The sequence below is a fragment of the Thalassobaculum sp. genome (genome assembly GCF_040219615.1).
GTDB lineage: Bacteria > Pseudomonadota > Alphaproteobacteria > Thalassobaculales > Thalassobaculaceae > Thalassobaculum_A.
Genome location: NZ_JAVJSE010000029.1, coordinates 115344 through 230686 on the forward strand (window position 1 = coordinate 115344; position 115343 = coordinate 230686).

Here is a 115343-nt window from a genome sequence, read left to right on the forward strand (position 1 = left end):
CAGCGGGTGGCCGCCCCGGGCCGGTCGCGCGGTCGGGTGCGCAGTCGGGGGCGCGGCGTCGACCCAGTGGCGCCGGCGCTCGAACGGATAGCCGGGCAGCCCGACGATCCGGCCGCCGCGCCCGGCGGCGACCGCCTTGCCGTCGATGTCGACACCAGCTGCGAACAGCCGCCCGAGGGCGTCCAGGACCGCGGTCGGATCGTCGGCGTCGCGCCGCAGGGTCGGTATCCAGGCGGCGTCCGGGGCCAGCCGGCGGCCGAGCCCGGTCAGCACCGGCTGGGGGCCGAGTTCCAGGAACACCGTGCAGCCGAATTCCGCCATCCGCGCAACACCATCGGCGAACCGCACGGGCCGGCGCGCATGCGCCCGCCAGTAGCCGCCGTCGAACGCCTCGACCGGCGCGCCGGTCAGGTTGGACAGCACCGGGATGCGCGGTGGCGCCCACCGGCACGCGCCGGCTGCCCGCTCGAGGTCGTCCAGGACCGGGTCCATCAGCGCCGAGTGGAAGGCGTGGCTGACGCTCAGCCGCCGGCAGGCGACCCCGTCGGCCTCCAGCCGGGCCAGCACGCGCCCGACCGCCGCGCCGTCGCCCGCGATCACCGTGGCCGCCGGCCCGTTCAGCGCCGCGATCGACACCGGCTCGCCGCGGATCGCCGCCGTCACCCGCTCCACGTCGGACTGCACCGCCGCCATCGCGCCGCCATCCGGCAGCGCGTCCATCAGCCGCCCGCGCACGGCGATCAGCCGGGCGGCGTCCTCCAGCGTCACCGCCCCGGCGACGCAGGCCGCTGCGTATTCGCCGACGCTGTGGCCGAGCAGCGCGGCCGGCTCGACGCCCCACGAGCGGTAGAGCGCGGCCAGCCCGACGCCGACCGCGAACAGCGCCGGCTGGGCATGGTCGGTACGGTCGACGCGGTCCCCGGACAGGATGTCCAGCAACGGTCGATCGAGTTCGCCCCGCATCGCCTCGGCGATCCGGTCGACGGTGTCGCGGAACACCGGCTCGGCGGCATGCAGCGCCGTCGCCATGCCGGCGTACTGCGCGCCCTGGCCGGTGAACACGAAACCGACCCGCGGCGGAGCCCCCACCGCATCAGACGGAGCCGCTTCGCGCAGCGCGGCGGCCATGGCGGCGGCGTCGCGGCCGGCGACGGCGACCCGATGGGCCAGCTGGGCGCGGCCGGTCAGCGTGGCGCGTGCCAGGTCGGCGATACCTGTTCTTTCGAGCGCGTCGGCATAGGTCCCGGCCACCGCCCGCGCCGCGGCCGGGGTGGCACCGGACGCCAGCACCAGTTGCGCCCGGTCTGGCGCCGCCCCGGTCTCCGTCGTTGCGGGCGCCTGCTCCAGCACGACATGGGCGTTGGTGCCGGAGAACCCGAAGGAACTGACCGCGGCGATCCGGGTGCCGTCGCGTTCCGGCCACGGTGTCGGCGCCTGCGGCAGCAGCACCGGGAAACCGTCCAGGTCGATATGCGGGTTCAGGCGCTCGAAATGCCGGTTCGGCGGGATCTCGCCGTGGCGCAGCGCCTGCACCGCCTTGATCAGCCCGGCGATGCCGGCTGCCGCCTCCAGGTGCCCCAGGTTCGACTTCACGGCCCCGACCGCCAGCTTCTCGCTGTCCGGTCGGCCGGCCGCGAACACCGATTTAAGGGCGTGGATCTCGATCGGGTCGCCGAGCGCGGTGCCGGTGCCGTGCGCCTCGACATAGCCGACCGCCGCCGGCGCGACCCCGGCGCGCTCCAGGGCGCCGCGGATCACCGCCTCCTGGGCGGCGCCGTTCGGGGCGGTCAGGCTGGACGAGCGGCCGTCCTGGTTGACGAAGCTGCCGCGGACCACCGCCAGCACCCGGTCGCCGTCGGCCAGCGCGTCGGACAGCCGCTTCAGCACCACCACGCCGCAGCCCTCGCCGCGCACGAAACCGTCGGCGCGGGCGTCGAAGGCTTTGCAGCGACCGTCCGGGGCCATCATCTGCAGCTCGGACAGCGCCACCGTCGAGGACGGTGCCAGGATCAGGTTCACGCCGCCGGCCAGCGCCATCCGACAGTCGCCGTCGGCCAGGCTGCGGCAGGCCAGGTGCAGAGCGACCAGCGACGACGAGCAGGCGGTGTCGACCACCATCGCCGGGCCCGACAGGCCGAGGACGTAGGACAGCCGCCCGGCGACGATGCTGGGGGCGCCGCCGGTGCCGGACCAGGCGTCGATCCGCCCGCCGCCCGAGGCGATCTGGGCGTAGTCGTAGTTGCACAGCCCCATGAACACGCCGGTGGCGCTGCCCGCCAGCCGGTCCGGCGCCTGCCCTGCGTCCTCCAGCGCGTGCCAGGCGGTCTCCAGCAGGATGCGCTGCTGCGGGTCCATCGACGCCGCCTCGCGCGGGGCGATCCGGAAGAACGCTGCGTCGAACCGGTCGACCCCGTCCAGGAAGGCGCCCCATCTGGTGGTCATGCGGTTGCGCAGCCCGGCGTCGACCCAGCGGTCCGGCGGGAACTCGCCGACCGCGTCGAAGCCCTCGCGCAGCAGCCGCCAGAACGCCTCCGGGTCGTCGGCCCCGCCGGGGAACCGGCAGGCCATGCCGACGATGGCGACGGCGTCGCCCTCGGCCTGCGGGCGGGCGGCGGCCGGCCTGGCTTCGCCGGTGTCGCCGAGGAACGTCGCCAGCGCCGCCGGTGTCGGGTGGTCGAACAGCAGGGTCGACGGCAGCGGCCGGCCAAGCCGGGCCTGCAGGCGGTTGCGCAGCTCGACCGCCATCAGCGAGTCGAGGCCGAGCTCGAACAGGTTGCGGCGCGGGTCGATCGCCGCCGGCCCGTCGGCCGCCAGCACCGCCGACGCATCGGCCCGGACGGCGTCGAGCAGGTCGAGCGAGGCCGCCGCCGGGCGATCCGGCTTCGGCACCGCCTCTCGCGACGGCGCCCCGCCGACCGGCCCGACCGCCGGAACCAGATCGGCCAGTACCCGCGGCACCGCGCCGCCGAGCGCCGCCGCGAAGGCCGGCCAGCGCACCGGCAGCACGCCGACGCAGGGCGGCCCGCCACCGACCGCCCAGTCGAGGACCCGCACGCCCTGGTCCGGCGGGATCGGGTCCATGCCGGAGGCCCGCATGCGGTCGTGCAGGGCGTCGGAGGTCGCCGAGCCGATTTCGCTCCAGGCTCCCCAGGCCAGGCTGACGGCCGGCTTGCCCTCGGCCCTGCGGCGGGCGGCGAGGGCGTCGAGATAGGCGTTGGCGGCGACGTGGTTGGCCTGGCCGCTGCTGCCGACCAGCCCGACCGCCGAGGAGTACAGGACGAACAGGTCGAGGTCGCCGGCCCGCCGGTCGAGCAGCCAGGCGCCGACCACCTTGGCCGCCAGCACCCGGCGCATGCGCGGCCAGTCGAGCGCCGCGAGCGGGCCGTCGTCCAGGGTACCGGCCGCGTGCACGATGCCGGCCAGCCGTCCCGGCACTGCCGCCAGCGCGGCGCGGACGTCCGCTTCCGCCGCCACGTCGCCGAGAACCCGCGTGACGGTCACGCCGCGCGCCTCCAGCCGGGCGATGCCCTGCTCCGCCTCGTTCGAGGGTGCCGACCGGCCCATCAGCACGACCCGCCGGGCGCCGCGGTCGACCAGCCATTCGGCGGTGCGCAGGCCGAGCCCGCCGAACCCGCCGGTGACCAGATAGGCGGCCGCCGGGTCGAGCGCCGGCTGCGACGGCCGATCCGCCACCACACTCTCCAGCCGCGCCACCGTGCGGCCCCCGTCGGCCAGCCGGACCTGGTCCTCACCGTCGCCGGCCGCCAGCTCGCGGGCCAGGGCCAGGGCCGCCGCCTCCGATGCCAGGGCCGGGTCCAGGTCGATCAGGCGCAGCCCCAGCCCGGGCAGCTCGGCGGCGATGCCGCGTCCGAGCCCCCACAGGGTCGCCTGCAGCGGGCTGTCCCCGGTCGCCCCCGAGGTGACCAGGGTCATCGGGATGCCGCGTTCGGCGAGGTCGAGCGCCAGCCGGCGCGCCGGATCGAGCAGTCCGCGCTGGCCATCCAGAAGGGCCTCGGCACCGGCCGGATCCGGATCGAGGCCGAACGCGCCGGTGTAGACGCAGCCCTCCCAGGCGCCATCCGGCAGCGCGGCGCCCGGCGGCACCCGGACCGCCCCGGGGAGGCTCGCCAGCGCGCTGGTGACCGGGTCGTCGCCGCCGGCCACCAGCCACGCGCCGGGCCGGCGCCGGGCCACCAGCACCGCCTGCCGGTCGAGCACGCCGGGGGCGTCCGCATCGACCGCCACCGCCTCGAACCCGGACTCTTCAAGCACCTCCAGCCAGCCGGCGCGCGGCGGCAGCGGATAGTCCGGGCGCCGGTCGCGGTCGGCGAACCGCCACCAGCCCTCGGTCAGGCCGAACACCAGGTCGATCCATCCCTGCGGCCCGGCGCCTTCCAGCAGCACCAGCGCACCGCCGGGAACCAGCATGCTGCGCAACCGCGCCAGGGTGGCCGCGAGGTCGGCGGTGGCGTGCACCACGTTGGCGGCGACCACGACGTGGTAGCGCCCGTCCTGGAAGCCCTGCGCCGCCGGATCGGTATCCAGGTCGAGCGGCCGGGTCGCGACCCAGGGCCGGTCGGCATAGCGCCGCTTCGCCTGCGCCAGCAGGGCGGGTGCCACGTCGGTGAAGGCGTACTCCGCCATGCGGTCGCCCGGCAGCCGCGCCAGCAGGCCGTCGGTGGTGCCGCCGGTGCCGGCGCCGGCCTCCAGGATGCGGAGCGGCCCAGCCGCCGGCAGAGCCGCCAGCACGGCGTCCTCGACCAGCCGGTTCAGCAGCGCCGAGACCGGGGAGTCGCGGTAGACGTTTCCGGATTCCTCCGGCGGGAAGATCAGCGCCAGCGGGTCCTGGGCCCCGGTCAGCACCTCGGGCAGAGCCGACCCGCAGCGCCGCAGCAGGCCGATCTCGGTGGCGCTGCCCGGGTAGCGGCCGGCGAGGTCGTCCAGCAGGGCGTCCGGATCGCTGCCGCGCCCGGCCGCGGCCAGCAGCGGCAGGCGGGCGTAGAGCTGCCGGTGCCGGTCGGCGACGTCGGCCGCCGGAACCGCCGCCAGCGCCGCCGCCGCGTAGGCACCCGCCGCCGCGTCCAGCCCGGCGCCCAGGTCGGCCAGGTCGCCGATCCCAACCGTGCCCTTCGAGGCCACCGCGTCGGCGATTTCCGCCGCCGTCTTCGGCGGCTCCACGTCCCGCCACGCCCGCGCCAGCAGCCAGCGCTGCCACGGCTCCTCGACCCCACCGGACGCCAGCCGCAGGCCCTCGACCGCGGCGACGGTCCGGCCGTCGGCGTCGAGCGCCACGAGGTCGGCCTCGGGCACCACCCCCCCGCGCAAGCGGGCGTGCACGGTGATGTCGCCGGTCGACGCCGGGTCGATGGTCACGCGCCCGGCGCCGGCCGGGATCCGCATGATGCCGTCGCCCCGGCCGACGGTGACGACCGCCAGCGCCTGCAGCATGGCGTCGAGCACCGTCGGGTGGACCCGATGCCCGGCGGGGTCGACCCCGGCGATCGTGACGGTCGCGATGTCCGGTGCACGCCGTGCCTCGACGATCCGCCGGAAGCCGGGGCCGAGGTCGATGCCACCCTCCTCCAGCCATGCATAGAGGGTCGCCGGGTCGACCGGCTCGACCGCCTCGCCGGGCGCCCAGTCGGCCGTCACTTCCGCCGACAGCCGGGCCGTCAGGTGCCGGACCCAAGAACCGTCGCCGTCCCGGCTGTCGATCGCGACCGTGCCGCCGTCGAGGGTCACCGTCGCCTCGCGCGGCCCGTCGAGCGGCAGCGGGGCATCGAAGCCGACATCGGCCAGGGTCGTCGGACATCCCGCCCGTTCGGCCGCCGTCACCGCCAGTTCCAGCAGGGTCGCGGCCGGCGCGATGGCGGTGCCGCCGACCCGATGCTCGGCGAGATAGGCGGCACCCGGGGCCGGCAGCCGGAAGCGGAACACCGTCCTCCGGTCGGGCAGGGCGATCGGCTCGCGCAGTAGCGGGTGGCCGCCGGGAGCCATGGCCGCCGACCCGCGCGAACGCCAGAACGACCGGCGTCGGAACGGATGTCCTGGCAGGTCGACAAGCCGCCGGCCGCGCCCCTTGTGCACCGCCCGCCAGTCGACCGGCGCACCGCGTTCCCACAGCCGCGCCAGCGCCGCCATCAGCGGCCGGGTCGACGGGTCGTCTCGGCGGGCGGTGGCGAGCCACTCGCCACCCTCCACCGCGGCGCGCCCGAGGCCGAGCAGGACGGGCTGCGGGCCGATCTCGACGAAGGTGTCGCAGCCGAGCGCGCGCAGCCGCCGCATGCCGGCGGCGAACACCACCGGCTCGCGGCTGTGCCGGACCCAGTAGCCGGCGTCGAAACCTGGAACCTCGCGACCGTCGAGATTGCCGACCAGCGGTATCGCCGGCGCCCGCCAGGCGACGGCATCCGCAGCGGCCCGCAGCTCGTCCAGCACCGGGTCGATCAGGGCGGAGTGGAAGGCGTGGCTGACCGCCAGCGGCCGGCAGGTCACGCCAGCGGCCTCCAGTTCGGCGACCGCCGCGTCCAGCACCGCCGCCGGGCCCGAGAGCGTCACCGCCGCCGGGCCGTTGTCGGCCGCCAGCGACAACGCCGGATGCTTCGCCAGCACCTGCGCGACCCGGTCGGCGCCAGCGATGACCGCCGCCATCGCCCCGCCGCCCGGCAGCGCCTGCATCATCCGGCCGCGCGCCGCGACCAGTCGCAGCGCCGGCTCCGGCTCCACCGCGCCGGCCACGATGGCGGCGGCGTATTCGCCGAGGCTATGGCCCAGCACGGCATCGGGAACGATCCCCCAGTCGGCGAGCAGCGCCGCCATCGCCACCTCGAAGGCGGCCAGCGCCGGCTGCGCGTATCCGGTGCGGTCGAGTTCGGCGCCGCCGTCAAACATCAGGGCGGTCAGCGGTCGCCCGAGGATCGGGTCGAGCACGCCGGCGCAGCGGTCCAGTGCGGCTCGGAACGCCGGCTCGGCCTCGTACAGCGCCCGGCCCATGCCGGAGACCTGGGCGCCCTGGCCGGAGAACAGGAAAGCGATGCGCGGCGACCCGGCCTCGCGGCCCTCGGCGCCGGACAGCGCCCGTGCCGCCTCCCCGCCGTCGGCCGCCGCGACGGCCAGCCGGTACTCGAAGCCGCTGCGGCCGGTAGCGGCGCTGAAGCAGGCGTCGCCGAAGCGGGCCAGCGCCGGCGAGCCGGCCACCTGCGACGCCAGCTCGGCCAGCGCCTCGGGCGAACGCGCCGACAGCGCCAGCACCTCGACCGGCCGGTCGACCGCGGCGGCAGGCTCGGAGTCCGACGCCGCCTCGATCACCAGATGGGCATTGGTGCCGGAGAACCCGAAGGAACTGACCCCCGCCACCATTGCGCCGTCGGCCAGCGCGGTCGCGGTCGCCGGCACCGCGAGCGGGCAATCCCCGGGCTGAATATGCGGGTTCAGGGTCTTCAGGTGCAGCACCGGCGGCACCCGGCGACGGCGCACCACCCCGACCGCCTTGATCAGCCCGGCGATCCCGGCCGCCGCCTCCAGGTGGCCGAGGTTGCTCTTCACCGACCCGACCACCAGCGGCGCGATGCGCCCTTCGCCCATGACCGCCGCCAGGGCGTTCATCTCGATCGGGTCGCCGAGCGCGGTACCGGTGCCGTGCGCCTCGATATAGCCGACCTCGGCGGGCCGGCGGCCGGCGTTGGCGAGGGCGTCGCGCACCACCCGCTCCTGGGCCAGGCCGTTCGGCGCGGTCAGGCCGGAGGAGCGGCCGTCCTGGTTGACGGCGCTGCCTCTGATCACCGCCAGCACCCGGTCGCCGTCGGCCCGGGCGTCGGCCAGCCGCTTCAGCACCACGATGCCGCAGCCCTCGCCGCGCACGAAGCCGTCGGCGGCGGCGTCGAACGGCTTGCAGCGGCCGTCGGGGGCCATCATGTGCAGCCGAGACAGCGTCACGGTGCCGTCCGGCAGCAGCACCAGGTTCACGCCGCCGGCCAGCGCCAGCCGGCATTCGCCGAGCCGCAGGCTCTGCACCGCCAGGTGGGTGGCGACCAGCGAGGAGGAGCAGGCGGTGTCGACCACCAGGCTCGGCCCCTGCAGGCCGAGGGTGTAGGACAGCCGACCCGCAGCCACCCCGCAGGCGCCGCCGGTGCCGGAATAGGTGTCGAGCGCGCCGAGCGACCCCGAGGCGTCGCCGAGCCGGGCGTAGTCGCTGGTGCAGATGCCGAGGAACACGCCGGTCCGGCTGCCGGCCAGCGCCAGCGGCGGCACCCCGCCATGCTCCAGCGCCCGCCAGGCGGTCTCCAGCACCAGCCGCTGCTGCGGGTCCATCGACACCGCCTCGCGCGGGGCGATCCCGAAGAACTCGGCGTCGAAGCGGTCGACGTCGCGCAGGAAGCCGCCCCAGCGGGTGTTCATCTTGCCGGGCGCATCCGGGTCCGGATCGTAGTAGGCGTCGGCGTCCCAGCGCTCCGGCGGCACCTCGGTGACCGCGTCGGTGCCGGCCTCCAGCATGTCCCAGAACGCTTCCGGATCGTCGGCGCCGCCGGGCATCCGCAGCCCGATGCCGATCACCGCGACCGGCTCGCGCCCGCGCCGCTCGGCGGCGTCCAGCTTCGCCTGCATCTGCTTGAGCAGCAGCACCGTGCGCTGCTTGTCGCGGATGTCCATGTCGTTCATGACGCCAGGTGCCTGTCTTCCATCTCGCGCAGGATCGAGTCGAGATCGTCACCGCTCAGCGACATGATCTCCTCGTCCTCCCCGGCGATCGGGTCGTCGACAGCCGGGCTGGCGGCGGGGCCGACCAGACGCTCGACCAGATATCCGGCCACGGCCGCGACGGTCGGGTAGTTGAACAGCAGGGTCGCCGGCAGGGTCTCTCCGGCCAGCGCCCCCAGCCGGTTGCGCAGCTCGACCGCCATCAGCGAGTCCAGGCCCAGCTCGTTCAGCGGCCGGTCGCGCCGGACCGCCCCGCCGACCGCCATCAGCGACCGCGCCTCGGCCTCGACCAGCGCGGCCATCCGCTCGACCCGTCGCGGTGCCGGCAACCCGGCAAGCTCGCCGCGCAGGTCCGCCGCGGCTGCCGGCCCGGCCGGAACGACCGGCTCGGACACGGCCCGCACCGGTTCGACCAGGTCGCGGAAGACCGGCGGCACCCGGTCGCCGAAATGCCGCCGCAGCGCCGGCCAGTCGATCGGCAGCGCCGCCAACCGCGGCCACGGCGCGTCGAGCGCCGCCGCCAGCGCGGCGATGCCCTCGGCCGGCGACAGGGTGCCCATGCCGGCGTCGGCGAGCCGGCCGGCGACGCCCAGGCGGTCGGCAGCACCGACCTCGCGCCACGGCCCCCAGGCGACGCACAGCGCCGGCAGGCCGCGGGCCCGGCGCCGCTCGGCCAGGGCGTCGAGGGCGGTGTTGGCGGCCGCGTGGTTGGCCTGGCCCGGCGATCCCAGCAGGCCGGCCGCCGAGCCGAACAGCACGAAGGCGTCGAGCGGCCCGCACAGCCGGTCCAGGTGTTCCGCGGCGTCGATCTTGGCCGCCATCACCTTTCGGAGGCGCGCGGGCGTCATCTCGGCGAGCGGCCCGTCGTCGAGTTCGCCGGCGGCATGGAACACTCCGGCCAGCGGCGGCAGGTCGGCGGCGCTCCCGGCCAGCAGGCGCTCGACCCCGGCCGCCTGCGAGACGTCGGTGGCGACGGTGCGGACCTCGGCACCGGTCTCGCGGAGCCGGTCGATCCGCGCCGAGATTTCCGCATCCGGCGCCCGGCGCGAGGCCAGCACCAGATGCCGTGCGCCCGCGGCCACCGCCCAGTCGGCGACCGCCAGCCCGAGCCCGCCGAGCCCGCCGGTCACCAGATAGCTGCGGTCGGCGCGGAACCGGAACGGCGCCGGGTTCGACAGCACCACCTTGCCGAGATGGCCGGCGCGCTGCATCAGCCGGAAGCCGTCCGCCGCCACGGCCATCGGCATCACGGTGAGCGGCGGCAGGTCCATGCGCCCATCGGCGACCGCATCGACCGCCGCCCGCAGCAGCCGGCCGCCTTCGTCGTCGGTCACCGAGTCGAGCGCGACCACGTGATAGCGGACCCCCGGATACTCCGCCGCGACCCGCTCCGCCGGCCAGACGCCGGTGCGGCCGATCTCGACGAACCGGCCGCCCGGCTTCAGCACCGACAAGCCCGCGCGAATCGCGTCGCCGGTCAGGCTGTTCAGCACCACGTCGACGCCCTGCCCGCCGGTCGCCGCCATCACCCCGGCCGCGAAGTCGGTCGAGCGCGAGTCGAGCACATGGGCGACGCCGAGCCGGCGCAGATGCGCGCGCTTCCACTCGCTGCCCGCCGTCGCCAGCACCTCGGCCCCGGTCTTCAGGGCCAGCGAGACCGCGAAATGCCCGACCCCGCCGGCGGCGGCATGGACCAGCACCCGGTCGCCCGGCTTCACCTCGGCCAACTCGACCAGCGCATGCCAGGCAGTGAAGCCGGCGACCGGGATCGCCGCGGCCTGCTCGAGCGTCAGGCCGTCGGGCACCGGGACCGCGCGGGCCGCCGGCACGACCACGTGGCTCGCCAGGCTGCCGCCGGCGACCGCCAGCACCCTGTCGCCCACCCGCAGGCCCTCGACACCGGGCCCGACCGCGCTCACCTCGCCGGCGCATTCGCCGCCGAACCGGCCGTCGCCCGGCACCAGCCCGGCGGCGGTCAGCACGTCCTTGAAGTTCAACCCGGCCGCCAGCACCCGGATCTCGACCTCGCCCGGCCCGGGCGCGGCGCGCTCGGACTGCTCGAACGCCAGCGCATCGAGCCGTCCGGGCTCGCGCTGGACCAATCGGAAGCTCTCGGGCAGCGGTGCCGGGGCCTCTAACCGCTGCAGTCTCAGCGCGAACCGCCGGCCGTCGCGCCAGGCCACCTCGATCTCGCCGTCGTCGATCGCCGCCTCGGCCGCCAGGGTGGCATCCGGATCGGGGTCGAGCGTATCCAGGTCGACCAGCCGGATCGCCGCCGCCGGCCGTTCCAGCCCGGCCGCCTTGGCGAGGCCGAGCACCGCCGCCTGCGCCGGGTCGGGCAGGTCCCACGGCCGCAGGCCCTGCGCGCCGCGGGTCGCGACCAGCAGCTGGCCGTCGGCGCCCTGCAGCGCCGGCAGCACGGCCGCGGCCGGGTTCTCCGCCCCGAGCGCCCCGCGGCACACCGACGCGCCGGCAGCCGCCGCCTTGCGCGCCAGGATCACCGCCTGCTCGCCGAGCCGGCCCTCGCCCGGGGTCAGCACCGCCACGTCGTCGAATCCGGCCTCCGCCAGCAGCCGGCGCCAGGCCGCGGCGTCGACCAGCGGATAGTCCGGGCGCAGGTCGCGATCGGTGCCGCGCCACCAGCCCTCGGTCAGGCCGAAGGTCAGGTCGAGCCAGCGCGACGGCCGCAGGCCCTCGACCAGCAGCAGCCAGCCGCCGGGCGCCAGGGCGACGGCGGCGTGCCGGACCGACACCGCGAGGTCGGCGGTGGCATGCAGCACGTTGGCCGCGACCACGATGTCGGCGCCGGCGGGCGCGACGCCCTGCCCGGCCGGGTCGCGCTCGATGTCGAGCACGCCGGTCGCGAAGCCGTCGCGATCGGCGAACCGGCGCCCGGCCGCCGCCAGGAAGCCGGCCGACAGGTCGGTGAAGCGGTATTCGGCCAGCCGGCCGGCCAGCACCGGCAGCAGGTGGCGGGTGGTACCGCCGGTGCCGCCGCCGATCTCCAGCACCCGCAGGCCGGCGCGGCCGTCGACCGCGCGCTCCAGCGCCGCCGCCGCGAGGCCGTTCAATGCCGTGGCGTAACGGGATTCGCCGTACAGGCCGGTCGCGTCGTCGGCGCCGAACAGCACGGCCAGCGGGTCGGCGTGGCCGGCCAGCAGGTCGGCGAGCGCGCCCCCGCAGCGCGCCAGCATCGCGGTCTCCGCCGCCTGGCCGGGATACCGGGCCTTCAGGTCGGCCAGCAGCGCGTCGGGATCGGCGGCCGAGCGCCGCAGGACCCGCTGGCCGGGATCGACGACGCCGTCCTCCTCCAGCATCCGCCACAGCCGCGGCATCAGGCGCTCGAACTGCGCGACCGGCGCGAAGCCGGCGCCGGCGAAGGCCCGGGCCACATAGGCGCCGCACAGCCGGTCCGCCGCCTCGCCATAGCCCTGGTAGCCGGTCAGGTCGTCGGCGACGGCGATCCCCGCGGAAACCGCCGACGGCTTCGGCAGGCCGCGCGGGTCGGCCGGCACCCAGACCGGCCGGTACAGGTGGCGGCGAACGTCCTCGCCGGCCGCCGCCGGCCGGCAGACCAGGCCGTCGACCCGCAGCGCCACCGCGCCGTCCTCGCGGACCAGGGAAAGGTCGCCGACCACCGCGCCTGCGGAACGGTCGCGGAGACGGGCGTGGCACCGGAACGCCCCACCTGCCGCCAGGGCCGCCCGGTCGAACGACAGGCCGTCGAAGCCGGTCGGCAGATGGCCGGGCAGGTCGGTGCGCTGCAGGACGGCGCCCAGGGTCTGGAACATCGCGTCGAGCAGCGGCACCGGGATCGGCCCGTCGCCGTCCGGCGCCGGAACCGCGACCGTCGCCAGGGCCTCGCCGTCGCCGGCGCGGATGTCGGAAAGCAGCCGGAACCGCGGCCCGAGCTCGATGCCGTCGGCCACCATCCGCGTATAGAACCCGGCGACGTCCACGATCTCGCCGCAGCGTGCGCGGAGCGCCGCGAGGTCCAGCGCGTTCCAGACCGCCGACGCCCCGGGTGCCACCACCGCGTGCCGCCGCCAGCCGTCGGGCGTGCGGGCGTGCACCGTCACCGTGCCGTCCCCGGCGACCGCGGTCTGCACCGCGACGCCGCCGTCCGGCACCTCCAGCATCGCCTCGACCGCCGTGGCGCCGAGCGCTTCGGCACCGGCGGCCAGCGCCAGGGCAGCGAACGCAGCGGCCGGCAGCACCACCCGCCCCTGCACCCGATGCTCGCCGAGCCAGGCCGGGGACGCCGGGGTCAGGGTGGTCGCGAACAGCCGGCGGGCCAGCGGGGTCTCGATCTCGGCGCCCGGCAGTCCTGTCCCGCCCGCCGCCGTCCGGGCCGGCGGATCGCGCCAGTAGCGCCGGCGCTGGAACGGATAGGTCGGCAGCCGGGTCCTCGGTCCGGCCGGCAGCACGGTCGCCCAGTCGACCGGCATGCCCTGGCAGTGCAGCGCCGCCACCGCCTCCAGCAGCGCCACGACCTCGTCGCCCCCGCCGAGCGCCGAGGTCACGGCAACGCCGCTAACCTGCGGGCGCGCCAGGTCGCGCAGGGTGGTGCCGGGGCCGATCTCCAGCAGGCTGGTGCAGCCGAGGTTGGACAGGGTGACCAGGGCGTCGGCGAACCGCACCGGCTCGCGGGCATGGCCGGTCCAGTGCGCCGGGTCGACCGACGTTACGGCCCCGCCGGTCAGGGTCGAGACCAGAGTCGCATGGCCGCCCGACCCGGACGGCGCCACGGTCGCCAGATCGGCCAACGCCGGCCCCATCAGCGCCGAGTGGAAGGCGTGGCTGACCGCCAGCCGGCGCGCCGACACGCCGTCGGCCTCGAGCCGGGCGAGTGCGGCATCGAGGGCGTCGGCTTCACCGGACAGCACCACCGAGCGCGGGCCGTTGACCGCCGCCACCGACAGGCCGCTCCCGGCCGCCAGCGCCTCGGCCGCCGCCGGTTCCAGCATCGCCGCCGCCATCGCCCCGCCGGCCGGCAGCGCCCCCATCAGCCGGCCGCGTTCGGCCGCGAACCGCAGCGCGTCCTCCCAGGCGATCAGCCCGCAGGCCGCCGCCGCCGCGATCTCGCCGACGCTGTGGCCGGCGCAGGCGACCACCTCCACACCCCAGGCCCGGAACTGCTCGGTCAGCGCCCATTGCAGCGCCAGCAGCGCCGGCTGGGCCCGGGCGGTGTCGGCGCGGTCGGCGGTGTCCTCGAACAGCGTCGCCCGGACGCCCGGCACCATCGCCTCGGCCTCGTCCAGGACCGCCCGCACCACCGGGAACGCGGCCGCCAACGCCCCGCCGGTGCCTGGCGCCCAGGCGCCCTGGCCGGTGAACAGCAGGCCGAGCCGCGGCCGGCCCGCAGCGGCCGCCGGCGACGCTGCCGCCAGCCGGTCGCGCGCCTCGGCCGGGGTCCTCGCCACCACGGCGACCCGGTGCGCGAACGCCCGGCGACCGAGCAGCGTGGTGCGGGAAACCGCCGCCATGTCGGCATCGTCGGCCAATGCCGCCACCTGGCGCCGCACAGCCTCGGCCAACGCCGCGTCGTCGCGCCCGGACGCCGCCAGCACCACCGGTCCGGCCGAGCCCGCCACCGGCTGCGCGTCCGGCGCCTGCTCCAGCACCACATGGGCGTTGGTGCCGCCGATCCCGAACGAACTGACGCCGGCCCGGCGCACGCCCGCCGTCGGCCAGTCGCGCGCGACGCCCGCCGGCCGGAACGGCGTCTCGTCGATCCGCAGCAGCGGGTTCGCCTCGCGGAAATGCGCGACCGGCGGCACGACCCCGTCGCGCACCGCCAGCGCGGCGGCGATCAGCCCGGTCACACCGGCCGCCGCCTCCAGGTGACCGACGCTCGCCTTGGCGCTCCCCAGCGCCACGCTGCCCGGCGCCGCCCCGGAGAAGGCCTGGGTCAGGGCGCGGATCTCGATCGGGTCGCCGATCGGCGTGGCGGTGCCGTGGGCCTCCACGTAGCCGATGCTCGACGGCTCGACGCCGGCGACCGCCAGCGCCTCGGCGACCACCGCGGCCTGGCCGTCGACCCCGGGCGCGGTGAAACCGGCCTTGGCCGCGCCGTCGTTGTTGACCGCCGAGCCCAGGATCACCGCGTGCACCGGGTCGCCGTCGCGCAGCGCGTCGTCCAGCCGGCGCAGCGCCACCACGCCGACGCCGGAGCCGAACACCGTGCCGTCGGCGGCGGCGTCGAAGCTGCGGCAGCGCCCGGTCGGCGACAGGATCGAGCCGTCCTCCCAGCGGTAGCCGACCCGGTGCGGCACCCGGATGCTCGCCCCCCCGGCCAGGGCCATGTCGCACTCGCCGGACAGCAGGCTCTGGCAGGCGGCGTGGACGGCCACCAGCGAGGTCGAGCAGGCGGTCTGGATGCCGACGCTGGGCCCGCGCAGGCCGAGCAGGTAGGCGAGGTGGCTGGCCAGGTAGTCCTTCTCGTTGCCGATCATCGCCAGCAGCGTCGCCGGCGAGGCCCCGGCCTTCAGCCCCGGCAGCAGGTTGAACAGCAGGTAGGAGCTGATGGCGCAGCCGGCGAACACCCCGACCGGCCCCGCGAAGCGCTCCGGCACGACCGCCGCGTCCTCGAGCGCCTCCCAGGCGCATTCGAAGAACAGCCGGTGCTGCGGGTCCAGCAGTTCGGCCTGCTCGGCGTTCAGCCCGAAGAATCCCGCGTCGAAGCGGTCGATGCCGTCCAGCAGCGGGGCGGCGCGGACATAGTGCGGGTCGTCCCACTCGGCGGCCGGAACGCCCGCCGCCGTCCGGTCGGCGGGGCCGAGGTCGGAGATCGCGTCGGCGCCGGCCCGCAGGTTGCGCCAGAACGTCGCCACGTCCGGCGCCCCGGGAAAGCGCCCGCTCATCCCGACGATGGCGATCTTCGAGGCCACGGCGGTCATGACGACGGATCCTCGCGGCGGGCGGCCCGGCGGGCGGCGCCGCGCGCCGCCGCGGCATCGGCGGCAGCGGGCCCGGCGGCCTCGCCGAGATGCGCCGATAGCCCGGCCACGCTGGGGAACCGGAACAGGTCGACGATGTCGATGCTGCGCGCCAGCGCCGCCTCCAGCCGGCGGTGGATGCGGACCATGTGCACCGAGGTGCCGCCCAGGTCGAACACCACGTCGTCGCGACCGACCGCCGGCACCGCCAGCACCTCGCCGAACACCCGCGCGACGGTCTCCTCCAGGGCACCCTCTGCGGCCACGGGTGCGGCGGCCGCCCGGGCCGTCGCCGGCTGCGGCAGCCGCGCCCGGTCGACCTTGCCGTTGCCGGTCAGCGGCAGTGCGTCGAGCCGCATGATCGCCTCCGGCACCATGTAGTCCGGCAGCCGGGCGCGCAGCCGCTCGCGCAGCGCCTCGACGATATCGGCCGGCGGCGCCAGCGACGCGGTCTCCGGCGACGGGTCCGGCAGGCCGCCGACGAAGCCGAACACCAGCTCGCGGTCCGGGCCGAGATCCAGCGGCCGGTCGAGCTCCGCGGTGTCGAGCACCCCCACCGGGCACAGGCCGAGGTCACGGCCGGCCGCGCCCTCCATCAGCAGCTGGCCGATGCCGCCGGCCTCCAGCAGGCAGAAGTCGCGCGACTTCTCGCCATACAGCGGCCGGATCGCCGGGTAGTGGGCGACCAGCAGGATCGAGAACGCCGACGCCTCGGCCATCGCCCGGTTGGTGTCGGCGTGGGCCGCCGCGCTCAACGCGGCCTCCGGCGCCACCGGCTCCAGGTCGTGGCGGTCCGGGTGGTGGTAGTACAGGCCGCCGGCCAGCCCCTCCACACGGTCCGGCTTGACCAGCACCCATGCCTGCAGCGGATAGCTGGAGCCGGCCGACGGGTAGCGGTACCTGGCGAGCTGACCCGGGCCCCGTCCGAGTGCCCGCAACTCCGACAGCAGCCCGGCCAGCCGGTCGAGCGGCACCTGCGCCTCCCGATACCGCCGGACCGAACGCCGCCGCGCCCAGGCTTCGGCATCCGGCGCGCCGCCTGCCAGCGCGACCCGGGCGTTGGACCCTTCCGCCGCCGGCCGTACCGCCGGCCGCTCCAGCAGCAGCGCCAGGCGCGCCACCTGCTTGTCCGCGTCGGCCGGGTCCGGGGGCACCGCCGCGTCGGCAACCACATAGGCCGCCACCCGGCGCTCGCCGCGCTGCTCGCCCCAGGCGACCGCGACCGCCGCGCGCACGCCCGGATGCCCGGTCAGCACCGCCTCGATCTCGCCGAGCTCGATGCGATGGCCGCGCACCTTCACCTGGCCGTCCTCGCGGCCCAGGAACTCGATCGACCCGTCCGCCAGGTAGCGGCCGTGGTCGCCGGTCTCGTACAGCCGCTCGCCGGTCCGCGGATGCGTCACGAACCGCTCGGCGGTGCGCGCCCGGTCACGCCAGTAGCCGCGCGCCAAGCCGTCGCCGGCGATGAACAGCCGCCCGGGCACGCCCTCGGGCGCCGGCTCCATCGCCTCGTTCAGGACATGGAAGCGCTGGTTGGCCAGCGGCCAGCCATAGGGGATGCTGCGCCAGTCCGGCTCGATGCGCTCGACCCGGAACCAGTTAGACCAGATCGAAGCCTCGGTGGCGCCGCCGAGGCCATAGACGGTGGCGCCGTTGGCCAGCGCCTTGATGCGGGCCGGCAGCCCGAGCGGGATCCAGTCGCCCGACAGCATGACGACGCGCAGCGCCGGCCCGACGTCCCGGCCGTGCTCGACCAGCATGGCCAGCAGCTGCGGCACGGTGTTCCAGACCGTCACGCCATGGGCCGTCATCAGGTCGAGCCAGTGGCCGGGGTCGCGCAGCCGGGCCGGGTCCGGCAGCACCAGCCGGCCGCCGCAGCCGAGCAGGCCGAAGACGTCGTGGACCGACAGGTCGAAGCTGAGCGACGACAGCCCGAGCACCGCGTCGTCGGCGCCGATGCCGAAGCGCCGGTTGACGTCGGCGACGGTGTTCAGCGCCGCCCGGTGCTCGATCATCACGCCCTTGGGCTGGCCGGTGGAGCCGGAGGTGAAGATCACATAGGCGAGGTCCGACGGTGCTGCGTCCGGCAGCGGCAGGACCGCGTCGTCCGACGGGGCCAGGTTGTCGACCGCCAGCGCCTCGACCCGGTCCGGCCAGCCGAGACCGGCCAGCCTCGCCTGGGTCAGCACCAGCGACACGCCGCCGTTCTCGACCAGGAAGCCGCGCCGCGCCGCCGGCAGCGCCGGGTCGACCGGCAGGTAGGCGGCGCCGGCCATGACGACGCCCAGCACCGCCGCCGCCTGCTCCCAGCCCTTCTCCATGGCGACCGCCACCAGCCGGTCTCGGCCGATCCCGCGCGACCGGACTTCGCGGGCCACCGCGCGGGCATGGCCGGCCAGCTCGCCATAGGTCTTCGCCACGATGGACGTGACCACGGCCGGCCGGTCCGGCTGGCGCGCCGCCCAGGCCAGGAAGCCGTCCTGCAGGAAGCCCCCAGGGGCAGGCGCCGCGGTGGCGTTGGCTTGGGACCGACGCTCCATCTGGTCGTCCGGGAGATGGCGGCCGAGCGTCCAGGACCACGCCTCCTCGCCTTCGGCCAGCGCCTGCAGCATCCGGCCGTAGGCGGCGAACATCGCCTCGACCATGCCGGGCTGGAACTGGCCCTCCAGCACGTCCCAGGACAGCACCAGGTCGTCGCCGTCCTCGATCGCGTGGTGGTCGATCCAGACCTGCGGGGTCTGGGTGATGGCGTGGACGGTGCGGCCGAGCCAGGCGATCGGCAGCTCCGCCTCGTCCTCGCCCTGGTGGCCGAGCGCGCTGGTGAACACCACCGGGATCGACGCGACGGCGCCGTGCCGCCGGCGGGTCAGCTCGCGGATCACCCGCACGCCGCTCCAGGCATCGTGGTCCAGGTCCCGGGCCAGCCGCTCCTGCAGGGCGGTCGCGCGCTCGCGGAAACTCACTGCGCGGGCGTCGACCTCCAGCAGCAGGGTCGAGGTGAAGTCGCCGACCGTGCGCTCGAAGCCCGGCGGCGCCTTGAAGGTAGTCAGGGTCAGCAGGAAGCGCTGGGTCTTGCTCCAGGCCGCCAGGATGTCGGCATAGGCGGCGATCAGCAGATTGGATCGGGTCAGCCCGGCCTCGCGCGCCCGCCGCCGCAGGCTGCGCCAGGTATCGGCGTCGAGGGTCAGGCCGTGGCGCGCGAACCGTGGCGGCCCGTCGGCCGGCGCGGTGGCGAGCGGCAGCTCCGGCGGTCCCGGCAGGTCGGCCAGGCGCGGCGCCCAGTAGGCCTCGGCGCGGGCCTGCTCGGCCGGGGTCGGGCCGGCGGCGGTGACGAAGTCGCGGAACCGGCGCCCGACCGGCGGCAGGACCGTCGCCGGATCGGCGTACAGGTCGCCCCATTCGCGGTAGAGCTGCAGCATGCCGGCGGCGTCGGCGATCAGCAGGTCCATGCCCATGTGGACCCGCATCTCGCCGTCCAGCCGGGTCACCCGGATGTCGAACAGCGGCCAGCGCGCCGGCTCGAACACATGGTGCGACATCGCCTCGCGCACCGCCGCCAGCCGTGCCTCGGCGTCCGGCCGGCCGCGCAGGTCCGTCACCTCGACCCGGTAGTCGGGAACCTCCGGCAGGACCCGCTGGCGGCCATCCTCGGTGACGACGGCGCGCAGCATGTCGTGGCGCGCCACCAGCCGGCGCCAGGCCTGCTCCAGCCGGTCGACGTCCAGCCCGGTCGCCGCGAACTCGCGGTAGGCGTGGCAGCCGACATTGCCGAGCGCCACCGACCGGCGCCCGACCCAGTAGGCCTGCTGGACGTCGGTCAGCGGGAAGTCGTCGCCGTCGCCGTTTCGCAGCCGCGCCAGGATGCGCTGCTTGTTGACCGCCAGGACGCGCTTGTCGGCGTCGGTCAGCACGCCCCTCGGCGCCCGGATGCTCAGCCCCTCGCCGTCGAGCGCGATCGCCACGCCGCGGCGCGCGAAATCCTCCAGCAGTTCGCCGGCGGTCAGGTCGGAACCGTTGGTCGGGTCGGGGCCGTTCACAGCGTCAGCTCCTCCCATTCCGGTGCCTCGACCTCGGCCGGCCGGTCGGCCGCCAGCCGGTCGGCGACCTCGGCGAGGGTGGCACCACCCAGCAGCAGGGCGATCGACGGCGCCTGGCCGAGCCCGGCGCTCAACCGGTTGCGCAGTTCGACCGCCATCAGCGAGTCCAGGCCGAGCTGCACCAGCGGCCGGTCGGCAGCGACTCCCGCTGAGTCGGCGCCCAGGATCCGGCCGGCCTGGGCGGTCATCCAGTCGAGCAGCACGGCCGCGCGCTCGCCGTTGGCCAGGCCGGGCGTCTTCAGCAGCTCCAGCAGTTCGTCAACGGCCGGCGCCGCGGCGACGCCGCCGACCAGGGCCGCCAGCAGCAGCGGCACCCGGCCGGACGGGTGGCGCTCGGCGTGCCGGCTCCAGTCGACCGCGGCCACCACCGGGTCGGCGCGGTCGCCGGCCAGCGCCAGGTCCATGGCCTCGACCGCCGCGGCATCGTCCATCTCCCGGATGCCCAGCGCCTCGACCCGCCGCCGGGCGGCTTCGTCCAGGTCGCCCGCCATCCCGGCCTCGGCCCAGCGGCCCCAGGCCACCGACAGCGCCGGCAGACCCTCGGCCCGGCGGCGCCGGGCCAGCGCGTCGAGGAACGCGTTGGCCGCCGCGTAGCCGCCCTGGCCCGCCGCCCCCAGCACCGACGCGATGGACGACACCAGCACGAAATGGTCGAGCCCGAGGTCCCGGGCGGCCCGGTCCAGCAGTTCCGCCCCGCGCGCCTTGGCCGCCAGCGCCTCGCCGAGCCGTGCCGGCGAAAGCCCGGCCAGCAGCCCCGGCGCCTGCACCCCGGCGGCGTGGATCACGGTGCGCAAAGGCGGCAGGCCGTCGGCGGCCGCCAGTATCGTGCGGACCCCCGCGAGGTCGGCGACGTCGGCAGCAACGACCCGGACCGGCACCCCGAGGTCGGCCGACAATCCCTCCCCAGTCGCCGGATCGGCGCTGCGGCCGGCCAGCACCAGCGCCCCGGCCCCGCGCGCCGCCGCCCAGGCCGCCATCCGCCGGCCGACCCCGCCGAGCCCGCCGGTGACCAGGACGGTTCCGCGCAACGCCGCGGGCTTCCTTCGCTCGGGCCGCAGCCGGACCAGCCGGGCGACGCGCCGGGTTCCGTCACGCCAGGCGACCGCGTCCTCGTCGCCCGCACCGGCCAGTTCGGCGGCCACCGAGGCCAGGTCGTCGGCATCGATCCGCCGGACCCGCAGTTCCGGATGCTCCAGCGCCAGGGTCGCGGCCAGGCCCCAGCGCGCCGCCTGCCACGGCCGGGCCGGCGCCTGCACGACCCCCTGGGTGACCACCGCCAGGGCCGGCCGTGCCGCGCCCACAAGGATCCGCTGCGCCAGGGCGAGGCTGCGCCCGACCCCGGCTTCGTCACCGTCGGTGGCCCAGCCCGTCAGGTCGACCACCGTGTCACCGTCGGCGAGCGCTGGCAGTGACGCCGGGCCGCAGACCAGCGTCGGGCGCTCGCCGAGGCACGCCGCCAGCGCGTGGCCGGCTTCCGGATCGTCCGCGGCGATCACGACCCGGCCGCCCGCCACCGGCACCGGCATGTCGGCGTGCTGCCAGTCGACCGCATGGAACAGCGTCGCTGCATCGCCCTGCAGCAACGCCGCCGGCGCCCGGCGCACATGCAGGCCCTCGATCGCCGCCAGCACCGTGCCGTCGGCGGCCGCGACCGTCAGGTCGGTGCCGATCACGTCGCCCCGGCCGATACCGCGGGCATGCACCCACAGCGGGCCGGCCAGCGGCCCCAGCATGTCGACCCGGTCGATCCCGACCGGCAGCAGCGGCTCGCCCGCCAGGTCTTCAGCCAGAGTGCCGCCGGCGACCTGCAGGCAGGCATCCAGCAGCGCCGGATGGAACCCGCCGGCCGGGGCCGAGAGCCCGTCCGGCAACCGGACCTCGGCCAGCGCCTCGCCGTCGCCGCGCCACAGCCGGCGGATGCCGCCGAAGGCCGGACCGATCGCGATGCCGATGCCGGCCAGCCGGTCGCGCCACTCCGCGGGCGCGACTTCGGCGCCGCAGCGCCGCCGGGCCGCGTCGCGATCGAAACCGTCGGCCGGTGCCGCCGCCGGGCCGAGCCTCGCATCGGCGTGCGGCGTCCAGTCCTCGCCGTCTCGGCTGACCAGGCGCGCCGCGCCGGCCGGCCCCAGGGTCGTCCAGACCTCGACCGTCCCGTCCTCGGGCAGGGTCAGCGGCCGCGCGAAGGTCAGCCCGGCGATCCGGCACGGCCCGGCGCCGTGCAGATCGCGCCAGGCCCCGGCCAGGCAGGCGATCTGGAAGGCGCCGGGGACCACCGCCCGGCCGTGCACACGGTGGTCGCCCAGCCACGGGAAGCCGGACAGGCCGACGGGCAGCCGGAACTGCGCCTCGGCCGCCGGCGACACCACCCGCTCGCCCGGCGGCCAGGCGACGCCACCGGTGGCCACGGCCGGCCCGGCCTCCCGCCAGTAGCGCCTGCGCTGGAACGGGTAGGTCGGCAGCCGCGTCCTCGGCCCGGCCGGCAGCACCGCCCGCCAGTCGACCGCGACGCCCTGACAGTGCAGCGCCGCGACCGCCTCGAGCAGGCCCTCCGCCTCGACATCGCCACCGAGCGCCGAGACCGCTTGGACCGCACCGACCTGCGGCCGCGCCAGGTCGCGCAGGGTGGTGCTGGGGCCGACCTCCAGCAGGCTGGTGCAGCCGAGGTCCGTCAGTGCCGCCAGGGCGTCCGCGAACCGCACCGGCTCGCGGGCATGCCGGGCCCAGTGCGCCGGGTCGACCGCGGTCGCGGCAGCACCGGTCAGGGTCGACACCAGGGTCGCGGTCCCGCCGGCACCGCTCGGCGCGACGGCCGACAGGCCGGCCAGGGCCGGGTCCATCAGCGCCGAGTGGAAGGCGTGGCTGACCGCCAGCCGGCGCACCGGCACGCCGTCGGACACGAGATTCGAGATCAGCGCATCCAGCGCGCCGCCGTCGCCGGACAGCACCACCGAGCGCGGGCCGTTGATCGCCGCCACCGACAGGCCGCTCCTGGTCGCCAGCGCCTCGGCCGCCGCCGTCTCCAGCATCGCCGCCGCCATCGCCCCGCCGGCCGGCAGCGCCCCCATCAGCCGGCCACGCTCAGCCGCGAACCGCAGCGCATCCTCCCAGGCGATCAGCCCGCATGCCGCCGCCGCCGCGATCTCGCCGACGCTGTGGCCGGCGCAGGCGATCGCCTCGACGCCCCAGGCCCGCAGCTGCGCAGTCAACGCCCACTGCAGCGCCAGCAGCGCCGGCTGCGCGCGGGCGGTGTCGGCGCGGTCGGCGGTGTCCTCGAACAGCGTCGCACGCACGCCCGGCACCAGCGCCTCGGCGCGCTCCAGGGTGTCGCGCACCAACGGGAGCGCCTCGGCCAGCGCCCTGCCGGTGCCGGCCGCCCAGGCGCCCTGGCCGGTGAACAGCAGGCCGAGCCGAGGGCGCACCGCCGCCTTCACCGGCGCCGCCTTCGCCAGCCGCCCGCGGGCCTCGGCCGGGGTTCGCGCGACGACCGCGGCCCGATGCTCGAAATGCCGGCGGCCGAGCAGCATGGTCCGGGCGGCGGCCGCCAGGTCGGTGCCGTCGGCCAGCGCGCCGACTTGACGTCGAACCGCCTCGGCCATCGCCGCCTCGTCACGGGCCGAGACCGCCAGCACGACCGGGCCGTCGACGGCGGCCGGCAGCGTCGCTTCCGGCGCCTGCTCCAGCACGACATGGACGTTGGTACCGGAGAACCCGAAGGAGCTGACCCCGGCGGACCGCGGCCCGTCGCCTTCAGGCCACGGCGTCGGCGCCGTGGGGAACACCGCCGGCAGGCCATCGAGCGCGATGTTCGGGTTCAGGGCGTGGAAGTGCAGGTTGGGCGGGATCCTGCCGGCGCGCACCACCGCCACCGCCTTGACCAGCCCGGCGATCCCGGCGGCCGGGCCGAGATGGCCGATATTGGACTTCAGCGCCCCCAGCACCAGCGGCCGCGTCCGCTCGCGCCCGAGCGCGTCGGCCAGGGCATGCACCTCGATCGGGTCGCCGAGCGCGGTGCCGGTGCCGTGCGCCTCGACATAGCCGATCGCCTCCGGGGCGATCCCGGCATCCGCGAGGGCCGCCCGGATCACCTGGACCTGCGCAGTTCTGGACGGCGCGGTCAGGCTGCCGCTGCGGCCGTCCTGGTTCATCGCGCTGCCGCGGATCACCGCGTGCACCGGGTCGCCGTCGGCCACCGCGTCGGCCAGCCGCTTGAGCGCCACCACCGCGCAGCCCTCGCCCTGAACGAAGCCGTCGGCGGCGGCATCGAAGGATTTGCAGCGGCCGTCGGCGGCCATCATGTGCAGCTTCGACAGCCCGACCGTCAGGTTCGGCTGCAGCACGGCGTAGACGCCACCGGCCAGCGCCAGGTCGGTCTCGCCCGAGCGCAGCGACTGCACCGCCAGATGCACCGCCGCCAGCGACGACGAGCAGGCGGTGTCGACCGCCACCGCCGGACCGTTGAGGCCCATCAGGTATGACAGCCGCCCGGCCGCCACGCTGGCGACCCCGCCGGAGATCGCGTGGGCGTCGATGGCGGCCGGGTCGGCGATGCCCATGGCGTAGTATTCCGAGGCGTTGATGCCGACCCAGACGCCGGTGGCGCTGCCCTTCAGCCGGTCGGCCGCCAGGCAGGCGTCCTCCATCGCCTCCCAGGCGCATTCCAGCAGCAGCCGCTGCTGCGGGTCCATCGACGCGGCCTCGCGGGCCGACAGCTCGAAGAACCCCGGGTCGAAGCGGTCGATGCCGTCCAGGAAGCCGCCCCAGCGGGTGTTCATGCGGCCCGGCGCATCGGGGTCCGGGTCGAACCAGGCATCGGCGTCCCAACGGTCGGCCGGCACCTCGACGATGGCGTCCGCTCCGCGCATCAGCGCAGCATAAAGCGAGTCCAGGTCGCCGATCCCGCCGGGCAGGCGGCAGCCGACGCCGACCACCGCGATCGCCGGCCGGCGCTCGGCCCTCAGGCCCTCGACCTCCTGGCGCAGCGACCGGATGGTGGTGATCGCGCGCCGCAGCTGGTCCTCGACCACCGCACTCATGCCGCCCCTCCCAGCTCGGCGTCGAGCAACTCAGACAGGGCCCGGGCGTCGAGCCCGTCTAACTCGCCGGCGGCCGTCGCCGCGAACAGGTCGGGCAAGGCCTCGGCCGCGACGTAGGCCGCCAGCGCCGCCACGCTCGGATGGTCGAACAGCAGGGTCGCCGGCAGCTTGCGGTCCAGCCTGGCGACCAGGGCGTTGCGCAGTTCCACCGACATCAGCGAGTCGAGGCCGAGGTCGCGCAGCGCCCGCCGGTCGTCGATCGCCGCCGGGTCCGGGTGCCGCATGATGCGCGCCGCCTCGTCGCGGATGGCGTCGCACAGCAGATCGATCCGCCGGCCGGCCGGCGCCGCCGCGATCCGCCCGCGCAGGGACTCGGCCGCGGGGGCGAGGGTCGGGGCGGGTGCGCCCCGCACGGCGCGGCCGAGCCCGTCCAGCAGGGTCGGCATCCCGCCGAGCGGGAAGCGCCGGCGATAGGCCGCCCAGTCGGCGTCCAGCACCGCCACCTGCTCCGGCCGTGCCGCCATCGCCCAGGCGAAGGCCCGCATCGCCTCGTCCGGCGCCATGTGGAGCAGCCCGGTGCGCCCGACATGGGCCTCGACCCCGGCCTTCGGCACCGCGCCGATCTCGGCCCAGGCGCCCCAGTCGATCGACACGCCCGGCAGGCCCTGCTGCCGGCGCCAGGCGGCGAGGCCGTCCAGAAAGCTGTTGGCGGCGGCGTGGTTGGCCTGCCCGGCCGGCCCCAGCAGCCCGGCGGCCGAGGCGAACAGCACGAAGTGGTCGAGCGCCATGCCGGCGGTCAGCTCGTGCAGGTTCCAGGCGCCGTGCAGCTTGGCGCGCAGCACGGCCTCGAACCCGTCCCAGGTCTGCCGCGAGAGGCCGGCGTCGGCCAGCGCGCCGGCGGCGTGCACCACGCCCTTGAGCGGTGCCGGCGCAGCGGCCAGCAGCGCCTCGACCTGCCCGCGGTCGCCGACGTCGCAGCGCCGGACCGCCACCTCGACGCCATCGGCCCGAAGCGCCTCGACCACCTTCGCCGCGGCCGGTGACGGGTCGCTGCGCCCGGCCAGCAGCAGGGTGCGGGCGCCATGCGCCGCCAGCCAGCGCGCGACCTCCAGCCCCAGCCCGCCGAACGCGCCGGTGACCAGATAGGCGGCGGCCGGGTCGAACCGCGGGGCCGCCGCCGGGGCCGCCGGTCGCCGCACCAGGGACGGCACCAGCCGGCGGCCGCCGCGCAGCGCCACCTCGGTTCCCCGGCCATGCGCCAGCTCGGCCGCCAGGGCCTCGGCACCGGTCGCCGCGTCGATGTCGACCAGCCGCGGCCGGGCGTCGGGAAGCTCGCCCGCCACCGCCCGCACGAAGCCAGGCAAGGTGGCCCGGGCCGGCGCGACCGGGCCGGCACCCGGCAACGCGCCGGCGGTCACCACCGCCAGCTGCGGCGGCTCGTCCATCCGGGCGGCGGCCTGCGCCAACGCCAGGGCCGGGCCGAGGATCGCCTGCTGGCCCGCGACATCGTCATCGCCGTCCGCCGCCAGCAGGACCGCGTCGGTGACGCCCTCCGGCACCCCGGCGGGGTCGGCCGGGGCAAGGGTCACCCGGTCGCCGGCCCGTTCCAGCACGGCCGCCAGCGCCGCCGCCCGGTCGCCGCCGCCGGCCAGCAGCCAGTGCCGGTTGTCGTCATGCCGGGCCAGCATCACGCATTGCTGGGAGACCCCGCCGCGGTCCGGCTCGCCCGGCGTCAGGAACGCCGCATCGCCGAGCCGGCAGGCCGGCAGCAGGTCGCGCCACTGCTCCCGGCGCAGCAGCGCATAGTCGCGCAGCGCCGTGTCGGTGAAGTTCCACATGCCGTCGGTCAGGCCGAAGGTCAGGTCGCCCCAGTTCAGGGTCCCGGTGTTCTCGACCATCAGCAGCAGGCCGCCCGGCGCCATCAACTCGCGGGCATGGCCGAGGGTGCGTGCCAGATCCGGCGTGGCGTGCAGCACGTTGGCGGCGACCACCAGGTCGAAGGCACCGGCGGCGATGCCCTGCCCCGACGGTGGCCGGGCGATGTCGAGCCGGGCGAACTCCATACCGCGCCCGGCGAACCGCTCCTCCGCCTTCGCCACCAGCGAGGCGCCGAGGTCGGTGAACAGGTAGCGGCTGCCAGTCGGCAGGGCATCGAGCAGATGCGCGGTGGTGGCGCCGGTGCCGCCGCCGATCTCGATCACCGACAGCGGCCGGTCGCGCGGCAGCGCCGCCACCGCCTCGGCCGCCAGCCGCTGCACCGCCCGCGAATAGGGCGACTGTTCGTACAGCCGGTTGGCCGCCGCCGTGTCGCCGCCGGGGAACAGCAGCGCCAGCGGGTCGACCCGGCCGGCCAGCACCCCGGCCAGTTCCGGTCCGCAGCGCCGCAGCAGCGCCAGTTCGGCCTCGGCATCGGGGTGCTCGGCGGATGCCGTCTCGGCCCGGACGGCGACGTCGCCCGAATCCGGCAATCCGTCCAGCCCGGCCGCCGCCATAACCGCGACCAGCCGGTCGCGCAGCCGCCGCTGCGCCGGCGCGACCGCGACCGAAGCCGCATCCGCGACCGTCCGGCAGCCGAGCGTGCGGAAGGCCTGCACCGTGAAGTCCAGGCTGAGCCGGTCGAGCACCGCCCCGGTGTCGCCGAAAGACTCCAGCGCCATCCGCTCGCGGTCCACCGACGGCGCGAGACCGGCGGCGATCTCGGCCGGCCCTGGAAGCGGTGCGCTGGCCGCGGTCTCGCGCCACTCGACGCCGTACAGCCAGCCCTGCCACTGCGCCCCCGCCCTGGCCCGGGCGGTGTCGCGGTACGGCACCGCGCCGCGCAGCATGGCGGTGTTGGCGGCCGCCAGCGCCGCCTCGTCCTCGTAGGGAGAGTGCTGGGCGGTCAGCAGCAGGTAGCGCATCACGTCGGCCCGCAGCGCCCGGCCGATATTGCCGTTCGACAGCAGGTGCCGGCGGGTCAGGTCGCCGAGCCCGAAACGCGCCACCACGGCGTCGACATTGGCCTCGAACTCGGGATCGTCGAGCCAGTTGGCGACCTCGGCGCTGGCGTCGACGGCGCGCACCAGCCTGAGGCGCCGCCGGCTCAGCAGCGCGATCCAGTCGTCGTAACCGGGGGTGAAGGAGTGGGTCTCGCGATTGTCGATGGCGTCGCCGGTCGACACGAAGTCGGCGACCACCAGCAGGCCGCCGGGCGCCAGGTGGCCGGCGACGTTGTCGAACAGCCCGTCCTTGTCCTCGATCAGGCCGGTGACCTCGAAGCCGTAGATCAGGTCGAAGCTGCCCGGGAACGGCACCACGCTGGAATCGTTGCGGTGCACCCGCACCCGGTCGGCGAGGCCGAGCCGGGCGATCCGCTCGGTCCCGACCCGGACCTGGCCGTCGGAGATCGTGAAGCCCTGCAGCTTCAGGTGCGGATGCGCCTGGGCGAGGCTGCACAGGTCGGCGGCGTGGCCGCAGCCGTAATCGAACACCCGGCGCATGCGGGCGAAGTCGATGCCGTCGAACAGGCTGTCCTTCAGGGCCCGCTGGGTGCGCCGGAACAGGTCGTGGGCCGCCGGGTCGGCGTCCTTTTCGAACAGTGCCCTGACCCAGGAGAAGCCCGGCACCGGCTCGGCCATGAAGCCGAAGGTCAGGTGGCCCTCCTGGTCGTCGGCGGTCGCGGCCGTCCCGTCGTAGGTGCGCGAGACCACGGTCAACTCGTCGTAGAAGTCGTAGACCGTCGCCGAGCCGGTCGCCGAGGTCTTTACGGCGGCCGGCGCCGCGGCCTCCGGCAGATCGAGCCAGTAGCGGCGGTGCTGGAACCGGTAGGTCGGGGCGGAGCGGCGGCGGCCGAGCCCGTCGCGATGCACCGCCCGCCAGTCGATCGGCGCGCCGCGCTCATACAGCCGGCCCAGGGTTTCGGCGACCTGCCGGTCGTCGGCGGCGCCGCGCCGCAGTGACGGCAGGAATGCCGCGTCATCCAGGACGGCGGCGCCGAGCCCGGACAGGACCGGCTGCGGCCCGATCTCCAGGAACACGACACAGCCCAGCGCGGCAGCCGCGTGCAGGCCGTCCTCGAAGCGCACGGCCCGGCGGGCGTGCTCGCGCCAATACGCCCCGTCGAACGCCTCGTGCGGCCGGCCGGTCAGGTTGGACACCACCGGGATCGCCGGCCGGCCCGTCGCGACTCCGCCGGCGATCCGCTCCAGCTCCGACAGCACCGAGTCGAGCAGCGCCGAGTGGAAGCCGTGGCTGACCGCGAGGCGTCGGCTCTCGATGCCGGCTTCGGCCAGCCGGCCCGCCAGTGCGTCCAGGGCGTCGAGCGGCCCGGCGACCACGGTGTTGGCCGGGCCGTTCAGGCCGGCGACCGACAGCCCGGCATCCAGATGCCGTTCCACCGCGTCGGCCGAAGCGAAGGCCGCCAGCATGCCGCCGCCCCCCGGCTCATCCTCCGCCGGCAGCGACTGCATCAGCCGGCCGCGCGCGACCGCCAGCCGCAGCGCGTCTTCCTCCGACAGCACCCCGGCGACCGCCGCCGCGGCGATCTCGCCGACGCTGTGGCCCAGCACGGCCGCCGGCTCGATCCCCCAGGACCGCCACAGCGCGGCCAGCGCCAACTCGACCGCCACCAGCAGCGGCTGCGCCAGTTCCGTGGCGTCGAGCGGGCCGTCGCCGAACAGCAGGTCGAGCGCGGATCGGCCCATCGCCGCGTCCAGCACCGCCGCGTGGCGGTCGAGCGCCGCCCGGAAGACCGGCCAGCGCGCGTAGGCCTGCTTCGCCATGCCCGGGTACTGGGCACCCTGGCCGGTGAACAGGAAGGCGATCTTCGGCGGCCGTCCCGACGCCACCGGGGCCGCCTTGCGCAGCGCCGCGGCGACCGCCGCCTTGTCGTCGCCGGCGACCGCCAGCCGGACCCCGAGATGCGCGCGCCCCGTCGCCGCCGTCACGGCGGCATCCGCCAACGGGGCGTCCGTGCTTTCCAGCCAGTCGGCCCAGGCATCCGCCAGTTCCCGCAGCGCCGGCTCGGTGGCGGCCGACAGCGCCAGAACCTGCGCACCGGCCGCGGCCTCGGGACGCTCGACCGGCGGCGGTGCCTCCAGCACCACATGGGCGTTGGTGCCGCCGAAGCCGAAGCCGCTGACCCCGGCGATCCGCCGGCCGCCGATGCCGTCCCACGGCGTGGTCGCGGTCGGGATCCTGAGGTCGACCGGCCCGGCGTCGATCTCCGGGTTGAGGCGCGTGAAGTTCAGGTGCGGCGGCACCGCGCCCCGGTTGACGCACAGTGCCGCCTTGATCAGCCCGGCGATCCCGGCCGCCGCTTCAAGGTGGCCGAGATTGGTCTTGGCCGAGCCGACCAGCAGCGGTTCGGTGCGGCCTTCGCCCAGGGCCGCCGCGATCGCCTCGATCTCGATCGGGTCGCCGAGCCGGGTGCCGGTACCGTGCGCCTCGACATAGCCGACCTCGCCTGGCGCCACCCCGGCGCGCGCCAGAGCGGCCCGGATCACCGCCTCCTGGGCCGGGCCGTTCGGCGCGGTCAGGCTGTTCGAGCGGCCATCCTGGTTGACCGCCGAGCCGCGGATCACCGCGACCACCCGGTCGCCGGCCGCGAGCGCCGCCGCCAGCGGCTTCAGCACCACCACGCCGCAGCCCTCGCCGTGGCCGAAGCCGTCGGCCGCAGCGTCGAAGGTCTTGCAGCGGCCGTCCGGCGCGGTGGCACCCAGCTTGGTGGACGCCACCAGCGCCTCCGGCCCCAGCATCAGGTGCACGCCGCCGGCCAGTGCCATCGCGCATTCGCCGGTCTGGATCGCCCGCACCGCCAGATGCACCGCCACCAGCGAGGACGAGCAGGCGGTGTCGACCGCCAGGCTGGGCCCGGTCAGGCCGAGGCTGTAGGACAGCCGCCCCGCGGCGATGCTGGTGTGGGTGCCCGAGGCGGACCAGCCGTCGATCGCCTCGGCGGCCGGCGAGCCGCGGGCGATCAGCGTGTAGTTGTTGTTGTAAAGCCCGACGAACACGCCGCAGGCCGACCCCGCCAGCCGGTCGGGCGCGATCCCGGCATCCTCCAGCGCCTGCCACGCCACCTCCAGCAGCAGCCGCTGCTGCGGGTCCATGGCCGTCGCCTCGCGCGGGGCGATGCCGAAGAACTCGGCGTCGAAGCCGGCGATGCCGGCGGCCAGAAACCCGGCCCGGCGCAGGTTCATCCTGCCGGGCACGGCGCGGTCGGGATCGTACCAGTCGTCGATTGCCCAGCGGTCGGCCGGCACCTCGACGATGCCGTCGCGGCCCGCCGCCAGCAGGTCCCAGTAGGCGTCCGGTCCGTCGACCCCGCCCGGCAGCCGGCAGCCGATGCCGACGATCGCCACCGGCTCGCCGCCGCCCTCGGCACGCGCCAGCCGCGCCTGCAGCTCCTCGATGGCGACGAGGGCGCGCTTCAGCGGGCTCAGGGTCTCGACGGCGGTGTCCACGGCCTGCCTCAGTTCCGTCGTCCGGTATCGAGCTCGGCCAGCAGCGACGCCATCCGCCGCTCGGCTTCGGCCTCGGTCATGCTACTCACGCGTGCAGCGGCCGGCACCGGCTCCGACGCTAGCCTAATACGTCCCGCGAGAAACCGCACCACGCCGGCGACCGACGGGTGATTGAAGGCCAGGGTCGCCGGGACCGGGACACCGAGTTGACCCGAAAGGCGATTCCGCAGCTCGACGGCGGCCAGCGATCCGAGGCCGAGGTCGCCGAACGGACGGTCCAGGGCCGGGTCGTCGATCGGCCGGTCGACCACTGCCGCCACCGCGCCGCGCACGGCCCGCTCCAGCTCCGCCGGGGTCATTGGATTTGCCTGTTCTCCTTTAGGCTGTGCATCAGGCGACCGGGCCACACGCCCGTAGAGGCTGGCACCGCTACCCTCCTCGACGCACCATCGGGCCAGCCGCGACCAGTCGACCGTGCCGGCCACCGCCTCGATCGCATCGGCCGCCAGCAGGGCCTCGAGGGCCGCCAGGCCGGTCGCCGCCTCGAACGGGGCGATGCCGTGCCTTTCCCACTGCGCCGCCAGCGCCGGGTCGGCCGCGGCGGCCATCCCGGACCCGGCCCAGGTTCCCCACATCACCAACAGCGCCGGCAGCCCGTCGGCCCGGCGGCGGCGGGCGACCGCCGCCATGCCGGCGTTGGCCGCCGCGTAGGCGCCGGTGCCGACCAGCCCCGACAGCGCGGTGATCGACGAGAACAGCACGAAGCAGTCCAGGTCGCGGCCGCGGGTCGCCCGGTCCAGCGCCAGGGCGCCCGCGGTCTTGGCCCGCAGGGCATGCTCCAACAATTCCCGGTCGACATCGGCCAGCAGCGCGTCGGCGGTCACGCCGGCGCAGTGGAACACGCCGGCCAGCGGCACGCCGTCGCGATCGAGATCGCCCAGGACGACATCAAGCACGGCCGGCTCGGCGACGTCGCCGGCCACGGGCCGCACCCGGACGCCCCGCGCCCGCCAGTCGGCCGCTTCCGGCAGGTCCCGGACCGTCCGACCCAGCAGCACGACCTCCCCCGCGCCTCGGCCGGCCAGCCAGCCGGCGACCGCCCGGCCGACCCCGCCGAAGCCGCCGGAGACCAGGTAGGCGGCGTCGGGCCGGACCGCGAACCGGGCGGGCCGGGCGGCCAACGGCACGACCCGCGGCACCTCGCGTCCGCCCGGGCCATGGCGCACCAGTTCCTCGCCCTCGCCGTTCCGCAGTTCGGCGGCCAGTGCCGCGCCGGGATCGGCCAGGGCCGGGTCGAGATCGACCCGCCGGCAATGCAGGTCGGCATGCTCGATCGCCACGGCGCGGCCGAGCGCCAGCGCCATCGCCGGCCGAACCGCCGGGCCGGTCCCGCCCTCGGTCACGATCCACAGCGGCCGGGGTGCCGCCGCCAGCGCCCCCACGAGGCTCGTCAACCCGGCGAGCGCGCCGGCATGGCCGGCCGGGTCGCCATCGGCCGCCAGCCAGGCCGCCGGCACGCCCGGATGGCGGTCGAGTTCGCCTTGATCGCCGGCCAGCACCGGCCGGATCCCCGCGCCCCCCAAACCCTGCGCCAGCCGCGCCGCGAACGCCGGGTCGCCGAACAGCAGCAAAGCCTCCGGGGCCCGGCGCTCCGGCGTTGCCGGGGCAGTCTGCCAGTCGACCCGGTGCAGGAATCCCTCCGGCAGGGTTGCGGGCAGGGTCGCGGCCGACTCCCTGGCCGCGGTCTCGAGGCCGTCCGGCCAGAACCGGCGGTGTTCGAACGGATAGGTCGGCAGCCGCAGGCGGCGAGACGGCCGCCCCTGCTCGGCCAGCCAGTCGACGGCCTGCCCGGCGGCCGCCGCCCGGCCGAGCGGCGTCTCCGGCGCCACCGGCCGCCCGGCGGCGAACGCCGCCAGCCTGCGGCGCCCCTCGGCGCTGTCCGCCGCCTCGATCACGCAGCGCCGGGCGAACGGCTTGCGGCCCAGGTTCAGGGTGGCGCAGACATCGGCCCAGGGCATGTCGTCGCGCAGGGCGGCGGCGAGCGATCCGGCGAGTGCCGCCAGGGCGGTGTCGGTGGCCGCCCCCAGGCACAGCACGCGCATGCCGTCTGCCGGCACCGCCTGGGTGGCCGGCACCGGCGCCGGGCCGAGGATCAGGTGGGCGTTGGTGCCGCTCATCCCGAAGGCGCTGACCCCGGCAAAGGGCGCGGCACCCGGCCAGGGCGTCGGTTCCGCGACCAGCCGGAGCCCTGCCTCGACCGGGTCGACATCGCGGTTGAGCTGCGCGACCGGCCGGGTCGGCGGGATCGCCCCGGCCCGGCGCGCCAGCACCGCCTTGACCAGCGCCGCCATCCCGGAGGCCGCCTCCAGGTGCCCGAGATTCGGCTTGAGCGCCCCCAGCAGCAGCGGTGCCGGGCGGTCGCGACCATAGACCGCGCCGAGAGCCTGGGCCTCGATGGCGTCGCCGAGCCGGGTGCCGGTGGCGTGCGCCTCGACATAGCCGACCTGGTCCGGCCGCAGCCGGGCGTCGGCCAGGGCGGCCCGCAGCACCGACTCCTGGGCCGGTCCGCTCGGGGCGGTCAGGCCGTTGCTGCGGCCGTCCTGGCCGACCGCCGAGCCGTGGATCACCGCCCAGACCGCGTCGCCGTCGGCGACCGCGTCGGACAGCCGCTTCAGCACCAGCGCCGCGGCGCCCTCGCCGCGCACGAAGCCGTCGGCCGCGTCGTCGAACGACCGGCAGGCGCCGGTCGGCGACAGCAGGCCGCTCCTGCGCACCGCCTGCGACACCAGCGGCGACAGGATCAGGTTCACCGCCGCCGCCACGGCCGCGTCGCACTCCCGCCGGCGCAACGCCTGGCAGGCCAGGTGGACCGCCACCAGCCCGGAGGCGCAGGCGGCGTCGACCACCAGGCTCGGCCCGCGCAGGTCGAGCAGGTAGGACAGCCGTCCCGGCATCAGGCTGTGGAAACTGCCCGGGATGACATGGGCGTCGAGCCGCGCCGGGTCGTTCAGCAGCCACCAGGCGTAGTCGCTGTTCTGGGCGCCGAGGCCGAGCCACACCCCGGTCCGGCTGCCGGCCAGGCTGCCGCCGGCGGCACCGGCATCCTCCAGGGCGGTCCAGGCGGTCTCCAGCAGCAGCCGCTGGTGCGGGTCCATGGCGACCGCCTCGTCATCGGCGACCCCGAATACATTCGCATCGAACCCGGCGACGTCGTCCAGGAAGCCGCCGCGCCGCAGCACATCGTCGGTCCCGGCGAACGCGGCGGCCCGGTCCCCGGGCACCGGGCCGACGGTGGTGTAGCCGGCCCGCAGGCGATCGAGAAAGGTCTCCGGCCCGTCGGCGCCGGGAAACCGGCAGCCGAGCCCGACGATCGCGACCGGCTCGTGGGCGGCAGCCTGCACCGCCTCGAGACGCGCCTGCATGCGGTCGAGCGCCTTCAACGCACGCTGGAGCGCCTCCGCGTGCGGGTTGTCGGCGGTCGTCACGGCTCTTCCCCCAGGAGCCGGTCGATGCTGGCGAGCCGTGCATCGAGTCGGTCGAGCAGTGTCACCCCCGTGTCGTCTCCGTCCTCGTCTCCCCGGGCCGAGGATGACACATTCCGGGACGAATGATCTTCCCCTATCGGTTTCAGGCGCTCGACGAGGTGACCGACCAGCGCCTCGGGCGTCGGGAAGTTGTAGGCCAGCGTTCCCGGCAGCCGCCGCCCGAGCCGCCGCGACAGGGTCGCCGCGAGGTCGCCGGCCATCAGCGAGTCCAGGCCCTGCTCGCTGAAGGTCCGCTGCAGGTCGAGGTCACCGATCACCCGCAATCCGAGCACGGCGGCGGTCGCCTCGGCGACCGCGCGACGGATCGTCTCGGGATCTTCATGCGACGGCATCGACCCGATATCGGGCTCCGCGACCGCCATGATCTCGCCGGTCGCCGGCGCGACCCGGGCGAACAGCGGCGGCAGGGTGCCGGCCCGGGCGGCATAGCGGCGCCAGTCGACGGCGAGCGCGACCAGATCGCCGGATCCCGATCCGCCGAGCGCGGCATCGAGTACCGCCAATCCCTGGTCCGGGGTCATCGGCTCGACGCCCCAGGACCGCCAGACCGCCCGGCTGCGGTCGCCGAGCGCGGCGCCGATGCCGACCGACCACGGCCCCCACTGGATCGAGCGGCCCGGCAGGCCGAGCGCCCGGCGGCGGCGGGCGACGTGGTCGAGGGCGGCGTTGGCGGCGGCATAGGCGCCCTGACCGGCGGAGGGCAGGGACGCCACCACCGAGGAGAACAGCAGGAAGACACGGACCGGCAATGCCCGGGTCACCCGGTCCAGCACCCGCGCGCCCTCGACCTTCGGCCGGAAGACCTTGGCGAACCGGCCGGCGTCGAGCATCGCCAGCGGCCCGTCGTCCAGCACGGCGGCGGCGTGCAGCACGCCCTCGATCGCCGGCAGCCGCTCGGCGGCCTCGGCGAGCGCCTCGGCCATCGCGGCCTCGTCGGCGACGTCGGCGGTCGAGATCACGGCCTGAGCGCCGGCCCGGTCGAGAGCCTCTCGAGTGCCGGCATCGACGCCGGCCGGATCGACCAGCACGAAGCCGCGGACCCCACGCTCGAGCAGGCGGGCGACCAGGACGCGGCCGATCCCGCCGCCGGCGCCGGTGACCAGCCAGGTTCCCGCCGGCTCGACCGGCGGCTCTACGCGCAGGGTCACGCACAGCCGGCCGACCACGCCGCCACCGGCCAGCCGGCGGAATCCGTCGGCGACCGCGGCCGGCTCGACCGTCTCGAACGGCAACGGCGGCAGCCGACCGTCCGCAACCGCCGCCGTCACCGCGTCGAACAGCGCCGCGAACCGGTCCGGCTCGTCGCGCGCCAGTCGGTCGAGGTCGATATCGTCCCCGTCGCCGCGCCGGGTCAGGTCGACCAGCCGGCCGCCGGGGGCCAGCACGGCCTCGGCGGCCGCCCGCGCCGGCCCGTCGAACGCCCCGATCGCCACGTCGACGCCGCGGCCGCCGGTCGCCGCTTGCACCGCCTCGGCGAATCCGGCGTCTCGCGAGTTGCCGATCACCGTCAGCCCAAGCGCCCGCAGCGCCGCATGCTTGCCCGGACCGGCGGTCGCCAGCACTGCGGCGTCGTGCAGCCGGGCCACCGCCGCCGCCGCCAGCCCGACCGCGCTGCCGGCGGCATGCACCAGAACGGTCTCGCCGGCCGCGATCCCGGCCCGCTCGACCAGCCCGTGCCAGGCGGTCAGCCCGGCGACCGGCAGGGTCGCGGCGGCCGCGCAGGACAGGTGCCGCGGCCTCGCCCGCACCAGCCGCGCCGGAACCGCTACCCGGCCGGTCAGCGCGCCGCCGCCCGGCACGTAGAACACCACCGGATCGCCCGGCGCGAAGCCGGCGACGCCCGCGCCGACCGCCGCCACGATCCCGGCCCCGTCGGACCCGAGACCGTCGGACCCCAGCCCGACAGCCGCCGGCCCCCGGCCGTAGACCGCCAGCACGTCCCGGAAGTTCGGGCAGGCGGCGACCACGTCGATCGCGACCTCATCCGGCCCGGGCGACGGCACAGCGGCCGGCTCCCAGGCAAGGCTGTCCGGCTGGCCGGGTGTTCCCACGACCAGCCGGCCCGGATCGGCCGGGGCCGGCGCCATGGTCTCCAGGCGGGCCGCGAAGCGCCGGCCGTCCCGCCAGGCCACCGCGGTCTCCGGGCCGTCGTCGGCGATCTCGGCCTGCAGCGCCCGGATCGGGTCGCCGTCCGGGTCCAGGTCGACCGACCGGCAGGCGAGGCCCGGATACTCGGCGCGGATCGCCTGCGCCAGGCCCCAGGCCCCGGCTCCGGCCTCCGCGAGCCCGCCGACGGTCGCGGCCGGGGCCATCGCGCCCAGAGTCGCCAGCAGCAGCCGGGTGCCCGCCGGCAGGCCGTCCAGAGCCGCCGTGGCCGTCGCCAGCGCATCCCCCTCTGCGTCGGTCGATGGCTCGATCAGGACGGCGACCACCGGCGCGTCGCCGGCGACCGGCCCCGGATAGCGCGCGGCCAGCGCCGCGGTCGCCGCCCCGGTCGCCAGCAGCCGGCACGCCGCCGGCGACGGGTCGGCCGCGGCGACGGGCTGCCACGCCGTCTGCCCGACCCACGGCGCCGGCGCGGCGCCGCGCCACGCCCCCTGCTCGATCCGCTTCAGCACGCCACCCTCGACGACGACGACAGGCCGGCCCCCGGCATCGGCCAGCGTGATCCTCGCCGTCAGCGTCGCGCCGTCGACTGACGTTTCGGTCACCGCATGCAGGTGCAGGGTTCCCGGCGGCGCGCGGCCGGTGACCGCCAGCCGGTCCCAGCCGACCAGCATGAACGGGCCGTCGGCCTCGGGCCGGGTGGCCGCCGGCAGCTGCGCCATGACCTCGAACAGCGCGGCCGGCAGGCCGAAGGCGCACGGCTCGTCGTCCGGCGGCGGGGTCACCGTCGCCAAGGCCTCGCCCGCTCGACGTTGGAATGCCGCGATCCGCCGCAGCCGCGGGCCGAGCGTGAAGCCGAGGGCTTCGAGGCCGCGGTAGAAGCTCTCCCCGGCAACGGCTTCCGGGCAGCGCGCCTCGACCGCCGCGAGGTCCACCGCCTCGGCCGGCGGCGCCGCGCCGTCCAGCACCCGCATCTCGGAGTGCCGGACCCAGCTGCCGTCGCCGGCCCGGCCGTACAGCGTCGCGACGTCGTCCCGGCTGCGCACGACCTGCAGGTCGCGCGCCTCGTCGAGGACCAGGGCGGCCGGGAACACGGCATCCGCCAGGGTGACGGCACCGGCTTCGGTCCGGCCGAGGGCGGCGGCCACGAAGGCGAGATGCAGGCCGACATGGACCAGCCCGCCGCTGTCCGCCAGCCCGGGCAGGTCGGCCGGGCCCAGCCGGCCGGTATGGACCGGCCCCGACAGGCCCGGCGAGTCCAGCCGGCCGGCGAACCAGGGGCGGCGGGGACCGGGCGTGTCGTCGAACCAGTGCCGGGTCGGCCGGAACCGGTAAGCGGGCAGCGGTGCGGAATCGCGCGGTCGGGCGCCGGTGACCGCCCGCCAGTCGACGGGGGCGCCCGCGACCCAGAGCGTCGCCGCCGCCGATTGCATCGCCTCTCGGTCGTCGGCCCCGCGCTGCAGACCGGCGACCCAGGTTCCGTCATCGAGGCAGCGCCTGCCGAGCCCGCACAGCACGGGCTGCGGGCCGAGTTCCACGAAGGTGCGGCAGCCCCGGGCCGCCAGGGCCGCCATGCCGTCGGCGAACGCCACCGGCCGGCGGGCCTGGGCACGCCAGTAGCCGGCGTCGAACCCGGTGCACAGGCTGCCGTCGAGGTTGCAGGCGACCGGAATCCGGGCCGGCTGCCAGGCGACCCGGGCGGCGGCCCTCTCCAGGTCGTCGAGGATCGGCTCCAGCCGGGCCGAGTGGAAGGCGTGGCTGACCGCCAGCGGCCGGCACTCGACGCCTTGGGCGGCCAGCCGGGACGCCACCGCGTCGATGGCCTCGGCATCGCCGGTCAGCACCACGCTGTCCGGCCCGTTGCGGGCGGCAATCTCGACCCCTGGGCCTAGCACATCCACGACCGCCGCTTCCGGCGCCAGCACCGCCAGCATGGCGCCGCCCGCCGGCAGCGATCCCATCAGCCGGCCGCGCTCGACGATCAGCGCCGCGGCGTCCTCCAGCCCCATCGCGCCGGCGACGCAGGCCGCGGTGACCTCGCCGACACTGTGGCCCAGCACCGCCTCCGGCTCGACGCCCCAACTGCGCCAGAGTTCCGCGAGCCCGTAGCCGACCGCGAACAGCGCCGGCTGGGCATGCTCAGTCGCCACCACCGGCCGCGAGCCTTCGAGCAGCGCGGTCAGCGGCACCGCCAGACGGCCGCGCATCGCCGCGGCGCAACGCTCGACCGCGTCGCGGAACACCGGCTCGTCGCGGTACAGGCCCCAGGCCATGCCGGGATACTGGGCGCCCTGGCCGGTGAACAGGAAGGCCAGGCGCGGCGTCCCGGCGCGCATCGGCGTGGCCTCGGCCAGCGCCCGCCGTGCCGTTTCCCGGTCCGGCGCCGGCACCGCCACCCGCCAGGGCAGGCCGGTCCGCGAGACCGCTGCCTCGCGGCAAGCCGCCGCGAAGTCGGGGGCGGCCAGCACAGCCTCGCCGATTGCCGCCAGATCGCCGGCCCGGCGCGCCGACAGCGCCAGCACCGTCGGCCCGTCGTCCGCGGCCGGCACCGCCCCGGGCCCCTGCTCGACCACCAGGTGGACATTGGTGCCGCTGGCCCCGAAGGCGCTGATCCCGGCCACCCGGCGGCCGTCGCGCGAAGGCCAGTCGCCGCCGGAAGCCGCCACCGCCACCCGGTCCGGCGACACCCCGATCTGCGGGTTCGGGGCCTCATAATGCAGATGCATTGGAATGCGCCCGGCCCCCAGGCCGGCGACGACCTTCAGCAGCCCGGCGATCCCGGCGGCGGCCTCGGCATGGCCGATATTGGTCTTGATCGAGCCGACCAGCAGCGGGCCGTCACGGCCGTCGCCGAACACCGCGTCGAGGGCGTGCATCTCGATCGGGTCGCCGAGCGCGGTGCCGGTGCCGTGCGCCTCGACATAGCCGACCGCCGCCGGCTCGACCCCGGCATCCGCCAGGGCGGCCCGGATCACCGCCTCCTGGGCGGCCCCGCTCGGCACCGTGAAGCCGCCGGACGCGCCGTCGTGGTTGGCGGCGCTGCCTCGGATCACCGCCAGCACGCGGTCGCCGTCGGCCTCGGCGCGCGACAGCGGCTTCAGCAGCACCAGGCCGCAGCCCTCGGCCCGGACATAGCCGTCGGCGCCGGCGTCGAAGGTCCGGCAGCGTGCGCCCGGCGACAGCATGCCCGCACCCTGCAGGATCGCCGTGGTCTCGGGCGCCAGGATCAGGTTCACGCCGCCGGCCAGTGCGGCCTCGCACTCGCCGGCCCGGATCGCCCGGCAGGCCAGGTGCAGCGCCATCGCCGAGGACGAGCAGGCGGTGTCGACAGCCAGGCTGGGGCCGCGCAGGCCGAGGCCGTGCGAGATCCGTCCCGCCGCCACGTTCAGGAACTGGCCGCCGACCGCGTGGGCGTCGGCCCGGCCGGCGGCGCGGACCATGCCGGCGTATTCGGTACCGGTGATGCCGACGAACACCCCGGTGCGGCTGTCGCGCAGGGCCGGCGGCGACCAGCCGGCATTCTCCACCGCCTCCCAGGCGACCTCCAGCAGCAACCGGTGCTGCGGGTCGATCTGCGCCGCCTCGCGCGGGCTGATGCCGAAGAAGTCGGCGTCGAACCGGTCGACGGTATCCAGCCAGCCGGCCTGACGCAGCGCCGCTTCGGCCGGCAGCGGGCCGGTGCGGCGAGCCGCCGGCAGGTCGCCGACCGCATCGATCCCGTCCATCAGCAGGTGGCGCAGCCCGTCGAGGTCGCGCACCCCGCCCGGCAGCCGCAGGCCGGCGCCGACCACGGCGATCGGCTCCGCCAGCGGGCGCGCCGCCACCGCGACGGAAGCGGCGTCCGCACCCGGCACCAGGCGGGCCGCCAGCTCGGCGATGCTGGGCGCCTCGAACAGCGCCGCGGTCGGCAGCTCGACGCCGTATTCCCGCTCGACCGCGCGGCGCAGCTCGACCACCCCGAAACTGTCGATGCCGAGCGCGAAGAACCCGCGCTGCGGATCGATCTCGGCTTCCTCGACCCCGAGCAGGCCGGCGACCAGGGCCCGCAGCCGCGCCGCCACCGCCGGGCGCGGCGGCAGGGGGGCCGACGGCGGCAGGGCGGCCGGCGCCGGCATCTCGACCGCCGACGGCCCGGGCTTGCCCAGGCGCGCCAGCAGCGGCCGCGGCCCGCGGCCCTCGTAGACCGCCCGGAAAGCGTCCCAGTCGACCTCGGCGACCACCGCCTGCGGCCGGCCGGACGCCGCCAGCGCCCGCATGGTCGCGAACGCCCGCTCCGCCGGGATCGCCCGGATGCCCAGCCGGTCGAAGCCTGCGGCCGCCTCGGCGCTCAGCATCCCCGGAACGTCGAACCGCGCCCAGTCGACGGCGGTCGCCGGCAACCCCTCGGCCCGGCGGCGGTGCGCCAGGGCGTCGAGGGCGGCATTGCCGGCGGCATAGGCCGGCAGGTCGCGGTCGCCCCAGACCGCGGCGGCCGAGCCGAACAGCACGAACAGCTCGACCGGCCAGCGCCGCGACAGCCGGTCGAGCACCAGCCCGCCGCCCAGCTTCGGCGCCAGCACCGCGGCGGTCGCGCCGTCCTTGATGCCGGCGGCGTGGAAGATCCCGACGACCGGCGGCATGTCCCGGTCGATCGCATCCGCGACCGCCGCCATCTCGGCCTCGTCGGACACGTCGGCGGCGAACGCCCGGACATCGGCCCCGGAGGCCCGCAACCCCGCCGGCACACGCTCCTGCGACGCGGTTCGCCCGACCAACGCCAGATGCCGCGCCCCGGCTGCGACCAGATGGTCGGCCAGCGCCAGGCCGAGGCCGCCCAGGCCGCCGGTGACCAGATAGGTCCGGTCGCCGCGGATCGCCGCCGGGTCGGGCAGCGCCGCCGTCACCGGCACCAGCCGCGGCACCAACGGACGCCCGCCGCGGACCGCCACGTCGTCCCCGGTGGCCAGCGCCGCCGCCATGGCGCTCGCCTGGGTCGCGGGTTCCGCGCCGGGATCCAGGTCGATCAGCCCGCCCCAGCCTGCGGGCTCGCGCAGCGCCAGCACCCGGCCGAGCCCCCACAGCGCCGCCGCCGCCGGATCGGCGGCCTCGGCGGCGGTCGCCTGGGCGCCGCGCGTCAGCGCGTGCACCGGCAGCGGGGATGCGTCGACCAGAGCCCGCAACTCGTCGCAGCGCGCCGCGGCAGAAGCCTCGTCCACATCCAGGCCGGTCGCCCAGATCACCCCTGCCGTCGGCTCGGCCGTCAGATCCAGGCCGGCCTCCGCCAGCGCCCTGGCGAACTCGTCGGAACCGCCGACCAGCCGCCAGGAGCCGCCCGGCGCCCGCCTGGCCGTTGCCGGCTCCCACGCGATTTCATAGACCCGGGCCGCGCCCGCCGACTGTCTGGCCCGCGACGTGTCGATCCACTCCAGCCAGTGGCGCCTGCGGTTGAACGGGGTGGTCGGCAGGGCGATGCGGCGCGCCGCCGGCTCGGCCTGCAGGGCCGCGAAGTCGATCTTCACGCCGGCCTGCCAGGCCCGGCCGGCCGCCTCGAACATCCGGCGCCGGTCGTCGCCGTCGCGCACCAGGCCCGGGACCAGGGTCGCCTTGTCCAGCACCGCGCCGGCCATCGCCGTCAGCACCGGCTGCGGCCCGATCTCGACGAAGACCGTGCAACCGAGCGCGGCGGCGGTCCGCAGGCCGTCGGCGAAGCGCACCGCGCCGCGGGCGTGCCGGCGCCAGTAGCCGGCGTCGAATTCGGTGCGGGCGTCGCCGGTGAGGTTCGACAGGACCGGGATCGTCGCCGGCCGGTATTCGATTGCTCCGGCCGCGGCCTCCAGGTCGTCGAGCATCGGGTCGAGCAGGGCCGAGTGGAAGGCGTGGCTGACGGTCAGCGGTCGCCAGCCGAGGCCCGCCTCGTCGAGCCGGGCCGACAGCCGGTCCAGGGCATCGAGCGGCCCCGACACCACGGTGCCGCCCGGCCCGTTGACCGCCGCGACCGCCAGCGCCGGCTCGGCCGCCAGCAACGGCACGACCGCATCCTCCGGCGCCAGCACCGCCCGCATCCCGCCGCCGGCCGGCAGCGCCTGCATCAGGGCGCCGCGCCGGACGACCAGCGCCATCGCGGCGTCCAGGTCCATCACGCCGGTCGCCACCGCGGCGGCGTATTCGCCGACGCTGTGGCCCAGCACCGCCGCCGGCTCGACGCCCCAGGACCGCCACAAGGACGCCAGCCCGCATTCCAGGGCGAACAATGCCGGCTGCGCGAGTCCCGTCGCATCGATCCCGGCTTCCCCCTCGTCGCCGAACATCGCCGCCAGCAGGCTGCGGCCGAGCAGCGGCGCCGCCACCGCCTCGCAGCGGTCCAGCACGGCGCGGAACACCGGCTCGCCGTCGTACAGCCCGCGCCCCATGCCGGCGTATTGCGAACCCTGGCCGGTGAACAGGAAGGCGACCTTCGGCCGGTCGCCGGCACGGACCGGCACCAGGGCCCGCAGCCCGGCCGCCAGCACCGTTGCGTCGTCGCCGATCGCGAAGCCGCGCAGCGGCAGGCCGGCCCGCGACGCCGCCGCCGAATGCGCCACGTCGGCGACGTCGCCGTCGTCCAGCATGTCCGCAACCGCCCGGCCCAGGGCAACCAGGCTGTCCGGATCTCGGGCCGACAGCGGCACCAGTCGCAGGGCCGGCACCACCGCAGCGGGCTCGGGTGGCACCGCTCCCTCCAGCACCACATGGGCGTTGGTGCCGCTGGCGCCGAAGGCGCTGACCCCGGCGACCCGCGGCGCTCCCGCCGGCCAGTCGACCGGTGCGGTCGGCACCACGATGCCGTCGCCGCCGATATACCCGTTCAGCCGCCCGAAATGCAGGGTCGGCGGGATCCGCCCGGCCCGCAGCGCCAGCACCGCCTTGATGAAGCCGGCGATGCCGGCCGCCGACTCGGCGTGGCCGATGTTGCTCTTCACCGAGCCGACATGCAGCGGCGCCGTCCGGCCCTCGCCCAGGGCCTCGGCCAGGGCCTGGGCCTCGACCGGGTCGCCAAGCGCGGTGCCGGTGCCGTGCGCCTCGACATAGGCGATCTCGGCCGGCACCACCCCGGCATCGGCCAGGGCGGCGCGGATCACCGCGGCCTGGGCCGAGCCGTTCGGCACCGTGAAGCCGCTGGCCCGGCCGTCGTGGTTGAGCGCCGAGCCGCGCACCACCGCCAGCACCGGGTCGCGGTCGGCGAGCGCGCGGTCGAGCGGCTTCAGCAGCACCATGCCGCAGCCCTCGGCCCGCACGAAGCCGTCGGCGTCGGCGTCGAAACTGCGGCAGCGCCCGGTCGGCGACAGCATGCCGGCGCGCGACAGGATCACCGAGGTCTCGGGCGCCAGCACCAGGTTGACGCCGCCGGCCAGCGCGCTGTCGCACTCGCCGGCCCGGATCGCCCGGCAAGCCAGGTGCAGCGCCACCAGCGACGACGAGCAGGCGGTGTCGACCGCCAGCGCCGGGCCGGTCAGCCCGAGGGTGAACGAGATCCGGCCGGCCGCGGTGTTGGCCGGCTGGCCGGTGATCGCCTGGGCCTCCAGGTCCTCCGGCCGGCCGCGGCGGGCGAGCGCGGCGTAGTCGCTGCCGGTGATTCCGACGAACACGCCGGTGCGGCTGCCGGCCAGGCCGGTCGGGTCGACGCCGGCGCGTTCGACCGCCTCCCAGGCGGTCTCCAGCAGCAGCCGCTGCTGCGGGTCCATGAAGGCGGCGTCCTTGGGGGGCAGGCCGAAGAAGCCGGCGTCGAACCTGTCGATGCCGTCCAGGAACCCGCCCCAGCGGCCGGCGATGGCGCCAGGCGCGTCCGGGCGGTCGCCAGCCCACTCGCGCCAGTCCCAGCGTTCGCGCGGCACCTCGGTGACCGCGTCGACCCCGTCGAACAGCAGGCGGGCGAAGCCCTCGGGATCGACGACTCCGCCCGGGAACCGGCAGCCGATGCCGATCACCGCGACCGCGTGGTCGGCCGACGGCACGGCTGCGGCGGCGACCGCCGGCACCGACCCGGCGGCATCCGGGGCCAGCCACGCCGCCAGCGCATCGACGGTCGGATGCGCGAACAGCGCCGCCGTCGGCACCGGCCGGCCGAGCGCCTCCTCCAGCCGGGCCCGCAGCCGCACCGCCATCAGGCTGTCCAGGCCGAGGTCGAAGAACCCGCGGTCGGCGGGCAGCGCGTCCGGTTCGTAGCCGAGCGCCTCGGCGACGACCCGGTGGACGGTGTCGAAGGCCGGGCCACCCGGAGTCGCGGGGACCGCCGCCACCTCGGCCGGGGGCGCGTCGGCCGGCAGGTCGCGCAGCAGGTCGCTCAGGCCGTGCAGTTCGTAGACCGCCCGGAACCGCGGCCAGTCGACGTCGGCGACCACGGCATGCGCCCGGTCCTGGCCGGCCAGCCGCCAGGCCAGGTCGAAGGCGGCGGCCGGGTCCATGGCCCGCAGCCCCGTCGCGGCCAGGGCCGCGTCCTCGGCGGCGTCGAGCAGGCCGCGCAGGGTGAACCGGCCCCAGGCGACGCTGAGCGCCGGATAGCCGGCCGCCCGCCGGGCCGTCGCCACCGTGTCCATGGCGGCGTTGGCGGCGGCATAGGCGGCCTTGCCCTTGGCGCCCCAGCTGCCGGCCGCCGACGAGAACAGCAGGAACAGCCCGACACCGTCCCGGCGGGTGAGGCCGTCGAGAATGCGCGCGCCATCCAGTTTCGGGGCCAGCGCCTCGACCGGGTCGTCGGAGGCGTTGCCGGCGGCGTGGATCACGCCGGACAGCGGGCCGTCGAGCGCCGCCAGCACGCCCTCGATCCCGGCCGGGGCAGTGACGTCGGCGGCGAAGCCGCGGATCTCGGCGCCGGCGGCCCGCAGCCGGCTGATACATGCGACTGCATTTTCACCCGCCGGACGACGGCCGACCAGGGCCAGCCGGCGGGCGCCCCGCCCGACCAGCCACTCCGCGAAGGCCAGGCCGAGCGCCCCGAGCCCGCCGGTGATCAGATACCAGCCGTCGGCCCGCACCGCCGGCCCGTCGCCCGGCGGCGGCAGCGGCCGCAGGCGCGGCGCGCGGGCGATCTCGCTGCCCCAACGCCCCGGCTCCGACAGCAGCAGGCTCTGGCCATAGGCCCGGCAGGCGGCAACCGCCGAATCGTCCGGCGCGCCCTCGACCGACAGCCGGCCGAAGCGCGGGTCGGCGGCCAGCCGACCGACGACCCTGCAGGCCGCCGCAGCCGATCCGCCCTGCGGGCGGTACACCGTCTCGTCCCAGCTCCCGACGGCCGGCGGCTCGGCGTCCGCCTCCAGGACCAGCCGTCGCGCGCCGCGCCGCGCCACGATCAGGCTCTGGCGGTCGCCGTCGCCGGCCGCCTCGACCGCCTCGAATCCGGCCTCGGCCAGTACCGCCCGCCAGCCGTCGAGGTCGAGCAGGGCGCTGTCCGGCCGCAGGCCGGTGTCGGCGAACCGCCACCAGCCCTCCAATGTGCCGAACACCAGCTCGAGCCAGCCGGCTGTCCCGGTGACCTCGCCCAGCAGCAGCAGGCCGCCGGGCCGCAGGACCGCGCGGGCGTGCGCCAAGGTGGCCCGCAGGTCGCGGGTGGCGTGCAGGACGTTGACCGCGACCGCCACGTCGCTGTCGACCGGCACGCCCTGCTCGCCTGGATCGCTCTCGATGTCGAGCAGACGGGTGTGCAGGGCCGCCGTCTCGCCGAAGCGCTCGCGGGCGCGGTCGAGGAAGGCCTGCGAGACGTCGGTGAACAGGTAGCGGCCGTCCGCCGGCATCAGCGGCAACAGATGCGCGGTGGTCCCGCCGGTGCCGCCGCCGATCTCGACGACCCGGAGTCCGGGCCGGCCGGCGGCCAGGTTGGCAAAGCCGGCGCGCAGCCGCTCCGCCAGGCCGGCGGCGAAGGGCGAGTGCTGGTAGACCGCCTCCAGCAGGTCCATCGACCCGCCGGGGAACAGCAGGCCGACCGGGTCGACCGTGCCGTCCAGGATGCCGGGGAGGGCCTCGCCGACCGCCCGGATCACTGCCAGTTCGGCCCCGGCCTGCGGGCGGCTCGCGGCGAGGTCGGCGGCCAGCACCTCCGGATCGGCGCCAGCCCCCCCCTCGGCCAGCCGCGCCAGGGCCGCGAGCTGCCGGTCGCGCCACGGCCGCGGATCGGCGGGCGTCGAGTCCGATGCCAGGGCGCGCGCCGCATAGGCCCCGGCCAGCCGGTCCAGCGCCGCGCCCAGGCCGTCCGCCGGCGGCGGATCCGGCAGGTCCGCGACCAGGGCGGCGGGCTCCGGCAGGGCCGGCGGCCGGGGCGCCGAGGCGACCTCGTACAGCCAGTCGGCGGCGGTCGGCCGGGGATCCCGCAGCGGCACCGGCCAGCAGGACCGGCGCTCGAACGGGTATGTCGGCAGCAACACCCGGCGCCGCGGCAGGCCGCGGTCGACCGCCTGCCAGTCGACCGGCACCCCGGCGGCGAACAGGGCGGCCAACGCGCCCAGCACCTCGGTCCAGGCGTCGCCGGCACCGATCCGGATGTCACCGTCGGCACCGCCGATCGCCAGCACCAGCGCCGCGTCGCCGGCGCCCTCTGCGAACGGCACGCCCCAGGCCGCCAGCAGCCGCCCGAGGGCGACGGCCGGGCCGTGCTCGGCCACCGCATCGGCAAACGGCGGCGCCATTTGCGCCAGTTCATCCAGGCCGCCGGGCAGCGGGCCGTCGGCGTCAACCCGCAGCGCGATCGCCGGACGCCGCCCCGGCGCCACCGTGCCCCGCCAAATGCCGGGCAGCGTCTCGCCACGCGCCAAGGCTTGTAGATGCGAACGCATCGTCTTGGCGTCGGATGCCACGACGGCGGCCCGCTCGTCGAACGGGTCGCGGCCGGTGTTGGCGGTGAAGCAGGCGTCGGCCAGATCCTCCGGCAGCGCCGCGGCCCAGCGGGCCGCCAGTTCCGCCAGGGCGGGCGCGCTCTTGGCCGACAGAGTCAGCACATGCAGCGGCCGGTCGACCGGCGGGTCGCCGGGGGCGATCCCGGCCGCCGACAGCCGGGCGAGCGCGTCACGCAGGCCGTCGCCGGCCGGTTCGCCGCGCCGCAGCAGCGGCACCGCCGGACCGGGGCGGCCGAGCGCCGCCAGTCCCTCGGCGATCGCGGCCGACAGCACCGGGTGCGGGGAGATCTCCAGGAACGCACCGTCCGGCATGCCGTTCACCGTCTCGGCGAAGCGCACCGGCTCGCGCAGGTTGCGGCCCCAGTAGCCGGCGTCGAACCCGACCCCGTCGAGCCGGCCGGCGGTCACCGTCGAGTGGATCGGCACCTCACCCGGGCGCGGCGCCAGTCCGGCCAGCGCCTCGACCAGCCGCGGTCGCAGCGGGTCCATCGCCGGGCTGTGATAGGCGACGTCGACCCGGATCGGCTGCACCGTCACACCCTGCGCCGCCAGCGCTTCGGCGGCGACGGCGACCGCCTCGCGAGGTCCGGCGACGGTCACCGCCGACGGCGCATTGGCACCGGCCACGCAGACCGCGGGATGCCCGGCCAGCGCCGCCTCGGCCTCCGCCCAGGGCAGATGCACCAGCGCCATCGCGCCCTGCCCGGCGGCCTCGGCCTGCAGGCGGCTGCGGTGGAACACCACGCGGGCGGCATCGGCCAGGCCCAGCACGCTGGCGGCATGGGCGGCGGCGACCTCGCCCAGGCTGTGGCCGACCACCGCGTCCGGCCGGTAGCCCCAGGACTCCAGCAGCCGGGTCAGGCCGACCTGCACCGTGAACATCAGGCATTGCGCGACGACGGTCTCGCTCAGCCGCGCCCGCCCCGGATCGGCGGCCAGCAGCTCGAGCACCCGCCAGTCGTCGGTCAGGTCGCGGAACGCGGCGTCGCACGCCTCGACCGCGGCCCGGAACGCCGGCTCGGCGGCCAGCAGGTCGCGGCCCATGCCGGCCCATTGCGCGCCGTTGCCGGCATAGACGAACACCAGCGGGCGGGTCGACCGGCCGGCCGCCGGCGGGATCAACGGCTCCGGCGCCCATTCCTCGACCACGGCGTGGCTGTTGGTGCCGCCGAAGCCGAAGGAACTGACCCCGGCGCGCCGCGGATGGCCGGCCCGCGGCCACGGCTCGGGCGCGGTCGGCACCCGCAGGTTCAGGGCCGGGAAGTCGATATGCGGGTTCGGCGACAGGTAGTGCAGGCTGGGCGGGATGATGCCGCGGCCGAGCGCCAGCACCGCCTTGACCAGCCCGGCGGCCCCGGCGGCGGCCTCCAGGTGGCCGATGTTGGTCTTGGCCGAGCCGACCACCAGCGGCCGCTCGCGGCCCGCGGCGGTGCCCAGCACCGCGCCCAGCGCGCTGGCCTCGATCGGGTCGCCCAGCATGGTGCCGGTGCCGTGCGCCTCCAGGTAGTCGACCTCGCCGGGCGGTACGCATGCATTTGCATATGCATCGACCAGCACGCTGCGCTGGGCGTCCGGGCTGGGCGCGGTCAGGCCGTTCGACGGCCCGTCGTTGTTGATCGCGGTGCCGCGCAACAGCGCCAGCACCGGGTCGCCGTCGGCGATCGCGCGCGACAGCGGCTTCAGCACCACCACGCCGGCGCCCTCGCCGCGAACATAGCCGTCGGCACGGGCGTCGAAGGCCTTGGAACGGCCGTCCGGTGCCATGGCGCCGAACTTGGTCATGGCGACCGTGCTGTCGGGGGTGAGGATCAGGTTGACGCCGCCGGCGACCGCCAGGGTGCTTTCGCCGCTGCGCAGGCTCCGGGCCGCCAGGTGCACCGCCACCAGCGACGACGAGCAGGCGGTGTTGACCGTCAGACTCGGCCCGGTCAGGCCCAGCACGTAGCTGACCCGGTTGGCGATGATGCCGGTGTCGCGGCCGGTCGCGGAATGCTGGGCGATACCGTCTAGCCCGCCGGCGAGTTGGCCGTATTCCGACCACATGGCGCCCATGAAGACGCCGGTGCGGCTGCCCTGCAGGCGCGACGGCGGTATGGCGGCGCGCTCCAGCGCCTCCCACACCAGTTCCAGGGTCAGGCGCTGCTGCGGGTCGGCCTCGACCGCCTCGCGCGGCGACATGCCGAAGAACGGCGGGTCGAAGCCGTCGACCCGGTCGAGATAGCCGCCCCAGCGGGTCGCCATCCTGCCCGGCGCCGCCGGGTCGGAGTCGTACAGGGCGTCGACGTCCCAGCGCTCGCGCGGCATGTCGCCGACCGCATCCAGCCCGTCGACCAGCAGCCGCCAGTAGGCCTCCGGATCCCCGGCCCCCGGCAGCCGGCAGGCCATCGCCACGATCGCCACCGGATCGTCGGCCGCCATCGCGCGGATCGCACCGGGCCCGGCCGCCGGACCGGCGTCGCCCGCCAGGTGCCGGAGCAGCCGGGCGGTCGTCGGATGGTCCCACACCAGGGTCGGCGGCAGCGGCCGGCCGAGTCGCTCCGCCAGCACCCGGATCAGGCCGGCGGCGGCCAGCGAGTCCAGGCCGTATCGGCTGAACCGCTCGTCCAGGTCGAGTTCCGACGGCTGCAGTCCGAGCGCGGCCGCGACCGCGCCAACGACGATGTCGGCAAGTTCCTCGGGGCTCGGTCGAGCGGTCATGGCGTCTGCGGTCCCCGGGCCTGGATCAGGGCACGGCGCCGCCCGGCGCCGTCCCGATCGCAAGATCCGCCACGAGCATCGCCGCGAGGTCCCGCAGGAACGCCTCGCGACGGTCGTGCAGGTAGAAATGACCGCCCGGGAAGCGCCGGACCACGAAATCGGCGGAGGTCAACTCTCGCCAGGCCGCCAGGCCGGATTCCGGGGCGCGAGCGTCGTCCTCGCCGCCGAGGGCGGTGATCGGCAGGTCGAGCACCGGGTCGCGGCTGAAGGCGTGGCGCTCGAGCACGGTCAGGTCGGCCCGGATGACCGGCAGGAACAGCGCCATCAGCTCCGGCTCGGACAGGATCGCCGCCGGCAGCCCGCCGAAACGCCGGTTCAGCTCCGCGACCAGCTCGGGGTCCGGCAGGGCATGCAGGGGCGCCTCGGCGGTCGGCACGGTCGGCGCGCGGCGGCCCGACACGTACAGCCGTTCCGGTGCCGGCAGCCCGCGACGGCGCAGTTCGCGCGCCAGCTCGAAGGCGACCAGCGCGCCCATGCTGTGGCCGAAGAACAGCGTCCGCCGGTCGAGATGGGGCTCCACCTCGGCGACCAGGCAATCCAGCAGGGCCGGCATGTCGGCGATCGGCGGCTCGGCGAGCCGGCCCTCGCGGCCGGGCGGCTGCACCGCCAGCACGTCCACCCCGTCGAGCGCCGCCGGCCAATGGAAGTAGCTGGATGCGGCACCGCCCGCATGCGGGAAGCAGAACAGCCGGACCGCCGCCTCGGGGCGCGGCCTGACGCGCGCGAACCAGGCACTCCGCGGACCTTGTCCATCCATCGGCATCGCCGCCCTCCGCAGACCGGTTCGATCCTGCGGCGACGGTATCACGCCGGCACCGTCGCCATAAGTTGCAATGCCGACACGATCGACCTGCCGGCACGACCGTCCGTTGTATGGCGCCGCGTCAGCCGCCCTTTCCGAGCTGCCGGTCCACGAGCCCGGCAAGCTCGCCGACATTCTTCACGGTGTAGGCCTCGCGCTTCGGCAGGACGACCTCGAAGCGCTTCTCGATGGCGTTGATGATCATCAGGTGGGCGAGGGAATCCCACACCGGCTGGGTGGCGGAGCATGTAGTCGCATCGATCTCCGCGCGGTCGAGGTCGAGCGCCTCGGCAACCACCGCACACACCGTCTCGAACCGCCCGGAATCCGCCTGCATCCTAGAACCTTTGGTAGATCAGCTCCGGCACGACACCCCGGACCACCAGCAGATAGTAGGCGATGGCGCCGGCCTGGGCGACGGCGATCAGCCATCCGGTGCCTGCCGAATGTGTCAGCCGCCCAAGCCCCGACGACAACCGCGCCGCCAGCGGCCCGAGGGCGGCGCCGCAGCCGACCACGACGACCACCAGGCCGACGGCCGACGCAGCCCCGGCGGCGCCGAGGGAAGCGAGCGAGGCCGAGACCGTCGCGAGATCGCTCCACACCAGCACCAGGGCGAGCGCGAACCAGGACAGCGCGGCGGTGCGGGCCGCCACCGCGTACCAGCGCCGGGCCGACAGGGCGTTGTAGCCGCGCCGACCGAGGCGCTGGACCATCCAGACTTGCCAGGCCTTGTTCAGGCTGACGCCGAGGCCGAGCAGCAGGCCGTAGACCGCGAAGGACAGGCTGGTGCCGTGCCAGATGCCCATGACGAAGAAGGTCAGGAAATAGCCGGCCGCCCCCAGCCACGGCGCCGCCGCCGGCCGGTCGACCGCCCGCAGCAGTTCCTTGGTCGACGGGTTGAACAGGTAGAACTTGAACCACTCGGACAGGGTGATGTGCCAGCGCGCCCAGAAGTCGAGGAAGTTGCTGGCCAGCCAGGGCCGGTCGAAGTTCTCCGGGATCGCGATGCCGAGCAGCCGGCCGAGGCCGATCGCCATGTCCATATAGCCGGTGAAGCTGGCGTAGAGATAGGCGCTGAACGCCAGGGTCGCGACGCCGAGCGCCAGGCCGCCGGCGGCCCCGCCCAGGGCCGCCTCCTCCCCGGCCCGCCGGAAGACCGCGAAGGCGAGCCCGGACAGCACCACCGTCGAGAAGCCGCCGGCCAGCATGCGGGCCAGCCCGGCGCGCACGCCGTCCCGGTCCGGTGGCGACGGTGTCGCCAGCTGCGGCGCCAGGTCCTCGTAGCGCTGGATCGGGCCGGCCAGGAAATTCGGGAAGAACAGCAGGTAGCCGAGATAGCCGCGCAGCCCGACCGGCGCCGCCAGCTCGCCCTGGCCGACATCGACCAGCAGGTGGACGACCCGGAACATCACGTAGCTCAGGCCGAGCAGCACCACCGGCTCCGGCCGCGGCAGGCCGAGCGCCGCCCCGAGCGCGACGTCGTTCTCGCCGAGCAGCCAGAACAGGGCGACCGCCGCCGCCACGGCCGCCGCCAGCACGCCCGGCCGGCGCTGGCGTTCGACGACCCGCAGCAGCGCGAAGCCGGCCAGCACGAAGGCCGCCAGGCCGGCCAGCGACGCCGGGTCCAGTGCCGCCGCCACGAAGCCCAGGCTGGCGGCCAGCAGGATCAGGTCGCGCGGCACCCGGGCCGGCAGCAGGTATACCGCCGCGACCGCCAGCAACCCGATCGCAAGGAAGACCGGCGAGACGACCGTCATGCGCGGAGCAGGCTCCCGGCCGTCACGGCTTCGGGTTCATTCGGCGGCGACCGCAGCGGCGCCCACCTCCGGGCCGCCGTCCGCCTCGGCCCGCGGCCCGGAACCGTCGTCGAGCGCGCGCAGCTGGGCCTTCATCAGGCCGTTGATCTCGTCCTGCTCGCGCCGGATCTCCGGGAAGCCCAGTCCCTGGTCGTACAGGTAGGCCATGTACCAGAGGCTGGTGTCGGGATCGATGTGGGTGCTGTCGCCGATCGACTGGAACAGGTCGAGCTTGATCTCGGCGGCGCGGTCGTGGGTCATGGTGTCGTGCGACCATTTCCCGCCGTCGCCGGTCAGGCCGTATTCCTGGCGCTTCTCGTGCACCAGGGTGTGCGGCATGTAGTAGAATTCCTTCAGCGAATAGTAGCGCACGCCGTTGTCGCGGATGAAGTCGACGTTCTCCTGGATCGTCGCGTCGGTCTCGCCCGGGAAGCCCAGCACGAAGGCCGCCAGGTAGTCGATGTCGTACTTGTTGAGCAGCTGCACGCCCTCGGCGAACTGCTTGCCTGTGGCGCGTTTGTTCATGTTCTTCAGGACGGTGTCGCTGGCGGACTCGATGCCGAGATAGACGCCCCGGCAGCCGGAGTCCTTCATCATCGCCATGACTTCCTCGTTCACATACTGCACGCGCAGGAACGAGAACCACTCGAAGGGATAGTCGGCGAAGATCCTGACCAGTTCCTTGAAGCGGTGCGGCGGCACGTTGAAGGTGTCGTCGATGAAGATGATGCGGTCGACCCCCGGAATCCGCATCACCGAGTCGAGATGCGCGCGCACGGTGTCGGCCTCGACCGTCTTCCACGGCCCGGCGGTGGTCGGATAGGAGCAGAACGCGCAGGCGAACGGGCAGCCCGACGCGGTGCGGATCTGGATGGTGCGGTTCAGGAACGGCATCTCCAGCCGGTCCCAGGTCGGCGGCACGTCGGACAGCGACAGCAGCGGCGTGTTCCACTGCTTCTCGGTGGCCTCGAAGGCGCCGGTCTTCAGGCTGCCGTCGATCCAGGCCAGGTTGCGGACCGTGTCCGGGTTCCGGCCGGCCCGGCGGGCCAGCAGCAGGTCGCGCAGGTCGGGCTCGGAGTTGAAGGCGTGCAGGACGTAGCGGAAGCCGTATTTCCGCATGCGGGACTCGAAGGCGCTCGGGCTCTGGTGGATGGTCTCGGCGTTGGCGAACGCTCCGCCGAGCACGATCTCCATCCCAGGATCCAGCGCGCGCAGGCGCTTCGCCACCCCGCCGACCTCCTTCCAGGACAGGTAGAAGGTCGAGGACAGCCCGACCAGCGGCGGCGTCGGGCTCGACCGGTAGGCTTCCTCGAACCAGTCCCACTCGGAATCCAGGTTGTTGATCAGCCGCACTCTCAGCCCGAACTGCATCAGGTAGTTCGCGAGGTGCAGCCCGGCCATCGAGGCGAGGTTCCAGATGTTGTACATGCCGCGCCGCTCGGGGTAGCCGGCGTCGGCGAAGTAGCGCCCGAATTTCTTCTTGTTCAGGTAGTCCAGGTGCGATCGGAACCGGCCGTCGTGATGCACCATCCGCGGATAGACCAGCGACTTGTACAGGTCCAGCCGGTCGAGCGGCAGGTCGCCGAAGCCCTCGTAGTCGACGACGTTGGACTGCGTCACCAGGATCAGATCGAGGTCAGCCATGTGTCGCCTCGCCCTCGGTGCCATGGCGGCGCTCGCGCGTTCCGCGAACAAGTGACTGGGCCGCCAGCCCGACGGTCGAGGATCACCGCCGACCCGGCCCCGTGTCAATGTTCGCGGAAATCGCCTCGCTCGGGCGACTGTCCAAACTGCCAGCCGCTACGCCGCGGACCAGACCGCCAGCTCGTAGCCGTCGGGGTCCCGGAAATGGAACCGCTGGCCGCCGGGGAAATCGTAGACCGGCCTGACGATGGCGCCGCCGGCCCCCTCGACCCGATGCTGCAGATCGGCAAGGTCGTCGCCGTACAGCACCAGCAGCGGCCCGCCCGGGCCGGGGGGCGTCAGGGTGGTGAAGCCGCCCTTCATGCGGCCGTCGGAGAACTCGCAGTATTCCGGGCCGTAGTCGGTGAAGGTCCAGCCGAAGGCGCCGCCATAGAACGCCTTCGAGCGCGCGATATCCGCCACGCCGAACTCGACATAGTCGATCCGGCGGTCGCTCTCGGATGCCGCCATCCGTTCCTCCTGTGCGTCTGGTCTGCAAAATCCTGGGGGGCGGCTGTCGGCGAGTCAAGAACATATCATGAACACTCCCGTCGCCCGGTCATTGTTTGACTCTCTACCAATTAGTAGGTAGCTATCGCTCGACCGCATCTGGGCGGTCCCGACCAGGGGATGACCGACATGACCACCGAACTGCACTGGATGACCCTCACCGTCCTGATGACCGCGCTGTTCTGGGTGCCCTACATCCTCGACCGCATGGCGGTCCGGGGGATCCCGGCGACGCTATCGGCCGGCGTCCCGGACAGCGGCACGCCGCAGTCGCCCTGGGCGCAGCGCGCCGCCCGCGCCCACGCCAACGCCGTCGAGAACCTGGCGATCTTCGTGCCGGCGGTGCTGACGGCGCACGCGCTCGGCATCTCCACCCCGGCCACCCAGGCCGCCGCCGCGGTCTACTTCTTCGCCCGGCTGGCGCATTTCGCCGTCTACACCGCCGGGGTGCCGGTCGCCCGCACCCTGGCCTTCGCCGCCGGCTGGGGCGCCCAGATCGTCGTCATCGCCAGCATCCTCGGCTGGCTGTGAGGCGGCGGCGATGACCGACCGCCCGGTCACGCTGATCGCCGGCATCGGCGAGGGTCTCGGGGCCAGCCTGGCCACCACCTTCGCCGGGGCCGGGTACGACGTCGCCGGCCTGTCCCGATCCGGCCGGAGCGCGGCGACGATCGAGGCCCAGGTGCGGGCCGCCGGCGGCAGCTATCGGCCACTGACCGCCGACCTGGGTGTCGAGGCAGAGGTGGCCGCTGCCGTCGCCCCGCTGGCGGCGCGCATCGAGGTCGTGGTGCACACCGCGCACCGGCTCGTCGTCAAGCCGTTCGCCGATACCGCGCCGGCCGAGTTCGAGGCGGTGTGGCGGACCGGGCTGCTCGGCGCCGTGCACGTCGCCCGGGCGGTGCTGCCGGCGATGCTGGCGCGCGGCCACGGAACGATCGTCCTGGCCGGGGCGACGGCGAGCGTCCGCGCCGGGGCCCGGTTCGCGGCCTTCGCCTCGACCAAGTTCGCGCTCCGCGGGTTGGCCCAGTCGCTGGCCCGCGAGTACGGTCCGGCCGGCATCCACGTCGCCCATCTGGTGCTGGACGGCCTGATCGACGAGCCGCAGACCGCGGCGCGCTTCGGCCCCGGCGACGGCGGTCGCATGGATCCCGGGGCAGTCGCCACCGCCTGCCTCGGCCTGGTGCGGCAGCATCCCTCGGCCTGGACCCAGGAGCTCGACCTGCGCCCGAGCACCGAGAAATTCTGAGCGGGCACGCCCGCCCCGTCGGGCCGGGAATTGATCCCACCCGGCCCGACGGGGTAATTGAAACGTCGGACCAGACCGCGCAACGGGGATCCGCGCCATCACCACGCCCGCCGACATCGAGAAGGCCGCGCACGGCCGGTCCAGGACCGCCGAGGACATCCTCGACATCGCCGAGAGCCTGATCCAGACGCGCGGCTACAACGCGTTCAGCTACCAGTACATCGCCGAGCCAATCGGCATCCGCAAGGCCAGCATCCACTATCACTTCCCGTCCAAGGCCGATCTCGGGTTGGCGGTGGTCGAGCGCTACGCCGACCGGTTCGGCGCGGCGCTCACGGCCATCGCGGCCGACACCGGGCAGCCGGCGATGACGATGCTGGACCGCTATCTCGAGCCGTATCTCCAGTTCGCCGGGACCCCGGACAGGGTCTGCCTGTGCGGCGCCCTGGCCGGCGAGATGCCGGCCCTGCCCGCGGCGATGCGCGACCGGGTGGCGCGCTTCTTCGCCGAGCACCAGGCCTGGCTGGCGGACATCCTCGAGCGCGGACGGCGGCGGGGCGAGTTCGTGCTGGCCGACGAGGCGCCGCGCGTCGCACGGCTGGTGTTCAGCGCCCTGCAGGGCGCGTTGCTGGTGAAGCGCACCAGCGGCGACGACGGCCAGCTCGACGACGTGATCGCGGTCCTGAAACGGCAGCTCACCGGCGGCACCGGGGCCGGCTGACGTGGCGGTCTGGTCCTGGACGGCCGAGTACATGTCGCTCGACGGCATGCCGAACGGCAAGCTGCGGTCGCTCGCCGAGCACTGGCTCGACGTCACCCGCGGCGAAGGCCTGGACGTTCCCGAGGCCGCCGCGATCGACATCGAGCGGTTCGAGCCGATGTTCCCGCACCTCGCCCTGGTCGACGTCGAGGACCTCGCCCATCCCCGCTACCTGGTCGTCGGCTCGGCGCTGGTCCGGCTGCTGGGGCGCGACCCGACCTACATGCAGCTGGAGCGGGTCTATCGCCGCGACGTGTTCGAGGAGATCCGCGGCTGCTTCGCCCGCGCCGTGACCGAGATCCGGCCCCTGATGTACCGGCGCGAGTTCCAGCTGCTCGGCAAGAGCCTGGGCTACGACCGGCTGGTGCTGCCGCTGCGCCAGGGCGGGCCGGTCTCGCGCATCCTGATCGCGCTCTACCCGATCGACGGCTCGCTCAGGATGGCCTCGCAATGGATGGCCTTCCTGCGCGTCCAGCAGGACGAGGACGACCGCGAGCGCTCCTTTGCCGGCCGGTGGGCGGCCGATGTCGGCGCCCGGGCGGTGCCGATCCGCGATCCGGGTGCCCGCGGCACACGGAAGGATCCCGTCTGACGGTTCGGCCGACCGCTTCGGGCGACCGTCTCGGATGACGGCGGCATTCGGAAGCGGGTCGATGTTTCGATATTGCGAGTCAGTTGCATTTGCGATAAAGCGCTCCGGTGACGCCGCCAGGGGGGCGGCGCGTGTCCCGGAGTAGTTCCGCATGTCCAAGTTCCACGCGCGCCCGTCCGGCAGCCGCCGGCTGCCGACGGCCACCCTGCTGGCGTCCGTCGCCCTGTCGGCCCTCGGCGCGATCCCGGCCGGCGCCCAGGACCCGCAGGCTACGGGCGATACCCTGAAGCTGGAGCCGATCAGCGTGGAATCCAGCACCGCCGGCCCCGGCGACCCGCTGCCGCCGGCCTATGCCGGCGGCCAGGTGTCGCGCGGCGGCCGGGTCGGCGTGCTCGGCAACCAGGACATCATGGACGTGCCGTTCAGCGTCACCGGCTACACCGAGGAGACGATCCGCAACCAGCAGGCCGACACCATCGCCGACGTCCTGGCCAACGACCCGTCGGTGCGCAGCGGCTACGGCTACGGCAACTTCTCGGAGCAGTTCGTGATCCGCGGCTTCCCGCTGTACGGCGAGGACATCGCGATCGACGGGCTGTACGGCAACGCGCCGCGGCAGATCGTCGGGCTGGAACTCTACGAGCGCGTCGAGGTGCTGAAGGGCGCCAATGCCTTCCTGAACGGCGTCGCGCCGGCCGGCACCGGCATCGGCGGCAGCGTGAACCTGGTGCCGAAGCGCGCCGGCGACGAGCCGCTGACCCGGATCACCGGCAGCTACGCCATGAACAGCCAGTTCGGGATGCATCTCGACAGCGGCCGCCGGTTCGGCCCGGACAACGCCTACGGCGTGCGGGTCAACGCGGTGGCGCGCGACGGCGAGACCGCGATCGAGGACGAAGAGCGCCAGACCCTGATCGGCGCGGTCGCCCTCGACTACCGGGGCGAGCGGGCCCGGGTCACCCTCGACGCCGGCCACCAGCGGCTGCGCATCGACCAGGGCCGGCCGGTGGTGTTCCTGGGCGGCGGCATCGAGGTCCCGGAGGCGCCGGACTCGACCCACAACTACGCGACCGCCTGGTCGTATTCGGAGCTGAAGGACAGCTTCGGCCAGGTCCGCGGCGAGTTCGACGTCACCGACAGCGTAATGGCCTACGCCCAGTTCGGCGCCCGCTTCATGCGCGAGGACGGCGACTACGCCTCGCCGACCGTGACTGATGCGTCGACCGGCGCCGCCACCGTCAGTCGACTGACGGTGCCGCGCGAGGACCTGAACCTCAGCGGCCAGGCCGGCCTGCGCACCGAGTTCGCGACCGGGCCGGTCGGGCACAGCCTGAACGTCGGCGTCTCCGGCCTGACCCAGGAGAACCGCAACGCCTACGAGTTCGGCTCGAGCTCGGCCACCAACATCTACGACACCCCCGACGTCGACCGCCCGGCCACCCTGTTCGCCGGCGGCGACTTCGACAACCTGCCGCTGGTCAGCCGCACCGAGCTGACCAGCGTGTTCGCGTCCGACACCGTGGAACTGTTCGACGACCGGCTGCGGGTCACCGCCGGTCTGCGCGCCCAGCAGCTGACGATCAAGGGCTTCGACCGCAGCAGCGGGGCCGAGACCTCGTCCTACGACGAGTCGGCGGTCACCCCGGTGGTCGGGGCGGTGGTCAAGGTGACCGACCAGGTGTCGCTGTACGCCAACCGCATCGAGGGCTTGGCCCAGGGGCCGGAGGCGCCGGCGACCGCCGTCAATTCCGGCGAGATCTTCCCGCCCTACCGGTCCAAGCAGTACGAGGTCGGGGCCAAGGCCGACTTCGGCCGATTCGGCGCCGGCGTCGCGCTGTTCCAGACCACCCAGCCGTCCGGCACCACCGACCCGGACACCCTGGTGTTCGGGGTCGACGGCGAGCAGCGCAACCGAGGCCTCGAGGTCACCCTGTTCGGCGAGCCGCATCCGGGTGTGCGGCTGCTGGGCGGCGTCACCCTGCTGAACGCCGAGCTGACCGAGACCGCAGGCGGCACGAACGACGGCAACAACGCGCCCGGCGTGTCCGACTACCAGGTCAACCTGGGCGCCGAGTGGGACCTGCCCTACCTGGCGGGGGTCACCCTGTCCGGCCGGGTGCTGCACACCGGCCCGCAGTTCCTGGACGCCGCCAACACCCAGGAGGTCGATTCCTGGACCCGGCTCGACATCGGCGCCCGCTACGTGACCGAGATGTACGGCACCCCGGTGACCTTCAACGCCTTCGTCGAGAACGTCACCGACGAGAGCTACTGGGCCTCGGCCAGCGGCGGCTACCTGACCCAGGGCGACCCGCTGACCGGCAAGCTGTCGGTGTCGGCGCGGTTCTGAGGGCCGGCCGGCGGCGGGTGGGTTCCGGCTCGACCGCGCCGAGGGCGGCGCGGCCGTCCGGAATGACGGCGGGGGAAGATCGGCCCGCCACCCCTTCCCCGCCGTCATTCCGGACCGGGCCGCCGGAGGCGGAACGGAGCCGGAACCCACGCCGTGACGAAACATTGCATATAGTGCAATTTATATTGCTCAATACGCAAATCTACGCCAGCCTGCGGTCATGGCTGCTCCTGACCGCATCGACGGAATCACCCGCGAGATCGGCCGCCGACTGCGCACCGCGCGGTCGGCCGCCGGGCTGACCCTCGCCGACCTTGCCGGCCGCAGCGAGCTGTCCGAGGGCTTCCTGTCGCGGCTGGAGCGCGGCCACGCCTCGGCCTCGATCGCCAACCTGATCCGCCTCGCCGACGTGCTCAGCCTCGGCCTGCACGAGCTGTTCGCCGACCCGGCGGCCCCGGCCAGGACCGAAATCGCCGTGCATCGCGGCGGCGACGCGCCCCAGGAGGTGACCAGCGCCGGCTACCGCTGGCGGCACCTCGCCGGCGGCGCCCCGCTCGACCGGCTCGAGGTCTTCCACCTGGTGTTCCCGCGCCGGGAGGCCATGCCGACCATGGTGTCGCATCCCGGGCAGGAGCACTGCTTCGTGCTGAGCGGCGAGGTGCTGTTCCATGTCGGCGACCGCCGGCACCGGCTCGGCGCCGGCGACGGCATCCTGATCGATTCGGCCCTGCCGCACCGCGCCGAGAACGCCGGCGACGGCGAGGCGCATGTGCTGATGACGGTATCGAGCGCGGCCGAGGCCCCGGCCCCGGTCGAATGGTGGCAGCTGCCCGCGGCAGGCGGCGCGCATGACAACGAGGAGGAAACCCGATGACCGAGCAGATGAGGACGGCCCGCGAGGCCTCGCGCAGGGACCACCTGCCCTACGAGGTCCGGCACATGGACGACATGGAGTGGGAGACCATCCGCTGGCCCGGCGAGACCGGCAAGATGCTGTTCCACCCGCGCCCGGAGCGGCCGACCGAGCCGAACGCCGGCATCCTGCGGCTTGAGCCGGGCGCGTACCATCCCGAGCACTATCACGGCTTCGCCCAGGTCTGGTACGTGCTGAAGGGCGAGTTCGTCATCGACGGCCGGACGATCACGCCCGGCAGCATGCTGTTCCACCCGGACCCGCATTTCGAGGGTGAGTTCAGGACCGACACCGGCGGCGAGATCCTGATCGTGCAGTATCCCGGCCCGACCACCGGCGAGCGGCCGATCTACGACGACCGCTTCAACAAGGCCGAGCGCAGGGCGGTCGCCGAGGAGCGGGTCGACCTGTAGGCAGAGTAGCGCTGCCTGTCAGGGCAATGACAGCCGTCGCACCCGGGATCCCGGAGCCGCCCGCTGGCGCGGACTCTCCGGGATGACGAGAGTGATAGTGATATTGGGCGTTCGCCGCCCATCAGCCCCCTAATTCCCGTCATTCCGGAGGGGGCGCGGGAGCGCCCGGCTCCGGAACCCACCCGCCACTCGGACGCCCGCTACGCCTTCGTCTGGTCGCCGATCGGCAGGTCGCGGATGCGCTTGCCGCCGGCGTTGGCGATAGCGTTGGTCAGGGCCGGCAGGAACGGCGGCACCGCCGGCTCGCCGACCCCGGTCGCGTGCACCGCGAACGGGTGCGGCACGATGTGGGTGTGCACCACCTCCGGGAAGTTGTCGGCCCGCACCATCCGGTAGTCGTGGAAGTTGCTCTCCACGACCGCGCCCTTCTCGAAGCTGACGCCGCCGTGCATCGCCGCCGTCATGGCGAACACGCAGGCACCCTGCATCTGCGAGCGCACCCGCTCGGGATTGGCGACGAAGCCGCAGTCGATCGCGACATGCGCCTCCGGCACCCGGACCGTGCCGTCCGGGTCCAGCTTCGCCCGCACCACCGTGGCGATGTAGGACACGAAGCTGCGGTGCACGGCGATGCCCATCCCCTCGCCCTTGGGTAGCGACCGGCCCCAGCCGGCCTTGGCGGCCGCCAGCTCGACGACGCCGCGCAGCCGGCCGGTGTCGAACGGGAATTCCGCCGCCGGCTCGCCGTTGTTCCACATCGCCTGGCCGAGGCCCATCGCCTGCCAGTCGAGCTCGCGCGGGCTGCCGATCATCTCCAGCAGGAAGTCCTTCTGGTCGCGGCCCAGCTCGTCGGCCAGCTCGGCCGTGATCGACTGCACCGCGAAGGCGCGCGGGATGTTGGAGACCGACCGGAACCAGCCGACCCGGGTATGGGCCATGGCCTTGCACTGCTCGGCCCGGACGTTCGGGATCTCGTAGGGCATGTCCTCCAGCCCCATGCCGATTTCGATCGGATGCTGCACGCCCTCGTCGGGCGCGAAGGTCGACAGGAAGGACGGCGCCGCGCTTCGATGCCGCCACGCCACCGGCCGGTTGTCCTTGTCGAGGCCGACGTCGATCCGCTCGACGCTGGTGGTGTGGTAGAAGCTGTGCCGGATGTCGTCCTCGCGGGTCCACTGCACCCGCACCGGCGCCCCGACGGTCTTCGACAGCCAGGCCGCCTCGATCGCGAAGTCGCATTTCGACTTCCGGCCGAAGCCGCCGCCCAGCAGGGTCACGTGGACGGTGACGTCCGCCTCCTTCATGCCGAGGAAGTCGGCGATGTCGACCCGGGCGCCGTACGGGCTCTGCAGCGGCCCCCAGACCTCGCATTTGCCGTCCGCGACGGTGGCGACCGCCGCCGGCGGCTCCATCGGCGCATGCGCCATGTGCATCTGGTAGTACTCGCGGGTGAACACCCTGGCGGCCCCCGCCAGCGCCTTCTCGGCGTCGCCCTGGTCGCGGACCGGCGTGCCCGGCGCCCCGGCCGACGCCCTGAGCGCCTTCTCGTAGGCCGGGGTGTCGAAGCCGGCGTTCGGGCCGTTGTCCCAGGCGATCTTCAGGGCGTCGCGGCCCTTGAGCGCCGCCCAGGTGTTGCGGGCCACCACCGCGACCCCGCCGAGCGGCTTGAACTTCGAGCCCATCGGCGCACCCGGCACCTGCTCGACCCGGACAACCCCCGGCACCTTGAGGGTGGCTTCGGCATCCACGGTCTTCACGGCGCCGCCGACCACCGGCGGCCGGGCGATGACCGCGAACAGCATGCCGGGCAGCGTCACGTCGGCGCCGTAGACCGCCTTGCCGGTGGTGATGTCGTGCAGGTCGACGATCTGCACCGCGCCCTTGCCGATGTAGCGGAACGCCTTCTCGTCCTTGTATTTCAGGGTCTCGCGGGCCGGCGTCGGCAGCGCCATCGCGGCCTCCGCGAGTTCGCCGTATCCGACCCGCAGGCCGAGCGACTTGTGCACGACCTGATGGCCGATCGCCTCGACATCGTCGGGGCTGGCGTTCCACTTCTTCGCGGCCGCCTGCTCCAGCATCTTCCTGACCGCGGCACCGATGTCGCGGGCCGGCTGGATGTGGTGGCGCAGGCTGCGCGAGCCGTCGGTGTCCTGGTTGCCGTATTTCGGCTCGTCGCCGACCGCCTGGACGATCTTCACGCGGTCCCAGTCGGCCTCCATCTCGTCGGCGACCACCATCGGGATGCTGGTGCGCGATCCGGTCCCCATCTCGGAGCGGTGGGCGACGATGGTCACGGTGCCGTCAGGCGAAATGGCCACGAAGACATGCGGGTCGGTGATCACGCCGTGCGGCATGGTCAGGCCGCCGTGGTCGTAGGACACATAGGCGCGGGCCGGAAACACCTGCAGGGCGACGGCGAAGCCGGCGGCGCCGGCCAGGAAGCCGCGGCGGCTGACATTCTCGATCACCGTGGTCCCGGCGCGCAGGGCCTTGGCCGAGGGCAGCGGGCGCGGCGACAGGGTCTTCTCGATGAAGTGCAGCATGGCTCACGCTCCCGTCGCGGCGTGGCGGACGGCCGACACAATCCGCTGGTAGCAGCCGCAGCGGCAGATGTTGCCCTGCATGCCGTCCAGGATCTGCCGGTCGGTCGGACTGGGGTTCTCGGTCAGCAGCGACGCCGCCTGCATGATCTGCCCGGACTGGCAGAACCCGCATTGCGGCACGTTCAGCTCGCGCCACGCGACCTGGACCCGGTGGTTGCCGTCGGGCGACAGACCCTCGATCGTGGTGACGGATTTGCCGGCGGCCTCGGAGACCGCGGTGAGGCAGCCGCGCACGGCGACACCGTCGATGTGCACCGTGCAGGCACCGCACAGCCCGGCGCCGCAGCCGTATTTGGTGCCGTTCAGCCCCAGTTCGTCGCGGACGAACCACAGCAGCGGGGTATCCGGATCGCCGTCGTAATCGTGAGCGACGCCGTTGATCGTCAGCTTGACCATGTTCGCGTTCCTCCCGGTTTTCGTGCGCCGGGGGCGCGGGCGGGAGAACTCACCGCGACGGGTGCGGCACCCGCACGGACCGGCGCCGGGCCGATGTCTTCCGGCCATCTGGTACGGTAGCCAAGTCATATGACGACTCGTCAATGTGAATCGGCATGGTTATGTATTCTCCATTGTTTATCTTGCTTCGCGCGAACCTGCTGATTTCACGCCGTCATCGTCGCGTGATCGCGCCTCGCGGGACGCCGGGTAACGCCAATGTGAAGTCGGCCGCCCCGACGGCCGGCGGGGTCGACGATTGCCGGATCGCACCCGGGGCCTGCTGTCGGAAATGCCGGTGGCTGCAGCGGGACAAGTCATGCAATCTCGGTCGATGGCACGCATCCTCGTTCCCGGCGGAGCCGGCTATGTCGGCTCACACGCATGCAAGGCGCTCGCCGTTGCCGGGCACGAGCCGGTGGTGTTCGACAACCTGTCGCAGGGTCATCGCGCGCTGGTCCGATGGGGCCCGCTGGAGATCGGCGACATCGCCGACGAAGAACGGCTGGACGCAGTCTTCCGGCAGTATCGGCCCGACGCCGTCATGCATTTCGCCGCGGTCGCCAGCGTCGGAGAGTCGGTCGAGAACCCAGATCTCTACTACCGCAACAACGTCGCCGGCACCGTGAGCCTGGTCGAGGCGATGCGCCGTCACGGCGTCGGCGTCCTGGTGTTCTCGAGCAGTTGCGCGGTCTACGGCTGCCCGAAAACGGTGCCGATCCCCGAGGACCATCCGCAGGCCCCGATCAATCCATACGGCGCCAGCAAGCTGATGGCCGAGCGCGTCCTGGCCGACTTCGACCGCGCCCACGGCATCCGGTCGATCGGACTGCGCTATTTCAACGCGAGCGGCGCCGACCCGGACGGCGAGACCGGCGAGATGCACGATCCGGAGACCCATGCCATTCCCCGGATGCTGATGGCGGCCGCGGGCCGGCTTCCGCAGTTCGACATCTATGGCACCGACTACCCGACACCGGACGGCAGCGCGATCCGCGACTACGTCCATGTCGGCGATCTCGCCGACGCGCATGTCAGCGGCCTCGACTACCTGCTGGGCGGCGGCAGGAGCACGGCCGTCAACCTTGGCAACGGCACCGGCACCTCGGTCCTGGAACTGATCGAAGCCGTAGAGCGCGTCACCGGACGGCGGGTGCCATACCGCCTCCGGCCGCGCCGCCCCGGCGATCCGCCGGTCTTGGTCGCCGATTCCGGCAGGGCCGGGGCTGTTCTTGGATGGCGTCCGAAAGTCACCTCGGTCGCCGATATCGTCGCGACCGCCGAGGCCTGGATGCAGGGCCCGATCGCCGGCATCCGCCGCCGCGCCTGAGCGCCGGTCAGTTCGAACCACCGGCGGCCGGGACGTCGACCGGCGGGTTCACGCGGCGCGCAACCTCGGTGTCCGTCGCCGGGCCTCCTGTCACCTGGCACTGCCGGATCGGGTGGCCTGCGGTGATGCCGGCCGCTGCCGGCGATATCGGCACGACCCCGGCGCGCGGCCGCCCCACCCTGCCTGCGGACGAAGCAAGCGCAGTTGGTCATCACCGCGGCGTCATGGCCCCACAGTAGCCCGGCCGGCACCAGGATCATCAACACCTCTTCCGCAACGGACTACCGCTTCCGGCGGATCCCCGCGACCTGCCGAAAACGACAGTCCCGCCGGGCCGGTCGGGTACTATACTCACGGGCCGGATCGCAGGTCTCATCCGACCCGGCGCGCGGAACCGCTTCCGGTCAAGGCCTCCGGACCGAAGCAAGGCCGCTTGCCGACCCCGATCACCGAACCGGATACCCGCGCAGCTGACGAGACGTCGCGATGATCGACACGGCCCATTTCGAAGTGAAGCCGGCGGTCTACTTCCGGGACCTGCTGATGCCGATGGCGGCATTTGCCGCCGCCTTCGCCTGGTGCGCGAACGCAAGCGGATGGCCGTTCGTCGTGGCCTTCGCCATCGCGACGATCTCGATCCATCGGGCCGGAATCTTCGGCCATGAGGTCGCACACCGCACCGGGAACCGGCGCCTGCGAGCCTTCAACCGGTTCTGGAACCTGACCGTCGGTGCCCTCATCCTGGTACCGTCTGCCCGGTTCGTGCGGCCCCACATGATCCATCACTCGACCGGCAAGTTCCGGACGAAGGAGGACCCCCAGTACCTCCTGCTGCGGGGTGACCGGAAGCTGTCGGTCTTCGTGTTCGTCTTCATCCCGCCGATCATGCCGATCTTCGCCTCCGCCATCACCGTGACGGCCGCCATCGGTGGGATTGCCGCCGAGGAGGCCGTCGAGACCTTTCTGCTGCGCCGGGGCATGCCGACCGGGAGCGTGCTGCCGGCCAGACACAAGCGAGAGGTCATGCTCCTGAGCCGCTATTACCTCGCGTTCTGGACTCTGTACGCTCTCATGCTGCCCGCGACCCTGCCCCTGATGTATGCCATCCAGGTTGCGGCCTGGTACCTGGTCACCTGGCGCATCCCGCTGGAGCACCGGATGGAGAGCCGGCTGGAGACATCGCACAAGCGCGATCAGGTGGCCGACAGCTTCACCGTGGAATCACCATTCGCCGAACTGCTGCAGCCGCTGGCCCTGAAATACCACACCGCCCATCACATGTTTCCGGGCGTGCCGTATCACAACCTGCCGGCCCTGCATGCGGAGCTGAAGGCCACCGATCCGGTGTACCGCCGCAGCGTGGTCACAATCCGCGACATCTTCCGCGGTGTCCCGGAGCATGCGCGAACTGCGGACGTCGGCGGTTAGCCGGGCCCGGTACCCTGCCCGAGGATCCTGGTGATGATCTCGGGTATCTGGCGGGCAGCCTGGTTGCCCCGCGGAGCCTCCGCGCCGGATTTGCGCGCCGAAGGGCCTCGCGCCAGCAGCGCGCGCAGGGCCCGCGCGAACTGCTTCGGCGTCGAGAACACCTCGCCCGCCCCGCTGCGCGCGATCCACTTCAGCACGGCGTGCTCCTGGGGCAGCACATTGCCGCGATCGATGAGCAGCGGCAGCCCGAACGCCAGCGCCTCGCTGATCGACAGCGGGCCGGTCTTGCCGACGAACACGTCGGACACCGCCATATAGCGGTGCACCTCGCGCGTGAAGCCTTTCACCACGGCCGGGAACGGCAGCCCGGCAGCAGCCACCGCATCCGCCAACGTCTCATTGCGCCCACACAGAAACACCACCTGGGCACCGGGCGGATCGTCCCGCAGCGCCTCTGCCATCTCCAGCATGCGCCAGCTGCCGTAACCGCCGTACAGCATGCACACCACCGGCCGTTCGGGATCGAGGCCGAGGTCGCGGCGGGCCGCCGCAACGTCCGCCGGCCTCGGCTCCAGGAACACCGGCCGGGTCAGCAGCCCGGTCAGGGCGAACAGCCGGTCGTCGGGATGCCGGTACCGCACCAGCTGGCGATGGCAGTCGTCGGTGCCGCTGATCGCGAAGTAGCGGTCGCCCTTGGGGAACCAGACATGGCGGTTCATCTCCGCCCAATCGGTCATCAGGACGGCGAACGGCACCCGGCCATCCCGGTATGCGGCGAGGCTGTCGAGCATCAGCTGGTTGATCACCGGCAGGACCGAGACCACCAGGTCGGGGCGCGTGCGCTCCCACAGCGCGGCGAACGCCCGCCGGCCCGACTTGCCGAGCAGCAGCACGTTCAGCACGGCGCAAACGTAGAAGCCGAGGCAGAACAGCCCGGTCCGGCCCCGGCGCAGGATCAGCTCGTTATAGGTCTCCTCGACGTCGCGCGAGGTGTAGCGCGCGAACAGGTCGAGATCCGGCAGCACCTCCTGGTATGCGTTGACCAGGGTTATGCGATAGCCGCCGACCGCGGTGAGAATGTCACGCAGCGCCTCGGCGGTGGCCCGGTGGCCGCCGCCGGCGTCGGTATAGACCACCACGACATGGGACTGACCGGTCGGCGCGGCTGCGTCCGTCGAACTCACGTCCAGGTCGCCCGTCACCGGTAGATGTGCGCACGGGTCCATGGCAGGTCGTTGTTCAGACCCCTGGAGAAAACGATCTGGAAGAGCCGATTCCCGCCGTATTTGAACGAGGTCGACGTCACGATCCAGTACAGCCGATAGCAGCGCGCGAAGCTGTCACCGAACTTGTCCCGCACCTTGTCGTAGTTGCGCTCGTAGGACTCGGCCCAGAAATCGATCGTGCGGCCGTAGTGCTGACGCAGGTTCTCGACGTCCAGGACGCTGAGCTGGCGCGTGCTGATCTCCTCGATCATGTGCGAGAGGACCGGCACGTGGGTGCCGGGAAACAGGTACTTCATCGTCCAGGGATCATCGGGGAACGGCGTGTCGTTGCTGATCGCATGCAGCAGCGCGACCCCACCCGGCTTCAGCAGATCGTGGATCTTCTGGACGCAGGTTCCGATGAAGCCCTTGCCGACATGCTCGAGCATGCCGATCGAGGCCACCTTGTCGAAGCTGCCGTCCAGGTCGCGATAGTCGCTCAGGCGGACCTCGATTCGATCCTGCAGGCCGAGTTCGGCGATCCGGCGGTTGGCGTACTCGACCTGTGGCTGCGACAGCGTCACCCCGACGCCGGTGATCCCGTAGTTCTGTGCGGCATAGATCAGCATGCCGCCCCAACCGCAGCCGAGATCGGCCAGGTGGTCACCCTCGCGCAGCACCAGCTTGCGGCAGACGTGCTCGTACTTGTTGCGCTGGGCCTGCTCCAGCGTGTCGTCCGGAGTCCGGAAATACGCGCACGTGTAGGTCATCGTCGGATCGAGGAACAGTTCGAAGAAGTCGTTTCCCAGGTTGTAGTGAAAGGTGACGTTCTTCGGCGCATACCGCCGCGTGTTCCGATTGAGCAGAACCGCCGCGGCGAACCGGAGCTTTTCCTTCAGCGACAGCGAAATATCGCCGAAACCCATCTGGTGGCCGAGCTTGAACAGCAGTTGGGCGTCACCCTCGATTTCGATGTCGCCGGCCATGTAGCACTCGCCGAAGCCGAGGAAGCCGTCGCCGAAGGTCCTCTGCAACGCCTCGCGGGTCTTCATCCACAACGTGAACTGCGGCGCCCCGTCGCCGACGACGATCTCGTCACCGTCCCAGAACCGCACCAGGAAGCTTGCCTCGGGGTCCACCCGCCGCATGGCGTCGATCGCATTCCTGGCCGCAACTTTCATTCCCGCCCCCGCAAAGAGTCCAAGTCTGTTCTTCGACTCGCTATCCCCTGGCGAGCCCGGGCCTGTTCGCCCGACATCCACCGACAAACCGGCCTTCCTAAAAAACACCGATCGGCGACGGCTCTGTCAACGAAGTATAGGAATGCATTGCAGCCCGAGGGATGTCGCTTTTGCCAGTATCCGGCCGGCAACCATCATGCTGACCAATAGAACCAGTCGCGACGACCTGGGAAGACGACGGCGACCGCAGCACGAAGGGTCGCAAATGATCCTCTGCGATGGCGGTCCTTCACCCGGCGATTTCCCGGCAGGGCCCGATGTGGAAATGCATGCGGATCCACGATACACGCTCGCGCATGAATACGGTGATTGCCCGCGCCCGACGAGTCGGTCAGCCGATGGTGTCCTTGCTGCTTGCGGGTTGGGACCGCTGGGTGTCGTCGCAATCCAGGATGCGGCACCTTCCGCCACGCTTGGCGCGTCATCTGACCGACATCGACGACGTGCTCGACGTCGGCTCCGGCAGTGGCCAGCTGGCGCGACTCCTCATGCAGATCAATCCGGCACTGTCCATCACCGGTGTGGACGTCAAGCTCCAGCCGGATCCAGGCATTCCGGTCCTGCGCTACGACGGGGTCCAACTGCCGTTTGCCGACAACGCCTTCGACGCCGTCACCCTGGTCGACGTGTTGCACCACGACCGCCAGCCGGAGAGAGTCCTGCAGGAAGCGCTGCGGGTCGCGAGGCACCGGATTGTCATCAAGGATCACTACTGGGTCACGCGGTGGGACCACGTGCTGCTGTGCATTGCCGACTATCTGGGCAATCGCCCCTATGGCATCGCGCTGCCATACAACTTTCTGAAGATCGAGGGGTGGCGGGACCTCTTCGAGAACGCCGGGGTCCGCGTGACCCGGGTCGAGCGGTTCCACTACAGCATGTGGGACCGGGTGAAGCAGATCATCTTCGTGCTGGAACCGGCGACGCTCCGGCACGGCGCCGCGGTCGACCCGCCTGCCTCGCCGGGTGTCGCCTTCGTCGAACCGCATGCCCGGAGATCATGACCGAACCGACGCCGATCCCCCCGATCGTACCCGCGCCGCCGGCGCACAGCCGCAAATCGTCACTTGGGTCATAGGCACCCGGGCGGTCTACGCGCTACAATGCCGATCTGGATCGCCTGAACGGCAAGTGGATCACGCCGGCGCCAGGAGCGTCGTGCGTGTCGGACGGCAAGGTCGTCCGGCCCCGCGATCTCCCGGTTTCACGGAACACGTCCGCCCCCCTGGGAGAAGAAGTCGATATGTCCCGAGTTGTTCTGCCCTCGGTCGCGTTCTATGTGCAGGCGGTCGGCCATATGAGCCGGGCCGCCTTCAAGGCCGCCTGTGGTCGCCTCGACAACGCGGACCTGGTGAAGGGCAGCCATGCACTGCGGCGGTCGCTCGAATCCGTTGGCGTCCGTTTCGAGATCTCCGGGCTGGACCGAGTCGACTGGCAGGGCGGCCCGTATGTCTTCGTCGCCAATCACATGAGCGCGCTCGAAACCCAGATCCTGCCCTCGATCCTGGAGCGCGCGGCGCCCTGCACCTTCGTGGTCAAGTCGAGCCTGCTCAGATACCCGATCCTCGGGCCGGTCCTGCGCGGCTTCGACCCGATCACCGTCGACCGCGCCGACCCGCGCACCGACCTGCGGCGGGTCATCGAAGCGGGGACCGAGCGGCTACGGCGCGGCATGTCGGTGATCGTGTTCCCGCAGGCCCACCGGACCGCGACCTTCAGCCGGAAGTCCTTCAACAGCATCGGTATGCGCCTGGCCCGCGCGGCCGGTGTGCCGATGGTCCCGATCGCCCTCGACACCGCGACCTGGATGCCCGGGCGGCTGATCAAGGATATCGGCTGGATCGTGCCGGAACGACCGGCGCGCTTCGCGTTCGGCGAAGCGATCGCTACTGCCGCCGACGGCGCGACCGCCCACCGCGAGGTCATGAACTTCATCGAAGCGCGGCTGGCCGAGTGGGAGGCAATCGATTCCAACCAGCCGGCACCGATCCCGGACGATGCCGGCGACGCGCTCGCGATCCGGAGCGGCGCCGGTCCGGTGACTCCGTCGCCCTGAGACTTTCGGGCTTCACAGTGCGTCCCGCATCTCCCACCCTGGTCCGGCGGCCGGTATCGACCGCATGCCCGCGCCTACGGACCATGGTGAGATGACCAACGACGCCCCGCCCGAATCCGCCCCGCCCGAGTCCGCCTCACCCGAATCCGCCCCGCCTGCGCCCTCGACCGCCGCCGCATCGCCGCGGCCGGTCACCGCGAGTTCGCTGAAGATGCTGGCGCCGGACACCCGGGCCGCCATGGAGAGCGTCGGCGAGCGCCTCACCGTCGATGCCGGGACGATCCTGTTCGCCGAGGACGAACAGACCAACGAGCTGTACATCATCGAGTCCGGCAGGGTGGTCAGCTACCGGGCCGGCGGCGAGGACGACGCCGAATGGCCGGTGCTGAATCTCGGCCCGGGCGACATCGTCGGCGAGATGTCGTTCCTGGACGGCGGCGCCCGGCAGCTGAACGCCCGCGCCGAGACCGACTGCACCCTGCAGCGCATTCACCCCTTCGACCTGCTCGAGCTCGAAGGCGGCGACCATTTCTACGACAACCTACGGGCCAGTGTCGGCATCACCGTGGTGCAACGCCTGCGGGTCGGCACCGAGTTGCACGTCGCGACCCTGCAGCACCAGCTCGAGCTGGTCCGGACCCAGAAGCAGTTCGGCCTGTTCTTCCTGTTCACGATCATGCTGTTCTCGATCGGCATGGTCGTGAACAACGTGGTCTCGACCCAGATCCTGGAGGTCGACGTCCACACTCAGCAGTTCGCCTGGCAGTACCTGCTGGTCGCGCTGGTGCCGTGCCTGGTCATCGTGTGGATGATGAAGATCCCGCTCAGCCAGATCGGGCTGACGACCGAAGGCTTGCGGAAGTCGGTGACCGAGGGGGTCGTGGCCTCGGTGGCGGTGATGGCGCTGACCGCGGCCGCGGTGATCGGATCGCAACTGTCGGACTCGGTGCCGGATCTCCGGTTCGCGCCGGGCTGGAGCGCGGTGCCGGGCTACCTGCTGCATTCCTTCCTGCAGGAAGTGGTGGCCCGCGGCTTCATGCAGTCGTCGATCCAGCGCTTCCTGAACGATCGGCGCGGCGTGAAGACCGTGCTGCTCACCAGCTCGGTGTTCGGGGTGTTCCACATCCACTTCGGGCTGCTGGCGGTCGTGGTGACCATTGTGGGCTGTATCGTCTTCGGCCTGTTCTACCTTCGCCACCAGAACGTCGCCGGCGTGACGCTGCTCCACTTCTTCCTGGGCGCGTGCGTGTTCTCGGTGGGGATTCTGTAGCAGGGAGGGAAATGGCGCACCCGACAGGATTCGAACCTGTGACCTCTGCCTTCGGAGGGCAGCACTCTATCCAGCTGAGCTACGGGTGCGTCAGACGGCGGAACCTAATGCGCTTCGACCGGCGGTGCAAGGCTTCAAGCGGCCCGACGGGCGGGCGCCGCTACGCCGGCTTCCCCAGCGCCGGGTCGATGCGCACCGCCTCGTCCGGAGTCACCACACCGGCGGTCCCGGTGATCAGGCCGTAGGCCTGCGGCTGGCGGTGCTTGTGGAAGGCGAACACCGTCTGCTTGTACGAATTGCACAGGTCCAGGTCGCAGTCCGCCGTTATAAGCTCGTCGCCCTCGGTGACCGCCAGCGCCACGGTCTCGCCGGACGGCGCGATGATCTGGGTGCCGCCCATCTGGTGCACGCCCTCCTCGACCCCGCCCTTGGCGACCCCGACCACCCAGGTGCCGTTCTGGTAGGCGCCGGCCTGCATGACCAGGGTGTTGTGGTGCCAGGACAACGCGTCGTGCTCGGGCGCCGGCGGGTTCTGGATCGGGGTGTTGTAGCCGAGCAGCACCATCTCGACGCCCTGCAGGCCCATGACCCGGTAGGTCTCGGGCCAGCGCCGGTCGTTGCAGATGCACATGCCGATGCGGCCGCCGAACGCCTCGGTCACCCGGAAGCCCAGGTCGCCGGGCTCGAAGTAGCGCTTCTCCAGATGCTGGAACGCCCGCCAGGGTTCGTGCTCGGCGTGGCCCGGCAGGTGGATCTTGCGGTACTTGGCGACGATCGCGCCGCTCCGGTCGACCAGGATGGCGGTGTTGAAGCGCCGCCGGGCCCCGTCCTCGCGCAGCAGTTCGGCATAGCCGATGCTGAAGCCGATCCCCAGCCGCTTCGCCTCGTCGAACAGCGGGGCGGTCTCCGGCCCCGGCATCTCGGTCTCGTACCAGCGGTCGAGCTCCGCCTCGTCCTCAATGTACCAGCGCGGGAAGAACGTGGTTAGCGCCAGCTCAGGGAACACCACCAGGCCGCAGCCGCGGTCCTTGGCCCGGCGCAGCAGCGCGATCAGTCGCTCGACCACCCGGGCCCGGCTCTCGTCCCTGGCGATCGGGCCGAGCTGGGCGGCTCCGACGGTGATGATGCGCATGACAGCCTCCTTCAACAGCGACAGGTACCACCCACCCCATCGTCATCCCGGGCGACCGTGCGCAAGCAGGGGCGACCCGGGACCCACGGAGCGACGGCGGTCTGCGGCTGCGCGCGCCCGACACGGCTGGTGGGTCCCGGGTCCGCTCCGCCTTCGGCGCATCGGCCCGGAATGACGGCATGAGAGAGAATACGCCAGCCTCACACCGGCGTGTCGCCGACCAGCGTAATGCGGTGCATCAGCCGGCGGAAGCCGTGATAGTCGTTGATCGGGTTGTGCTGGGTGCAGCGGTTGTCCCAGAACGCCACCGAGCCCTTCTTCCACCGGAACCGGCAGGTGAACTCGGACTTCACCTGGTGCCGGAACAGGAAGTCCAGGATCGGCTGGCTTTCCTCCTCGGTCATGCCCTCGAAATGCGTGGTGTGGGCGACGTTGACGTACAGCGCCTTGCGGCCGGTCTCCGGATGGGTGCGAACCACCGGGTGGCGCGACACCAGCTCGTCGCCCTTCAGGCCGGCCGAGGAGTGCTTCATCATGTCGGTGCGGGTTTTCTGGACCGCGCCCTTGCCGGAGATGTGCACGGCGCTCAGGCCGTCGAGGAAGTTCCGGAGCGGCGCCGACAGGGTCTCGTAGGCCAGGTACTGGTTGGCGAACTCGGTGTCGCCGCCATAGGGGGGGATCTCGATGCCGTACAGGATCGTGCCCATCGGCGGGGTCTGCTGGTAGACCGTGTCGGAGTGCCAGAGTCCGCCGAAGTTGCTGCGGTCCTCCTCCTTCTTGAGGATCGGCGTGATCTCCGGGTGGGTGTCCAGCCCCTTCACGAACGGATAGACCATCGGCTCGCCGAACCGGGTCGCGAAGGCCAGGAACCGGTCGGGCGTGAATTCCTGGTCGCGGAAGAAGATCACCAGGTGGTCGAGCAGCGCCTGGCGGATCGCCCCGACCGTGTCGTCGGACAGGTCCTGCGCCAGGTCGACCCCGGCGATCTCGGCCCCGATGGCGCCGGCGACCGGGCTGACGGCAATGCTGTTCTGGCGCATGGAAATCCTCTCCTGGATGCCCGCATTCGCCGGATGCTAGCGCGAGTGCGGGGCGCGGCCTACCGTAAGCCCTGCAAAGCGGCATGGCGAAACGCGAAAGGATGCGGGAATGGCTGACGCCCAGGTGTTCGAGCTCGGTGCCCTCCGGCTGCAGAAGGGGATGACGGTGCCGGACGCCCGGATCGTCTACCGGACCTACGGCACCCTGGCGCCCGACAAGTCCAACGTCGTGCTGTACCCGACCTCCTACGGCGCCCAGCACACCGACACCGAGTGGCTGATCGCGCCCGACCGCGTGCTCGACCCCGGCCGCTGGTTCGTGGTGATCCCGAACATGTTCACCAACGGGCTGTCGACCTCGCCAGGCACCATGGCCGAGCCGTTCGGCCACGGCCGGTTCCCGGACTTCACCCATTGGGACAACGTGCACGCCCAGAAACGGCTGCTGGAGGAGGTGTTCGGGATCGAGCGGATCGCGCTGGCCTACGGCTGGTCGATGGGCGGCCAGCAGGCCCTGCACTGGGGCGCGATCTTCCCCGACCGGGTCGAACGGATCGTGGCGGTCTGCACCTCGGCCCGCACCTCGGTGCACAACAAGGTGTTCCTCGAGGGCGTGCGGGCCACCCTGACCGCCGACGCCGCCTGGCGCGGCTCGTACTTCGAGGGCCGGCCGGTCACCGGCCTGCGCGCCATGGGCCGGGTCTATGCCGGCTGGGCGATGAGCCAGGCCTTCTACCGCGAGAAGCTGTACCTGCAGGCCGGGTTCAGCGACCTGGAGGACTGGCTGGTGCGCAGCTGGGAGGCCAACTTCCTGCGCCGCAACGGCGACGACCTGGTGGCCAGTCTGAAGACCTGGGAGCTGTCGGACATCAGCGACAACGAGATCTACCGTGGCGACCTCGACGCCGCGCTCGGCGCGATCACCGCGAAGTCCATCATCATGCCGTCGCGCACCGACCTGTACTTCACACCCGAGGACAGCGCGGCCGAGACCGCCAGGATGCCGAACGCCGAGTTCCGACCGATCGAGTCGATCTGGGGCCACCGCGCCGGCAACCCGGCGCTGAACCCCGAGGACATGCGGTTCCTGCGCAAGGCGGTGGACGACCTGACGACATGCTGATCGACGATCAAAGGTACATGCCCTCGTCATATTTTCAATGTAGGGTATGCGTCTCGGCCAAGCGGCGGCCGACCGCGGAAGCATCGGGCGGAGGGCGCCATGAGACTGGCGGTCTACAACGTCGAGAACCTGTTCGACCGGGCCAAGGCGATGAACCTGGAGACCTGGGACGAGGGCAGGCCGATCCTGGAGGCGTTCGCCGAACTCGCCGGTCTGCTCGGCGCAGTGACCTACACGCCGGCCGACCGGCAGCGCATGGTCGTCCTGTTCGAAAGGCTCGGCCTGGAGAAGTCCGACACCGGGCCGTTCGTGATCCTGCGGCGCAACCGCGGCGGGCTGGTCAGGCGCCCGCGCGCCGGCGGGATCGAGATCACCGCCGACGGCCGGGCCGACTGGATCGGCTCGCTCGAGCTGCGCGACGAACCGATCAACGAGCATGCCATCCGCAACACCGCGCGGGTGATCCGCGACCTGCAGGCCGACGTCCTGGGCGTGGTCGAGGCCGAGAACCGGCCCGCCCTGGCGGCCTTCAACGACGAGATCCTGCCGGTGGTCCAGGGTGACCCGTTCCGGCATGTCATGCTGATCGACGGCAACGACGAGCGCGGCATCGACGTCGGGCTGATGACCGGCGCCGGGTTTCCGATCGGCCTGATGCGCAGCCATGTCGACGACCGGCTGGCGAACGGCGCGACGGTGTTCTCCCGCGACTGCCCCGAGTTCTACATCGCGACCCCGAACGGCAATCGGCTGGTGGTCCTGCTCAACCACCTGAAGAGCAAGGGCTACGGCGGAACCGCGGCCTCGAACGCCCGGCGCCGGGCCCAGGCCGAGCGGGTCGCGGCGATCTACCGGGATCTGGCGGCCGCCGGCGAGACATACGTCGCGGTGATGGGCGACATGAACGACGTGCCCGGCAGCGACCCGCTGCAGCCGCTGATCGCCGGCACCGGCCTGACCGACGTGTTCGCGCACCCGGCGTTCGACGACGGCGGGTATCCGGGCACCTACGGGCTGTGCAACGCCGCCAACAAGATCGACTACATCCTGCTGTCGCCCGACCTCTACGACCGCGTCCGGAATACCGGCGTGCACCGGACCGGCATGTGGCCGGGCAGCCGGCCGAGGCGCTGGGACAGCTATCCCGAGGTGCGGAAGCCGCGCGACGCCGCCTCCGATCACGCGGCACTCTGGGTCGACCTCGACATCTGAGCCGGTCACACGGTCGGCCGGCCAAACGCCGGGGGCGCAAACCACCCGCGCTACAGCTATCCGCTTGCACGAAGACGGCTTTTGGCCCGGAATGCGGCATGGGATGCGCCCCGCGTCCCGCCAGCCGAGCCGAACGCGATGGACACCCGCCCGGCGGCTACGACCGCCGCTCCGCCAGCGTCCGACACCGCCGCCGACCGGCCGCTGCTGGCGATCGGGCTGCTGCTGGGCGCCAATTTCGTGTTCACCGCCATGGACGGCTTCGCCAAGGGGCTGGCCGGCGCCGGCATGGCGGCCGAGCAGATCATCCTGCTGCGCTACGCCCTGGTCACCGCCCTGCTGCTGCCGGCGGTGCTGCGGCACTGGGGCGGCAAGCCCTGGCGGACCGGGCGCCCGGTCGCCCATGTGGTGCGCGGCGTGCTGCTGATCGGCTCGGCGACCCTGTTCGTCCACGCCATGACCCACCTGCCGCTGGAGACCGCCACCGCCATCGGCTTCGTGTCGCCGCTCTACGTGACGGCGCTGTCGATCCCGTTCCTGGGCGAGAAGGTCGGGGTCCGACGCTGGGCCGCGGTCGGCGCCGGCTTCCTCGGCGTGCTGATGATCCTGCGGCCGGGCTCCGACGAGTTCCAGCTGGCCATGCTGATCCCGCTGGTGTCGTCGCTGTGCTGGGCCGTCGGCCTGATCATCACCCGGCAGATGCGCGGCACCGAGCGGCCGCTGACCATCCTGATCTGGTCGACCGGCGCCGGCCTGGTCGCGATCGCGCCGCTCGGCATCGTCGACTGGCAGACCCCGAGCCTGCGGGACTGGGCGTTCCTGACCGCCATCGCCGCCTGCCACGTCGCCGGTCAGTACCTGACGATCCGGGCCTTCATGCTGGCCTCGGCCTCGCTGATCGCGCCGTTCTCCTACAGCACCCTGCTGTGGGCCATGCTGATCGGCGCCTTCGCCTTCGGCTCCTACCCGGACACGGCGACCCTGGCCGGCGCCGGGCTGCTGGTCGCCGCCGGCATCTATGTCTGGCACCGCGAGCGCAAGGTCACCGGCAAGCCGACCAACCCGGGCGGCTCGATCGCCGAGGTCGCGGCGGTTGAGGTCGAGGCGGAGGTCGGGGACGAAGCGGAGCCTCGATAGCCGCTACAGCGCCAGATCCGGGCCCGCAACCTCGGCGCGCAGCCGGTTCAGGTCGCGCAGCGACTCCAGCGTGGCATCGGGGCGACGGGCCGCGACGCCGACCAGCAGTGCCTCCACGAAGGCGAGCGTGGCGGTGTGCAGGCTGATGGTGTCGGCCCGGCCGCGCGGAATGTCGAGCACCAGGCCGGCGCGGCCGCCGATCGCCGGGCCCAGGCTGTCGGTCATCAGGACGGTCGCCAGCCCGAGCTCGTCGGCCCGGTCGAACACCGCCCTGAGCTCCGGATAGACCCGGCCGTAGGCCATGACCAGCAGCAGGTCGCCGCGCCGCAGCCGCAGCAGCCGGTCGGCCAGCAGCAGCCCGGTGTCGGCCAGCACCAGCGGGTCGAGCCCGAAGCGGCCGAGCTGGATGGCGAGATACCCTGCGATCGCGCTCGACGGGCCGATGCCGAAGATCGCGACCCGCTCGGCCGCCAGCACGTGATCGACCGTGGCGCGGAACTGCGCGGGCGAGACACTGCGCTTCAGCGAGGCGATCGCCTCGGCGTGCAGGTCGAGGGTGGCGGCGAAGGCGGCGTTCGGGTCGTCCCCGACGTCCTGCAGGGCGCGGGCGACCCGGCCGGCGGGGCTCAGGTCCCGGCGCAGCTCATCGGCGAGATCGCGGCGCAACGCATCGAGCCCGTCGTAGCCGAGGGCCTTGGCGGCCCGGACCACCGTCGCATCGCTGGTGCCGGCCTTGCGGGCCAGCGCCACGGCCGACGCCAGCAGCACTTCCTCGCGATGGCCGGCGAAGTACAGCGCGACCCGCCGCTCGGCGGGCGTCAGCCGGCCGGCGGTGGCCTGGACACGAGCCGCGAAGCCGGCATCGGGGGAGCCTGTTGACATCGATGTCGCACTCACTACAGATTCGATCAATACCGTAGTATACATTACAGATCGGATCAGAGCGAGCCATGGAAAGCCTGTCCTGGACGGTCGCCGCACCGGCGGTAAGCGCGGCCTTCGCCGCGTCGGTGGTGGAGGTGGTCGAGGCCTTCACCATCGTCCTCGCGGTCGCCACCTTGCGCGGCTGGCGGCCGGCGGTCGCCGGCACCGCCGCCGCCCTCGCGATCCTCGCCCTGCTGGTCCTGACCCTCGGCCCGCTGCTCGACCGGGTGCCGCTGCACGCGCTGCAGCTGGTGATCGGCGTGCTGCTTCTGCTGTTCGGCATGGGCTGGCTCCGCAAGGCGGTGCTGCGCTCGGCCGGTGTGCTGGCGCTGCACGACGAGGACGCCGCATTCGCGGCCGAGACCGCGGCGCTGTCGCGCGAGGCCGGCCGGAATCCGGCGTCGCTCGACTGGATCGCCGGGCTCGGCGCCTTCAAGGCGGTGCTGCTCGAAGGGCTCGAGGTGGTCTTCATCGTCATCGCCGTCGGCGCCGGGCGCGGCCTGCTCGCCTACGCCGCGCTGGGCGCGCTCGCCGCCTGCATCGCGGTGCTGGCGATTGGCGCGGTGCTGCATCGGCCGCTGTCGAAGGTGCCGGAAAACACCCTGAAGTTCGGGGTCGGCATCATGCTGGCGTCGTTCGGGGTGTTCTGGACCGGCGAGGGCCTGGGCATCGAATGGCCGGGCGGCGACCTGGCGCTGTTCGTGTTCGCCGCCCTGTTCCTGGTCACAGGCGCCGGGATGGCCGGCCTGCTGCGCCGCCCGGCCGGGGAGACCGCGCGATGAGCCTGCTGAAGGAAGTCCTGGCGGAACTGCTCGGCATGTTCCTGGCCGACCTGCGGCTGTCCATCGCGGTGCTGCTGCTGGTCGGCCTGGTCGCGCTGCTGGTCGACCGCGCGGTCGTCGACCCGCTGGTCGGCGGCGGCATGCTGCTGGCAGGCTGCCTGACGATCCTGGCGACCGTGACCGCCGCCGCGGCGCGGCGACGCTGAGCTAGCTCTCTTCGCGCGCCACGATCCCGGCGTCGTACAGCTTGCCGATCGCGCCCGACGGCAAACCCAGCACGTCGCCGAGGATGGCGTCGTTGTCGGCCCCGAGGGCGGGCGCCGCCCGCGCCGGCTCGCGCGGCTCGCCGGCGGCCGCCAGCGGCGACCCGGCGGCCAGCACCGAGCCGACGCCCGGCTGCTCGAGCATCGCGAACAGCGGGTTGGCGGTCGAGGCGCGCGGGTCGCGGGCCAGCGCCGCGGTCACCGTCTGGTACGGGCCCCAGGAGACGCCGGCGGCGTCGAACGCGGCCGCCACCTCGGCCAGCGGCCGGGCCCCCACCCAGGGCGCCACCAGAGCGGCGATCGCCTCGCGGTGGACGTAGCGCGCGCCCTCCTCCTTGAGATCGGTCGCCAGCCGTTCCTCCAGGCCGCGCACCGCGTCGGCGATGCCGCAGACCTTGACGAGCCCGGACCATTGCTTGGGTGTCAGCGCCACGATCATCACCCGCTCGCCGTCGGCCGTCGGGAAGTCGCGACCGAAGGCGCCGTACAGGTCGTTGCCGGAGGGCCGCCGGTCGGTACCGCCCAGCGCCGCCTCGGCCAGCATGCCGAGATGCCCGACGGTGGCGAAGGCGACGTCAGACAGCGCCAGGCTGATGCTGCGGCCCTGCCCGGTGCGCGCCCGCTCCATCGCCGCCGACACCATGCCGAACGCCGCGGTCAGGCCGCAGGCGATGTCCCAGGCCGGCAGCACGTGGTTGGTCGGCGCGTCGCGGCCGCCGGTCCCGGTCATCGCCGGCAGGCCGACGGCGGGGTTCACCGTGTAGTCGACGGCGTTCGACCCGTCGAAATTGCCGGTGATCTCCAGTTTGATCACGTCGGCGCGGCGGGCCCGCAGTATCTCGTCCGACAGCCAGGGCATGCCGGCGAAGTTGGTGAGCAGCAGGCCGCCGCCCTCGCCCGGCGCGCCGATCAGCGCCTGCACCAGCTCGCGGCCCTCGGGCCGCCGGATGTCGACGCAGAGCGAGCGCTTGCCCTTGTTGAGCCCGGTCCAGAACAGGCTTCGCCCGGACTCCGCGCGCGGCCAGCGCCGGTAGTCCAGGCCGCCGCCCGGCGGGTCGAAGCGGATCACGTCGGCACCGGCCTGGGCCAGGGTCAGCCCGGCGAGCGGGGCGGCGACGAAGGCCGAGCCCTCGACGATCCGGAGGTGGTTGAGCGGGCCGAACATGATGAGTCAACTCCGTGATGCGACAGGGCGGCAATCTTGTTCGCAACGCAAAAAAGATCAAATATGAGAGGTTGCGATTGGGTAAGACCGCCGGATGGAACGAATGAAGATTGTCGCGCCGAATTTCGCCCTCGGGGCCATCGTCAAGCACCGACTCTACGACTTCCGCGGGGTGGTGTTCGACGTCGATGCCGAGTTCGGCAACACCGAGGAATGGTACCAGGCGATCCCCGAGCACCTGCGGCCGCGCCGGGACCAGCCGTTCTACCATCTGCTCGCCGAGAATCCGGAGAGCTATTACGTGGCCTATGTCTCGGAGCAGAACCTGGTCGAGGACGCTGCCGGCGGCCCGGTCGGCCACCCGAAGATCGCCGAGCTGTTCGACCGCCTCGAGGACGGCCGCTACGTCTTCAAGCAGCCGTCCGCCTGATCCTCTCTCGCACTTGCGGGATGCCGGCCGGGCGGCGCAGGATATCGCTTCCTGAACGCAACCGGACCACAGGGCGGCAGACATGGACGGAGACCCGAAAGCGGCTCTCGGCGAGGAACTCGCGCGCCGGATCACGGACGCGGTGGACTCCGCCTTCGACGAGCAGATCGCCTTCCTGCAGGAACTGGTGCGCCGCCCGTCGGTGCGTGGCCAGGAGCATCTCGCCCAGGACCTGATGTTCCAGGCGATGAACGAGCGCGGCTACGAGATGGACCGCTGGAAGGTCGATCCCAAGGACATCGAGCACCATCCCGGGTTCTCGCCGGTCGCGGTCGACTACGCGCATGCCTGGAACGTGGTCGGGACCCACCGGCCGCGCAACGAGACCGGTCGGTCGCTGGTCCTGAACGGCCATGTCGACGTGGTGCCGACCGGGCCGCTGGACATGTGGACCGACCCGCCCTTCGCCGCCGCGATCAAGGGCGACTGGATGTACGGCCGGGGCGCCGGCGACATGAAGGCCGGCGTGGTCGCCAACCTGTTCGCCATGGATGCCTTGCGCCGGGCCGGGTTGCAGCCGGCGGCGACCGTGCACATGGAGACGGTGTGCGAGGAGGAGAGCACCGGCAACGGCGCGCTGGCCACCCTGGTGCGCGGCTACAAGGCCGACGCCGCGCTGATCAGCGAGCCGTCCGGCGGCAAGATGACCCGCGCCACCATGGGCGTGCAGTGGTTCCAGGTGAAGGTGCGCGGCCATCCGGTGCATGTGGCGCAGGCCGGCACCGGCTCCAACGCCATCCAGGCCGCCATGGACCTGGTGCCCGCGCTGAAGGCGGTCGAGGGCAAGTGGAACGCCCGCAAGGTCGACACCAAGCACTACGACGTGCACGCCCACCCGGTGAACATGAACGTCGGCAAGATCGCCGGCGGCGACTGGGCCTCGTCGGTGCCGGCCTGGTGCACCATGGACTGCCGGATCTCGATCTTCCCCGGCTTCAAGCCCGAGGAGATGCAGCGCGACATCGAGGACGCGGTGCGCAAGGCCTCGGCCGGCCACCCGTTCCTGTCGAACAACCCGCCCGAGGTGGTGTGGAACGGCTTCTTCACCGAGGGCTACGACCTGGAGCCGGGCAGCGACGCCGAGACCGTGCTGACCCGCTGCCACGAGCGGGTGACCGGCCGGAAGCCGGTCGACTACATCGCCACCGCCTACATCGACAGCCGGGTGTTCGTGCTCTACGCCGACATGCCCTGCATGGTGTACGGGCCGATCTGCGAGGACGCCCACGGCTTCGACGAGCGCGTGAACATCCCGTCGATCCGCGAGGCCACCAAGGCGATCGCCCTGTTCATCGCCGACTGGTGCGGGGTCGAGAACTACGAGGGGTAGGCTGCTGCGGCGAGACGGCGGGTGGGTTCCGCACCCGTTCCGCCTGCGGCGTACCGGTCCGGAATGACGGCATAGAAATCGTCATTCCGGACGGCCGTTCCGCCCCGGCACGGCCGAGCCGGAACCCACGAAGCGACGGGCGCGCTTCTGCCGACCTTCAGAAATTCGCCCCCAGCCGCAGGACCACGGTGCGGCGCTCGCCCCAGTAGCCGGTGGTGCTGTCCGCCGAGGTCACGTAGGTCTCGTCGGTGAGGTTGCGGACGTTCAGGGTCAGGTCCCAGTTCGCGAACTCGTAGCCGACCATGGCGTCGCCGAGGGTGTAGGAATCGGCCCCTGCGGCGCCGCCGTAGCCGTGGCTGCTGCCGACGTAGCGCACGCCGGCGCCGGCCTTGAAGCCCTCCCATTCCGGGCCCATCCAGTCGGCGCCCGGCCGCCAGGTCACCCAGCTCGAGGCGGCATGGTCGGGCACCCCGTACAGCGGCTCGCCGTCGTCGCCCTCGGTGTCCAGGAAGGCGTAGTTGGCCTCGACCTCGAAGTCGCCGAGCCTGACCTGGCCCTCGAGCTCGAAGCCGCGCGACGTCGACTCGCCGCTCTGCACCCGGAAGGTCGGGTTGTCGGGATCGCTGACCAGGATGTTGGACTTGGTGATCTCGAACACCGAGGCCGTGAACAGCGACGGCACGCCCGGGATCTCGTATTTCACGCCGGCCTCGTACTGCACGCCGCGAGTCGGATCGAAGCTGGCGCCGCCGGCGTCGGTGCCGAAGTTCTCCTGCCGGAACGATTCGTTGTAGCTGACATAGGGCGAGATGCCGTTGTCGAACCTGTACATCAGGCCGACGCTGACGGTGGCGTCGCTGTCGGTGGCGTCGACGCCGCTGTTCGGGTTGTCGGTCTCGACCTGGTCCCAGCGTGCGCCGGCGGTCAGCAGCCAGCGCTCGTAGATCCGCATCTGGTCCTGCATGTAGACGCCGGACTGCCTGAAGTTGACCGCCGGGGTGTCGGTGACGCTGATCGACGGGACGCCGGTGTAGACCGGGTTGAACGGGTCGATCCGCCCGGTGCTGGCGCCGTAGCCGGTGTCGTTGTCGGCGGTGGTGTCGTTGTAGGCGATCCCCATCAGCAGCTTGTGGACGACCGGACCGGTCCGGAAGTCGGCGGTGGTGTTGAGGTCGCCGACCAGGATCTGGGTGCTGCCGAGCTGGGTGTAGAAGGTCCGGTCGATCGTGCCGTCGGCGCCGTAGCGGGTCGGATAGTCGGCATAGGCCCACCAGGCGTGATTGTAGTGAGCGTTGCTCTCGCTGTAGCGGACCGTGCCGCCGAGGCTCCAGACGTCGGTGAGCCGGTGGTCGGCGTCGATCGTGACGGCGGCGGACTCGGCCTCGAGCTTGTCGAAGCCCGGCTCGCCGACGAAGGTGCTCGTCGGGAGGTAGCGGCCGTTGTAGGCCGGCTCGGCGGTGCCGTAGCGCGACAGGAACTGGGTGTCGGGCGTCCCGTCCTGCTTCTGGTAGCGCCCGAGCACCGTGATGTCGGTGTCCGGGGTCGGGCGGAAGGTCAGCGACGGCGCCAGCGCCAGGGCGTCGTTGCGGCCGTGGTCGACCTGGGTCTCGCTGTCCCGCAGCAGGCCGACGAAGCGGCCCAGGACCCTGCCCTGCTCGTCGAGCCGGCCGGTCACGTCCAGCGTCGTCTGCTTGCGCTGGTTGCTGCCGTACTCGGCGGTGATCCGGCGCGAGGTCTCGTCCTGCGGGCGCTTGCTGACGGCGTTGACCAGTCCGCCCACCGTGCTGTTGCCGTAGAGCGCGCCGGCCGGCCCCTTGAGGATCTCGACCCGGTCCAGCAGCGGCACCTCGGGCAGGGTATTGTTGTAGTACTCCGAGTTGTCGAACTGCAGGCCGTCGAGGTACTCGGCCGGGGTGTCGAAGCCGCGGATCGACGCCCAGTTGCCGCGCAGGTCGTAACCGTAGGTGCCGCCACGCACGCCGGCCGAGTACAGGTAGGTGTCCTCCAGCCGCTGCGCGCCCTTGTCGACGATCTGCTGCCGGGTCTCGATCGAGATCGAACGGGGAATCTCGGTAATCGGGGTGTCGGTCTTGGTCGCGGTCCCGCTGCGGCTGGGGATCGTCGGACCGAGTGCGCCGCCGGTCCGCTGCGTCTTGCCCTCGACCGTCACGGGCGCCAGTTCGACGGTACCCGGCGCCGCCGACTGCGCCAGCGCCGGCTGGGCCGCCAGCACAGCCGCCACGGCCACCGTGGCACGGGCGTATCGGGCCCGTCGCGGCCCGCCGATGCCGGCGGGCCGGTATTGGTGAAAATGCATGACGCCCCTCATATTGCGAATGCCTCACATTTGCGACGATGTTTTTATTGCGAGTAATCCGCATTCGCAAATCTTTTGTTGAGCAACGACCGGTCGCTCGGCGGGCTCTCACGCCATACGGGCGTGGATCGGACCGACCTGTTTAGCTATCGTTGAAATCCGGCGGCCCGACGCCGCCTTCCTGACCGGTAGGGGATCGATGCAGGTCGACCCGCATCCGCCGCACAGCTGGTCGACCTACGATCCCCGGCGGGCGTCCGACGCGGCGGTGCGTCTCTACGACTACTGGATGTCGAAGCGACGCGGTGTCGACGACCTGCCGAGCCGGGACGACATCCGGCCGGAGGAGATCAAGCCGCTCCTGCCCTATCTCTGGATCATGGATTTCGACCGCCCGACCCGAACCTTCCGGTACCGGCTGATCGGCACGGCGGTGGTGGAGGGTGTCGGCGAGGACTACACCGGCCGCACGCTGGCCGAATGCCAGCCCGACGAAGGTGCCTATGACACCGCCACACGGGCGTTGCTGAGGCTGGCCGACGACGCGGTCCCGCTGTGGCGGATCGGCACGCCGATGTTCCACCACCATGCCGAGGTGCTGCGGCTGGAGAACCTGATCCTCGCGCTGGCCGCCGACCGCCGCCGACCCGACCGGATCCTGGGGTTGACGCTGTTCTACGACAGCGGGGGTCGACTGTACCGGCCCGGCGTGATTCGGGCGACCTGACGCCCGCCTGCCGAGGCCTGCCTGCGGTCAGTCCCGCTCCCAGCCGCCGGCCGCGATCGCAGCGCGCAGCCGCTCGGCCGGCCAGGCCGCTTCCAGTTCGGCCGCCTTGCTCTGCACGGTCGCCTCCATCCCATCGTCCGGCACCTCGACCGGATCGGAGCGCCGCCACTCGTCGAGATAGGAGTCGGCCTGCTCGGCGCCGCCCCGCATGGCGGCGGCGTCGATCGCCGCGATGAAGCGGTTGGGCAACTCGACCTTGGCGGAATCGCGCTGCCGGCCCCGGCCCTTCTCGACCACGACCTGGGCCGGGATGTCGCGCCAGTAGGTGACGATCAGACTGGCCATGACGGCCCTCCGTTCACAGTCCCGCAGACAGCGACGATCCTGCGGCCTCGGCGACGAAGTCGCCCAGTTCGCCGTAGCCGACCAGCCGGTACTCGAAGGCCAGCCCGAGCCGAGCGGCCGCCTTCTCTGCCCGCATCTTGAGCGAGGAGTCGGCGATCTGCGCCAGGTGCACGACCTTGGTGTAGTTGCCGAAGTAATCCGGCAGCAGTTCCGGATGCCGGTCGAGGCCGAGGCCCTTGACGATCAGGCGGTCGAAATGCCGGACCAGGTAATCGGTCAGGAAGAAGCAGCCGGGCTCGTCGTCGGCCAGCGCCTGGAAGTCGGCGGTGCCCATGAAGAACTGGTAGCAATGCGGCCCGGGTATCCGCTCGACGCCCTCGGCGGCCAGCGCGCGGTCGAGTTCGCCGCCGGTGCCGCAGTCGCCGTAGATCACGCTGATCCGGTCGTAGCTGCGGCGCGCCGAGCGGATCTTGCGCAGCACGCCCGGCGTGATCTTGTCCGGCGTGTTGTGCCAGTGCGCGGGCAGGCAGGTGATGGTCAGTTCGGCCCAGCCGGTCGCCCGCTTCAGCGCCACCAGTTCCCTGGCGAGCGCGCCGCAGGCGATATACAGGGTGGTCGGGCGGGACGGCCGCTCGCCCGCCGGAACCAGGTCGTCCAACCAGGTCGCGTCCGCTCGCAGGTCGTCCATCGCAATCGCCCTCCCGCCCGGTGGTCTCAGTTCCCGGCGGCTTCGGAGTTGGACCGCCGGCGCTCGGCAATCATCGCCTTGGCCGTCTCCACGGCGACCGCCGCGTCCCGGCAGTAGGCGTCGGCGCCGACGCTCTCGGCGAACGCCTCGTTCAGCGGCGCGCCGCCGACCAGCACGATGTAGTCGTCGCGGATGCCCTTCTCCTGCATCGCGTCGATGACGACCTTCATATACGGCATCGTCGTCGTCAGCAGGGCCGACATGCCGAGGATGTCCGGCTGGTGCTCCTCGATCGCCGCCAGGTAGTTCTCGACCGGGTTGTTGATGCCGAGGTCGATCACCTCGAAGCCGGCGCCCTCCATCATCATCGACACCAGGTTCTTGCCGATGTCGTGGATATCGCCCTTGACGGTGCCGATGACCATCTTGCCGACGCGCGGTGCGCCGGTCTCGATCAGCAGCGGCCGCAGGATCGACATGCCGGCCTTCATGGCGTTCGCCGCCATCAGCACTTCCGGCACGAACAGGATGCCGTCGCGGAAGTCGATGCCGACGATCCGCATGCCCTCGACCAGCGCCTTGGTCAGCACGTCGTAGGGCGTCCACCCGCGCCCCAGCAGGATGTTCACCGCCTCGGTGATCTCGTCCTTGAGGCCGTCGTACAGATCGTCGTGCATCTGCTGGACGAGTTCGTCGTCCTCGAGCTCGGAAAGCACGATGTCGTCGCCCTCGGCCATGCCTCACTCCTCCTGACGGCTCGATGCAATCCTGCGGAAGAGACACGGGAATCGGGGCGATCGCTGCTGCCGTCGCGACCGATCGTGTCGGCGGCGCGACAGGACGAACGCCACCGGCACCGTGCCCGGTCAGCGCGAGGACGCGGGGACCTTGTCGGCGGCCGGACCGGACGTAGGGCCGAGGGGCGGGCCGGGGGTCGGGCCAGTGGCCGCTTCGAACGTCTCCTCAGCCGCCCTGAGCGTCGCGAGGATATTCCGCCCGACGGCGCCGCCGTCGTCGACGATCTCGCCGGCCAGCGCCTCGCGCAGGGCCTCGAGATGCCGGCGCAGCAGATCGAGAAGCGCCCGGCCCGGCGGGTGGGTGTCGCCGGAATAGCCCATCAGGCCGCGCACGATGGCACCGACCAGCAGCAGGCCGCGGGTCTCGGTCAGGGCCGCCGCCTCGCGCGCCACCGAGTTCAGCCGCTTCAGCGCCTCGCGATCGTGCTTCTCGACCAGTTCGGCATAGGCGTCGTCCATGCGGTGCCGGGTCAGCGCCAGCATGGCCAGCGCCTGTTCCTTCTTCAGCTTGATATGCGCGCGCGCCGGTTCCACCGCCTCCCGGCTGAGGCCGTTGCGCAACGAAAGCGCCGGCTCGGACTCGGCCGTCGACATCCGGCGGAACCGGAACACCGTGGTCGAGGGCTTGATCTCGAAGCCGAGGCTGGTCGACGCCACGGTCTGCTCGGCCGGGCCCGAGACGGTCCGTCGCTCCACCATCTGCTGTCGGGTTCCGCGCCGGCGGTCGGGTCCGGTATAGGACCCCGACACGATGAAATCGGTACGGTCGAGCGGCCATTGGGTCAGGGCCTGGACCACGTGATCGGCCTGGAACGGCCGGCCGAGGAAATGCAGGCATCCGAGGATCGCGGACCGCCGGATATCGGCCTCGGTCAGGGCATCGCCGATCAACCCCAGGGCGAGGCCGGGAAAAGGGGCGTCCGGATCGCGGCGGACGAAGCGGAAGATGTCGAAGGGACTGCCGTCCTCGAGGCGCTTGTCGGCGAGCACCAGCACGATGTCGTTCGTGCTGCGCCCCAGCAGGTCGAGGGCCTCGGCGGCACCCGACACCCATTCGACCGGCAGGCGCTGCGGGCCGCACGGAACGGCGGCCAGTTCCCGCATCACCCCGACGTCTTCGCTGACGACCAGAATTAGTCCCTTGCCCACGCGCATTGCAGGTATCGCCCGTCGATTGTCGCGTCGCCCCGCGCTATTCACCGCGCTGCGGACTTAACGAATCGTTAACGTCGCAACGTCCGATTGCCCAGTGGGTTGGATGCTCCGTCGAATACCATCGCATTTCCAGCAAATTAGCGGACCGAGCGTCCGGATTCACACGCAACGGGGGAACAGGTTCAGTTCCCCTGGGGCAAACCCGGCCCAAAGGACGCCATGTCGACCGGCTTGCGCCTGCGCCCCCAGTTGCCGGGTCGTCCTTCGAAAACGCCGGCCATGCGTGTACCGCAGCCGGTGCAGCATCCGTCGCCGATCAGGTTCCAGTCGCTGAGCTCGTACCAGTCTCGGCCGATCGTCCGGGTGCCGCAGACATGGCAGTAGCTCGACTGCCGGCCGATGTCGTGGACGTTGCCGGTATAGGCGTGCCGCACACCGTTCCTGCGCGCGATCTGCCGGGCCGTCGCCAGGGTCTCGAACGCCGTGCGCGGCTTGTCGAGCATGCGGTAGTCCGGATGGAAGGCCGAGAAGTGGATCGGCACGTCCGGGCCCAGGTTCTCGACCACCCAGGCAGTCATCGCGTCGATCTCGGCCTCGTCGTCATTCTCGCCGGGAATGATCAGGTTGGTGATCTCGACCCACACCTCGGTCTCCCTGACCAGGTAGACCAGGGTGTCGAGCACCGGTTGCAGCTCGCTCTTGGTGACGTCGCGGTAGAACCGGTCGGTGAATCCCTTGAGATCGACATTGGCCGCGTCGATGTGCCGGAAGAAGTCCGGCCGGGCCCGATCGGTGATGTAGCCGGCGGTCACCGCCACCGTCTTCACGCCGGCCTCGCGGCAGGCGATCGCGATGTCGCTGGCGTATTCGTGGAAGATCACCGGGTCGTTGTAGGTGAAGGCGACCGAGCGGCAGCCGAGCCGGCGCGCCACATCGGCGATCGCCTCGGGCTGGGCCTCGGCCTGCATCAGGTCCATCTCGCGGCTCTTCGAGATGTCGTGGTTCTGGCAGAAATTGCAGGCCAGGTTGCAGCCGGCGGTCCCGAAGGACAGGACCGGCGTACCCGGCAGGAAGTGGTTCAGCGGCTTCTTCTCGATCGGGTCGACGCAGAACCCGCTCGACCGGCCGTAGGTGGTCAGCACGATCGCGTCACCCTGCCGGGCGCGCACGAAGCACAGGCCGCGCGCGCCTTCCTTCAGCCGGCAGTAGCGCGGGCACATCTCGCACTGGACCCTGCCGTCCTCCAGCATCCGCCAGTGCTCGGTGGGCACCACCGGGCCTTTTCCGCGCAGTGCGGGCGGCGTCGTCCCGTCCAGTCCGGGCACCTGCAACTCGGTCTCGGCGCGCACCTGTTTTCTCTCCCTGAACGAACCGTCCATGACCCCTGTTGGACGCTGTCACAGCCAGACGCCCTGTGTTAATCAAATGGTCGCCATGTCTCCATCTGCCAACGCCTCGACACGATCGCCGCAGGTCGCTGGCCGGTTCTATCCGGACGGTCACAACGCCTGCATCGACCTTCTGGAGCGCTGTTTCGCGGACACGCGCCCGACCGGCGACGTCGACCCGAAGGTGCTGGTGGCGCCCCATGCCGGCTGGATCTTCTCGGGCCCGATCGCCGGCACCGCCTATGCGTCGCTGCAGGCCCGGGCCGACCGCATCACGCGGGTGGTCCTGCTCGGACCCGCCCACCGGGTGGCCTTCCGGGGCATCGCCACGACCAGCGCCGACGCCTGGGCTACGCCGCTCGGCACGCTCGCCGTCGACTGGGCGGCCCTGAACCGGGCGCTGGACGTTCCCGGCGTCGCCGTCGACGACGCGGTGTTCGCCCAGGAGCACAGCCTGGAGGTCCACGCGCCGTTCATCCAGCGGATGCTGCCACGGGCGACGATCGTGCCGTTGCTGGTCGGCGACGCGCCGACGGCGCTGGTCTCGAACGTGGTCGAGCGGCTCTGGGGCGGCCCCGAGACGCTGATCCTGGTGTCGTCGGACCTGTCGCATTTCCACGACCGGGACACCGCCCGGCAGCTCGACGCCGAGACCGCCGGCTGGATCGAGACCCTGCGCCCGGACAAGCTGACCGGCCAGGGCGCCTGCGGCCACCGCGCGCTCGCCGGCGTGCTCGACCAGGCGCGCCGCCGCGACCTCCGGGCCACCACCTTCGACCTGCGCAGCTCGGCCGATACCCGCGGCAATCCTGAGCGGGTGGTCGGCTACGGCGCCTTCGCGCTCGAATACGCCCATTCGGCGCGGCTGCCCGAGGCCGACCGGCGGCAGCTGATCGAGGCGGCCCGGTTCGGGGTGAAGTTCGGCATCGAGAACGGCCGTCCACCCAAGGTCGGGTTGGGTTCCGGCGTGTCGCCGACCCTGACCAGCCGGCGCGCCAGCTTCGTGACCCTGAACCTGGACGGCCGGCTGCGCGGCTGCATCGGCAGCATGATCGCACACCGCCCGCTGCTGACCGACGTGATCGACAACGCCTGGAAGGCGGCTTTCGGGGACCCGCGGTTCCCGGCGCTGACCGCCGGCGAGCTCGATCGGATCGCGGTGTCGGTATCGATCCTGTCGACCCCGCGGCCGATGACCTTCGCCGACGAAAAGGACCTGGTCCGGCAGGTCCGCCCGGACATCGACGGACTGATCATGCAGGACGGCGACCGGCGCGGCATCTTCCTGCCGAGCGTCTGGTCCGGCCTGCCGAAGGCGGAGAGCTTCGTGACCCACCTGAAGCGCAAGGCGGGGCTGCCGGCCGACCACTGGTCCGGCACCCTGCGGGTGTCGCGCTACACCACCGAGAGCTTCGGGGCCGCGTTCCGGGAGGTGGCATAGGCATGGCGAAATCCCCCTCCATCGAGGCACCGCCGGCGCCGACGGCTTTCGCGCCGGCGCCGAAGCCACGTCGTCCGTCGGCCGCGCCGGTGGACTTCGCGATCGAGAACACCCGGCAGCTGCGCGACCTGTGGTCGGCCAAGCGCCCGGGGCGCGGCGCGTTGCCCGCCTACCGGTTCTTCGACGCGCTTGAGCTGCGGCCCTGGGCCGACAACCTGGTCCTGTACCGGGCCGAGCGCCTGGACGACCAGTACGTCTACCGGTTCGAGAAGGTCGGCAAGGGGGTGGCCGCGATCGACGGCGGCGACTTCAGCGGCCAGCTCATGCACCAGGCCCTGCCGCCGACCCAGCTCTGGGCGATCATCGGCCACTACGACGCGGCGGTCCGCACCCGCGGGCCGGTCGAGTTCCACGACACCATCCCGTCGCCCGGCGGTGGTGCCGTGAAATGGGACAAGCTGCTGCTGCCGCTGAGCGACGACGGCAACGAGGTCGACCACCTGCTGATGCTGCTCTACGCGGAGCAGGTGGCCTGACGGCCGCCTCCGGCGGTCGGCATTTCGGATTTCTTTCGGGCGCATTTCGGTTAGGTTTCAGGGCTTCGGCCCCGAACTCTGACACCGTCTCCTCCGCCACGACCGGAGGGACAGGTCATGCACAGCCGATCCGATGCCGCCCGCTCCGCGGTCCCCGGACCCGTGCGCCTCGCAACCGCCGGGGCGATCATCTACCGTGCCTATTCCCGCCCCTACGACACCGGCGGCGCCCGCGTGCTGCACCTGTTCGCGAGCGGGCAATACCGCTTTGCACCGTTGCGGTTCTTCTTCCAGCCGTTCCCCGGCCATCCGGACTGCTTCGCCCTCGTCGAGCGCGTGCCGGACGTGGTCAGCATGATGCGGTATTACGTGGCGGCCTCCTACTCCTCGGCCAGCGGCGCCTCGTCCCTCGCCGACAGCGTCAGGATCGTCGACGCTCACGGCGAGCACGTCGTCGGGATCGAGGCCCTGGCCTGACCGCCGGGCCCCTCCCCGAGCAGGCGGCGCTCCTACGCCCCGACCGCCGCCGGCAGCGGGCCGTAGGGATGCGCGGCACCGGTCGGCCCGTCGGGTCCCAGAGCCACCGCGTTCGGGATCGCCCATTGCGCCGGGAAGCAGACCGCCTGGGCCGGCCGCACCGGCGCCACCGCCTGCAGCGCCTGCATCGAGGCCGCGTCGAGACGGTCGTCGGCGACGATGGTGTCGATCAGCCCGACGTCGATCCGCGGCTGGCGCAGCGCGCGCTCCAGGCCCATGCCGAACTCGCCGATGAACGAGGTGAGCTGGAAGATCGCCGGCATGATCTTGCGGCCGCCCGACGCCCCGAGGCCGAACGCCGCCCGGCCGTCCCGGGTCGCCAGCATCGGGCACATGTTGGACAGCGGGCGCTCGCCGGCGGCCAGCGAGTTCGGCCGGCCCGGCCGCGGGTCGAACCAGTTGATGCCGTTGTTCATCAGGACGCCGGTTTCCGGCAGCACCACGCGCGACCCGAAGCGCGACAGCAGGGTGGTGGTGATCACCACCATGTTGCCGTCGGCGTCGACCGCCGACAGATGGGTGGTGCAGCTGCGATCGCCGACGTCGCCGGCATGGCCCATGGTCTCGAGCCGCACCTTGTAGGCTTCGATCAGCGCCTTGGCGTAGGCGCCGTAGGTCGCGGCGTCCGGGCTGGCGGTGCCGAACTTCTCGGGCAGCCGCGCGAGCGCCCCGGCGAAGGTCGGGCCGGCCGTATAGCCCGGCACCAGGTTGAGGGTGTGCCCGGCACGCTCGCGCACGATCGGGTCGACGATCCGGGCCCGGTAGGCGGCGAGGTCGTCCATCGAGATCGCCGAGCCGCCGGCGTTCAGGTCGGCGACCAGCCGGCGGCCGGTCTCGCCGGTGTAGAAGTCGGACGGCCCGGCCTTCTGCAGCCGCTCGAAGGTGTCGGCGAGCGCCCCCATCGGCAGGAAGGGCGGCGGGCCGTCGGGGGCCGACGGCACCAGGCCGCCGGGCAGCCAGACCTTGCCCGACCCGGGATACTTGCCGAGCCAGCCGGCCTCGGCCGCGACCTGCAGCGTGCTCCACCAGGTCAGGCGGTGGCCGCGGCGCGCCATCGCCAGGGCCGGGCCGATCGCATCGGCCCAGGACCACGACCCGAAATTCTCCAGCAGCGTGGCGTAGCCGGCGCAGGATCCCGGCACCGCGATCGAATGGAAGCCCTGGAGGTTGCGGTCCTCGACCACCGCCGGCCAGCTGAACAGGTCGGGCGGCGCGGACCGGCCGGTGTCGATGCCGTAGTTCGCCGGGTCGAGGCCGCGCGGCGCGATCATGCCGAAATCGACGACCTTGGTGGCACCCGACTTGCCGTCGTGCACGATCGCGTAGCCGCCGCCGCCCAGCCCGCTCATCCACGGCTCCGCGACGCACAGGGCGAGCGCGGTGGCGATCGCCGCGTCGATGGCATTGCCGCCGGCCGCCAGCACAGCGGCGCCGACCTGGCTGGCCTCGACGTTCTGCGAAGCGACCACGCCGCGTCGGCCGGCGACGGCGGGCTTGCTCACCGACCAGGTCTCGATCGGCGCGGAATCCGGAAGGCTGACGGCGGGCATGGGGCTCTCCTGGAAGGATGCGGACGGCGGGGCCGGTATGCTAGGGTCGCGACCGGCGGCGGGATGAGACGGAGACAACGGTATGGCGGTGCGAATCCGCTTGTCCAGCCTCGCCATGATCCTGGCGATACTGATGGTGGCGATCCCGGCGGCGGCGATCCCGGCGGCGGCGCAGGAGCGCACGGACGGCGGCGGCGACGACCGAAAGCCGCCGGCAGCCCCGCCGGCGGCGCCCGCGAAGCCCAGCGTCCGGGCCGACGACTGCAACAAGCTGCCCGGCGGCAACGCGCCGATCAACCGGCTGGCACGGCTCGACGGCGGGATCTCCGTGCGGAACCTGGACCTGACCTATTTCGGCAAGCCGCTGTTCGAGCTGACCGACCAGGACTACGAATACCTGACCGCGCTGTGGCCGCTGTGCAGCACCTTCGACGAGGAGACCGCGCCGAAGGTGGCGGAAAAGCTGAAGGAACTGGTCGACGACGCCAAGGCGGTGCGCCAGGACTCACTCGAATGGATCAAGCAGACCGAGCGCGAGGCCAAGGCCCTGAAGCCGAACCAGGACGGCATCGAGAAGATCCACGACCTCTGGCAGCAGATGCTGAACCGCGAGTTCGAAATGCTGCAGTCGGACATGTCGTATATCGCCGGGGTGATCGAGAAGCGGCGCGACGAGCTGTACACGGCACCGCAGGCCCAACAGCGCACCCTGATTTCACCATTCGACCCGGGCCCGGCCGAAACCCGGCCGCTCGGCAACCGCGGGGGTTGAGACCATGACCCAGAAGCCGGCCTCACCGTTGCCGACGCCGATCCGCGAACGCCACCGCCCGCCGATCGCCAAGCGGGTTCCGGCCAACGACCACGCACCGTCCTGGGCCGGCCGAGGCCATGTCGGCGCGTTCATCGTCCAGCTCACGGCGCTGGTGACGATCAACCTGGCGGTCTGGGGGTTCTTCGCCTGGTGGGCGATGGGCTATGCCGAGCGCAAGCTGCCACTGGTGCCGCCCGGGACCGGGCCGCTCTGAGCTCGACTTTGGCCAAAATTGGCAGAGACGCTACCGCTGCCGTGCGGCAGTGGAGCCATGCCGTGAGAACTCCCTGCTGTACCGGTCGGACGGCGACACCGGGAAAATCACATATGGCTGCGATCGTCCACCCCCCCTTGTCGTCATTCCGGACGCCCGCGCGCCGGCGCGGGCGAGCCGGAACCCACGCGGCGACGAGCGCCGGCGGCGGCGAGGCCGGAGCAGCGGGTGGGTTCCGGCTCTTCGCGACTTCGTCGCTGCGGCCGGAATGACGACAAAGGGGGGAAGCCCGGCCCCCGTCGGCGCGACGAGCGCCCCACCAATTTTGGCCAAAGTCGAGCTGAGAGCTTGAGAATGTATTCCGGCATGGCCTGCGCGTCTCAGGCCGCGGTCTTCCGGTCGATCCAGTCGCGCAGCTTGTACCAGGCCCCGACCGCCGGCAGGAACCATGGCCGGCCGTGATACAGCGGCCGGGTCTCGAACGGCAGCCCGTCGAAGGCGCTCGGCCGGTTGGTGGTGCCGAGGATCTTCAGGGCGGTGCGGTGGCCGAGATGGCTCATCATCACCACGCCGCTGCCGTTGCAGCCCATCGCGTAGTGCACGCCGCCGCTGTCGCCCATATGCGGAACCCGGTCGAAGGTGAAGGCCACGTTGCCGGTCCAGGCGTGGCTGATCTTCACGCCGCGCAGCTGCGGGAAAACGCCGCACATGTAGTCGTACAGCACCGGCGCGGTCTCCAGCGCGGTCCTGGTCCGGAAGCTGGCGCGGCCGCCGAACACCACCCGGGTCCCGTCCGGCGACGGCCGGAAGTAGTAGAGCACCCGCTTGGTGTCGGCGATCACCCGCATGGTCGGGAACAGCTCGCGGATCCGATCCTCGCCGAGCGGCTCTGTCGCGATGATGTAGCTGCCGACCGGGACCACCCGGCGCCGGTGCCAGGGCGTCGCCGCCCCGGTATAGCCGTTGGTGCCGAGCACGACCTCGCGGGCCCGGACCGGCCCGCGCGCGGTCCGCACGGTGAGGTCGCCCGCCGTGCCGTCGATGCCCTCGACGGCGGTATGGGCCGACAGCTTGACCCCGGCCGCCCGACAGGCCCGCCGCAGGCCCTGGTGGTAGAGCGAGGGGTGCACGCCGCCGGCGCGCTCGACCACCATGCCGCCGTGGTAGAAGTCGGAGCCGAGCTCGTCGCGCTGCCGCTCCGGCGGCACCAGCCGGGCGCCGGCCTCCGCATGTTCGTTCAGGGTGGCGACCCGCGCCGCCATGCCGGCATAGGCGGCCGGCGTGTGGGCGCCGACGAACCGGCCCGACCGCCGGTACTGGCAGTCGATGGCCTCGCGCTCGATCAGGCGCTCGAAATGGCCGTAGGAGTCGGCCGCCTCCTCGATCATCGCCCGCACGCGCTCGGCCCCGAACTGCCGCTCGATGTCGCCGCCCTTGCCGACGTTGATGCCGCCCGAGACCATGCCGCCGCTGCGGGTGCTGGCCCCCTCGCCGAACCGGTGGGCCTCGAGCACCACCACGTTCACGCCGCCGCGCGCCAGTTCGAGCGCCGCCGACAGGCCGGTGTAGCCGCTGCCGACGACCGCCACGTCGACCTGCTCGGGCGGCGGAGCATCGCCCTCGTCGTCCGGCGGCGCGGCGTCCCACCAGTACGGATCGGTCCTGAAGCCGTCGGCGAAGATGCTGGAGTCGGCCATCGGTCCCTCGTTCGGATCCTGCTACGTCCGGCCAACGCTACGCCGAGCGCCGGTGGTTCGACAACGCGGCCGATGGCTCAGTCGTACACGGCGGCGCCGAGCACCTTCACGATCCGGCCGTCGGGCCCGGCCAGCGGCAGCAGGATGCTCTCGAACCGACGGTAGTCCTTGTCCACCCAGTCGAGCCGCCCGTGGGTCCGCACCGGCACCCGATGCTCGAGCAGGTGGCGGTAGACCCGACCCACCGGGTGGCCGGGCGGGAAGGTGTCTGCGACAGGCTGTCCGGTGGTATCGCGGCCGAGCGCCTCGACCAGCCGGGTCCCGATCAGCGTGTAGCGGAGCAGCGGCTCGTCGCCCGCGGAGCCGCCGGGCTCGACCCTGACGATGAACAGCTGGCCGAGATGCCGGGCCAGGTCGAGCGGGTCGAAGCGGCCGACGGGCGGAATCTCGCCGGCGCCGGCCATCGATTGCCAGTGTCGATGAATCTCCGCCAGCCGGCCGTCCTCGATCGCCATCGAGAGATCGACGAAGTACCAGGGCGGATTGTCGAATTCCTCGGTCACTCCGCACCCGGGCGGTTGTGGTCGCCGATCACGTCATCGTGAAGAAGCATCCCCGCAATATGCCCCCAACAGGCGCGGTTCAACAGCCCGGCAAAGCCGCCCGGCGGCGACTTGATCCAGATCAGTGTCAGCCGACACGAAATCGGGCGATGTCGATTGACAGAATGAGACCCATTTGCAAAAAGTGCGCTGATGAATTTCATTCTCATCAAGAGGGGAACTGCCATGTTTCGCACCCTGACAGGTGCCCTGCTCGGCTCCGCGATCGCCGTTGCCGCGACATTCTCGGCGACCGGCAGTGCGGCCGCCGCCGGCGAGGTGAACATCTACTCGCTGCGCCAGCCGTTCCTGATCGAACCCCTGCTGAAGGCCTTCACCGAGAAGACCGGCATCAAGACCAACGTCGTGTTCGCCAAGGACGGCGTGGTCGAGCGCATGAAGGCCGAGGGCGCCAACAGCCCGGCCGACGTGATCCTGACGGTCGATATCGGCCGGCTGAACGACGCCGTCGAGGCGGGCGTCGTCCAGCCGGTATCGAGCAAGACCCTCGATGCGAACGTCCCGGCGAGCTTCCGCGACCCCGAGGGCCGGTGGTTCGCGCTGACCCAGCGCGCCCGCCTGATCTATGCCGCCAAGGACCGGGTGAAGCCGGGCGAGATCACCTCCTACGAGCAGCTCGCCGACCCGAAGTGGAAGGGCCGGATCTGCACCCGCAGCGGCAAGCACGACTACAACGTGGCCCTGCTGGCCGCGATGATCGCGCATCACGGCGAAGCGAAGGCCGAGACCTGGCTGGAAGGCCTCAAGGCCAACCTCGCCCGCAAGCCGCAGGGCAACGACCGCGGTCAGGTCAAGGCGATCAAGGAAGGCGAGTGCGACCTGGCGCTCGGCAACAACTACTATTACGGCGCCATGCTGTCGAACGACGAGCAGAAGCCGTGGGCGGAGGCCGTCAACCCGGTGTTCCCGACCATCGGCGGCACCAAGGGGACGCATGTGAACGTCTCCGGGATCGCCCTGTCGAAGTCGGCACCGAACCGCGACAACGCCGTCAAGCTGATGGAGTTCCTGTCCGGCAACGACGCCCAGGAGATCTACGCGACCGCCAACTACGAGTACCCGGTGAACCCGCAGGTGAAGTGGTCGCCGCTCGTCGAGTCCTGGGGCCGGTTCACGCCGGATGACCTGCCGCTGTCGGCGATCGCCGAGCTGCGGGGCGCCGCCGTCAAGATGGTCGACCGGGTCGGCTACGACGGATGACGGCCGAGGCCGACGCCTTCCAGGGCGCCGGACCGGCACCCGAACTGTCCGCGGCGGCGCCCATTGACGGGCGCCGCCGCTGGCATGTCGCGGCCCTGGCAACCGCCGGACTGGTCGCGATGCCGGTGCTCGCGATCGTCTGGAAGGCCCTCAATCCGACCGAGAACATCTGGCCGCACCTGGCGTCGACGGTGCTGCCCGGATACGTGCTCACGACCGTGCTGCTGATGCTCGGCGTCGGCGTCGGGACCTTCGTCATCGGCACCGGCACCGCCTGGCTGGTCGCCATGTGCCGGTTCCCCGGCCGCGGCCTGTTCCAATGGGCCCTGCTGCTGCCGCTGGCGATGCCCGGCTACCTGATCGCCTATGTCTACACCGACCTGCTGGAGTTCGCCGGCCCGCTGCAGAGCGTGCTGCGCGAGGTGTTCGGCTGGTCGACCAGGCGCGACTACTGGTTCCCGGAGATCCGCTCGCTCGGCGGCGCCATCGCCATGCTGACCCTGGTGCTCTACCCCTATGTCTACGCCCTGGCGCGCGCCACCTTCCTGGAACAGTCGATCTGCGTGCTGGAGGTCAGCCGGACCCTCGGCCGGGGCACCTGGCGGTCGCTGCGCGACGTCGCCCTGCCGCTCGCCCGGCCGGCGATCGCGGTCGGCGTGACCCTGGCCCTGATGGAGTGCCTGAACGACTTCGGCACCGTCGACTTCTTCGCGGTCCGGACGCTGACGGCCGGCGTGTTCGACGTCTGGCTGCGCATGGGCAACGCCGGCGGCGCCGCGCAGATCGCCCTGGTCATGCTGGCCTTCGTGGTGCTGCTGATCTGGGCCGAGCGGCGGTCGCGGGTTCGCCAGCGCTTCCATCACACCTCCTCGAAGCTGCGGCCGATCGAGGGCATCCCGCTGCACGGACGCAAGGCCTGGGCGGCCACAGTCGCCTGCACCCTGCCGGTCCTGCTCGGCTTCGCGGTGCCGGCCACGGTGCTGGCCGACTATGCCTTCACCAGCGAGGCGGCGCAGTGGTCGCCGGACTTCTTCCGGCACGCGTTGAACAGCCTGGGGCTGTCGGCCGCCGCGGCGCTGGTCGCGGTGGCGCTCGCCACCCTGCTGGCCTACGCCGCGCGCCAGCGGGCCGGCGGAATCGTGCACGCAGCCATTCGCCTGGCCTCGGTCGGCTACGCGATCCCGGGCGCGGTCCTGGCGATCGGCGTGCTGATCCCGTTCGCCGCCTTCGACAACGCGGTCGACGGCTTCCTGCGCCAGACCGTCGGGATCTCGACCGGCCTGATCCTGAGCGGCACCGTGTCGGCCCTGGTGTTCGCCTACACGGTGCGCTTCCTGGCGGTCTCGCTGGGCGCGGTCGAGGCCGGGCTGGGTCGGATCACGCCGAGCATGGAGATGGCGGCGCGAACCCTCGGGCACGGCCCGTCGGCGACCCTGCGGCGACTGCATCTCCCGATGATCCGCGGCAGCCTGCTGACCGGCGGCCTGCTGGTGTTCGTCGACACCATGAAGGAACTGCCGGCGACGCTGGTGCTGCGGCCGTTCAACTTCGACACCCTGGCGACCTTCGTCTACCAGTACGCCTCGGACGAGCGGCTGGAGGCCTGCGCCCCGGCGGCCCTGGCGGTCGTCGCCGCCGGCATCCTGCCGGTCCTGCTGCTGGCCCGCAGCGTGGGCGCAGCGCGTCCCGGCCGTCGCGGTCGCGACGACTGAGGGTTGCCGTCCGAGCGGCCCGCGGCAGCGGGCGCCGACCGGCGCAGGGTTGCGGTTTTCCCCAATAGCTCGAACTTCGCATAGGTGGCATTACACCGGCGTGCAGCGCATCCGGGATGCGCGCCCTCTCTGTCACATCATGCAATGGAGGCTCGACGCCGATGTCGAAGCTGTGGACCGCCATGCGCGGCGCGGCGATCGCCGCGACCGTCACCCTGATGGCCCTGACCGCCGCCGCAGACCCGCTCCCGGCTCCGACCGGAACCGTAATCCTCGAGGTCACCGGGGCGATCGCCAACACCAACGCCGACGGCAAGGCGCGGTTCGATCGCGCAGCCCTCGAAGCGATGGCGACATCGGAGCTGTCGACCTCGACGCCCTGGACCAAGGGTGTCCAGCACTTCCAAGGCTTCCCGCTGTCCGCTCTGCTGTCGGTCGTCGGCTCGACCGGGCGCTCGATCAAGGCGATCGCCCTCAACGACTATTCCGCGATCCTGCCGGTCGAGGACTCGGTCGCCGCCGGCGCGTTCGTGGCGGTCCGCGCCAACGGCACGGCGATGTCGGTTCGCGACCGCGGCCCGCTGTGGATCGTCTTCCCGTACGACACCGATGCCCGCCTGACGACCGACGCCTATCTCAACCGGTCGGTCTGGCAGATCAAAGAGCTCGTCGTTGACTGACGGCCCGCCGATCGAGCACCGCCCCAGGCAAACGCCGCTGACGGTGTTCGCCGTCGCTGTGCTCGCGGTCGCCATCGGGGCGGCCGCGCTGGCGATCTCGATCTATCTCGACCTGGAACGCGCGGTCACCACCCCGCGCGAGAACATCCAGTGGGCCGCCTACCAGATCCAGGCCGAGCACATGCGGCTCATGCTGGCCGCCCGCGACGCCGAAGCCGGCCGGATCGACGTCGACGCGATCGACCAGCGCTACCAGATCTTCGTCAGCCGTGTCCTGATCCTGCGGGACGGCGACGCCTACGCCGCGATGCACAGCATTCCAGGCTACGAGGCGATGCTGACCCGGGCCGTCGACCTCATCCCGGTCGTCGATGCCGCGATCGCCGGCGGCGGCCAAGACGCCAGGGCCTATGCCGACATCGTCCAGCACCATCTGGGCGCCCTGACCGAACCCATGCAGCAGGTCGCCCTGAAAGCCGTGAGCACTGCGAGCCGGGAGCAGACCGAGCAACAACTGCAGCTCCGCGACACGGTCTTCTACCTGGTCGTCAGCCTGATCGTGATCGTCGCAGCCGCCATCGGCCTTGCCGGCGTCACGATGAAGCAGTTCGCGGCACTCGATACCGGCCGGCGCGATCTCTCCGTGGCCCTGTGGCGGGCCGAGGAATCCAGCCGGGCGAAGAGCCGGTTTCTCGCCGGCATGAGCCACGAGATGCGGACCCCCCTGAACGCCGTGATCGGCATGCTCCGAGAGATCAACTACCGGACCTCCGACAACGGCATCCACCGCCTTGCCGGGATCGCTCACGCTTCGGCCGACATGCTCTGCGGGCTGGTCGACGACGTGCTGGACACCACCCGGATCGAAACCGGGAAGTTCCGGTTCCATAACGTCACCTTCGATCCGGCCGTCCTCGTCGAGGAGGTGACGTCGGTCCTGGCGAGCCGGGCCGAGGACCGCGGCAACACTGTGGCCGTCGAGATCGAGGCGCCGGCGGGCCGGTACGTGACTACCGACCGCGCGCGCCTCAAGCAGGTCCTGGTGAACCTGCTCGGCAACGCGATCAAGTACACCGCCGACGGTACCATCACCCTGCGCGCCTCGGTCGCGCCGGGTGCCGACGACACCACCTTGCTGCGGGTGATGGTGGCCGATACCGGTATCGGCATTCCGGCCGACCAGCACGAGAGGATCTTCGGCCGGTTCTTCCAGGCCGGCACCAATGACGGCCTCGGCCTCGGCCTGTCGATCACCCGCGAGATCATAGAGCGTCTCGGCGGCCGGATCGGCGTCGACAGCACGCCGGGCGAGGGCAGCACCTTCTGGTTCGAGGTTCCGGTTGCGGTTTCCGACACCGCGCCGAAGCCGGCCGCCGATCCACGGGTCCGCGACCGCCTGGCCGGCGTCCGTCTCCTGCTCGCCGAGGACAACGCGACCAACCGGCAGGTCATCCGCCTGCTGCTGGAACGTCAGGGAGCTGCGTTCGATTTCGCGCTAAACGGCGAACAGGCCGTCGCGATGGCGCTCGCGGACGCGTACGATCTGATCCTGATGGACATCAACATGCCAGTGATGGACGGCCTGCAGGCATTGGCCGAGATCCAGCGGCGCAGCGGACGCTCCGCGCCGCCGGTCGTGGCCCTCACGGCCGACGCCCTGGCCGAGGACCACGAGCGGTTCCGGGCCGCCGGCATGGTGGCCTGCGTGACCAAGCCGATCGACGAGACCGAACTCCTGGCGACGATCGCGACGGTGCTGCGTCGGCCTGACATCGTGTCCGGCGACGGTATCGCCCTGCCACCCGCCGTTCCCCCTCGGGCCGAGGCACAGTTGACCAGCGGCCAGCGCGAGGCCGTCCTGAGCCTGATCTCGGCGCTCCACGACGAGGAGGACGAGCCGTGACGATGCAGACCGGCCGCCGACAGGACGACGCCCTGACCGGACGATCCGCCCTGCTGATCGACGACAACGCCTTCATGCGCCGCCTGGTGCGATCGCTGCTGCGACAATTCGGATTCGATGACATCCATGAGGCGGCCGACGGGTCCGAGGCCCTGCTGCGGGTCACGGAGCGGCAGTTCGACGTCATCGTCTGCGACTGGATGATGGAGCCGACCGACGGCTATGCCTTCGTGCGGTCGCTGCGCCAGCATGCGGTTCCGGCGGTCCAGACGCTGCCCGTCGTGATGCTGACCGCCGTGGCGGCCCAGAACAAGGTGATGGCGGCCCGCGACGCCGGCGTGACCGAGTATCTCGTCAAGCCGGTCTCGTCCGGCAAGCTCCGGGCCCGTCTGATCGCCGCCCTGATCCGGCCGCGCGACTTCGTGGTCGCCGACGACTATGTCGGCCCCGATCGCCGGCGCCGGGACGACGTCGAGTACCAGGGCACCCGCCGCCGCCTAAGCGACCGGCTGCGGTCGTTGACCGACGAGGAAGGCGAGGACTGGGCGAATGCCGCGGCCAACTACGCCACCGTGCTGCGCGGCGATATCGAGCGGATGCAGGTCGAACTCGCCGGCATCGCCGCCGATGCCCGGCCGTCCTTCGAGGCCTGGCGCAGCGTTCACCGGATGGCCCACGACCTGAAGGGCCAGGCGCCGACCTTCGGCTATGTCGCCGCGGCCGAGATCGCGGGAAGCCTGGAGCGTCTCCTGCGGCCGGCGATGCAGGCGCCGGACATGCTGGAGCGGGCGGGCGAGCGACGCCTGCGGGCAGGCAAGACCCATGTCGAAGCGTTGAGCCTGATTCTGGAACAGGGCATCACCGGGCGCAGTCCCGAGACCGACGCCCTGGCCGAACGGCTGAACCGGACGGTCGAACGCGTGCACCGGGAGTCGCTGCTCTGACCGGACGGGTCAACCGATCCCGAACGAGGCGCAGAGGGTGATCCACAGGCCGGACAGCTTGTTCGCGGCGACGCTGACCGGGAACACCGCCAACCCGCCGGCGATCATCAGGCAGAACAGCAGCACCATCACCGCGTCCAGGCGGCGGTCCCTCGACCGACCGGTCCCCGTCTCCTGCCCTGATCGATCCGCCATCGCCGATCTCTCCGATCATCCGGTCGCGCGGTGCCGGAGCTCCTGCCACCGATCGCCCGCACCATACCATAGATAGGCGCCCGCGAGCGCCAGTCGACGCAGGGCCGACACCGCGAAGCGCGGCGGCAGCCCCCTCAGCACCGCCGGGACGGCCGGTGCTGCGTCCCCGAGGGCGATGCGGTCGGCCAGGGTCCTGCCGGCCATCGGCGCCGCCGCCACCCCGGCGGCGTGATAGCCGAGCGCGTAGTGCACCCCCGGATCGTCGTCCAGGCTGCCGATCGACGGGGCCAGCTTGCGCGACATCGCCACCAGCCCGCGCCAGCGGTATTCGACCTCGATCCCGGCCCAGCTCGGGAACAGTTCGCCGAGCCGGCGCTCCATCCAGGCCTGGGTCCGGGCCGCCGCGTCCGGCGATCCGGCGGTATCGCCGCGCGCGCCGAACAGCAGCCGCCGGTCCGGCAGCAGGCGGTAATAGAACAGCAGCGACCGCGCGTTCACCACGCCGGTCTCGGTGTGCCAGGACTCCGCCGCCAGTTCGCCGGCGGTCAGCGGCCGCGTCACCAGGATGTTGGAGATCGCCGGCAGCATCCGCGCGTCGAACGCCGGGTGCAGGCCGTCGGGCGTCCAGCCGTTGGTCGCCACCACCACGTGGCGGACCCGCACCGACGCGCCGCCGGCGGTGACCAGCCGGTGCCCGCCTCCCTCGCGCTCCCAGCGCACCACCGGGCTGTCGCCGTAGATCCGCGCACCGCGCCGCCGGGCCGCCCGCAGCAGGCCGAGCGCATAGGCCAGCGGATGCAGGGCGAAGCCGGCGCCGATGTGGACGCCGCCGAACTGCTCGGTGCCGCCATGGCCGATCGCCGCGAACCCGGCGCGGTCGAGGATCCGGACCGGCACGCCGACCAGGTCGTTCAGCTGGCGGGCGTTCTCGACCAGGCCCGCCAGCCGGGCCGGATGGTCCGCGACCTCCAGGTTGCCGTCGCCCTGGGCCCGGACGTCGAAGCCCTCCGCCGCCGGGAGATCGCGCGCCATGTCGCAGCCGGCGATCGCCCAGCGGTATCAGCCGGCGGTCTCTTCGCGGCCCCAGCGCCGGATCATCTGCGGGATCGAGGCCTTGGCCGGCGGGATGCAGACCAACCCGCCGTTGCGTCCCGACGCGCCCCAGCCCGGCGCCCCGGCGTTCAGCACCACCGCCTCGATGCCATGATCGCGCGCCAGATGCAGGGCGCAAGACAGCCCGGTGAAGCCGGCGCCGACGATCGCCACCTCGGCGGTCTCGTCGCCGGCCAGCCGCGGCGCCGCCGGCCGCTCGACGGTCGCCTCCCAGTAGGACGGCTCGACCCGGTCGTGGCGGTACAACGACGCGTCGAACACCCGGCCGGTCATGCGCGCGCAATTCCGCTGATGCGCGGCCCGCGCGACTCGGCCAGTGTGTCGGGCTGCATCGATCCGGTCCGGGTGGAAGGAACTCCGAGGAGCATGGCACTCGTCCGTGGTTTCGCCGATCCGGTCGCGGTCCGGTTGGCCCTGTTCTACACCGCCTACTTCGCGGTTGCAGGCGTGATGCTGCCGTACTGGCCGGCCTGGCTGGAAGGGCGCGGGCTGGACCCGGTGACCATCGGCGCGGTGCTTGCGGTCGGGTTCTGGGTCAAGCTGGCCGCCCAGCCGGCAATGGCGGCGGTCGCCGACGCCACCGGCAGGCTGCGCGGCCTGGTGATCCTGCTGGCGGCCGGTGCCCTGCTGGTCTACGCCGGCTTCGGCTGGGCCGGGGACCGCTGGCATTATCTCGTGCTGGCGGCCCTCGCCGGAATCACCATCCAGACCATCATGCCGCTCGGCGAGGCGCTGTCGCTGGCGGAGATCCGCGACCGCGGCCTGGACTACGGCCGGATCCGGATCTGGGGCTCGGTCGCCTTCATCGCCGCCGCCGCCGCCGGCGGCTGGGCGATCGATCATTTCCGCACCGCGGTCGTCCTGCCGATGGCACTGGCCGCTCTGGTCGCGCTGGTGGCCGCGGCCGCCTTCCTGCCGCGTCGCCGGGCCCGGGCCGGCCGGCCGTGGTCGTGGTCCGCCGCCGCCCGCCTGGTCGCCGACCGGCGCTTCCTGGCGTTCGTGGCGGCCGCCGGCGCCGCCCAAGCCAGCCACAGCGTGTTCTACGGCTTCGGCACCATCGCCTGGCGGAAGATCGGCTTCGACGACACCGTGATCGGCGGGTTGTGGACCATCGGCGTGCTGGCCGAGATCGTGCTGTTCTGGGTGGCCGGCCGGCTCGGCCGGTTCGGCAGTGCCCCGGTCCTGCTGGCGGTCGCCGGGATCGGCGTGCTGGTGCGCTGGCCGCTGACCGCGATCGCCGACACGGTGGCGGTGGCGGCACCCTTGCAGGTGCTGCACGCCCTGACCTTCGGGGCCGCCCATCTCGGCGCCATGCGGTTCCTGCAGGACAACGCCCCGCCCGGGCTCGAGGCCACCGCCCAAGCGCTGTACTACGCGCTGGTGACCGGCGTGCTGATGGGAGTGTGCATGCCGGGCGCCGGGCTGCTGTACGACAGCGTCGGGATCGCCGCCTACCACGCCATGGGGCTGCTGGGCCTGGTCACGCTCGCGGCGACCGGCCTGCTCGTCCGGTTCAGCCGCCCCGGTGCGCCCGCCGCATGATCGGCGCCGCGCCGATCGAGGCGACGACCGCGATCGCGCCCAGGCCGAGCAGCTTGAAGGTCGCCCAGCTCTCGGTCGACAGCGACCGCCACGCCACCTCGTTGGCCGCGGCCATCACCAAGAAGACTCCCATCCAGTACAGCGTGAGTTGGCGCCAGCCACGGTCGTCGAGATCCAGCATCGAACCGAGCATGATCTTCAACAGATAGCGGCGCATCAGCAGGCCGACGCCCAGTGCCGCCGCCGAGAGCAGGCTGGCGACCGTCGGCTTGATCTTGATGAAGAACTCGTCCTCGAAGATCAGGGTGAGGCCGCCGAACACCGAGATCAGCACGGCGCCGATCACCGGCAGCCAGGGTACCCGGCGCTCCTTGAACATGGCCCAAACGACCGCAGCGACCGTGGCCGCGATCAGGACGCCGGTCGCCACCATGATGTCGTATGCGTAGTTGCAGGCAACGAACAGGACCAGCGGTCCATATTCGGTCAGCGCACGTGTTCGCGTCACCGGGGGTTCCTTTTCGAATTCAGGCCGCGGCGCGGCGTTCGGGTGCGACCCGGGCGGCCGCCTCGGTGAGGATCCCGGGCATGGCCTCCGGGTCCGGCATGGTCTCGGCCAGATGCCGCCGCCAGGCGCGCGCGCCCGGCAGGCCCTGGAACAGGCCCAGCATGTGCCGGGCGATCGATTTGACGGGCGTGCCGAGGTCGCGCCGGGCGCGGGCGGCGTACTCGGCCATCGCCTCGACCACGGCATGGCGGTCCAGCTCCGACAGCGGTGCCGCGAAGAACCGCCGGTCGACGTCGGCCAGCACCCAGGGGGTCTGGTAGGCGGCACGGCCCAGCATGGCGCCGTCGAGGCCGCGATCCAGCGCCGCCTGTGCCGCATCCAGGTCCTGCAGGCCGCCGTTCAGCACCACCGTCAGCTCCGGGCGCGCCGCCTTCAGGGTATCGACCCGGCCATAGTCGAGCGGCGGCACGTCCCGGTTCTCCTTCGGCGACAGGCCCTGCAGCCAGGCCTTGCGGGCATGCACGACCAGGGTGCGGCAGCCGGCCTCCGTCACCGCGTCGGCCAGCGCGTCGAGCGCCGGCCCCGGGTCCTGGTCGTCGACCCCGATCCGGCACTTGACCGTCACCGGGATCGACACCGCGTGCCGCATCGCGGCGACCACCCGGCCGACCAGTTCCGGCTCGCGCATCAGGCAGGCGCCGAACCGCCCGGACTGCACCCGGTCGGACGGGCAGCCGACGTTCACGTTGACCTCGTCGTAGCCGAAATCCTCGGCGATCCGGGCCGCCTCGGCCATCGCCGCCGGGTCGGCGCCGCCGAGCTGCAGCGCCACCGGGTGCTCCTCCGGCGCGAAGCCGAGCAGCCGTGCGCGGTCACCGAATCGCACCGCGTCGGCGGTCACCATCTCGGTGTACAGCAGCGCACGGCGCGTCAGGTGGCGATGGAACGCCCGGCAGTGCCGGTCGGTCCAGTCCATCATCGGCGCCACCGACAGGCGGTGCGGTGCGGCAAAGGGCTGCTCGAGGCTCATGCGCATCCATGTACGACGTGTGGCGCTTCGGGAAAAGCTCGAACCCCGGCGGTGCCCGCCGGTTGCACGGCACGAAGCGGTTGGCAAGCGCGGCCTGAAGGCCAAAGATCGCCGCGATCCCCTCCACGACAGCCGGAGTCCCGACATGCCGACCGTCGCCTGCAACGCCGGCCTGCGCTTCGAGATCGTACCCGCGACCACGGCGCTGCTCGCGATCGACCTGCAGCGCGACTTCCTGGACCCGGACGGCTTCGTCGCGGCGGCCGGCGACGACGTCTCGGCGATGCGGGCCGTTGTCCCCAACGCGGTGGCGCTGATCGCCGCCGCGCGCGCCGCCGGCTTGACCCTGCTGCACACCCGCGAGGGCTACGCGCCCGACCTGTCCGACATGCATCCCCTGAAGCGCGAGCGCGGGGTCGCCGGCCGCGCGGGGCCGCTCGGCCGCTTCCTGATCCGCGGCGAGCCGGGTCACGGCCACATTGCCGAATGCCTGCCCGCGCCGGGCGAGACGATCGTCGACAAGCCGGGCTTCGGAAGCTTCTACCGGACCGGCCTCGAGGACCTGCTGCGCGGGCGCGGGATCGAGCGGCTGGTCCTGCTCGGGGTGACCACCCAGTGCTGCGTCTCGTCGACCCTGCGGGAGGCGGTCGACCGCGGCTTCCGCTGCCTGGTGGTCGAGGACGCCTGCGCCGCGACCACGCCGGAGCTGCACAAGGCCTCGATCGAGCCGATCTACGGCGAGAACAACCTGTTCGGCTGGGTCAGCGATACACGCCGGGTGCTGGCCGCCCTGCGCCGCTGACCGGACCGACGAACGAGCAAGGGCGCCACGGCCGAGCCGGTGGCGCCCCTCGTCGTGGACCCGGACTTGCCGGGCCGGTCGACCGAATACTCAGGCCGACTTCTTGCGGCGCCCGGCCGGCTTGGCGGAAACCTTGCCGAGGCCGATCTTCTTGGCGAACTCCGAACGCTGCTTGGCGTAGTTCGGCGCGACCATCGGATAGCTGGCCGGCAGCCCCCACTTCGCCCGGTACTCTTCCGGGGTCATGTCGTAGGTCGTCCGCAGATGGCGCTTCAGCATCTTCAGCTGCTTGCCGTCCTCGAGGCAGACGATGAATTCCGGCGTCACCGACTTCTTGATCGGCACCGCCGGCTTCAGCGGCTCCGGCTCCGGCTCGTGGGAACCGTCCGACAGCCCCTTCAATGCATCGTGGACCGTGCTGATGACTTCGGAAATCTGTGTCGCGGGAACGCTGTTGTTCCCGAGATACGCGGCGACCACCTCGGTGGTCATCTTCAGAAGGTCGGACGACCCGGCGTTGTCTCGTGATGCTTCGTCAGTCATTTTCTAGTCCCAAGTTTACGATGTCATTCAACCCCCATGCGGTCAAAATTGGCTGGCGTTCGTCAGTTGTCAAGACACTTTGATTACTAATCACTTTGAAAATTCACTCTTCAAGACCGAACACCTGAAGATAAATCTGTCATCCGCGTCACACATAAGACAAATCCGGCAAAATCACATCCAGGGATCACGGGGTCGGCTCGAGCGATGCAGGGTGGAACAATAAAGCATTTGAACGAACTTCATGGTTGCCGAGCGGCGAGTCCCGCGTCGACGTCGGTAGCACACATTCGATTCGGCTTGTCACTGCCGCGTTCGGTTTGGCCGACTCCGTACGCGAGGACTAGAATGGCGTTGGCAAGCGAACCGGGTGAGCGAGGACCTTCGGCATGACGATCGACACGCTGGCGCGAGCCATCGACCAGGGCCGTGGTCTGGCCGCCGCCGACCTTGTCCTCAAGGGCGCGCGGGCCTTCGACCTGGTCACGGGCGAACTGGTGGCGACCGACGTGGCGATCGCCGGCGACCGGATCGTCGGCACCTGCGGCGAATACCGCGGTGCCCGCGAGATCGACGCCCGCGGCAAAGTGGTCGTTCCCGGCTTCATCGACACCCACCTGCACATCGAGTCCTCGCTGCTGACCCCGCACGAGTTCGACCGCTGCGTCCTCGGCTACGGCGTGACCACCGCGATCTGCGACCCGCACGAGATCTCCAACGTCCTGGGCGCCGACGGCATCCGGTACTTCCTGGAGTCCGCCCAGGAGCTGGTGATGGACGTGCGCGTGCAGCTCTCGAGCTGCGTGCCGGCGACCCATCTCGAGACCTCCGGCGCCCGCCTGGAGGCCGGCGACCTGACCCCGTTCATGGACCACGCCAAGGTCATCGGCCTCGCCGAGTTCATGAACTTCCCCGGCGTGCTGGCCAAGGATCCCGGATGCCTCGCCAAGCTCGACGCCTTCGCCGGCCGCCATATCGACGGCCACGCCCCGCTGCTGCGTGGCATGGACCTGAACGGCTATCTCGCCGCGGGCATCCGCACCGACCACGAGATCACCAGCGCCGACGAAGCTCTGGAGAAGCTGCGCAAGGGCATGCATGTGCTGATCCGCGAGGGCTCGGTCTCCAAGGACCTGCACGCCCTGCTGCCGATCATCACCGAGCGCCACTCGCCGTTCATCGCGCTGTGCACCGACGACCGCAACCCGCTCGACATCGCCGAGGAAGGCCACCTCGACTTCATGATCCGCACCGCGATCGCCGGCGGGGCGCCGCCGCTGGCCGCCTACCGGGCCGCCAGCATCTCGGCCGCCCGGGCCTTCGGCTTGGCCGACCGCGGGCTGGTGGCGCCCGGCTGGCGCGCCGACCTGGCGATCCTGGACGACCTGGAAAGCTGCCGGGTCTCGACCGTGATCGCCGGCGGACGCCCGGTGGAGCAGCCGCTGTTCGACGCCCGCCGGCCGGTGGCGCCGGTCGGCCTGACCAGCGTCAAGGCGCGCCGCGTCACGGCCGCCGACCTCGTCGCCCACGGTGCCGGTCCCTCGACCCCGGTGATCGGCGTGGTGCCCGGCCGCATCATCACCGAGTACCGCCACGCCACCCTGCCCTACCGTGACGGCGCACGGCACGCCGACACCGGCCAGGACGTGGTGAAGGTCGCGGTGGTCGAGCGCCACGGCAGGAACGGCAACATCGGCGTCGGCTTCGTCCAGGGCTTCGGGCTGAAGCGCGGCGCCATCGCCTCGACCGTCGGCCACGACAGCCACAACATCTGCGTGGTCGGGGCCGACGACGAGGACATGGCGGTCGCGGTCAACCGCCTCGGCGAGATCGAGGGCGGCTTCGTGGTGGCGGCCGGCGGCAGGGTGCTGGCCGAGATCGCGCTGCCGGTCGCCGGGCTGATGAGCCTGCTGACCCACGAGCAGGTACGCGACGCGCTGATCCCGCTGCGCCGGGCCGCGAAGTCGCTGGGCACGACGCTGCAGGAGCCGTTCCTGCAGGTCGCCTTCCTGCCGCTGCCGGTGATCCCGCACCTGAAGATCACCGACCGCGGCCTGGTCGACGTCGACCGCTTCGAATTGATCGCCGCCTGACGGGATGGCCCGTCGCGCCGTGGTTTCCGGCTCCGTGCCACCTTCGGCCGCCCGGTCCGGAATGACGACAGCGTGGGAAGATCACCGCCACGTCCTTTCCCGCTTTGTCGTCATTCCGGACGGACGCGCCGCCCTCGGCGCGGCCGAGCCGGAACCCACGAAGCGACGGGTGGGCCACGGCGGCGGTCCCATCAATTGAGGACTTGATTTGCCGACCGGCCCGTATCATTGACGGGCCGTTCGACGGCGCGGGGGCGACCTCCGGTCGTCGGGTCGCCTATCCCGGCAACCACCCCGCACCGCGACGGCGCCGCAGCACCGGCCGCGAGGGAGATCGTTGATGACTGCTCCGTCCCACTGGCCCGTGCACGGCACCATCGACGGCCCGATTGTGATGATCGGCTTCGGCTCCATCGGCAAGGGCACGCTGCCGCTGATCGAGCGGCATTTCCGCTTCGACCGCGACCGGCTGGTGGTGATAGACCCGAGCGACGCCGACCGCGCCATCCTGGACGATCGCGGCATCCGCTTCGTCCACGAGGCGGTCACCCGCGACAACTACCGCGAACTTCTGACCCCGCTGCTGACCGCCGGCAGCGGCCAGGGCTTCTGCGTGAACCTGTCGGTCGATACCTCCTCGCTCGACCTGATGAAGCTCTGCCGCGAACTCGGCGTGCTCTACATCGACACCGTGGTCGAGCCCTGGCTCGGCTTCTACTTCGACGAGAGCGCCGGCCCGGAGGCCCGCTCGAACTACGCGCTGCGCGAGACCGTGCAGGCCGAGAAGGCCGCCAGCCCGGGCGGCACCACCGCGGTGTCCTGCTGCGGCGCCAACCCCGGCATGGTCTCCTGGTTCGTCAAGCAGGCGCTGCTCGACATCGCCCGCGACACCGGTGTGCAGACCGACGTCCCGACCACGCGCGAGGGCTGGGGCCGGCTGATGCAATCGCTCGGCGTCAAGGGCGTGCACATCGCCGAGCGCGACACCCAGCGGGTCAAGACCCCGAAGCCGATGGACGTGTTCTGGAACACCTGGTCGGTCGAGGGCTTCCTGTCCGAGGGTTTCCAGCCGTCCGAGCTCGGCTTCGGGACCCATGAGAAGTGGATGCCGGAGAACGCCCGGCGCCACGCCACCGGCTGCCAGTCGGCGATCTATCTGCTGCAGCCCGGCGCCAACACCCGGGTGCGGACCTGGTGCCCGACCCCGGGCGCGCAGTACGGCTTCCTGGTGACCCACAACGAGTCGATCTCGATCGCCGACTACTTCACGGTCGGCGCGCCCGAGGCGCCGGAGTTCCGACCGACCTGCCACTACGCCTACCATCCGTGCAACGACGCGGTGCTGTCGCTGCACGAGCTGTTCGGCCGGGCCGGCGTGGTGCAGCCGGAGCTGCACGTGCTGAACGAGGACGAGATCGTCGACGGCATCGACGAGCTCGGCGTGCTGCTCTACGGCCACTCGAAGAACGCCTACTGGTACGGCTCGCAGCTGTCGATCGAGGAGACCCGCGAGCTGGTGCCGCTGCAGAACGCCACCGGCCTGCAGGTCACCTCGGCGGTGCTGGCCGGCATGGTGTGGGCGCTGGAGAACCGCGAGGCCGGCATCGTCGAGGCCGACGAGATGGACTTCGCGCGGTGTCTCGAGGTGCAGCGGCCCTATCTCGGGCCGGTCAAGGGCTACTACACCGACTGGACGCCGCTGACCGACCGGCCCGGCCTGTTCCCCGAGGACCTTGACACCGCCGACCCCTGGCAGTTCCGCAACGTGCTGGTGCGCTGACGGCGACTGGCGACCGCCCCCGCCGTCCCCATATCCGACGGGATGACCGACAGGCCGCCCGCTTCATCACTGGCCGGGACACCGGACCGCCGCACGCTGCTCGGCGCCCTGGCGGCCGGCTGTGCCGTAGCCGCCTTCCGCCCCGGCGCCGGCCGCGCGCAGCGTGCCGGCCTGGACACCGTGCGCCGGCGTGCCCGTGGCTTCGACCAGATGCGTGCCCTGGTGGTCGCCCGCGACGGCGAGATCCTGCTGGCCGAGGCGTTCCGCGGCCCCCCGGTCGACCGGCCGGTCAACGTCAAGTCGGTCTCCAAGACGATCGTGGCCAGCCTGGTCGGCGCCGCGATCGATCGCGGGGTACTGGACGGCGTCGACTCGACATTCGCTGCGGTCGCGCCGTCCCTGGTTCCCCCTGACGCCGACCCGCGGGTGCGCCGGATCACCATCGCCGACCTGCTCACCATGCAGGCCGGGCTCGAGCGCACCTCCGGGCCGAACTACGGGCGCTGGGTGCAGAGCTCGAACTGGGTGGCCCACGCCCTCAGCCGTCCGTTCGTCGCCGAGCCCGGCGACGGCATGCTGTACTCCACCGGCAGCTACCATCTGCTGGGCGCGGCGCTGGCGCGGGCGACCGGCCGCAGCCTGCTAGACCTGGCGCGCGACTGGCTCGGCGGTCCGCTCGGCATCGGGATCGCGCCCTGGACCCGCGACCCGCAGGGCTTCTACATGGGCGGCAACAACATGGCGCTGTCGCCGCTGGCCATGGTCCGGTTCGGCGAGA

Annotated in this window: 69 protein-coding genes, 1 tRNA gene and 2 pseudogenes (2 of these 72 cut by a window edge); 36 read left to right on the forward strand and 36 right to left on the reverse strand. The window is 72.7% G+C overall.

What is annotated here, in order from left to right:
- The 12 genes from RIC31_RS15550 to RIC31_RS15605 all read right to left on the reverse strand — a co-directional run.
- Positions 1-8658 carry the 5' portion of an SDR family NAD(P)-dependent oxidoreductase gene (locus RIC31_RS15550; RefSeq protein WP_350109420.1) on the reverse strand. The gene continues 3351 nt to the left of window position 1, outside the view, so 8658 of the gene's 12009 nt are visible here — the first part of the coding sequence; its start codon is at positions 8656-8658; its stop codon lies beyond the left edge, outside the window.
- On the reverse strand, positions 8655-15596 hold the full coding sequence (locus RIC31_RS15555) for an SDR family NAD(P)-dependent oxidoreductase (RefSeq protein ID WP_350109423.1): 6942 nt from the start codon (positions 15594-15596) through the stop codon (positions 8655-8657). The genes RIC31_RS15550 and RIC31_RS15555 overlap by 4 nt, the downstream gene beginning before the upstream one ends.
- Positions 15593-19672: a non-ribosomal peptide synthetase gene (locus tag RIC31_RS15560; protein WP_350109426.1), complete on the reverse strand. Its 4080-nt coding sequence runs from the start codon at positions 19670-19672 to the stop codon at positions 15593-15595. The genes RIC31_RS15555 and RIC31_RS15560 overlap by 4 nt, the downstream gene beginning before the upstream one ends.
- Complete coding sequence (locus RIC31_RS15565; RefSeq protein WP_350109429.1) at positions 19669-24765, reverse strand: type I polyketide synthase; 5097 nt, start codon at positions 24763-24765, stop codon at positions 19669-19671. Before RIC31_RS15565 ends, RIC31_RS15560 begins: the two co-directional genes overlap by 4 nt.
- Positions 24762-31208, reverse strand: a complete 6447-nt coding sequence (locus tag RIC31_RS15570) for an SDR family NAD(P)-dependent oxidoreductase (RefSeq protein ID WP_350109432.1) — start codon at positions 31206-31208, stop codon at positions 24762-24764. Before RIC31_RS15570 ends, RIC31_RS15565 begins: the two co-directional genes overlap by 4 nt.
- An 8-nt stretch (positions 31209-31216) precedes the next feature.
- On the reverse strand, positions 31217-34693 hold the full coding sequence (locus RIC31_RS15575) for an SDR family NAD(P)-dependent oxidoreductase (RefSeq protein WP_350109435.1): 3477 nt from the start codon (positions 34691-34693) through the stop codon (positions 31217-31219).
- On the reverse strand, positions 34690-50397 hold the full coding sequence (locus RIC31_RS15580) for an SDR family NAD(P)-dependent oxidoreductase (protein ID WP_350109438.1): 15708 nt from the start codon (positions 50395-50397) through the stop codon (positions 34690-34692). The genes RIC31_RS15575 and RIC31_RS15580 overlap by 4 nt, the downstream gene beginning before the upstream one ends.
- Before the next feature lie 25 nt (positions 50398-50422).
- On the reverse strand, positions 50423-51214 hold the full coding sequence (locus RIC31_RS15585) for a thioesterase II family protein (RefSeq protein WP_350109441.1): 792 nt from the start codon (positions 51212-51214) through the stop codon (positions 50423-50425).
- 127 nt (positions 51215-51341) lie between these two features.
- Entirely contained in the window at positions 51342-51596 is a 255-nt protein-coding gene (locus RIC31_RS15590; RefSeq protein WP_350109444.1) for an acyl carrier protein, read from the reverse strand.
- A gap of 1 nt (position 51597) precedes the next feature.
- A complete protein-coding gene (locus tag RIC31_RS15595) occupies positions 51598-53019 on the reverse strand; it encodes an MBOAT family O-acyltransferase (RefSeq protein ID WP_350109447.1) in 1422 nt (473 codons plus the stop codon).
- Positions 53020-53055: 36 nt separating this feature from the next.
- A complete protein-coding gene (locus RIC31_RS15600) occupies positions 53056-54702 on the reverse strand; it encodes a radical SAM protein (protein ID WP_350109450.1) in 1647 nt (548 codons plus the stop codon).
- A 156-nt stretch (positions 54703-54858) separates the two neighbouring features.
- Positions 54859-55212: a VOC family protein gene (locus tag RIC31_RS15605; RefSeq protein WP_350109453.1), complete on the reverse strand. Its 354-nt coding sequence runs from the start codon at positions 55210-55212 to the stop codon at positions 54859-54861.
- A gap of 168 nt (positions 55213-55380) precedes the next feature.
- Between RIC31_RS15605 and RIC31_RS15610 the strand changes: the two genes are divergently transcribed.
- The 8 genes and pseudogenes from RIC31_RS15610 to RIC31_RS15645 all read left to right on the forward strand — a co-directional run bounded on the left by RIC31_RS15610 (position 55381) and on the right by RIC31_RS15645 (position 61525).
- Positions 55381-55782 carry an MAPEG family protein gene (locus tag RIC31_RS15610; protein ID WP_350109456.1) on the forward strand — a complete coding sequence of 134 codons (402 nt, stop codon included), beginning with the start codon at positions 55381-55383 and terminating at the stop codon, positions 55780-55782.
- A 10-nt stretch (positions 55783-55792) separates the two neighbouring features.
- A complete protein-coding gene (locus RIC31_RS15615; RefSeq protein WP_350109459.1) occupies positions 55793-56497 on the forward strand; it encodes an SDR family NAD(P)-dependent oxidoreductase in 705 nt (234 codons plus the stop codon).
- A 166-nt stretch (positions 56498-56663) separates the two neighbouring features.
- Positions 56664-56780 (forward strand): annotated as a pseudogene (locus tag RIC31_RS15620) (helix-turn-helix domain-containing protein); the annotation flags it as partial.
- 12 nt (positions 56781-56792) lie between these two features.
- Positions 56793-57218: a TetR-like C-terminal domain-containing protein gene (locus RIC31_RS15625; RefSeq protein WP_350109910.1), complete on the forward strand. Its 426-nt coding sequence runs from the start codon at positions 56793-56795 to the stop codon at positions 57216-57218.
- 1 nt (position 57219) lies between these two features.
- The gene (locus RIC31_RS15630; protein WP_350109461.1) at positions 57220-57849 is read left to right on the forward strand and encodes a PAS domain-containing protein; all 630 of its coding nucleotides are present in this window, start codon (positions 57220-57222) and stop codon (positions 57847-57849) included.
- 151 nt (positions 57850-58000) lie between these two features.
- Positions 58001-60199, forward strand: coding sequence for a TonB-dependent receptor (locus RIC31_RS15635; protein ID WP_350109464.1), 2199 nt, complete (start codon positions 58001-58003; stop codon positions 60197-60199).
- Positions 60200-60419: 220 nt separating this feature from the next.
- A complete protein-coding gene (locus tag RIC31_RS15640) occupies positions 60420-61073 on the forward strand; it encodes a helix-turn-helix domain-containing protein (RefSeq protein WP_350109467.1) in 654 nt (217 codons plus the stop codon).
- Positions 61070-61525 (forward strand): cupin domain-containing protein, encoded by a 456-nt coding sequence (locus RIC31_RS15645; RefSeq protein ID WP_350109468.1) that lies wholly within the window; start codon positions 61070-61072, stop codon positions 61523-61525. The genes RIC31_RS15640 and RIC31_RS15645 overlap by 4 nt, the downstream gene beginning before the upstream one ends.
- A 200-nt stretch (positions 61526-61725) precedes the next feature.
- Here RIC31_RS15645 and RIC31_RS15650 read toward each other — a convergent pair whose 3' ends face one another.
- On the reverse strand, positions 61726-64068 hold the full coding sequence (locus tag RIC31_RS15650; protein ID WP_350109471.1) for a xanthine dehydrogenase family protein molybdopterin-binding subunit: 2343 nt from the start codon (positions 64066-64068) through the stop codon (positions 61726-61728).
- Positions 64069-64071: 3 nt separating this feature from the next.
- Positions 64072-64524: a (2Fe-2S)-binding protein gene (locus RIC31_RS15655; RefSeq protein ID WP_350109473.1), complete on the reverse strand. Its 453-nt coding sequence runs from the start codon at positions 64522-64524 to the stop codon at positions 64072-64074.
- A 373-nt stretch (positions 64525-64897) separates the two neighbouring features.
- On the opposite strand from RIC31_RS15655, the gene galE reads away from it, so the two are divergent.
- Together galE and RIC31_RS15665 are read left to right on the forward strand one after the other, a co-directional pair.
- Positions 64898-65893: a UDP-glucose 4-epimerase GalE gene (gene galE, locus RIC31_RS15660; protein WP_350109476.1), complete on the forward strand. Its 996-nt coding sequence runs from the start codon at positions 64898-64900 to the stop codon at positions 65891-65893.
- Between the two features lie 543 nt (positions 65894-66436).
- Entirely contained in the window at positions 66437-67321 is an 885-nt protein-coding gene (locus tag RIC31_RS15665) for a fatty acid desaturase family protein (protein ID WP_350109479.1), read from the forward strand.
- Here the strand turns inward: RIC31_RS15665 and RIC31_RS15670 are convergent.
- Both RIC31_RS15670 and RIC31_RS15675 read right to left on the reverse strand, forming a co-directional pair.
- The gene (locus tag RIC31_RS15670; RefSeq protein ID WP_350109482.1) at positions 67318-68505 is read right to left on the reverse strand and encodes a glycosyltransferase family protein; all 1188 of its coding nucleotides are present in this window, start codon (positions 68503-68505) and stop codon (positions 67318-67320) included. The genes RIC31_RS15665 and RIC31_RS15670 overlap by 4 nt on opposite strands.
- 14 nt (positions 68506-68519) lie before the next feature.
- Positions 68520-69707 (reverse strand): class I SAM-dependent methyltransferase, encoded by a 1188-nt coding sequence (locus tag RIC31_RS15675; RefSeq protein ID WP_350109485.1) that lies wholly within the window; start codon positions 69705-69707, stop codon positions 68520-68522.
- Positions 69708-69985: 278 nt separating this feature from the next.
- On the opposite strand from RIC31_RS15675, the gene RIC31_RS15680 reads away from it, so the two are divergent.
- The 3 genes from RIC31_RS15680 to RIC31_RS15690 all read left to right on the forward strand — a co-directional run bounded on the left by RIC31_RS15680 (position 69986) and on the right by RIC31_RS15690 (position 73093).
- Entirely contained in the window at positions 69986-70771 is a 786-nt protein-coding gene (locus RIC31_RS15680) for a class I SAM-dependent methyltransferase (protein WP_350109488.1), read from the forward strand.
- A gap of 239 nt (positions 70772-71010) precedes the next feature.
- Positions 71011-71823 (forward strand): lysophospholipid acyltransferase family protein, encoded by an 813-nt coding sequence (locus RIC31_RS15685; protein ID WP_350109491.1) that lies wholly within the window; start codon positions 71011-71013, stop codon positions 71821-71823.
- Between the two features lie 211 nt (positions 71824-72034).
- On the forward strand, positions 72035-73093 hold the full coding sequence (locus RIC31_RS15690) for a cyclic nucleotide-binding domain-containing protein (protein ID WP_350109494.1): 1059 nt from the start codon (positions 72035-72037) through the stop codon (positions 73091-73093).
- Positions 73094-73105: 12 nt separating this feature from the next.
- Here the strand turns inward: RIC31_RS15690 and RIC31_RS15695 are convergent.
- From RIC31_RS15695 to RIC31_RS15705, 3 genes are all read right to left on the reverse strand, one after another.
- Positions 73106-73182: transfer RNA gene (locus RIC31_RS15695), tRNA-Arg, on the reverse strand.
- A gap of 71 nt (positions 73183-73253) precedes the next feature.
- Positions 73254-74225, reverse strand: a complete 972-nt coding sequence (locus RIC31_RS15700) for an N-carbamoyl-D-amino-acid hydrolase (protein WP_350109497.1) — start codon at positions 74223-74225, stop codon at positions 73254-73256.
- 200 nt (positions 74226-74425) lie between these two features.
- Positions 74426-75265, reverse strand: coding sequence for a TauD/TfdA dioxygenase family protein (locus tag RIC31_RS15705; RefSeq protein WP_350109500.1), 840 nt, complete (start codon positions 75263-75265; stop codon positions 74426-74428).
- A 109-nt stretch (positions 75266-75374) separates the two neighbouring features.
- On the opposite strand from RIC31_RS15705, the gene RIC31_RS15710 reads away from it, so the two are divergent.
- The 3 genes from RIC31_RS15710 to RIC31_RS15720 all read left to right on the forward strand — a co-directional run bounded on the left by RIC31_RS15710 (position 75375) and on the right by RIC31_RS15720 (position 78737).
- Positions 75375-76388, forward strand: coding sequence for an alpha/beta fold hydrolase (locus RIC31_RS15710; RefSeq protein ID WP_350109503.1), 1014 nt, complete (start codon positions 75375-75377; stop codon positions 76386-76388).
- 99 nt (positions 76389-76487) lie between these two features.
- Positions 76488-77600, forward strand: coding sequence for an endonuclease/exonuclease/phosphatase family protein (locus RIC31_RS15715; RefSeq protein ID WP_350109506.1), 1113 nt, complete (start codon positions 76488-76490; stop codon positions 77598-77600).
- Between the two features lie 138 nt (positions 77601-77738).
- On the forward strand, positions 77739-78737 hold the full coding sequence (locus RIC31_RS15720; protein ID WP_350109510.1) for a DMT family transporter: 999 nt from the start codon (positions 77739-77741) through the stop codon (positions 78735-78737).
- A gap of 3 nt (positions 78738-78740) precedes the next feature.
- Here RIC31_RS15720 and RIC31_RS15725 read toward each other — a convergent pair whose 3' ends face one another.
- Positions 78741-79619 (reverse strand): MurR/RpiR family transcriptional regulator, encoded by an 879-nt coding sequence (locus tag RIC31_RS15725; RefSeq protein ID WP_350109513.1) that lies wholly within the window; start codon positions 79617-79619, stop codon positions 78741-78743.
- Between the two features lie 68 nt (positions 79620-79687).
- On the opposite strand from RIC31_RS15725, the gene RIC31_RS15730 reads away from it, so the two are divergent.
- Both RIC31_RS15730 and RIC31_RS15735 read left to right on the forward strand, forming a co-directional pair.
- Positions 79688-80443, forward strand: coding sequence for a COG4280 domain-containing protein (locus tag RIC31_RS15730; protein WP_350109516.1), 756 nt, complete (start codon positions 79688-79690; stop codon positions 80441-80443).
- Entirely contained in the window at positions 80440-80649 is a 210-nt protein-coding gene (locus RIC31_RS15735; RefSeq protein WP_350109519.1) for a hypothetical protein, read from the forward strand. Before RIC31_RS15730 ends, RIC31_RS15735 begins: the two co-directional genes overlap by 4 nt.
- Before the next feature lies 1 nt (position 80650).
- Here the strand turns inward: RIC31_RS15735 and RIC31_RS15740 are convergent, their stop codons facing one another.
- Positions 80651-81871, reverse strand: a complete 1221-nt coding sequence (locus tag RIC31_RS15740; protein WP_350109522.1) for a CoA transferase — start codon at positions 81869-81871, stop codon at positions 80651-80653.
- A 103-nt stretch (positions 81872-81974) separates the two neighbouring features.
- Between RIC31_RS15740 and hspQ the strand changes: the two genes are divergently transcribed.
- Complete coding sequence (gene hspQ, locus RIC31_RS15745) at positions 81975-82301, forward strand: heat shock protein HspQ (RefSeq protein WP_350109525.1); 327 nt, start codon at positions 81975-81977, stop codon at positions 82299-82301.
- Positions 82302-82383: 82 nt separating this feature from the next.
- Complete coding sequence (locus RIC31_RS15750) at positions 82384-83691, forward strand: ArgE/DapE family deacylase (RefSeq protein WP_350109528.1); 1308 nt, start codon at positions 82384-82386, stop codon at positions 83689-83691.
- A gap of 157 nt (positions 83692-83848) precedes the next feature.
- Here the strand turns inward: RIC31_RS15750 and RIC31_RS15755 are convergent, their stop codons facing one another.
- The gene (locus RIC31_RS15755) at positions 83849-86008 is read right to left on the reverse strand and encodes a TonB-dependent siderophore receptor (protein ID WP_350109531.1); all 2160 of its coding nucleotides are present in this window, start codon (positions 86006-86008) and stop codon (positions 83849-83851) included.
- A 199-nt stretch (positions 86009-86207) separates the two neighbouring features.
- Between RIC31_RS15755 and RIC31_RS15760 the strand changes: the two genes are divergently transcribed.
- On the forward strand, positions 86208-86735 hold the full coding sequence (locus tag RIC31_RS15760) for a PAS domain-containing protein (RefSeq protein ID WP_350109534.1): 528 nt from the start codon (positions 86208-86210) through the stop codon (positions 86733-86735).
- Between the two features lie 27 nt (positions 86736-86762).
- Here the strand turns inward: RIC31_RS15760 and RIC31_RS15765 are convergent, their stop codons facing one another.
- From RIC31_RS15765 to amrS, 5 genes are all read right to left on the reverse strand, one after another.
- Positions 86763-87080 carry a virulence factor gene (locus RIC31_RS15765; RefSeq protein WP_350109537.1) on the reverse strand — a complete coding sequence of 106 codons (318 nt, stop codon included), beginning with the start codon at positions 87078-87080 and terminating at the stop codon, positions 86763-86765.
- A gap of 13 nt (positions 87081-87093) precedes the next feature.
- Complete coding sequence (locus RIC31_RS15770) at positions 87094-87768, reverse strand: DUF1638 domain-containing protein (RefSeq protein ID WP_350109540.1); 675 nt, start codon at positions 87766-87768, stop codon at positions 87094-87096.
- Between the two features lie 26 nt (positions 87769-87794).
- Positions 87795-88505: a cobalamin B12-binding domain-containing protein gene (locus RIC31_RS15775; protein ID WP_350109543.1), complete on the reverse strand. Its 711-nt coding sequence runs from the start codon at positions 88503-88505 to the stop codon at positions 87795-87797.
- 129 nt (positions 88506-88634) lie between these two features.
- Complete coding sequence (locus RIC31_RS15780; protein ID WP_350109546.1) at positions 88635-89720, reverse strand: response regulator; 1086 nt, start codon at positions 89718-89720, stop codon at positions 88635-88637.
- Positions 89721-89902: 182 nt separating this feature from the next.
- Positions 89903-91069 carry an AmmeMemoRadiSam system radical SAM enzyme gene (gene amrS, locus RIC31_RS15785; protein ID WP_350109549.1) on the reverse strand — a complete coding sequence of 389 codons (1167 nt, stop codon included), beginning with the start codon at positions 91067-91069 and terminating at the stop codon, positions 89903-89905.
- A gap of 85 nt (positions 91070-91154) precedes the next feature.
- On the opposite strand from amrS, the gene amrB reads away from it, so the two are divergent.
- From amrB to RIC31_RS15800, 3 genes are all read left to right on the forward strand, one after another.
- A complete protein-coding gene (amrB, locus tag RIC31_RS15790) occupies positions 91155-92549 on the forward strand; it encodes an AmmeMemoRadiSam system protein B (protein ID WP_350109552.1) in 1395 nt (464 codons plus the stop codon).
- A 2-nt stretch (positions 92550-92551) separates the two neighbouring features.
- The gene (locus tag RIC31_RS15795) at positions 92552-93085 is read left to right on the forward strand and encodes a PAS domain-containing protein (protein WP_350109555.1); all 534 of its coding nucleotides are present in this window, start codon (positions 92552-92554) and stop codon (positions 93083-93085) included.
- A gap of 117 nt (positions 93086-93202) precedes the next feature.
- Positions 93203-93562: a hypothetical protein gene (locus tag RIC31_RS15800; RefSeq protein WP_350109558.1), complete on the forward strand. Its 360-nt coding sequence runs from the start codon at positions 93203-93205 to the stop codon at positions 93560-93562.
- Between the two features lie 32 nt (positions 93563-93594).
- Here the strand turns inward: RIC31_RS15800 and RIC31_RS15805 are convergent, their stop codons facing one another.
- Entirely contained in the window at positions 93595-95172 is a 1578-nt protein-coding gene (locus tag RIC31_RS15805) for a gamma-glutamyltransferase (protein WP_350109561.1), read from the reverse strand.
- A gap of 82 nt (positions 95173-95254) precedes the next feature.
- Between RIC31_RS15805 and RIC31_RS15810 the strand changes: the two genes are divergently transcribed.
- Positions 95255-95944 (forward strand): hypothetical protein, encoded by a 690-nt coding sequence (locus RIC31_RS15810; RefSeq protein WP_350109564.1) that lies wholly within the window; start codon positions 95255-95257, stop codon positions 95942-95944.
- A gap of 4 nt (positions 95945-95948) precedes the next feature.
- Positions 95949-96200: a hypothetical protein gene (locus RIC31_RS15815; protein WP_350109566.1), complete on the forward strand. Its 252-nt coding sequence runs from the start codon at positions 95949-95951 to the stop codon at positions 96198-96200.
- A 380-nt stretch (positions 96201-96580) separates the two neighbouring features.
- Here RIC31_RS15815 and RIC31_RS15820 read toward each other — a convergent pair whose 3' ends face one another.
- From RIC31_RS15820 to RIC31_RS15830, 3 genes are all read right to left on the reverse strand, one after another.
- Positions 96581-97897 (reverse strand): NAD(P)/FAD-dependent oxidoreductase, encoded by a 1317-nt coding sequence (locus RIC31_RS15820; protein ID WP_350109569.1) that lies wholly within the window; start codon positions 97895-97897, stop codon positions 96581-96583.
- Between the two features lie 77 nt (positions 97898-97974).
- Positions 97975-98460, reverse strand: coding sequence for a PAS domain-containing protein (locus RIC31_RS15825; protein ID WP_350109572.1), 486 nt, complete (start codon positions 98458-98460; stop codon positions 97975-97977).
- The gene (locus RIC31_RS15830) at positions 98457-98687 is read right to left on the reverse strand and encodes a hypothetical protein (protein WP_350109575.1); all 231 of its coding nucleotides are present in this window, start codon (positions 98685-98687) and stop codon (positions 98457-98459) included. The genes RIC31_RS15825 and RIC31_RS15830 overlap by 4 nt, the downstream gene beginning before the upstream one ends.
- Here RIC31_RS15830 and RIC31_RS15835 point away from each other — a divergent pair.
- From RIC31_RS15835 to RIC31_RS15855, 5 genes are all read left to right on the forward strand, one after another.
- Positions 98686-99720: a Fe(3+) ABC transporter substrate-binding protein gene (locus tag RIC31_RS15835; RefSeq protein WP_350109577.1), complete on the forward strand. Its 1035-nt coding sequence runs from the start codon at positions 98686-98688 to the stop codon at positions 99718-99720. The two genes, RIC31_RS15830 and RIC31_RS15835, sit on opposite strands and share 2 nt — an antisense overlap.
- Complete coding sequence (locus tag RIC31_RS15840) at positions 99717-101432, forward strand: ABC transporter permease (RefSeq protein ID WP_350109580.1); 1716 nt, start codon at positions 99717-99719, stop codon at positions 101430-101432. Before RIC31_RS15835 ends, RIC31_RS15840 begins: the two co-directional genes overlap by 4 nt.
- Before the next feature lie 161 nt (positions 101433-101593).
- Positions 101594-102112, forward strand: coding sequence for a putative pterin-binding protein (locus tag RIC31_RS15845; protein ID WP_350109583.1), 519 nt, complete (start codon positions 101594-101596; stop codon positions 102110-102112).
- Complete coding sequence (locus RIC31_RS15850) at positions 102105-104015, forward strand: ATP-binding protein (protein ID WP_350109586.1); 1911 nt, start codon at positions 102105-102107, stop codon at positions 104013-104015. Before RIC31_RS15845 ends, RIC31_RS15850 begins: the two co-directional genes overlap by 8 nt.
- A gap of 2 nt (positions 104016-104017) precedes the next feature.
- A complete protein-coding gene (locus tag RIC31_RS15855; RefSeq protein WP_350109913.1) occupies positions 104018-104959 on the forward strand; it encodes a response regulator in 942 nt (313 codons plus the stop codon).
- A 9-nt stretch (positions 104960-104968) separates the two neighbouring features.
- Here RIC31_RS15855 and RIC31_RS15860 read toward each other — a convergent pair whose 3' ends face one another.
- Together RIC31_RS15860 and RIC31_RS15865 are read right to left on the reverse strand one after the other, a co-directional pair.
- Positions 104969-105154: a hypothetical protein gene (locus RIC31_RS15860; RefSeq protein ID WP_350109590.1), complete on the reverse strand. Its 186-nt coding sequence runs from the start codon at positions 105152-105154 to the stop codon at positions 104969-104971.
- Between the two features lie 15 nt (positions 105155-105169).
- Positions 105170-106540: pseudogene (locus RIC31_RS15865) on the reverse strand (NAD(P)/FAD-dependent oxidoreductase).
- A gap of 93 nt (positions 106541-106633) precedes the next feature.
- Between RIC31_RS15865 and RIC31_RS15870 the strand changes: the two are divergent.
- Positions 106634-107809, forward strand: a complete 1176-nt coding sequence (locus tag RIC31_RS15870) for an MFS transporter (protein ID WP_350109593.1) — start codon at positions 106634-106636, stop codon at positions 107807-107809.
- On the opposite strand, the gene RIC31_RS15875 is transcribed toward RIC31_RS15870, so the two are convergent.
- Together RIC31_RS15875 and dusA are read right to left on the reverse strand one after the other, a co-directional pair.
- Positions 107781-108317 carry an inner membrane-spanning protein YciB gene (locus RIC31_RS15875; RefSeq protein ID WP_350109596.1) on the reverse strand — a complete coding sequence of 179 codons (537 nt, stop codon included), beginning with the start codon at positions 108315-108317 and terminating at the stop codon, positions 107781-107783. The two genes, RIC31_RS15870 and RIC31_RS15875, sit on opposite strands and share 29 nt — an antisense overlap.
- A gap of 19 nt (positions 108318-108336) precedes the next feature.
- Positions 108337-109347, reverse strand: coding sequence for a tRNA dihydrouridine(20/20a) synthase DusA (dusA, locus tag RIC31_RS15880; RefSeq protein ID WP_350109599.1), 1011 nt, complete (start codon positions 109345-109347; stop codon positions 108337-108339).
- A 145-nt stretch (positions 109348-109492) separates the two neighbouring features.
- Between dusA and RIC31_RS15885 the strand changes: the two genes are divergently transcribed.
- Positions 109493-110149: a cysteine hydrolase family protein gene (locus tag RIC31_RS15885; RefSeq protein WP_350109602.1), complete on the forward strand. Its 657-nt coding sequence runs from the start codon at positions 109493-109495 to the stop codon at positions 110147-110149.
- A 90-nt stretch (positions 110150-110239) separates the two neighbouring features.
- Here the strand turns inward: RIC31_RS15885 and RIC31_RS15890 are convergent, their stop codons facing one another.
- A complete protein-coding gene (locus RIC31_RS15890) occupies positions 110240-110692 on the reverse strand; it encodes a Ros/MucR family transcriptional regulator (protein ID WP_350109605.1) in 453 nt (150 codons plus the stop codon).
- A 389-nt stretch (positions 110693-111081) separates the two neighbouring features.
- Here RIC31_RS15890 and ade point away from each other — a divergent pair, with 389 nt between their 5' ends.
- The 3 genes from ade to RIC31_RS15905 all read left to right on the forward strand — a co-directional run.
- Entirely contained in the window at positions 111082-112785 is a 1704-nt protein-coding gene (gene ade, locus RIC31_RS15895) for an adenine deaminase (protein WP_350109608.1), read from the forward strand.
- Positions 112786-113125: 340 nt separating this feature from the next.
- On the forward strand, positions 113126-114565 hold the full coding sequence (locus RIC31_RS15900) for a homospermidine synthase (protein WP_350109611.1): 1440 nt from the start codon (positions 113126-113128) through the stop codon (positions 114563-114565).
- A 42-nt stretch (positions 114566-114607) separates the two neighbouring features.
- Positions 114608-115343: the 5' portion of a serine hydrolase domain-containing protein gene (locus tag RIC31_RS15905; RefSeq protein WP_350109614.1), read on the forward strand. The gene runs 317 nt beyond the window's last position; the window shows 736 of its 1053 coding nt (coding positions 1-736); the start codon lies at positions 114608-114610; its stop codon lies beyond the right edge, outside the window.

Excerpts from the sequence above, each read along its gene's own strand:
- RIC31_RS15590 (WP_350109444.1), bottom strand. The coding sequence starts at position 51,596 with ATGCAGGCGGATTCCGGGCGGTTCGAGACGGTGTGTGCGGTGGTTGCC.
- RIC31_RS15750 (WP_350109528.1), top strand. The coding sequence starts at position 82,384 with ATGGACGGAGACCCGAAAGCGGCTCTCGGCGAGGAACTCGCGCGCCGG.
- RIC31_RS15645 (WP_350109468.1), top strand. The coding sequence starts at position 61,070 with ATGACCGAGCAGATGAGGACGGCCCGCGAGGCCTCGCGCAGGGACCAC.
- RIC31_RS15885 (WP_350109602.1), top strand. The coding sequence starts at position 109,493 with ATGCCGACCGTCGCCTGCAACGCCGGCCTGCGCTTCGAGATCGTACCC.
- RIC31_RS15565 (WP_350109429.1), bottom strand. The coding sequence starts at position 24,765 with ATGAGTGCGGTGGTCGAGGACCAGCTGCGGCGCGCGATCACCACCATC.
- RIC31_RS15720 (WP_350109510.1), top strand. The coding sequence starts at position 77,739 with ATGGACACCCGCCCGGCGGCTACGACCGCCGCTCCGCCAGCGTCCGAC.
- RIC31_RS15600 (WP_350109450.1), bottom strand. The coding sequence starts at position 54,702 with ATGGCTGACCTCGATCTGATCCTGGTGACGCAGTCCAACGTCGTCGAC.
- RIC31_RS15845 (WP_350109583.1), top strand. The coding sequence starts at position 101,594 with ATGTCGAAGCTGTGGACCGCCATGCGCGGCGCGGCGATCGCCGCGACC.
- RIC31_RS15795 (WP_350109555.1), top strand. The coding sequence starts at position 92,552 with ATGGCGAAATCCCCCTCCATCGAGGCACCGCCGGCGCCGACGGCTTTC.
- RIC31_RS15680 (WP_350109488.1), top strand. The coding sequence starts at position 69,986 with ATGGCGGTCCTTCACCCGGCGATTTCCCGGCAGGGCCCGATGTGGAAA.
- RIC31_RS15760 (WP_350109534.1), top strand. The coding sequence starts at position 86,208 with ATGCAGGTCGACCCGCATCCGCCGCACAGCTGGTCGACCTACGATCCC.
- RIC31_RS15655 (WP_350109473.1), bottom strand. The coding sequence starts at position 64,524 with ATGGTCAAGCTGACGATCAACGGCGTCGCTCACGATTACGACGGCGAT.
- RIC31_RS15685 (WP_350109491.1), top strand. The coding sequence starts at position 71,011 with ATGTCCCGAGTTGTTCTGCCCTCGGTCGCGTTCTATGTGCAGGCGGTC.
- RIC31_RS15640 (WP_350109467.1), top strand. The coding sequence starts at position 60,420 with ATGGCTGCTCCTGACCGCATCGACGGAATCACCCGCGAGATCGGCCGC.
- RIC31_RS15855 (WP_350109913.1), top strand. The coding sequence starts at position 104,018 with ATGCAGACCGGCCGCCGACAGGACGACGCCCTGACCGGACGATCCGCC.
- RIC31_RS15580 (WP_350109438.1), bottom strand. The coding sequence starts at position 50,397 with ATGACCGCTCGACCGAGCCCCGAGGAACTTGCCGACATCGTCGTTGGC.
- RIC31_RS15615 (WP_350109459.1), top strand. The coding sequence starts at position 55,793 with ATGACCGACCGCCCGGTCACGCTGATCGCCGGCATCGGCGAGGGTCTC.
- RIC31_RS15675 (WP_350109485.1), bottom strand. The coding sequence starts at position 69,707 with ATGAAAGTTGCGGCCAGGAATGCGATCGACGCCATGCGGCGGGTGGAC.
- RIC31_RS15665 (WP_350109479.1), top strand. The coding sequence starts at position 66,437 with ATGCCGATGGCGGCATTTGCCGCCGCCTTCGCCTGGTGCGCGAACGCA.
- dusA (WP_350109599.1), bottom strand. The coding sequence starts at position 109,347 with ATGAGCCTCGAGCAGCCCTTTGCCGCACCGCACCGCCTGTCGGTGGCG.
- RIC31_RS15830 (WP_350109575.1), bottom strand. The coding sequence starts at position 98,687 with ATGGCAGTTCCCCTCTTGATGAGAATGAAATTCATCAGCGCACTTTTT.
- RIC31_RS15595 (WP_350109447.1), bottom strand. The coding sequence starts at position 53,019 with ATGACGGTCGTCTCGCCGGTCTTCCTTGCGATCGGGTTGCTGGCGGTC.
- RIC31_RS15810 (WP_350109564.1), top strand. The coding sequence starts at position 95,255 with ATGGCGGTGCGAATCCGCTTGTCCAGCCTCGCCATGATCCTGGCGATA.
- RIC31_RS15900 (WP_350109611.1), top strand. The coding sequence starts at position 113,126 with ATGACTGCTCCGTCCCACTGGCCCGTGCACGGCACCATCGACGGCCCG.
- RIC31_RS15710 (WP_350109503.1), top strand. The coding sequence starts at position 75,375 with ATGGCTGACGCCCAGGTGTTCGAGCTCGGTGCCCTCCGGCTGCAGAAG.
- RIC31_RS15755 (WP_350109531.1), bottom strand. The coding sequence starts at position 86,008 with ATGCATTTTCACCAATACCGGCCCGCCGGCATCGGCGGGCCGCGACGG.
- RIC31_RS15635 (WP_350109464.1), top strand. The coding sequence starts at position 58,001 with ATGTCCAAGTTCCACGCGCGCCCGTCCGGCAGCCGCCGGCTGCCGACG.
- RIC31_RS15690 (WP_350109494.1), top strand. The coding sequence starts at position 72,035 with ATGCTGGCGCCGGACACCCGGGCCGCCATGGAGAGCGTCGGCGAGCGC.
- RIC31_RS15780 (WP_350109546.1), bottom strand. The coding sequence starts at position 89,720 with ATGCGCGTGGGCAAGGGACTAATTCTGGTCGTCAGCGAAGACGTCGGG.
- hspQ (WP_350109525.1), top strand. The coding sequence starts at position 81,975 with ATGAAGATTGTCGCGCCGAATTTCGCCCTCGGGGCCATCGTCAAGCAC.
- RIC31_RS15815 (WP_350109566.1), top strand. The coding sequence starts at position 95,949 with ATGACCCAGAAGCCGGCCTCACCGTTGCCGACGCCGATCCGCGAACGC.
- RIC31_RS15725 (WP_350109513.1), bottom strand. The coding sequence starts at position 79,619 with ATGTCAACAGGCTCCCCCGATGCCGGCTTCGCGGCTCGTGTCCAGGCC.
- RIC31_RS15765 (WP_350109537.1), bottom strand. The coding sequence starts at position 87,080 with ATGGCCAGTCTGATCGTCACCTACTGGCGCGACATCCCGGCCCAGGTC.
- RIC31_RS15585 (WP_350109441.1), bottom strand. The coding sequence starts at position 51,214 with ATGGATGGACAAGGTCCGCGGAGTGCCTGGTTCGCGCGCGTCAGGCCG.
- RIC31_RS15730 (WP_350109516.1), top strand. The coding sequence starts at position 79,688 with ATGGAAAGCCTGTCCTGGACGGTCGCCGCACCGGCGGTAAGCGCGGCC.
- RIC31_RS15870 (WP_350109593.1), top strand. The coding sequence starts at position 106,634 with ATGGCACTCGTCCGTGGTTTCGCCGATCCGGTCGCGGTCCGGTTGGCC.
- RIC31_RS15890 (WP_350109605.1), bottom strand. The coding sequence starts at position 110,692 with ATGACTGACGAAGCATCACGAGACAACGCCGGGTCGTCCGACCTTCTG.
- RIC31_RS15735 (WP_350109519.1), top strand. The coding sequence starts at position 80,440 with ATGAGCCTGCTGAAGGAAGTCCTGGCGGAACTGCTCGGCATGTTCCTG.
- RIC31_RS15555 (WP_350109423.1), bottom strand. The coding sequence starts at position 15,596 with ATGACCGCCGTGGCCTCGAAGATCGCCATCGTCGGGATGAGCGGGCGC.
- amrB (WP_350109552.1), top strand. The coding sequence starts at position 91,155 with ATGTCTCCATCTGCCAACGCCTCGACACGATCGCCGCAGGTCGCTGGC.
- RIC31_RS15715 (WP_350109506.1), top strand. The coding sequence starts at position 76,488 with ATGAGACTGGCGGTCTACAACGTCGAGAACCTGTTCGACCGGGCCAAG.
- galE (WP_350109476.1), top strand. The coding sequence starts at position 64,898 with ATGGCACGCATCCTCGTTCCCGGCGGAGCCGGCTATGTCGGCTCACAC.
- RIC31_RS15650 (WP_350109471.1), bottom strand. The coding sequence starts at position 64,068 with ATGCTGCACTTCATCGAGAAGACCCTGTCGCCGCGCCCGCTGCCCTCG.
- RIC31_RS15860 (WP_350109590.1), bottom strand. The coding sequence starts at position 105,154 with ATGGCGGATCGATCAGGGCAGGAGACGGGGACCGGTCGGTCGAGGGAC.
- RIC31_RS15700 (WP_350109497.1), bottom strand. The coding sequence starts at position 74,225 with ATGCGCATCATCACCGTCGGAGCCGCCCAGCTCGGCCCGATCGCCAGG.
- RIC31_RS15605 (WP_350109453.1), bottom strand. The coding sequence starts at position 55,212 with ATGGCGGCATCCGAGAGCGACCGCCGGATCGACTATGTCGAGTTCGGC.
- RIC31_RS15775 (WP_350109543.1), bottom strand. The coding sequence starts at position 88,505 with ATGGCCGAGGGCGACGACATCGTGCTTTCCGAGCTCGAGGACGACGAA.
- RIC31_RS15610 (WP_350109456.1), top strand. The coding sequence starts at position 55,381 with ATGACCACCGAACTGCACTGGATGACCCTCACCGTCCTGATGACCGCG.
- RIC31_RS15820 (WP_350109569.1), bottom strand. The coding sequence starts at position 97,897 with ATGGCCGACTCCAGCATCTTCGCCGACGGCTTCAGGACCGATCCGTAC.
- RIC31_RS15840 (WP_350109580.1), top strand. The coding sequence starts at position 99,717 with ATGACGGCCGAGGCCGACGCCTTCCAGGGCGCCGGACCGGCACCCGAA.
- RIC31_RS15800 (WP_350109558.1), top strand. The coding sequence starts at position 93,203 with ATGCACAGCCGATCCGATGCCGCCCGCTCCGCGGTCCCCGGACCCGTG.
- RIC31_RS15835 (WP_350109577.1), top strand. The coding sequence starts at position 98,686 with ATGTTTCGCACCCTGACAGGTGCCCTGCTCGGCTCCGCGATCGCCGTT.
- ade (WP_350109608.1), top strand. The coding sequence starts at position 111,082 with ATGACGATCGACACGCTGGCGCGAGCCATCGACCAGGGCCGTGGTCTG.
- RIC31_RS15705 (WP_350109500.1), bottom strand. The coding sequence starts at position 75,265 with ATGCGCCAGAACAGCATTGCCGTCAGCCCGGTCGCCGGCGCCATCGGG.
- RIC31_RS15805 (WP_350109561.1), bottom strand. The coding sequence starts at position 95,172 with ATGCCCGCCGTCAGCCTTCCGGATTCCGCGCCGATCGAGACCTGGTCG.
- RIC31_RS15770 (WP_350109540.1), bottom strand. The coding sequence starts at position 87,768 with ATGGACGACCTGCGAGCGGACGCGACCTGGTTGGACGACCTGGTTCCG.
- RIC31_RS15740 (WP_350109522.1), bottom strand. The coding sequence starts at position 81,871 with ATGTTCGGCCCGCTCAACCACCTCCGGATCGTCGAGGGCTCGGCCTTC.